Annotated in this window: 70 protein-coding genes, 4 tRNA genes and 1 pseudogene; 49 read left to right on the top strand and 26 right to left on the bottom strand. The window is 46.0% G+C overall.

The annotated features are described in order from the left end of the window. Positions 1 to 194 precede the first annotated feature (194 nt). The 4 genes from QUA53_RS16585 to QUA53_RS16570 all read right to left on the bottom strand — a co-directional run bounded on the left by QUA53_RS16585 (position 195) and on the right by QUA53_RS16570 (position 7,467). Positions 195 to 1,604, bottom strand: coding sequence for a ferredoxin:protochlorophyllide reductase (ATP-dependent) subunit N (locus tag QUA53_RS16585; RefSeq protein ID WP_199301442.1), 1,410 nt, complete (start codon positions 1,602 to 1,604; stop codon positions 195 to 197). 477 nt (positions 1,605 to 2,081) lie between these two features. Beyond that, a complete protein-coding gene (locus QUA53_RS16580) occupies positions 2,082 to 3,467 on the bottom strand; it encodes a DUF5331 domain-containing protein (protein WP_333098543.1) in 1,386 nt (461 codons plus the stop codon). A 34-nt stretch (positions 3,468 to 3,501) separates the two neighbouring features. Then, on the bottom strand, positions 3,502 to 4,368 hold the full coding sequence (gene bchL / locus QUA53_RS16575; protein WP_006634709.1) for a ferredoxin:protochlorophyllide reductase (ATP-dependent) iron-sulfur ATP-binding protein: 867 nt from the start codon (positions 4,366 to 4,368) through the stop codon (positions 3,502 to 3,504). A 936-nt stretch (positions 4,369 to 5,304) separates the two neighbouring features. Beyond that, positions 5,305 to 7,467, bottom strand: coding sequence for a CBS domain-containing protein (locus tag QUA53_RS16570; protein WP_333098541.1), 2,163 nt, complete (start codon positions 7,465 to 7,467; stop codon positions 5,305 to 5,307). 145 nt (positions 7,468 to 7,612) lie between these two features. Here QUA53_RS16570 and QUA53_RS16565 point away from each other — a divergent pair, with 145 nt between their 5' ends. Then, positions 7,613 to 10,171 carry a PhoD-like phosphatase gene (locus tag QUA53_RS16565; protein WP_333098539.1) on the top strand — a complete coding sequence of 853 codons (2,559 nt, stop codon included), beginning with the start codon at positions 7,613 to 7,615 and terminating at the stop codon, positions 10,169 to 10,171. Between the two features lie 364 nt (positions 10,172 to 10,535). Here QUA53_RS16565 and QUA53_RS16560 read toward each other — a convergent pair. From QUA53_RS16560 to QUA53_RS16550, 3 genes are all read right to left on the bottom strand, one after another. Next, positions 10,536 to 10,607, bottom strand: a tRNA-Thr gene (locus QUA53_RS16560). A 73-nt stretch (positions 10,608 to 10,680) separates the two neighbouring features. Then, positions 10,681 to 10,762, bottom strand: a tRNA-Tyr gene (locus QUA53_RS16555). A gap of 197 nt (positions 10,763 to 10,959) precedes the next feature. Beyond that, positions 10,960 to 12,780 (bottom strand): ABC transporter ATP-binding protein, encoded by a 1,821-nt coding sequence (locus QUA53_RS16550; protein WP_333098538.1) that lies wholly within the window; start codon positions 12,778 to 12,780, stop codon positions 10,960 to 10,962. A 23-nt stretch (positions 12,781 to 12,803) separates the two neighbouring features. Here QUA53_RS16550 and QUA53_RS16545 point away from each other — a divergent pair, with 23 nt between their 5' ends. Further along, positions 12,804 to 13,034, top strand: coding sequence for a hypothetical protein (locus tag QUA53_RS16545; protein ID WP_333098536.1), 231 nt, complete (start codon positions 12,804 to 12,806; stop codon positions 13,032 to 13,034). Positions 13,035 to 13,069: 35 nt separating this feature from the next. On the opposite strand, the gene QUA53_RS16540 is transcribed toward QUA53_RS16545, so the two are convergent. Then, positions 13,070 to 13,210, bottom strand: a complete 141-nt coding sequence (locus tag QUA53_RS16540) for a hypothetical protein (RefSeq protein ID WP_172188980.1) — start codon at positions 13,208 to 13,210, stop codon at positions 13,070 to 13,072. A 218-nt stretch (positions 13,211 to 13,428) separates the two neighbouring features. On the opposite strand from QUA53_RS16540, the gene QUA53_RS16535 reads away from it, so the two are divergent. The 4 genes from QUA53_RS16535 to QUA53_RS16520 all read left to right on the top strand — a co-directional run bounded on the left by QUA53_RS16535 (position 13,429) and on the right by QUA53_RS16520 (position 16,908). After that, positions 13,429 to 13,500 (top strand) — tRNA-Gly (locus tag QUA53_RS16535). 263 nt (positions 13,501 to 13,763) lie between these two features. Next, complete coding sequence (locus tag QUA53_RS16530) at positions 13,764 to 14,168, top strand: hypothetical protein (protein ID WP_190663244.1); 405 nt, start codon at positions 13,764 to 13,766, stop codon at positions 14,166 to 14,168. Positions 14,169 to 14,172: 4 nt separating this feature from the next. Continuing rightward, complete coding sequence (locus QUA53_RS16525; RefSeq protein WP_333098534.1) at positions 14,173 to 15,438, top strand: glutamate-5-semialdehyde dehydrogenase; 1,266 nt, start codon at positions 14,173 to 14,175, stop codon at positions 15,436 to 15,438. Between the two features lie 330 nt (positions 15,439 to 15,768). Beyond that, positions 15,769 to 16,908, top strand: coding sequence for a fatty acid desaturase (locus QUA53_RS16520; protein ID WP_333098532.1), 1,140 nt, complete (start codon positions 15,769 to 15,771; stop codon positions 16,906 to 16,908). A gap of 125 nt (positions 16,909 to 17,033) precedes the next feature. Here the strand turns inward: QUA53_RS16520 and QUA53_RS16515 are convergent, their stop codons facing one another. Together QUA53_RS16515 and QUA53_RS16510 are read right to left on the bottom strand one after the other, a co-directional pair. Beyond that, positions 17,034 to 18,749, bottom strand: coding sequence for a lipoxygenase family protein (locus QUA53_RS16515; RefSeq protein ID WP_333148956.1), 1,716 nt, complete (start codon positions 18,747 to 18,749; stop codon positions 17,034 to 17,036). Positions 18,750 to 19,056: 307 nt separating this feature from the next. Beyond that, the gene (locus QUA53_RS16510; protein WP_333098530.1) at positions 19,057 to 20,190 is read right to left on the bottom strand and encodes a class I SAM-dependent methyltransferase; all 1,134 of its coding nucleotides are present in this window, start codon (positions 20,188 to 20,190) and stop codon (positions 19,057 to 19,059) included. A gap of 564 nt (positions 20,191 to 20,754) precedes the next feature. Here QUA53_RS16510 and QUA53_RS16505 point away from each other — a divergent pair. Genes QUA53_RS16505 through QUA53_RS16495 form a run of 3 tightly spaced genes read left to right on the top strand, consistent with a single transcriptional unit; the run spans position 20,755 to position 22,793 of the window. Further along, on the top strand, positions 20,755 to 21,810 hold the full coding sequence (locus QUA53_RS16505; RefSeq protein WP_333098528.1) for an adenylate/guanylate cyclase domain-containing protein: 1,056 nt from the start codon (positions 20,755 to 20,757) through the stop codon (positions 21,808 to 21,810). A gap of 36 nt (positions 21,811 to 21,846) precedes the next feature. Then, entirely contained in the window at positions 21,847 to 22,320 is a 474-nt protein-coding gene (locus QUA53_RS16500; protein ID WP_333098526.1) for an NUDIX domain-containing protein, read from the top strand. A gap of 17 nt (positions 22,321 to 22,337) precedes the next feature. Beyond that, positions 22,338 to 22,793, top strand: a complete 456-nt coding sequence (locus tag QUA53_RS16495) for a GTP pyrophosphokinase (protein ID WP_333098524.1) — start codon at positions 22,338 to 22,340, stop codon at positions 22,791 to 22,793. Positions 22,794 to 22,856: 63 nt separating this feature from the next. Here the strand turns inward: QUA53_RS16495 and fabG are convergent, their stop codons facing one another. Beyond that, positions 22,857 to 23,621, bottom strand: coding sequence for a 3-oxoacyl-[acyl-carrier-protein] reductase (fabG, locus tag QUA53_RS16490; protein ID WP_333098522.1), 765 nt, complete (start codon positions 23,619 to 23,621; stop codon positions 22,857 to 22,859). Positions 23,622 to 23,694: 73 nt separating this feature from the next. Here fabG and trxA point away from each other — a divergent pair, with 73 nt between their 5' ends. Further along, positions 23,695 to 24,012: a thioredoxin gene (gene trxA, locus QUA53_RS16485; RefSeq protein WP_015178505.1), complete on the top strand. Its 318-nt coding sequence runs from the start codon at positions 23,695 to 23,697 to the stop codon at positions 24,010 to 24,012. 85 nt (positions 24,013 to 24,097) lie between these two features. Next, positions 24,098 to 24,691 carry a hypothetical protein gene (locus QUA53_RS16480; protein WP_333098520.1) on the top strand — a complete coding sequence of 198 codons (594 nt, stop codon included), beginning with the start codon at positions 24,098 to 24,100 and terminating at the stop codon, positions 24,689 to 24,691. Positions 24,692 to 24,745: 54 nt separating this feature from the next. Here QUA53_RS16480 and prmA read toward each other — a convergent pair whose 3' ends face one another. Further along, positions 24,746 to 25,636, bottom strand: a complete 891-nt coding sequence (gene prmA, locus QUA53_RS16475) for a 50S ribosomal protein L11 methyltransferase (RefSeq protein ID WP_333098518.1) — start codon at positions 25,634 to 25,636, stop codon at positions 24,746 to 24,748. Between the two features lie 184 nt (positions 25,637 to 25,820). After that, complete coding sequence (gene serA / locus QUA53_RS16470; RefSeq protein WP_333098516.1) at positions 25,821 to 27,404, bottom strand: phosphoglycerate dehydrogenase; 1,584 nt, start codon at positions 27,402 to 27,404, stop codon at positions 25,821 to 25,823. A gap of 289 nt (positions 27,405 to 27,693) precedes the next feature. On the opposite strand from serA, the gene QUA53_RS16465 reads away from it, so the two are divergent. The 5 genes from QUA53_RS16465 (at position 27,694) to QUA53_RS16445 (ending at position 34,288) form a co-directional block, all read left to right on the top strand. After that, entirely contained in the window at positions 27,694 to 28,200 is a 507-nt protein-coding gene (locus QUA53_RS16465; protein WP_333098514.1) for a hypothetical protein, read from the top strand. 81 nt (positions 28,201 to 28,281) lie between these two features. Next, a complete protein-coding gene (locus QUA53_RS16460; RefSeq protein ID WP_333098513.1) occupies positions 28,282 to 28,872 on the top strand; it encodes a Uma2 family endonuclease in 591 nt (196 codons plus the stop codon). A 267-nt stretch (positions 28,873 to 29,139) separates the two neighbouring features. Continuing rightward, positions 29,140 to 32,430, top strand: coding sequence for a DEAD/DEAH box helicase (locus QUA53_RS16455; RefSeq protein WP_333098512.1), 3,291 nt, complete (start codon positions 29,140 to 29,142; stop codon positions 32,428 to 32,430). 15 nt (positions 32,431 to 32,445) lie between these two features. Beyond that, the gene (locus QUA53_RS16450) at positions 32,446 to 33,270 is read left to right on the top strand and encodes an SWIM zinc finger family protein (protein WP_333098511.1); all 825 of its coding nucleotides are present in this window, start codon (positions 32,446 to 32,448) and stop codon (positions 33,268 to 33,270) included. 238 nt (positions 33,271 to 33,508) lie between these two features. Continuing rightward, positions 33,509 to 34,288 carry a photosystem II S4 domain protein gene (locus QUA53_RS16445; protein WP_333073083.1) on the top strand — a complete coding sequence of 260 codons (780 nt, stop codon included), beginning with the start codon at positions 33,509 to 33,511 and terminating at the stop codon, positions 34,286 to 34,288. A gap of 328 nt (positions 34,289 to 34,616) precedes the next feature. Here QUA53_RS16445 and QUA53_RS16440 read toward each other — a convergent pair whose 3' ends face one another. Continuing rightward, the gene (locus tag QUA53_RS16440) at positions 34,617 to 35,402 is read right to left on the bottom strand and encodes an SDR family oxidoreductase (RefSeq protein ID WP_333098510.1); all 786 of its coding nucleotides are present in this window, start codon (positions 35,400 to 35,402) and stop codon (positions 34,617 to 34,619) included. 95 nt (positions 35,403 to 35,497) lie between these two features. Here QUA53_RS16440 and QUA53_RS16435 point away from each other — a divergent pair, with 95 nt between their 5' ends. Next, positions 35,498 to 36,832, top strand: a complete 1,335-nt coding sequence (locus QUA53_RS16435; RefSeq protein WP_333098508.1) for a hypothetical protein — start codon at positions 35,498 to 35,500, stop codon at positions 36,830 to 36,832. Positions 36,833 to 36,883: 51 nt separating this feature from the next. Here the strand turns inward: QUA53_RS16435 and QUA53_RS16430 are convergent, their stop codons facing one another. The 3 genes from QUA53_RS16430 to QUA53_RS16420 all read right to left on the bottom strand — a co-directional run bounded on the left by QUA53_RS16430 (position 36,884) and on the right by QUA53_RS16420 (position 40,626). Further along, positions 36,884 to 37,120 carry a 2Fe-2S iron-sulfur cluster binding domain-containing protein gene (locus QUA53_RS16430; RefSeq protein WP_333098507.1) on the bottom strand — a complete coding sequence of 79 codons (237 nt, stop codon included), beginning with the start codon at positions 37,118 to 37,120 and terminating at the stop codon, positions 36,884 to 36,886. A gap of 68 nt (positions 37,121 to 37,188) precedes the next feature. After that, positions 37,189 to 38,655: a cobyric acid synthase CobQ gene (gene cobQ, locus QUA53_RS16425; protein WP_333098506.1), complete on the bottom strand. Its 1,467-nt coding sequence runs from the start codon at positions 38,653 to 38,655 to the stop codon at positions 37,189 to 37,191. Positions 38,656 to 38,994: 339 nt separating this feature from the next. Further along, positions 38,995 to 40,626 carry a Ycf66 family protein gene (locus QUA53_RS16420; protein WP_333098505.1) on the bottom strand — a complete coding sequence of 544 codons (1,632 nt, stop codon included), beginning with the start codon at positions 40,624 to 40,626 and terminating at the stop codon, positions 38,995 to 38,997. A 372-nt stretch (positions 40,627 to 40,998) separates the two neighbouring features. On the opposite strand from QUA53_RS16420, the gene QUA53_RS16415 reads away from it, so the two are divergent. Together QUA53_RS16415 and QUA53_RS16410 are read left to right on the top strand one after the other, a co-directional pair. After that, complete coding sequence (locus QUA53_RS16415) at positions 40,999 to 41,181, top strand: hypothetical protein (protein ID WP_333098504.1); 183 nt, start codon at positions 40,999 to 41,001, stop codon at positions 41,179 to 41,181. Positions 41,182 to 41,551: 370 nt separating this feature from the next. Continuing rightward, positions 41,552 to 41,989 (top strand): DUF6918 family protein, encoded by a 438-nt coding sequence (locus QUA53_RS16410; protein WP_333040283.1) that lies wholly within the window; start codon positions 41,552 to 41,554, stop codon positions 41,987 to 41,989. Between the two features lie 120 nt (positions 41,990 to 42,109). Here QUA53_RS16410 and QUA53_RS16405 read toward each other — a convergent pair whose 3' ends face one another. The 3 genes from QUA53_RS16405 to QUA53_RS16395 all read right to left on the bottom strand — a co-directional run bounded on the left by QUA53_RS16405 (position 42,110) and on the right by QUA53_RS16395 (position 46,593). Then, positions 42,110 to 43,615 (bottom strand): HoxN/HupN/NixA family nickel/cobalt transporter, encoded by a 1,506-nt coding sequence (locus QUA53_RS16405; protein ID WP_333098502.1) that lies wholly within the window; start codon positions 43,613 to 43,615, stop codon positions 42,110 to 42,112. 261 nt (positions 43,616 to 43,876) lie between these two features. Further along, positions 43,877 to 45,283, bottom strand: a complete 1,407-nt coding sequence (locus QUA53_RS16400; protein WP_333098501.1) for a hypothetical protein — start codon at positions 45,281 to 45,283, stop codon at positions 43,877 to 43,879. Between the two features lie 95 nt (positions 45,284 to 45,378). Next, complete coding sequence (locus QUA53_RS16395) at positions 45,379 to 46,593, bottom strand: DUF4331 domain-containing protein (RefSeq protein ID WP_333098500.1); 1,215 nt, start codon at positions 46,591 to 46,593, stop codon at positions 45,379 to 45,381. A 623-nt stretch (positions 46,594 to 47,216) separates the two neighbouring features. On the opposite strand from QUA53_RS16395, the gene QUA53_RS16390 reads away from it, so the two are divergent. From QUA53_RS16390 to QUA53_RS16375, 4 genes are all read left to right on the top strand, one after another. After that, positions 47,217 to 47,786, top strand: a complete 570-nt coding sequence (locus QUA53_RS16390; protein ID WP_333098499.1) for a sigma-70 family RNA polymerase sigma factor — start codon at positions 47,217 to 47,219, stop codon at positions 47,784 to 47,786. A gap of 147 nt (positions 47,787 to 47,933) precedes the next feature. Continuing rightward, the gene (locus QUA53_RS16385; RefSeq protein WP_333248964.1) at positions 47,934 to 48,548 is read left to right on the top strand and encodes a cupin domain-containing protein; all 615 of its coding nucleotides are present in this window, start codon (positions 47,934 to 47,936) and stop codon (positions 48,546 to 48,548) included. Positions 48,549 to 48,757: 209 nt separating this feature from the next. Next, positions 48,758 to 49,231: a DUF732 domain-containing protein gene (locus tag QUA53_RS16380; protein WP_333098497.1), complete on the top strand. Its 474-nt coding sequence runs from the start codon at positions 48,758 to 48,760 to the stop codon at positions 49,229 to 49,231. Between the two features lie 428 nt (positions 49,232 to 49,659). After that, positions 49,660 to 50,478: a hypothetical protein gene (locus tag QUA53_RS16375; protein ID WP_333098495.1), complete on the top strand. Its 819-nt coding sequence runs from the start codon at positions 49,660 to 49,662 to the stop codon at positions 50,476 to 50,478. Between the two features lie 92 nt (positions 50,479 to 50,570). Here QUA53_RS16375 and QUA53_RS16370 read toward each other — a convergent pair whose 3' ends face one another. Further along, positions 50,571 to 51,158: an acireductone dioxygenase gene (locus QUA53_RS16370; protein ID WP_333098494.1), complete on the bottom strand. Its 588-nt coding sequence runs from the start codon at positions 51,156 to 51,158 to the stop codon at positions 50,571 to 50,573. Between the two features lie 356 nt (positions 51,159 to 51,514). On the opposite strand from QUA53_RS16370, the gene der reads away from it, so the two are divergent. The 8 genes and pseudogenes from der (at position 51,515) to proC (ending at position 57,986) form a co-directional block, all read left to right on the top strand. After that, the gene (gene der, locus QUA53_RS16365; RefSeq protein WP_333065638.1) at positions 51,515 to 52,876 is read left to right on the top strand and encodes a ribosome biogenesis GTPase Der; all 1,362 of its coding nucleotides are present in this window, start codon (positions 51,515 to 51,517) and stop codon (positions 52,874 to 52,876) included. Between the two features lie 231 nt (positions 52,877 to 53,107). Further along, a pseudogene (locus QUA53_RS16360) lies at positions 53,108 to 53,347 on the top strand (four helix bundle protein); the annotation flags it as partial. Between the two features lie 178 nt (positions 53,348 to 53,525). Further along, positions 53,526 to 54,521, top strand: a complete 996-nt coding sequence (locus QUA53_RS16355; RefSeq protein WP_333098491.1) for a CbiQ family ECF transporter T component — start codon at positions 53,526 to 53,528, stop codon at positions 54,519 to 54,521. Between the two features lie 169 nt (positions 54,522 to 54,690). Then, a complete protein-coding gene (gene acpS / locus QUA53_RS16350) occupies positions 54,691 to 55,131 on the top strand; it encodes a holo-ACP synthase (RefSeq protein ID WP_333098488.1) in 441 nt (146 codons plus the stop codon). Between the two features lie 60 nt (positions 55,132 to 55,191). Then, positions 55,192 to 55,461, top strand: a complete 270-nt coding sequence (gene pipX / locus QUA53_RS16345) for a transcriptional coactivator PipX (RefSeq protein ID WP_006634205.1) — start codon at positions 55,192 to 55,194, stop codon at positions 55,459 to 55,461. Between the two features lie 72 nt (positions 55,462 to 55,533). Beyond that, complete coding sequence (locus QUA53_RS16340; protein ID WP_333098485.1) at positions 55,534 to 56,199, top strand: YggS family pyridoxal phosphate-dependent enzyme; 666 nt, start codon at positions 55,534 to 55,536, stop codon at positions 56,197 to 56,199. Positions 56,200 to 56,316: 117 nt separating this feature from the next. Further along, a complete protein-coding gene (locus QUA53_RS16335; RefSeq protein ID WP_333098482.1) occupies positions 56,317 to 56,934 on the top strand; it encodes a cell division protein SepF in 618 nt (205 codons plus the stop codon). Positions 56,935 to 57,140: 206 nt separating this feature from the next. Beyond that, positions 57,141 to 57,986: a pyrroline-5-carboxylate reductase gene (gene proC / locus QUA53_RS16330; RefSeq protein ID WP_333073056.1), complete on the top strand. Its 846-nt coding sequence runs from the start codon at positions 57,141 to 57,143 to the stop codon at positions 57,984 to 57,986. A 36-nt stretch (positions 57,987 to 58,022) separates the two neighbouring features. On the opposite strand, the gene QUA53_RS16325 is transcribed toward proC, so the two are convergent. Beyond that, positions 58,023 to 60,419: a bifunctional serine/threonine-protein kinase/ABC transporter substrate-binding protein gene (locus tag QUA53_RS16325; protein WP_333098481.1), complete on the bottom strand. Its 2,397-nt coding sequence runs from the start codon at positions 60,417 to 60,419 to the stop codon at positions 58,023 to 58,025. 177 nt (positions 60,420 to 60,596) lie between these two features. On the opposite strand from QUA53_RS16325, the gene QUA53_RS16320 reads away from it, so the two are divergent. Next, positions 60,597 to 61,382, top strand: a complete 786-nt coding sequence (locus QUA53_RS16320) for a calcium-binding protein (protein WP_333098479.1) — start codon at positions 60,597 to 60,599, stop codon at positions 61,380 to 61,382. A gap of 97 nt (positions 61,383 to 61,479) precedes the next feature. On the opposite strand, the gene plsY is transcribed toward QUA53_RS16320, so the two are convergent. The 4 genes from plsY to QUA53_RS16300 all read right to left on the bottom strand — a co-directional run bounded on the left by plsY (position 61,480) and on the right by QUA53_RS16300 (position 64,911). Further along, positions 61,480 to 62,160, bottom strand: a complete 681-nt coding sequence (plsY, locus tag QUA53_RS16315; RefSeq protein ID WP_333098478.1) for a glycerol-3-phosphate 1-O-acyltransferase PlsY — start codon at positions 62,158 to 62,160, stop codon at positions 61,480 to 61,482. A gap of 110 nt (positions 62,161 to 62,270) precedes the next feature. After that, on the bottom strand, positions 62,271 to 63,602 hold the full coding sequence (locus tag QUA53_RS16310) for a DUF3086 domain-containing protein (RefSeq protein ID WP_333098476.1): 1,332 nt from the start codon (positions 63,600 to 63,602) through the stop codon (positions 62,271 to 62,273). A gap of 58 nt (positions 63,603 to 63,660) precedes the next feature. After that, positions 63,661 to 64,053, bottom strand: a complete 393-nt coding sequence (locus QUA53_RS16305) for a DUF3119 family protein (protein WP_333098475.1) — start codon at positions 64,051 to 64,053, stop codon at positions 63,661 to 63,663. A gap of 63 nt (positions 64,054 to 64,116) precedes the next feature. After that, positions 64,117 to 64,911: an MlaE family lipid ABC transporter permease subunit gene (locus tag QUA53_RS16300; RefSeq protein WP_333098473.1), complete on the bottom strand. Its 795-nt coding sequence runs from the start codon at positions 64,909 to 64,911 to the stop codon at positions 64,117 to 64,119. Between the two features lie 185 nt (positions 64,912 to 65,096). On the opposite strand from QUA53_RS16300, the gene QUA53_RS16295 reads away from it, so the two are divergent. The 17 genes from QUA53_RS16295 to QUA53_RS16215 all read left to right on the top strand — a co-directional run bounded on the left by QUA53_RS16295 (position 65,097) and on the right by QUA53_RS16215 (position 83,378). Next, a complete protein-coding gene (locus QUA53_RS16295) occupies positions 65,097 to 65,384 on the top strand; it encodes a hypothetical protein (RefSeq protein ID WP_333098472.1) in 288 nt (95 codons plus the stop codon). Positions 65,385 to 65,410: 26 nt separating this feature from the next. Continuing rightward, entirely contained in the window at positions 65,411 to 65,623 is a 213-nt protein-coding gene (locus QUA53_RS16290; RefSeq protein WP_333098471.1) for a hypothetical protein, read from the top strand. A gap of 14 nt (positions 65,624 to 65,637) precedes the next feature. Continuing rightward, a complete protein-coding gene (locus QUA53_RS16285) occupies positions 65,638 to 66,081 on the top strand; it encodes an Hsp20/alpha crystallin family protein (RefSeq protein ID WP_333098469.1) in 444 nt (147 codons plus the stop codon). A gap of 225 nt (positions 66,082 to 66,306) precedes the next feature. Beyond that, positions 66,307 to 66,660 carry a hypothetical protein gene (locus QUA53_RS16280; protein ID WP_333098466.1) on the top strand — a complete coding sequence of 118 codons (354 nt, stop codon included), beginning with the start codon at positions 66,307 to 66,309 and terminating at the stop codon, positions 66,658 to 66,660. A 129-nt stretch (positions 66,661 to 66,789) separates the two neighbouring features. Next, positions 66,790 to 67,101, top strand: coding sequence for a hypothetical protein (locus tag QUA53_RS16275; protein ID WP_333098464.1), 312 nt, complete (start codon positions 66,790 to 66,792; stop codon positions 67,099 to 67,101). A 307-nt stretch (positions 67,102 to 67,408) separates the two neighbouring features. Then, positions 67,409 to 67,810 carry a fasciclin domain-containing protein gene (locus tag QUA53_RS16270; protein ID WP_015178455.1) on the top strand — a complete coding sequence of 134 codons (402 nt, stop codon included), beginning with the start codon at positions 67,409 to 67,411 and terminating at the stop codon, positions 67,808 to 67,810. A gap of 203 nt (positions 67,811 to 68,013) precedes the next feature. Further along, the gene (locus tag QUA53_RS16265) at positions 68,014 to 73,119 is read left to right on the top strand and encodes a PAS domain S-box protein (protein WP_333098462.1); all 5,106 of its coding nucleotides are present in this window, start codon (positions 68,014 to 68,016) and stop codon (positions 73,117 to 73,119) included. A gap of 312 nt (positions 73,120 to 73,431) precedes the next feature. After that, positions 73,432 to 73,659 (top strand): hypothetical protein, encoded by a 228-nt coding sequence (locus QUA53_RS16260; protein WP_190656515.1) that lies wholly within the window; start codon positions 73,432 to 73,434, stop codon positions 73,657 to 73,659. A 321-nt stretch (positions 73,660 to 73,980) separates the two neighbouring features. After that, positions 73,981 to 75,066 carry an amino acid ABC transporter substrate-binding protein gene (locus QUA53_RS16255; protein WP_333098459.1) on the top strand — a complete coding sequence of 362 codons (1,086 nt, stop codon included), beginning with the start codon at positions 73,981 to 73,983 and terminating at the stop codon, positions 75,064 to 75,066. A gap of 180 nt (positions 75,067 to 75,246) precedes the next feature. Next, on the top strand, positions 75,247 to 76,461 hold the full coding sequence (locus QUA53_RS16250; protein WP_333098458.1) for an ABC transporter permease subunit: 1,215 nt from the start codon (positions 75,247 to 75,249) through the stop codon (positions 76,459 to 76,461). Between the two features lie 50 nt (positions 76,462 to 76,511). Next, on the top strand, positions 76,512 to 77,111 hold the full coding sequence (locus QUA53_RS16245) for a hypothetical protein (protein WP_333098455.1): 600 nt from the start codon (positions 76,512 to 76,514) through the stop codon (positions 77,109 to 77,111). A 16-nt stretch (positions 77,112 to 77,127) separates the two neighbouring features. Next, positions 77,128 to 78,327, top strand: a complete 1,200-nt coding sequence (locus QUA53_RS16240; RefSeq protein ID WP_333098453.1) for an amino acid ABC transporter permease — start codon at positions 77,128 to 77,130, stop codon at positions 78,325 to 78,327. A 55-nt stretch (positions 78,328 to 78,382) separates the two neighbouring features. After that, positions 78,383 to 79,135: an amino acid ABC transporter ATP-binding protein gene (locus QUA53_RS16235; RefSeq protein ID WP_333036722.1), complete on the top strand. Its 753-nt coding sequence runs from the start codon at positions 78,383 to 78,385 to the stop codon at positions 79,133 to 79,135. 115 nt (positions 79,136 to 79,250) lie between these two features. Next, entirely contained in the window at positions 79,251 to 81,323 is a 2,073-nt protein-coding gene (uvrC, locus tag QUA53_RS16230) for an excinuclease ABC subunit UvrC (protein ID WP_333098452.1), read from the top strand. A 151-nt stretch (positions 81,324 to 81,474) separates the two neighbouring features. Next, positions 81,475 to 81,545, top strand: a tRNA-Gly gene (locus QUA53_RS16225). 415 nt (positions 81,546 to 81,960) lie between these two features. Further along, the gene (locus QUA53_RS16220; protein WP_333065673.1) at positions 81,961 to 82,638 is read left to right on the top strand and encodes an actin-binding WH2 domain-containing protein; all 678 of its coding nucleotides are present in this window, start codon (positions 81,961 to 81,963) and stop codon (positions 82,636 to 82,638) included. A gap of 29 nt (positions 82,639 to 82,667) precedes the next feature. Continuing rightward, positions 82,668 to 83,378 carry a hypothetical protein gene (locus QUA53_RS16215; RefSeq protein ID WP_333098451.1) on the top strand — a complete coding sequence of 237 codons (711 nt, stop codon included), beginning with the start codon at positions 82,668 to 82,670 and terminating at the stop codon, positions 83,376 to 83,378. Positions 83,379 to 83,629: the final 251 nt, after the last annotated feature.

Here is an 83,629-nt window from a genome sequence, read left to right as displayed (position 1 = left end):
AGCAATCGTTTGGGGGTTTTGTGTTGCCGAATCTATCTTCCTTTCTCTCTGCTTAAATATCTGCGGAATGTGGGTTCTAACTAAAAGTGCGATCGCACACCTCATCCGCGTTCATCTGCGTCAATCTGCCTACATCAGCGGTTCCCAAAAAAATAAGGTGAGCAAAGCCCACCCTACTCTCTTACTAAAAACGATTAAACCTTCGCTTCATTCTTCACCAAATTACCCCAACCCAAATCCTTCAGCGAATTATTCCGGCGCAGCGGACGAGTCACCAACTCCAAAATATCCCGCGCATTACCAAAGCCGTGAATCTGAGCAAAAGTAAACTCAACAGACCACTTAGTATTAATCCCCCGTGCTTCCAAAGGATTAGCGTGAGCCATACCAGTAATTACCAAATCAATATTCTGCTCGTAAATCCGCTGAAGCTGATTGTAATTGTCCGGTTTTTCCACAATCCGAGGAGTAGGAACTCCCATCTCGTGACAAGTTTTTTCTAACAACGCCAACTCGGCTGCTTGATAGCGCTTGTCCATATAAGGAATGCCAATTTCCGGGCAAGTCATGCCGCAGCGAATCAAGAAACGTGCTAAAGAAATCTCTAGCAAATTGTCTCCCATAAAAAAGACAGATTTACCGCGAATTATTTGCAGGTAATCTTCCAACCCAGCCCAGATTTGCGCTTCCCGTTCGTCCAAACCTTTTGGTTCAATTCCCAACACTGAACAAATCTTTTCAATCCAAGCGCGAGTTCCGTCAGGGCCGATGGGGAACGGAGCACCAATTAGCTTACACTTGCGGCGGCGCATCAACGTAGAAGCAGTGCGCGACAAGAACGGATTCATACCCGATACATAATAGCCTTCTTCCAAGACTGGCAATTCTGTGTAGCGCTTGGAAGGAAGCCAACCGGAAACTTTGATTCCTTGCTTCTTCAATTCTAGAGTTAGCTGAGTAACAACCGGATCGGGCAAAGAACCGAAAAGTACCAGCGGTGTGTGCTTGACATATTCCGATTCATCTGCTGCAACTTCCTCTTTTTTCTTACCGAAATTCAGCAGTTGAGAGATAGCATTTCTTTCTTGCTTCTGAGCTTCTACAACAGGAGCTTTGTCAGGGCATTTAGCAGCCATCGCTGCTAAAACGGTATCTTCCCCTTGAGTAAAAGCGTAATCCAAGCCGTTAGCGCGCGCTGTGACGATGGGAATGCCAATTTCTGCTTCGAGTTTCGGCGCTAAGCCTTCCAAATCCATTTTGATGATTTCGGTGGTGCAAGTGCCGATCCAGACAATTACACTGGGGTTACGATCGCGCTTAATTTGCAAGCACAGCCGCTTCAACTCATCATAATCGTTTAACTGAGCGGAAATATCGCCTTCTTCCAACTCAGCCATCGCATAGCGAGGCTCAGCAAAAATCATCACGCCCATTGCGTTTTGCAAGAAATAGCCGCAAGTCTTAGTACCGATTACCAAGAAAAAGCTATCTTCAATTTTTTGATAAAGCCAAGCTACGCAGCTAATCGGACAAAAGGTGTGATAATTGCCTGTTTCGCATTCAAAGTTTAAAGCTTCCGGTTCATTAGTAGTAATAGCAGTCATATCTCAAATCTTCTCCCTTTAAATTGTTTTTAGTCTGAAACAGGACAGGCTCGCTAAGCGAGGAAATATCTGTTTTTTGCGATCGCCTCGTTTCTCTGGCGGACGATAGAAATAGGTTTTTTTTCCTCTCGAACGCAAACAGGCGCAGCGGCGAGAAAACACCTGTTTTGTGCGATCGCACTTTCGCAGCGAACAATAAATAGAAATACCTGATTTTGGGCTAATTCCTCTAAAAAATAGATGCAGCCAATTCAATATTTCCGCAGCCGCAGCATCCAAAATTTGGGCTAAAAAATTCTGCGCGAGGGCTTATAATCCCTCACAGCAGGGATTTAATTTTCTTCAACTCGCTCCGGCAAAAAGCCTCTTGGGAGTTGTGAGTTGGAGCTAATTAAAAATCAAAAACTCGCAACTCACAACTCACCAATAGACCGGCAAAATTCAAGACTAGAAGAGATGCGGGCGATCGCCACAACCTCACTTAAAATCCGACAAAAAGCCCGAAATTTCTTCATCCTCATCGTCGGAATCCAAATCGCCGAGACCTAGAGCATCTAAATCATCTTCATCGGGATCTCCGGTAGTTGCTTCCCCCAGATCGTCGAGTCCGAGATCGTCGAGGTCATCGTCATCAGATACAGAGAAATCGTCAATACCGTCATCGTCCAAGTCACCCAGATCCATGTCTAGGTCATCTGAGGTCGCTGCCCCAAACGGATCAGGTATTTCTTCGGCGACAAACTCTGCATCTTCTTCCCCAAACGGATCGGATATTCCCGATTCGAGATCTCCAGAGGTCAAAGTCCCAAATTGAGAGGCTTCTTCTTCCTCGTCATCGCCGAGGTCGAGACCGCCCAAAGCCGAGGCTTCTTCTTCCTCGTCATCATCGCCGAGGCCGAGACCGCCCAAAGCTAAGGCTTCTTCTTCCTCGTCATCATCGCCCATATCAAAGTCAGATACGGCGTCTTCCTCGTCGTCGCCCATATCAAAGTCAGATACGGCGTCTTCCTCGTCGTCGCCCATATCAAAGTCAGATATGGCGTCTTCCTCATCGTCTTCGAGACCGAGAGCGTCCAAAGCCGAGGCTTCTTCCTCGTCATCGTCCATGTCGAAGTCGGAGACCGCTTCTTCCTCCTCGTCATCGTCCATGTCAAAGTCCGAGACCGCTTCTTCCTCCTCGTCGTCCATGTCGAAGTCGGAGACCGCTTCTTCCTCGTCATCGCCCAAGTCGAAGCCAGAGACTGCTTCTTCCTCAAACTCATCGAAGGATTCGTCTGAGCTCAGTGCTGACGCACCAGCAGCCAGACCGGCTGCTCCGGCGACTCCGGCGACTACTCCGGCTGCTGCTAAGGCCGCACCGCCCAATTTATTAGATTTGGCATCAGCGGGTGCAGCAGTTGCAGTTTGAGCTGCTGCGGGTGCAGCAGTTGCAGTTTGAGCGACTGCGGGTGCAGTAGTTGCAGTTTGAGCTGCTGCGGGTGCAGCAGTTGCAGTTTGAGCGACTGCGGGTGCAGCAGTTGCAGTTTGAGCGACTGCGGGTGTTGGAGATTTACCGGCCGTCTGCGGCGCGATATTTGAGGGCATACCCAGCGCGATGTCCGGGTCAAAATTTAGTCCCAACACTTCGATCAGGCTGTCTGCATCCGGCTTGAGTTTTGAGAAGGGCAGCATTAATTGCTGGAGTTCCGGCTCCAGGGCAGCCGCAATTCCCAGGATGAGGTAAGAAACAGGCCTTTTCCCGCCGTCGGGTGTGGCGACCGTGTTCTCAGCCGTCATGTGCAGGAGCAGCCAAGCCCGATTTACCTGGTAGTAGTCCAACCACTTCTGTTTGAGAGCAACTGAAAAAGTATCAAAAAAAGCCATAACCTCTTTATCCTCATCCTGATCGCTAGACCTATTAAACCATCATCAGGTCTAGCTCATCTTCCTCCTTCTTGACCACCGGTTGCACTGGATTTAGATAAAAATCTGAAAGTAAGGCGAATAATTCGCGATCGGGCGTGTCGTTGGGCACTACTCCTTCGGGCATTGCCAAAATCTGGTCGGCTATGTTGAGGTAGTAATCGCAGACGTAGTTAAGCGAAGGATCGCTTTCGGCCATCTCAAACAATGTTTTGCCTTTGACGCGAGAAACTCGGATGTCTTCAATTAGGGGCAGCACTTCCAGCACCGGCATCGGTACAGAGTCAATGTACTTGTCTATCAAGTCGCGCTTTGAGGTGCGGTTCCCAATTAAACCGGCGAGCCGCAACGGGTGAGTGCGCGCTTTTTCGCGGACTGAGGCGGCGATGCGGTTGGCTGCAAATAAAGCATCGAACCCGTTGTCGGTAACAATCATGCAGTAATCCGCGTAGTTCAAGGGGGCTGCAAAACCGCCGCACACTACGTCACCGAGCACGTCGAAGAGGATGATGTCGTATTCGTCGAAGGCATTGAGTTCTTTGAGGAGTTTGACGGTTTCACCCACTACATAGCCCCCGCAGCCAGCTCCTGCGGGAGGGCCGCCTGCTTCTACGCAGTCAACGCCTCCGTAGCCTTTGTAGATGACATCTTCGGGCCAAACGTCTTCGTAGTGATAGTCCTTTTGCTGAAGGGTGTCAATAATTGTGGGGATCAAGAAGCCAGTGAGGGTAAATGTGCTGTCGTGCTTTGGATCGCAACCGATTTGCAAAACTTTCTTGCCGCGCTTGGCTAGGGCAACGGAGATGTTGCAGCTTGTTGTCGATTTGCCAATTCCACCTTTTCCGTAAACTGCGAGTTTCACTCTTTGTTCTCCTATAGGTTTCTATCAAAACGATGAGGGCTGGGTTTTCATCCTTTTTTTCGATCGCCCAACTCCAATAGCCCAATTGCAATAGCCCAATTGCAATTCCCTTACTGTCAGTCGATTTGAGATTTCAGAATTGAGATGAAAGAATCGACTCCACATATGAATCTGGGGCTTCTCTCTAACTAAAATTTTCGATCTCGACGACTTTTGTTTGGGGCTTGTATCCGTCTTTGGGTTAGGCCAATTTTGGACTCGGCCCTTAGTCACCTCGTTGAAAGCATTATTAGCTAACTTGCGATGAAAAGAAAGGGGGCGTCTAAATGAAAATGCTAGTAAATTTGTTTATTTTGCATCTTTGGGAATCTTAACTGGTTTTTTGATATAAAAATCTATTTTTATATTTTTTTTAGCTTTTAAATAGATTTTAGAATACTTTCTTAATATAAAGAGGTACAAAAATAAAACAAAAATTAACTTCTCAAACAATCTGGGCTTTTGGCTTTGGGGCTAGGATGCAGGCAGTTGATGGCTTGTGCGGGTAACTGGAACGGTCATCAAGGCGCTAGTGGATGAGCCAAACTCGAAGTGAGTTCGGATCAGTTGAGTCAGGGGAGGGCAAAGTTATGGGATTTTAGATTTTAGATTTTAGATTTTAGATTGGGAAAGATTGACTTTGCTTGGGTTTCTGGTGTTATGTAAAAAATTGTGAATTTTTAGGAAATGGTGGAGAGTCGGAGAGTGAGGGAGTGAGTCGGGGAGAGCGGGAGTGAGTCGGGGAGAGTGGGGGATTGGCAGAATATGATTCTTCCCAATGACTACTGATACCCGTTGAAAAAAATAATGCAACTGTAGGCCCGCGATCCAAACCCCGGGCTTCATGAGTCATTTCCCATCCTTAAATTGTTCCATCGAAAATCGTATGACTGGTGGCTAATGACAACTGACGATCGGAATCTCGATCGCAAACTCAGTGCCCCGTCCAGCTTCCGAAACGCAGTCGAGCCGCCCCCCGTGCTGTTCGACAACTAAATGGTAAGAAATCGAAAGTCCCAACCCAGTGCCCTTGCCTACTGGTTTGGTAGTAAAAAACGGGTCAAATAATTGGCGGCGAATCTCCTCCGGTATGCCCCGCCCGTTGTCGGAAATGCGGATCGCCACAAAATCGCCACCAACAACTTCAGTACGAATTGTAATTGTCGGCACACTCAATGGAGAACTAGGATTTGACGGGGGTGAATTTTTTCCATCTCTCGTCGCCCATTCCCCTTTCTGGATTTCTTCATCCAAAGCATCAATAGCATTGCCGATAATATTCATAAACACCTGATTTATCTGACCGCCACAGCACTGGATCAAGGGCAAATTACCGTATTCTTTAATAATGTTAATAGCTGGATGTGCGCCGTGAGCTTTGAGCCGATGCTGCAAAATCAACAAAGTGGTTTCGAGTCCCTCATGAATGTCAACGAGCTTGATGTTAGATTGATCCGATCGCGAAAAATTACGCATCGACACAACTATTTGGCGGATGCGCTCGGTTCCTACTTGCATAGAAGACAGGATCTTAGATAAGTCTTCTACCAAAAAATCGACTTCCATCTTTGCTGCTGCTTCCCTAATTTCCGAGACTGGTTCGGGATAGTGCTGCTGGTAAAGTTCCAAGAGTTGAAACAATTCTTTGATGTAGTGGCTGGCGTGGGAAAGGTTGCCGTAGATAAAATTAACAGGATTGTTAATTTCGTGAGCTATACCGGCAATCATTTGTCCCAAAGAAGACATTTTTTCGGTTTGCACTAATTGAGTTTGAGTTTGCTGCAACTTTCGCACAGTTTGCTCTAATTGCTGCGCTTGATTTTTCAAGCAAGCTTGCTTTCGCCGCAGCGCTTCTTCGACTCGCTGGCGCTTGAGAATATCCCGTCTCAACAATTCATTGGATTCTAAAAGTTGAGCGGTGCGTTCTTCAACTTGTTTTTTTAAGTCGTCGTGAGCTTGGCGCAGGGCTTCTTGGGCGCGTTGCCTCTCTAAAATTTCTTCCTGCAAAAGTTGGTTGGCTTTCTGCAATTGGGTGGCTCGATCGTCCACTGCTTGCTGCAAAAGCTCGATCGTCCCGTACATTTCAGATTGGTTAAAAACTTGCGGCAAACTTGTCTGAGAGACAACCCCCAAAAGTTCTCCCTGGCTGCCAACTACGACCAAACGGCGGACGCAGTGCCGCTGCATGGACTGGTGAGCACTCCAGAGGGAATCGGCGGGAGATATGCAAAATAAAGGCGCACTCATGGCCTCTATAGCCGATATTTGGGAGAGGTTTAATTCGAGGGCGTGAAACTGCACGATGTCGCGCTCGGTGACAATGCCGATCGGAATTTGATAATTTTGTGTTGGTGCGATAGCCCGATCGGGATGCTGAGTTTGCTCTTGGACAATGACTACGGAACTAACTCGATGCTTGACCATGAGCTGGGCTAAATCGAGGGCTGAGGCAGTTGTTGGGGCAGAAATGACTTCTTTGGTCATGACATCTGCTGCACAGCGCAAATTGGTTAGCAAGTTAATCGGTTGCAGGGCTTCGTGAATGGCTTCGCGGGTGATGATGCCCAGAAGTCGCGAGTCCTCGTCCACTACGGGCAAATGCCGAATCTGATGCTGGCGCAACGTGAACATAGCTGTGAAAATATCTTGAGACTTGGATTGTTTGAGGGTAATGGGCGATCGAGTCATTACGTCAGCTATTGTCAGTCCGACCGTACAAGCTGCGACGGTAGTTAGCTTGACGATATCCCGTTCTGTAAAAATGCCGATCGGGCGATTATCTTCGACGACTAAGACGCAGCTCCGCTTGGCTGCGCTAGCAACAGCGTTTTGTTTTTCCCCACAAAGCTGACAGGAGACGCGCATCGGGTTCATGAGAGCCAACACCTGCGCGATGGGGGTTTCTGGAGGCACGGTGAGGGGGTGGCGGTCGATCGCCCGATCTAAAGGTGACGAGTAGAGCGGCCGGCTGTTAGGCCGTCCGGCTGGTTCTGATGATTTAATTACGGGCAACTGCAGGGCTGAATCTCGGAAATGTTGTAATTTTTCTTCTTGTAGCATGATTATTAATTTTACTTAATGAGTTGTTACAATTTTGGAGACTTGGGTTGGCAGACTTAGCATTAATTAAGCGGGTGAGAGATGCTCGATCGCCTAAAATCTGATTGCTAGAACACTCTTATTTAATTTTTATTTTTTAAATCCTATGTCGTGGACTCCCTTAAGTCATCGAATTCATCATTTGCCGCTGATCCTTGCGGGCCCGATTTTGCGCCGGACTGAAAGTCGCGCCGTGACAGTTTGGCTCGCTCTGAAAGCACCCCGCCAAGTTGAACTCAAGGTTTATTCGACAGAGGGCGGAACCGGCGAAATTGTCGGTCAGCCCTTACTGCAAGGTGCGAGCTCTACCGTAAAGCTCGGCAAATACCTGCACGTAGTCGCGGTGACTGCTACACCAATTAATAGCAATGTCTTGACATCTGGGCAAATTTATGCTTATGACATCAAGTTTGCTGGGAGTAGCGAGTCGCCGTCGGCGGGCGCAGTCCCAGAAAATGAGAAAGAAAATCTCATTTCTTGCCTGTGGCCTGCCGCCCCTGATTTATCGGCTTTGGGGCCGGAGACGATTAGTTATTTCGCTCACCAGTTGCCCACTTTTGCCCTGCCGCCGCAGGATTTAAACTATTTGCGTATCGTTCACGGTTCTTGTCGCAAACCCCACGGAGACGGCAGAGATGCACTGCCAATCTTGGATAATGCGCTCGAACAGTTTGCAGGAACGGCAAATAGCAGGCCCCACCAACTGTTTTTAACGGGCGACCAAATTTACGGCGACGACGTTGCCGATGCGATGCTGTGGGCTTTGACTGATGCTGGCGATACCCTGTTGGGCTGGGAAGAAAGTCTACCCCTGATGGATGATGCCCAAATTAAAAAGAATTTGTGTATCAGTATACCTAAAAATTCGGAAAACGAAAATGCAGTTGGCCAAGAGAGAGAATTTTTTAGAGAGTCGCCTATTCAGAAACCGTCTGATGTTGAGTATGAGTCCAAAAAACCAATTGAGTTACAGCCGGGGAGTCGCAGCGATATTGCCAGAGATTGTGGTGGCTTTACGGCGATGTTGGTGAATAAACCCGCCAATGCTAAAAGTCACTTATTTAGCTTGGGCGAATATTACGCGATGTATTTGTTAGTTTGGTCGCCGATACTCTGGTGTACGAGTTTTCCGAAGGGTAAGGATATTTGTCCAAATTCTAAGCAGGCAAAAGTTTGGGATAGAGAAGTTGTTGAACTTAACGGTTTTGCTCGCAATTTGTGGAGGGTGAGGAGGGCGCTAGCGAATATTCCTAGTTATATGATTTGCGACGATCATGATGTTAGCGACGATTTGTATTTGAATCGAGAGTGGTGTTACCGGGTGCTGGGAAAGCCGCTGGGCCGACGGGTGGTGCAGAATGCTTTGCTGGCTTACGCTGTGTTTCAGGCTTGGGGCAATACGCCTGCACAGTTCGATCGCGAAAAACCCGGAGATAAATTATTAACAACTGCGGAAAAATGGTCGGATTCTGCTGGGACGGATGTTTCTGCGTGGGAGGAGGCGGCTTCGTATTTGGGAATTCCTGCACTCGATCCGAAAACTCATTTGCCTAAGTTGAAATTAGATGAAGATGTTTTTATTTTGGATCGAGATGAGGAGGGTGTCAATGAGGTTTTGAATTGGCATTTTACTGTGAGAAGTTTTAAGCACGAGGTAATTGTGCTGGATACGCGGAGTTGGCGCGGGTATCCGGTGAAAAGCGCGATCGATCCACCGATGCTTTTGACTTACAAAGGTTTTGAGGAACAAATTCAGAAACCTTTGAGGGAGACAGATTTGCTGAATAAAACAGGGGAGTTTGAGATTGAGGCGACGCTGGTGGTTGTGCCGACCAATTTGGTGGGTTTGTGGATTATTGATGCGGTGCAAAAGTGGGATGTGGAACAGGGGAAGGTTTTTAATAGTGACGCGGGGGATGCTTGGAATTTTCATGAGTTGGCTTTTGTGAAGCTGTTGTCGGAGTTTTTTAAGCAGCGCGATCGGGTGATTGTGTTGACGGGCGATATTCACTATGCTGCTGCTGTGCGACTGAGTTATTGGTCTGATTGTCATTTTGGCGATTCTCGGCCGAATATTGAGCCTTTGACGAGGGAGAATTATCAGTCAAATTGTCAATATTCTGTGCTGGCGCAGTTGACTGCTAGTGCTTTTATCAATGAGGAGTGGAAAACGCATTTAGTTCATACTAAGATTAAGTCGCTGTTTCCTGAACGCTCGCATGAATGTTTGGGATGGAATCAGCCGCTGGAATTAATGAAAATTCCCAGGAGTAGCAGAAAGAAAGCTCTGGAGGCTGCTGTTAGAAATAGACAATCTCTGCCTGACTGGGGCTATCGGATTGACTGGATTAAACGGCAAAGAGCTCGGGTATTTTTGCTGCTAGAAAAGGGAACTGCGTCAGATAGATCTCATAAAAATAAACAATTGTCATTCCTGCGTAGGTTGTGGAATTTTATAGCGCTGTTGTGGCGCAATCGCTGGCTGCAAGAGGGTGATGAGATTGTGGGATATAGCAATATTGCGATCGTCAGTTTTCAGTGGCCTGCTGAGGGTGATGGGGAAAAAGCCGTGATGCAAAATGTTTATTGGCGACCTCTTTGGGAGCCGGATAGTGTGGTTTACAGTCAATATTTCGTCCCACTGGGATTGGATGAGGATAATTAGATTCTCGATTTCTTGAACAAGTCCGGGAATTCTATATGGGGACAATATTGTGATGAGTTTGTAGCAGTGTCCGCCGGGAGCATCTCAATGAAAGCAGCCAAGCTAGAAACTGGAGCCAGGAGCCAAGAGGACAGAGGAAGATGGAAGGAGCTAGAAGAAGTGTTTTTACCCATATGAGATGCTCCCCCGACCGACTTACTCAACCAGTTCAAAGTCAGAGGGAAAAAGTCCGGCGCCAACTTGGCAGATATGGAAGTCGTTTTGGACATATTAGAAAAGCATTGGCGCAAAAGTTGAGCAAAAAACTAACCTTCTTGCTGTGCGATGAACCTGAAATCCTTGAGGTATATAGCAGAGAATAGTAAGCCCGTGACGAGATTTGAACTCGTGACTTCCTCCTTACCAAGGAGGTACTCTACCACTGAGTTACACGGGCATAAAAAATTAAGAACCGCCAATTAAAAAATTAATTTTTAATTCTTAAATTTTAACTTTTTATTAAATTGAGGTGGGCCGAGCTAGATTTGAACTAGCGTAGGCGTAGCCAGCGGATTTACAGTCCGCCCCCATTAACCACTCGGGCATCGACCCATTTCTATCACAGTTATAAATCCTAGCACCAGAATCTTTATTTACAACATTATATTTAAAACTCTAATGATTCAGTTGATAACACATAAGTGAGTTAGGGGCAGACTAAAAAATTGAACACTATTTAAGATGTGCATTGCTAAGTCTAGGCTGGGTACCCGCCCGGAGCACCCTAAGTCTAGACTGAGAGGAAATCCCTAATTCACTAATTCCCCGGTTTCTTGCAGGGAGTGCAGGCGACGGTAAATACCTTGTTGACTCAAAAGTTCTTCGTGGCTGCCAACTTCGACGATTCTACCGCCGTCGAGTACGACGATCGCATCGGCTTCGCGAATTGTACTCAGTCTGTGGGCAATAACTATGGTGGTGCGCGTACCGAGGATATTCTGCATGGCTAGCTGGATCGATCGCTCGCTTTCATAGTCCAAACTAGAAGTAGCCTCATCAAAAATTAACACATCCGGCTCCACCAACAGCGCCCTCGCAATCCCCAACCGCTGCCGCTGACCGCCGGACAACCGCATTCCTCTCTCCCCGACCACGGTATAGTAACCTTGGGGCAACAGCCGCACAAAATCGTCTACTTTGGCTATGCGACAAGCGTCCTCAACTTCCTCGAAAGTTGCGTTTCTGTTTCCGTAAGTCAAATTTTCCAGCAAAGTACCGTTAAAAACGTCTACTTCTTGGTGGACAATCGCTAAACGCTGTCGGTAGCAAGTCACGTCTAAGCTGCGAATGTCTTCGCCGTCGATCAGAATGCGGCCGGAGTTGGGTTCAAAGTAGCGAAACAGAAGTTTAACTAAAGTCGATTTCCCGGAACCCGATCGCCCGACTAATGCTACAGTCTGACGGGGATGAATTAATAAATTCACATCTTGCAAAACTGGTTTTTGACTGTCGTACCCGAATGTCAAACCGCTGAACTCAACTTTGCCGGTAAATTTATAAGGTGGCTGTGCCGATCGAGCATTTTCTGCTAAATTAACCGCATCAACACCGTCTGGCGTTTGCATAAACTCGTGGAACCGGATCATTGAAGAATAACGCCGCGCCAATAATTCGGCGATAATGCTAATCGGACGCAGTTGGGAATATGCCATGCTTGCCAACGTGTAGACGGTAACAAAATATCCGAGGGAAATTTTGCCTGCAACCGTGGCTGCTAGGCTAAAACCGAGAACTGAAAACAAACACAACTGGACGATCGTCTGCTGGTATGTCCCCAGGGTGACGTATCCTTTGTGAATGCGGTGGATCACGACTTTTAATTCGCGATCGAGTCTGGTTGTTTGCCTTTTGAGTTCATCGCTTTCTGTCGCAAAAGCTTTGACTGTTTTGATGTTGGTGATAATTTCCGAGTTGCGGCTTTCGGTATCTTCGATGTATTCATCCAGAATTTCTTCCCGCGCAGTCACCCCTTGCAGGCCTTTGAGGGTGAAACTGAGGATAAATAGGAAGGAAACCAAAATTAATAAGCCAATCCGCCACTCAATTAAGCAGATAACGGCAAAAATGCCGATTAAGCGGACGACTTCGGGGATGAATTCGCCGGCAATTTCTGGATAAGTCCAAGTGTGATTGGCGATGCCTTTGGCGATGCGGCTGGCAATCCGTCCGGCGTTGTTTTCGTCGTAAAATTCTAGGGGCAAGGTGAGGATTTTGCCGATCGCACTTCTCATTTGATCGCGCCTTGCCCTCAATGGTATCGCCCAGTGGAACCAATTTCCCACCCAAGGCTGTACCGGTGCTTTGGCGACTGTTACCAGAAAAATTATGCCCAGCAAGACGGATAGCGATAATATTTTGTTGGGTGAGTGCTGGGTAACAGAGGCGATCGCTGTTATCAGTTTTTGGGTTACTGTATCTGTAGGTTGACCCGACAATACGTTTAATATTTGACCGATCGCGTAAGGAACAAGCAAATCGGCTAGTGCCAAAACGCTGGATGCGCCTATGCTGTAAACTGATATTTTCCAGTAGCGACTGTAGTATTGGAAAATGTCATGAAAGCTTGCCATAAATTTGTGTTGAGATACAACCCTTGCAAACACTTGCATCTAAAATTGCGCTCTCGGCGCGCTTTGTTTACAAGTGTACTACAAAAGTAGTCGGCCGGGAAGTCATCTCGGCTCATGCTAGCGACTCGCCCGATCGGGTGATTTATGGCAATCATTGGATCGTCAGCAATCAATCCGCATTCCTGGGCAATAAATTCAAGACTAAGGGCAAAAAAATGCAAAAGACAGAATTTTTCTTAAATTCTGCCTTCTGAGCAAGGTCTTATAAGTTTTACGTTTGAGTAGTCTGTTAGCTAAAGGTGTAGGCTGATTGCAGCGCCCACCAGATCAAGAAGCCGATTCCGCCGGCAATGACAATCGCCGAAATGGCGATCGCTATAGGACTGTCAGCTCCCTTGAACTTCATGATTCCGCGATTTAAATCTGACATGACAGTGTTCTCCCACAATTCCAGCTTGATTGTAGCTTTGCCGTCGCCGGATGGCGGTCAATTTTCACGGCAATTACTGATTTGGTTGAGAATCTGGCTGCTGAAATTTGACAAAGGGAGTGGGTTTGGGGGGGTTTACTGGGTTTGTGAAAAAAACTTACTAAAAAGACTTGACAAATTTCGGGAAGTGAGACAATATTGTTAATACCGCAGGAAATGCGGGTGTAGCTCAGTGGTAGAGCGTCACCTTGCCAAGGTGAATGTCGCGCGTTCGAATCGCGTCACCCGCTTTAGAAGATAAAAAAATCCAGGAAACCGGAATCCAAGACACCGGAAAGTACATCCAGAAAGTTTTGGATATACTCCTAATGATGGTTGAAAGTACCTAAGTTAGTGGTAAGATTGAATGCAGAACTTGCAAGTCAAAATTGCCAAGTGGGCGAGATTTCGTAACAGGCAGTTGAAAGCCTTGCTATGGCGGAATTGACAAGTTTGATTAAGTGGATATGTTAAGGATTATTTTTGCAAAAACGCTTTTTTTATCCGATCGCTCGTGCCATCTCAAAAAGTTCCAAAGATTGACTTAAACGATGAGTACCCCTGTCCTTGCCGACGCCGGGGTCGTCTAGTGCCTATAACGTTGACAGAAGCCTTTGGATGCAACCGCTGTCAACAAATATTTGTATTGGACGAAAGTGGATACGTGATCGAGCAACTATCAACGAACTATCCTTACAAGCAGGCTTGGCGGTGGACAGGGAATCAGTGGAACAGAGCGCATCCGGGTTTGAAGGCCCATTATTTGCCACTGGCTTTGGGTATGATATTGGTGCCGTTAGTGATTTGGTTGCCCTTGGCGTTACACTCGCCGGGCCCGAATATTATTCTGTGGGCAATGGTCGCCGTGCTGCTAGCAATGCTGCCGGCGCTGATGGTATGGCTCGCTTACAGGCGTTAGCTAGATGATAATAGAGGATTTTACCCATTCATCAGATGCCGCAAATGTCGCGCGTCGCGCTTATCAAGCTTCTTTGGAGTTGGCTGCGACAAAGAGTGCCGATCGCGCTGCAGCTTTGCAGGCGATGGCGGGTTCGCTGAAACGCCGGCAAAATGACATTTTAGAAGCAAATACTCTGGATCTAGAAGCAAGTCGGGACATGGCGATTCCGGAGTTGATCGTGGAGTGGCTGAAGCTGACGCCGGAACGGATCAAGACAACTGTGCAAATTCTGGAACGGTTGGGGGAAATGCCAGATCCGATCGGCAGGGTGATCAATGCTTCTTATCAGGTCGATCGCTGTCAGGTGTACTGTCAGTCGCTACCGCTGGGGGCGATCGCTCTAATTTACGAGGCGTTTCCCGAGTTGGGGGCGATCGCCGCGGGTTTGTCTCTCAAAAGCGCTAACAGTTTGATTCTTAAAGGCGGCAGCGAAAGCTGGCAAACTAATACAGTAATTGGAGAAGCTTTGATTTCGGCGATCGATGAGGTCGGTTTGCCATCGGGATGTTTGCAGGTACTGCCGCCGGATCGGGGCGCTTCGATCAGAGAATTGGTCACTCAAGACCAATATCTCAATTTAATTATTCCCTACGGCAGGCCAAGTTTGGTGCAGCAGGTGGTAAGGTTGTGTACAGCACCAGTTTTGAGGTCGGCAATGGGAAATTGTTACCTTTATTGGTCACCGACTGGCAGTTTGGAGATGGCAAGGTGGATGATTTTGGACAGCCATCAAAGCGTTCCCGATCCTGTTAACGCGATCGAGAAAGTGCTTATCGATCGCAACCAAAAGCCTTCTTCCTTAGTCAGGCTGTGGAACAGTTTAAAAGAAAAAGGCTTTCAAATTAGCGCAGATGCGGATCTGGTCGCAGATTTCCCCGACTTGAAGCTGGCGGAACCATACGAGTGGACTCAACCGTATTTAAACAAAACCATCGCGTTTAAAGTTGTCGATAGTTTAGAGATTGCGATCGGCTGGATCAACCGCTACAGCAGTGGCCACGCTGACTGCATTGCCACTGAATCTTACTTAGAAAGCCGCCAATTTGCTCTGGATGTTAACAGCGCCTCAACTTTTATCAATGCCTCACCTCGGTTTTGGCGCTATCAAAATCGGGGAGATGCCATATTTTTGGGAATGTCCAACCAAAAAGGTTATCGTCGGGGATTGATCGGGTTAGATACGCTGACGACAATCAAAGAAATAGTTCAGGGAAACGGACTTTTTTAATCTGATAGATTATTTAGGATTGGTTATTGGGATTAAACCAAACTGAAAAGTGGGAAAGTATTATCGATGCGTAAGCCTTTATAAGGCTTCAATAGTTGTTTACAATTTTTTTTGAGGAAATACAATAATATCTTTGTACAACAATTAGGCAGCTTTGATCGCAAGCAATTTAGTCACAAGCTCCCGGAACGACACGGCGGACACAGATAACATTTCCGCGTCCTGACAATAAGCCCCCGATTCATTCGTGGGTCAATCTAAAATCGGTACTGGCTCTAATTAACTTTAAAAAGTTATTAACTCACCCATGAAAATACTCTTAGCGATAACATGAAATCCAAAAAATTACTCAATACTCTAGACAAGGTGGCAACGCCGACTTTAGGCGAAGAAACGCTAATTCATCACTCGGTATATGTAAAAAGATTGCGCCCGCTGCTGCCGTCAGATGCCTTTGAACCCGATCCGAGCAAGTTACCAATACTATTCATCAACGCTGCTATTTTATTGCTGGGATGGGGAATTGCTGCTAATCTCGATCGCTGGCCCGTCTATCTTTTAGGGCTTTACTTACCTTTAGCCGTCATCATGGGCAATAGTATTATAGTTTTGCTATTTAGCTCCCATGATTTGATGCACGGTAGCGTTCAGAAAAAGTCGCGCCTCACTTATCCGATCGCTTTTTTGGGACTAAGTATGCTGTTTATGCCGCCTACTCAGTGGAAAAATCTGCACAATCTCGTACATCACAATAACACGAACTCTGTGGCAGACCCCGATCGCAACTATCTGTACCAGCAACCAGATACTTGGGGAAAATGGATTCAAAATCTGTTTGTCCCGTCGGTAGAAGTCAATCCGGTGTGGTTAATGGTAGGGATGGCCGGTTCGTGGTTAGTGCATAATTTCCGCAATCTCACCTCGGTACTGTTATTTAACGATAAATCTGTCGATTACGTACCGGCTGCCTTTACAGTTAGTCCTAAAGATAGATTGACAATCGCCTTTGAATGTTTGGGAATTTTAGGAATTCATGCGAGCATTTTGTTCTACCTAAATTTTCATCCGCTCAAAATCGCCCTCGCCTACTTTTTGCCGATCGCAATTGGTCATGCAGGAGCAATGTTTTACATCTATACCAACCACATGGGTTGCCGGATGACCGACATTAATGACCCGCTGATTAACAGTATGTCAGTGCGGGTTCCTCAAATATTTGACCTGCTGCACTTGAATTTCTCTCACCACACAGAACATCATATTTTCCCCAGCATGAACTCAGACTATTATCCGATAGTGCAAGAGTTGTTGCAAACTCACTATCCCGGACGCATGAATTTAATAGATGCTGGAGAAGCTTGGCGATTGCTGATGCAAACACCCCGGCATTATCAAGATGAAATCACCTTCACTGATTCTGCGGGTACAATGGCCGTGAATTGCTCGATTGTTGAAGACTATAAAAGCTGAGAATTCGCATGGGAGTCGCATCTTGCACCATGCTTAAGAACAGGCTTTCCGGCCTATTGCACAAAAAATGAATTTTATTTTGGGGCGTAGGGGTTGGGCGTCTCGCCAACCCCAAAAATACATTCCTACATACTGATGCTATTTAGTACCAACGAAGGCTTGAGAGCAATGTAAGGAATTACTCGTTTTTGATTGTTAGCATCAATTTTTTGTTCTGCCATATTCAAATTTTGCTGGAACTGTCTGGCTAAAAGTTGGATCGGCGTTCCGGCAAAAACTTCCTCGAAACTCATCCGGTAGAGTTCTCGGAAAGATTTATCGTAATAACCCAAACGGTCATATCGATAAGCTGACAAAATAAATAGAATTTGCAGTTGGTCAGCCGCTCGTTTGTACGGAGGAAGCAACCGTAAAATATCCTTTTCCGTAATCAATTCTAGATTACCCGAAGCAGTAATTCTAGGAATGTCCCGGTACGCTGCCAAGGGCATATTGGCGGCAAAACTCATGTAGTCATACTGGGGAAAATTGATGGCTGAATGCTGGGGGCCGCAGGTAAAAATTACAGTTGTGACAATTTGAATTAATTGTTCAACTGTGTTGATGCGCTCTGGCATTCCTTTGACTTTACCGCCACTATCTGAGGCTAATTCTTGGGCCCAGGTTTGCAGTTCCAGATCTTGTACGATCGCCATCTCCGTCGGGTAAAAGAATTTTAGATAGCCCGATACAAAGGTTTCAATCGCATTCCACAGCAGCAATCCATCATCTCGGTAAGGATAGTGAGGCAGTTGATTGGGGTCATCCATTCCCCGATTTTTCAGTTCAGCGGGTAAGGCAAATTCATCAAGACTCCACGTACTGCACGCCTCTCTAGTCAGTTCCATTGTCTCAGCCAAGGTGCCGCCTAGCAATTCATCGACGGGTCCGCCGGGAGCTATCAAGTGAGAACGCGCCAGATCGTTGTTGGTCAACATAAAGCGAAAGTGCGGTTTCAGCAGCAGGCTCAGCGGGTGATTTTTAGCCAACTGTCGGGCGGTGACGATCGCAATTGGTTCCATCACCAGATGAGTTCGACCTAAATGCGAGTTCATTTCATGGTGATTGGCATCTGCCACTTGTACGCAGAGTTTCGCAAACAGCCAATCGACAGGAGGATCGAATGGGGTGTAGACATGGCTATCTGGGCTGGGATCTAGTTGAATGGCAATAGGTGTCATTTCACCGCGATCGCGGACTCCCGTCCACCGCCAAGCGAAAAAAGCCCGTGGTTTCGGCAAGTATTTTCTGCCTTTTTCATAGGTTCCGCCTCCAACGAGAGCCGGCGCGCGATAGTGTTCGTCAGTACCTGTGTAATCGGCAATGTAAATATTTTTCTCCTGCAACTCTTGGTGCAGATCGAATAATGGGTGCAAACTGGAAAGACCCCTCAGTGTTTCTGCCCGAGGATCGCTCGCATCTAAGAGGCGAAGCACCATCGGATTTGCTCCAGACAGGCGCTGTTCTGCAAAAGAGCGATCGGTTTGGTAAATTTTGGCAACTCCAGGTAGGGGCAGCCAAGTAAAAAAGTCTTCATAGTCTTGGAGTTCGTCGAGAGGATCGAGAAAAGTTCTCGAATCGGCTGCCAGCATATTTGCTGGAAGTTCCGAGGTTGCTAATATCCGTTCGGCAAGATACTTGCTCGAAAAGTTCTCGACTGCAGGCACCTCTTTCAATAATGCCAAAGGTGATAAACTCTCATAGTCAAACTGATAAGCTTGTTGCTGACGATTCAAGGAATCTTTGCGCTGTTCTGGGTTCGGGTCGTCTTGAGGAAGAGAAGGTTTCATATTGTCTACCATTGTATAAATCTACTCTCTTTTTCTAGTAAAATATCGCACATCATCACTACTGCTTGAGTAGGGAATTTAAAAAGTATTGTGCAGGCTCACGCTTGATATAGGTCTTATTCACCGAGAAATAATCTTATTCCGGACTTTTTTAAACTCAGAAAAATTCCTCAAAAGAAGGCAACACTTCTCTATTGCCCTAAGTCTAGGTTGCAAGGTTTCATTCTCCCGATAAGTAGCTCGCACTCAAGAACCCCGACATCTCAAAGAAGTCGGGGTTCGGGGTGTTCGGTTTTTTGATCTGGGTCTTGATTAGCGATTAGGCATGAGTCATTAAATATTGACCGTTGCCGTTATATTCGCCGTCGCAACTCGCGAAATTAGACACAAACCAAATCAAGTAAAACCGCCAGATTCGACGAAATTTGGCATAGTCGATACCGTAATCTAAATCTTTGACTATTGCCTGAGAATCGTCAAAGTTTTTCAGCCAGTTAGCAAAGGTTGTGGAGTAATTGTATCCGTTGAGATACCATCTTTGAATGGTTTTGAGGTCTTTATTGTGGCTGGGAACGGCATCGTATTTCCAGTAACGTCCGTGGGGAAAAATGTATTTGTGGGTGAAAACGCTGGATATATTGTTGGGAGTGCGAACTGTGATGATGTGAATGAAAACTTTGCCGTTATCCTTCAGGAAAGATGCCAGCTTTTGAAAAGCCTTCGTTAAATTTCCCACATGACAAAAAACTCCGATGGAGAGAATTTTGTCGAATTTGGTCTCGAAGTTGGCGTCGTTCAAATCCCCTTCATATAAGGTAAATCGACCGGAACTAAGGTAGCTTTCGGGGTCTTGCATCTTCTGACGCATATACTCGCATTGGTGGTGGCTCAAGTTAATCCCGGTAAAGGTGACATTGGGGAATTTGGAAAGAATGTAATTCGGAACACAACCCCAACCGCAGCCAAAGTCTAAAATATTGTCGCCATCCTGAATCTCTAGCTTTTCAATCACATCATCAATCATCTGCATTTGCGATTGTTCTAGGTTGGCGGCTCCTTTTTCCCACAATCCCATGCTGTATTTAGGATAAATGAGTTTTCCATCGCCTAACATCGGATTCAGCATTGCTTGAGGTAAGTCGTACTGAATCTTCATTAAATCCCGCGGCCCTTCGGCTGTATGGTCTGTTTCTGTTAGTACCCATTCGTAGGGTGCAAGCAGGGACGGGAAATGCTTAAAAAAGACCGGCATACAGGTATCAAAAAGCGCTCGCAATACTGAATCTGGGACTTCTAATCCGTTGATGTAAGACTCTGCTACTGCCATTTGTACCGTGTTAACTGCACTGACTGCGAGGCGGGTTGCTCCGTAGGCGATCGGACTTTTGGTATGTACATCTCCGACGATGGGAATGTGCTTTTCGATGTTTTGTAGGGCTGTTGATGAAGTCATGGTTATACGGGTTTTAAAGATGCTGCTATTCTATCTCACGAAAATTGGGTGGTTGTTAGAGAGCAAAAAAGCTAAAACTATTGCCAAGTCAGGTTTCCACAGCAAAATCCCGATAAATCCTAAAAATATATCGCCGTTGAAGGGGATTTGATAACGGATTTATCGGGCTTTGAGCGATCTTAATTTTATTAAGAATTATGTCAGTCCTTTTTAGATTTTCGATTTTCGATTTTCGATTAACTCCACAGCTTGAATGGGGGTATTATCACGGTGCCATGGCGCTTTTAGTAATCAGTTATACCATTTGAGATTTTAGATAGATTAAAGAATTGGGAATGACTGATGAGCTAAGATTTGGAATCTTGCCTAGAGTTGTATTATTTTTTTAAACTGTTGTCAGTTGGGCGCTTGAGCTGACGTAACGAGAAGCAAATGCCGATCGCGACTTATAGTTAAGGAATCAGGGGATACAGAAAAAATGCCGAGAAACCGGGTTTGCATACAGGTTCGCTGCAATAACAGATGTCCGCGAGATTCCTCGCTAATTAACTAGACGCGCTACATATGCCACAGATTCACTATCTGCCGGACGATCGCACGATCGAGATAGACGACGACGATATAATTCTCGAAGCTTCCCTGCGTGCGGGCATTCCGCACACCCACATTTGCGGCGGTAGCGGCCGGTGTTCGACTTGCCGGGTATTGATTGTCGAAGGTTTGGAATTTTGCTCTCCGCGCACTTCGCCGGAAGAGGAACTTGCCAAAAAATTGCGTTTAGAACCGGAAATTAGGCTGGCTTGTCAGACGCAGGTTGCGGGCGGCAAGGTGATTTTGCGCCGATTGGCGATCGATTCTGAAGACTTGGAATCATTTACCGACCAAATGGCGGGGAAGTCTATTTCTCCTCCTGTGGGTCAAGAGAAAAAAATTGCGATTTTGTTTGCGGATATTCGAGGATTTACGCCTTTTGCAGAATCGCTGCTGCCTTACGATGTAATTTATGTTTTAAATCGCTATTTCCAAAAGATGGGTTTTGCGATCAATCGGAATGGCGGGATGATTAATAATTATATGGGTGACGGTTTAATGGCGCTGTTTGGGTTGGAAAATCCCGACAAAGCTGCGGAACAAGCGGTGAGGGCTGGGGTGGAGATGCTGGAGGAACTAGAGAAACTCAATCCCTATTTTGAGACTTTATACCGTCACCGGTTGCGGATTGGGATTGGCATTCACTGCGGGTGGGTGGTTGTGGGGAATTTGGGGGCATCGAAGAGTCAGACAGTTACGGCGATCGGAGATGCGGTGAATTTTGCCAGCCGGATCGAAGCTGCTAACAAGCAAGTGGGAACAAGTTTACTGATTTCCGAGGAGACTTATCAGGAAGTGAAAGAATTGGCGATCGTCGATCGGTGCATATTAGTTGCAATTCCGGGAAAAAGCGGCGAATATCCGCTCTATGAAGTAGTCGGGATGCCGCCGCTGCCCCTGGAAATCGAGGAGATTTCAGAGGTAAAAGAAAAATCTATTTGGAAAAGTTCTGTCAAATTTTTGCGTGATTTGTATGCTGGGGTGTACAATTGGATTAGAAAAATTTGGAGTCAAATCAGACAAATATAGAGCAATTTTTGTTAGTTTGGTTATTTACTCAATAATATGAATATTCCCAAGTCAATAGTTCGCATTTTTGTAATGCTCCCCAACGGTCAAATAGGAGCACAACTGCGAGATAATATTCCAGGTATTGCCAGTCAAGGAATGCTTTCTACTTTTGGTGGTGGCGTGGACATTGGAGAAATTCCACAGCAGGCAGCAGTGCGAGAAATGGAGGAAGAAACTTGCCTCACGATCGATGATTACACAATGGAATTTATCGCAACTTTTACTCACCAAAAGACCCAAAATGATATAAAAATCTTACAAAAAAACCACCTTTTTTTGGCGATAGTTAGCGATGATGATAAAATAGAAATTAAAGAAGGTGTCGGTTTGGTAATTTTGAGAAAAGATGTAGACTTTGAAAAAGTCAACGCAGGTGAGGGTACTCAAATGGCTTGGAAATTGTTGCAGGAATATTTAAAATCACAAACCACACACGAGCTTTTCGCCGCTAGGGGACTGAAACTTTAATAGAGAACTTCTGTACTATGTTGTCAAATACGAATTCAGAGTACGAATTATTACTACAACGGGCGATCGCGATCGCAGCCAAAGCTCATGAGGGGCAGGTTGATAAAGCAGGCAATCCCTATCTCGATCATCCGCTCTTTGTGATGGAAAATGTAAACTCTATAGAGGAGAAAATCGTAGCGGTTCTACACGATGCGGTCGAAGATTCTGAACTTACACTTGAGCAACTTAGAAGCGAAGGTTTTCCTGAAGTTCTGGTGTCGGCGATCGCGGCGATTACCAAAATAGAAGGAGAAGCTTATGCAGCTTATTTAGAACGTGTTATTGCCAACCCGATCGCACTCCGAGTCAAAATCGCTGATGTTACTCATAACCTCGATATTCGCCGCATCGCCAATCCGACAGAAGCCGATTTTCAACGCATTGCAAAATACAAAAAAGTCCTCACTCAATTATGTGCAGCCTTAAAGTAATTATTAACCGCAAATATCCGCGTTAATCTGCGTGCATCTGCGGTTAAAAAAAATCCCGAAATCCTAAGCCATCACCATCCCCCCATCCACATTAAAAACCTGCCCGGTTATATAAGCAGCCGCCGCATCTGCCGCCAAAAACTTCACCATCCCCGCAACTTCCTCAACTTCCCCGTATCTCCCCAGCGGAATATACTTCAAAATTTCATCAGACTTGACATCCTTAGTCATATCTGTAGTGATAAAACCCGGTGCAACTGCATTCACAGTAATCCCGCGAGTCGCCAACTCTTTCGCCACAGTTTTAGTAAACCCAATTACCCCAGCCTTCGCCGCACTGTAATTAGCTTGTCCGGGATTGCCCATTTGCCCAGCAACCGAAGCAATATTAATAATTCGGCCGCTTCGCTGCTTCAGCATGATTTTACTCGCAGCTTTCGCACACAAAAACACGCCAGTTAAATTCAAATCAATTACCGCTTGCCAATCTTCCAACTTCATCCGCAGCAGCAAAGTATCGCGAGTAATGCCGGCATTGTTCACCAAAATGTCAATTCGTCCCCATTTTTCCATGACATTACTGGTGAGTGAATCTACTTGGTCAGTTTTCGAGACATCTGCTGCAAGTGCGACAGCTTCTCCTCCAGCAGCGACTATTTCTGCTACCACCTCATCAGCAGCAGCACTCGAACTCGCATAGTTGACGGCGACTTTAGCGCCTTCTGCCGCTAGGGCTAAAGCAACGGCGCGGCCGATTCCCCGCGACGCACCGGTCACGACAGCAACTTGACCCCGCAATCTCTGAAAAGTCTCTGGTAATAGTTCCATAATTGTATCCTCGCAATCTACCAGAGAATTTTGCACTAAAATCGAGCCAGAACCCAAAAAATTATTTTGTCTTATGGCAGTTCAAAAACAGTTCAGCAGTTTTGAAGAGTTACTATCGGGCTCTGACTTGCCGGTGTTGGTAGATTTTTACGCTACTTGGTGCGGGCCTTGTCAGATGATGGCACCGATTTTGGAGCAAGTCAGCGGTCAGATGAAAGACAAGCTGATGGTTGTCAAAATTGACACAGATAAGTACGAACAGTTGGCGTCGCAGCATCACATTTATGCTTTGCCGACTTTGGTGCTGTTCAAAAATGGCGCTGAGGTCGATCGAATTGAGGGAGTGATGCAAGCGGCGCAGTTGATCGATCGAGTGCAACCTTACTTGTAGCACCAGCCAATTATCACACGTAGGGTGCGTCAGTTAATATCTGATTAATTATGAATAAGATAATCCTAGTTGACGCACCCTACGTATGAAGACTCCCAGCCACGCTATTATCAATCTGGCAATTCTTGGCAAACCGCAACTGCCGCAAGCTAATCTAATTATTGCGATCGGCGGAATTTTGCCGGATATTCCAATATTTTTATTTTACTTTTGGGCGAAATACATTGCTCGCTTGCCCGCAGCTACAATTTGGTCAAAAGCATATTATGAGCCTTTTGTACAAAATATTGTGGCTCTGTTTCATTCAATTCCCCTTGGGGTTATTGGTTTGCTAATTGCTTATTTCTTTGGCTGGCAAAGCGTGCAAATTCTGTTTATTAGCATGATACTGCACTCTCTGGGAGATTTGCCTGTCCACAATGACGACGCTCACCGACACTTTTTTCCGTTCAGCAATTACCGTTTTATCAGTCCGTTTTCTTATTGGGATCGGAAGCACTACGGGTCAATTGTTTCTGCGGTTGAAATGTTGTTAGTGCTGCTGTCAACTTACCGCGTTTTTGGTTTTGTTAATTCTTATGCTGGAAAAACGTTGTTAATTTTGGTGAATGGTTTTTACTGGGCTGGCGCGGTTTATTTTCAGGTGCGATATTTATTTAAATTCACTTTCCAAAGATGAAACATGAATTCAAAATTACCAATTAGCAATTAGGAATTAGCAATTACCATATTGTTAACTGCGCCGAATATTAAAACAACACCAATCTTGGCGCTTCCACAGAGTAGCAACAATCCAGCCGTGCTGTTCGAGAGTGTCGGCAATTGGCTTAGCTTGTTCGAGCAAAATGCCGCTGAGAACTGCCCAAGTAGTGGGTTTGCTAATTGCAGTGAACTGCGGGATTAAATCAATGATTACTTCTGCTAAAATGTTACAGATCAAACCGTCGATCGGCTCATCGACCATTTCTTTCAAGCGATCGATACTTCCGAGCTCTGCAACCAACTGCTGAGAATTAACGCGGTTGAGTAGTCTGTTGCTAATGGTCGATCGCACTGCCAAAGGATCGGTATCCAAAGCATAAACTTTTGTAGCGCCCAACAACACTGCGCCGATCGACAAAATACCCGATCCGCAGCCGATATCAGCAACAATGCACTCTTTGTCATCAAAACCGAGCCGCATTTCTAGCGACTCCAGACAAAGTTGAGTAGTAGCGTGAGCACCCGTACCGAAAGCCACACCGGGATCTAAACGCAAAATGATGCGATCGGTATCAGTCGGTAGGGGCAGCCAGGCCGGATTAATTAAAAAGCGATCGCCCACTTCTTGAGGCTGCCAGTGCTCCTTCCAAGTGCTGCCCCAGTCTTCGTCTTCAATCAAATCCCACTGCATCGCAGGTAGGGGCAAACCTGCACACAGAGCATCTTGGCGCAGCCACAGAGACAGAGCGGCCAAATCCAGCAATCCTGCCTGTTCTTCGGGCAAATAAGCCGACATCAGGCAGGAATTGCTTTTGATCTCCGTAGCAGTTCCCCGACAGTTAAACCGTTCCAGACGCCAAAAGATGATATCTTCCAGCGCCGGATCGCAAAGAATTCTAATTTCCCACCAGCTATGTGCCATAACGATTTTAGATTTTAGATTTTAGATTTTAGATTTGCCCAGGGGAACTGGAGACTGGGAAGTGGGGAGTGAGGAAGGAGGATTGGCTAATAGAAAAATTCCCGCTTTCTTGCCAATGACCAATTACCAATTACCCATTACCAATTATCAGCCCTGGCATCCAAAATCTAAACTCCAAAATCCGTCAAAGATTTACCGTGTAAGCATCCCGAATTCCCGGAACTTTTAGGATCTCGGCCAGTATCCCTTCTGGTAGAGGGTCATCGAGGCTCAAAACCATCACCGCATCGCCTCGCACGATTTTACGCCCTACCTGCATACTGGCAATATTGACATTAAAACTGCCCAATTGGGAACCAATTTTGCCAATAATCCCCGGCATATCGCGGTGCAGGGTAAACAGCATATGGTGGGTGGGGGAAACGTTGACCGGGAAATCGTCAACACTGGTAATCCGAATTTCGCTTTCGCCGAGCACTGCACCTGTCACGGTGTGTTCGCCGAGGGTTCCCTTGGCCGAGAGGTGCAGAGAGCCTGTGTAGTCGCGAATTGAGGCGTCTCTGGTTTCGACGACGCGAATTCCGCGTTCTTTTGCTTCGATGCTGGCGTTGACGTAGTTAACGCGTTCTCGCAGGGCTTGGGAGAGCAGGCCTTTGAGGGCGGCGACGACTACGGGCTGGCTTTGGTTGCTGGCCAATTCGCCTTGCAGTTGGACGTTGAGGTAATCGACTCGGCCTCCGGCTAGCTGGCTGACGAGGTTGCCGAGGGTTTCGGCGAGTTGCAAGTAGGGTTTGAGTTTTTCGATCGAGTCTGGGAAAATGCCGGGTATGTTCACAGCCGATCGCGCGGGCAGCCCCAACAGTACATCGCGGATTTGTTCGGCAACGTCGATAGCCACATTCACCTGAGCTTCCGCTGTGGAAGCTCCCAAGTGGGGCGTCAGCACGATGTTCTGGCCGACATTCCGCAGTGGGGAATCGGCTTCCAGGGGTTCGTGTTCGTAAACGTCCAAAGCTGCGCCGGCGATCTTGCCTTCTTTGATGGCTTCTGCGAGGGCTGCTTCGTCGATGATGCCGCCTCTGGCGCAGTTTATGATGCGGGCCGTAGGCTTCATTTTCGAGAGCACTTCAGCGTTAATTAAGTGCAGGGTTTCCGGTGTTTTGGGGATGTGCAGGGTGATGTAGTCGGATTCGCGCATCAGCAGTTCGAGTTCTACCAAGCGGCAGCCCAACTGGTCGGCTCTTTCGGTGGAAATGAAGGGGTCGTAAGCCAGCAGTTTCATGCCCATGGCTTTGGCTGCGGCTGCGAGGTGAGAGCCGATTTTGCCCAAACCGACGATGCCGAGGGTTTTTTTGTAAACTTCTACGCCGATAAAGCGGTTGCGTTCCCATTTACCCGCTTTGACGGATGCGTTGGCTTCCGGGATGTGGCGGGACATCGAGAGCATCATGGCGATCGCGTGTTCGGCTGCGGCGATCGTGTTGCCTTCGGGGGAATTGACGACTACAATTCCTTTGCGGGTAGCGGCGGGTACATCGACATTATCTACGCCGACGCCGGCTCTGCCGATAATTTTAAGTGAATTCCCTGCTTCAATGATTTCTTTGGTAACTTGGGTGCCAGAACGGATCATCAAAGCGTCGTAATCTGGAATAATTTTTACCAGTTGTTCGGCTGAGAGTCCTGTGTTTACGTCAACTTGCGCGACTTGGGAGAGGATGTCAATTCCGGCTTGGTCGATCGGATCGGATACTAGAACTTTAGGCATAGCAAGCAATTGAGTGCAATAGTAAAAATAGACCGAGCGTTGGCGAGCTCAAAGTGAGACTTATGACTTAGAGCGGTATCTAACAGCTCAGCTCAAGCTTGCCTTTGTGCAGTTTGAATTGTATCTGTATTCGGTCAAGGTCGGCCGTTTTTTGCGTGAAATATTTTAGCTTTGCGGGCGATCGGACTCTCTGACCGTCTGAAAATCCCGCAAGTGCTTAGCTAGTATGTCTTTTCGGGCTATAATAGACTTTGGCTATTCAAGCCTAACTATCAGGAATTGTTTTCTAATGAATTATCTTATCGCCGTACTGCCCGATCGAATTCAAGCCGAAGCTGCCTACTGTGCTCTGGAAAAAGAAGGCTTGCCTATGAAGCAAGTGAGCATTTTGGGCCGCGGCTACAAAACTGCTGATGAATTTGGCTTGATCGACCCCAACCAGCAAGCTAAGAAACAAGCTAAACTCATGGCTATTTGGCTGATTCCCTTTGGCTTTATTGCTGGCGTTACTTTCAGTCTGATGACTGAGTTGAAGACTTTCGCCTGGGCGGGCGAAATTGGCGATCACGCGATCGGTGGCTTACTCGGTGCGATCGCCGCTGCAATGGGCAGTGTGTTTGTTGGAGGCGCGGGCGGTATGGCTTTTGGTAGCGGCGATGCTTTGCCCTACCGCAACCGTTTGAACGCAGGTAAATTTTTGATTGCGGTTAAGGGTACTGATGATTTGACTGGGAAAGCTGCGAAGATTTTGCAGCAGTTTGAACCGGAAAATATCCAAGGTTATACAGAGACTTAGTTATTTGTTTGTTAACAGTTGACTGTTGACTGTTGACTGTTGACTGTTGACTGTTGACTCGTGTAATATTTGAAGGCAGTTATGGAATTACAAACTATCCCCCTACATTCTCCACTAGAATTAACGCTCGAATTAACTGACGAGCAGTTTTTTCAGTTGTGTATAGACAACCGGGATTTAAGATTTGAGCGGACTGCTAGTGGAGGATTAATTATTATGCCACCTACGGGTAGCGAGACTGGTAATTTCAACATTGACTTATCGTATCAACTTCAATCTTGGAGCAGACAAAATAAGCATTTGGGAATTGCTTTTGATTCTTCAACTGGATTTAAACTGCCCGACGGTACAGATATTTCTCCCGATGCTGCTTGGATTCGGCGCGATAGGTGGGATGCTTTAACTGCTGAAGAAAAAAAGAAATTTGCGCCGATTTGTCCCGATTTTGTGGTGGAATTGCGATCGACCACTGACTCCCTAGAAAAATTGCGGGCTAAAATGAAAGTGTATGTAAAAAATGGATCAAGGTTGGGATGGTTGCTCGATCGCAAAAATAGAAAAGTAGAAATCTCCCGTCAAGGTTCAGATGTGGAAATTTTAGACTCGCCTGTAACTCTGTCCGGTGAAGATGTACTACCCGGTTTTGTGTTGGATTTAACAGATATTTTCTAAATTTGTAAGAAGACTCGGCGGTTGAAACCGCATCTACACAAGCAAAACCTGCCCACGCCGGTTAAAGAAAACTCGGCGGTTGAAACCGCGTCTACACAAGCAAAACCCGCCGACGCGGGTTAAAGATAGCGCGGGAAAATTACGTTATTCTATTTAGTCGGCATCCAGCAGACATCGTTTGTATAGCAGCGGTTTCAAGCGCCTTCTTATCTTTTCCCGCTAATTGATGATATGATAGGCTGCCAAAGGTTGCGTTTGGTATGACCTATGAAAATCCTCCACGGGACTTGGATTCCTCAAACAGAAGAAAGTTTTGTTCAAGGTGGAACTTTTTGTCTTTGGGTTGAAACCACTGAAAAGAAAAAACGGCCTGCTCAGGTTCATCCCCGACAATTGGAGACGGCACAGTTAAGAGAATTTCTAACGAAAGAAGCCGGGATTCAACTGTCAGCAGTCAGCAATACAAGTGCGATGGGGCGAGAATACGCGATCGTCCCTCGGTATTTTTTACTGCCCACTGCCGACAACCAGCCGTTACCATCTTTAGAACTAGCGCGATATTTAGAGACAGAGTTACCCGAAACATTTGAGTTGGAGTATTGGCAAGTTGATTGTGTGTGCATCGCCACCCACACTTTGACTAAAGTATTGAACGATCTGCATTTTTTTGCCCTCTACGATTTAGCAGAAGTTCAGTTTGGTTCAGACTTGCTATTTTGGTATCACTACACCCAAAATTTTAAGCAAATTGTTCTGAAAGATCATTATATTCCGGCGTTGCGCTATCGAGAAACTGCTCCGATCGCGATCGCACCCATCGAAAGAACCGAACCCGCTGAGAAAGCCACGCGCGGGCGTAAGAAAGCGGGCGAGACAAAAACCAAAACAACTGCAAAAACTCCAAAAACACCTGCCAAAATTGAACCCAGCTTTGAGATTTATCCGGGATGGGAAATTGTTTCAACACAGTACGAAAATGATTTACAACGCTATGTTGAATGGATGCCTTTAGTTTGTGTGTCCGGTTTTCGGAAGATCCAGCTACAAGATACACCAAAATTCTACGATCGCGAACGGTTGCTGCGGCATTTTTCCGAGTGTGCGATCGCGGAAATTGTCACTCAAACCCCCATCCCAGCATCGTTTGAAAATAAGATTGCGGATTCTTTACTGCAAATCTGCCTCAACCAAACACGAAAAATCGCGCGAGTAAGCCTTGAACAATATCGGCAATGGCAAACCTGGCGCGATCGCATTACGCGCAATCAATCTGCTGACTCATTCTCCCTCTGTTTTCAACTACAATCCCCCGAAAACCCCGAACAGCCTTGGGTTTTAGAGTTTCAGGCGGCTGCGAAAAAAGACCCATCTCTGCGGATGCCGTTGCAGGATTATTGGCGATCGCGATCGACTCAACAAAAACAGTTGCAAACACAATTCGGAGACAACTTTGAGCAACATTTGCTGACAAATCTCGGCTACGCTGCCCGCATTTATCCCCAACTTTGGCAAGGGCTAGAAACCGACAAACCCGTTAACATTACCCTCAGCTTAGATGATGCTTTCACCTTTCTCAGCGAGTCCGCTTGGGTATTAGAAGATGCCGGATACAAAGTGATTGTCCCCGCTTGGTGGACGCCGAAGGGACGACAACGGGCGAAGATTCGCCTGCAGGTCAAAGGGAAGGGTAGCAACAGCGCTGCAATCAAGGGCAAAGGATTGTTTTCGGCGGATTCCTTGGTGGAATATCAATATGAATTGGCGATCGGGGGGGAACGGGTTAGCGAACAAGAATGGCAGGCATTAGTAAATAGCAAAACACCGCTGGTGCAGTTCCGAGGACAATGGATGGAACTGGACAAAGACAAGATGCAGGAGATGTTGGAGTTTTGGAAAAAACATCGCCAAGAAAACCCCGATTTAAGCTTGATTGACTTTATGAAGTTGACGGCAGAAGGAGAAGCGAGCGAACAGTTGGAGGTTGAGCGCGATCGGGCTTTATCGGATATGTTGGAGAAGCTGAACGATAAGAGTCGGTTAGAGTTAATTGCAGATCCAGCAAAGTTTCAGGGCAAGTTACGAGATTACCAAAAGCGCGGCGTTTCTTGGTTGAGTTATTTGGAAAGTTTGGGATTAAATGGCTGTCTTGCAGATGATATGGGTTTGGGTAAATCGGCGCAGGTAATTGCTAGATTATTGCAAGAGCGGGAAGTTTTATCTACTACAAAAGAGACAGAAAAAAAGACAGAAAAAGCGATCGCACCTTCGGTTCTACCCACGCTGCTAATTGCGCCCACATCCGTAGTTGGCAACTGGCAAAAGGAAATGGAAAAGTTTGCTCCAGAATTGCGATCGCTCATACACCACGGCCCTGGGCGCTTGCAAGATGCCAAGGAATTTAAAGCCGCCGTCCAAGGTTGCGATATGTTGATTACTTCCTTTACCTTGGTGCGAAAAGATGAGAAGCTGTTGAGCAGCGTAGCGTGGCATCGCGTGGTAATTGATGAAGCCCAGAATATTAAAAATCCGAAAGCGGCGCAAACCAAGGCGATTTTAAAGTTACCCGCTACCCATCGACTGGCATTGACTGGAACACCCGTAGAAAATCGATTGCTGGATTTATGGTCAATTTTTAATTTCCTCAATCCGGGCTATCTGGGCAAAGAGGCACAGTTTCGGAAGTTGTTTGAGATCCCGATTCAAAAAAATGGGAGTCGCACGCAATCGGCAGCGCTCAAAAAATTAGTGGAACCCTTTATTCTCCGGCGCCTGAAAACCGATAAGTCGATTATTCAGGATCTCCCCGACAAAGTTGAGCAAAAACTCTACTGCAATCTCACCCGCGAGCAAGCTTCGCTTTATGAAGCGATTGTGAAAGAGGTAGAACAAGAAATTGACGCGGCGGAAGGGATGAAGCGCAAGGGGATGATTTTGGCGACACTGCTGAAGCTGAAGCAAATTTGTAACCATCCGCGCCAGTTTTTGCAAGATGAAAGTGAGTTTACACCAGAGCGATCGCACAAACTGGAACGGCTGATCGAGATGATTGAGGAAGTCAAAGCAGAAGGCGAAAGTTTATTGGTATTTACGCAGTTTACAGAACTGGGAAGCGCGTTGGAAAAATATATTAAACAAACGCTACATTACAACACTTACTACATCCACGGGGGAACCAGTCGCGAAAAACGGGAACGGATGATTTCAGAGTTTCAAGATCCAGAGTCTGAACCTTCTGTATTTATTCTGTCACTGAAGGCGGGCGGCGTGGGAATTACGCTGACAAAAGCCAATCACGTGTTCCATTTCGATCGCTGGTGGAATCCGGCAGTGGAAGATCAGGCGACGGATCGGGCGTTTCGGATCGGACAGCAAAAAAATGTGTTTGTGCATAAGTTTGTAGCGATCGGCACTTTGGAAGAAAAGATTGACCAAATGATTGAAGACAAAAAGAAATTGGCAGGGTCAATTATTGGTGCGGATGAGTCGTGGTTGACTGAGTTGGATAATGAGGCATTTAAGAAATTAATTAGGCTCAATAAAAATGCGGTTATAGATTAGGATAAACCCAAAAATATGTCACAATTTACTCGGACTTGGTGGGGCAATAAATTTATCGATGCGTTAGAAAGATTTACTGATTCTGGGCGACTCGGACGGGGACGTTCCTATGCACGGAATGACAAGGTAAAAAGCTTTAAGATTAATGATGGCTTAGTGATGGCAGAAGTAAGGGGGTCGGTAAATCCTTATTTTGGGGTTTATAAGGAGCCTCTGTACAAAACTAAAATTGAGTTTCAGGCGATTAGTCAGGCACAGTGGAAAGTGGCGATCGCCCAAATGGCATCAAAAGCCAGCTTCATCTCTCGGCTGCTGCTCAACGAAATGCCCGACAACATTGAAAATGCTTTCTCACCCCTCGGATTGCACCTTTTACCCAGCAGCCGCGAGGACTTTAAGACTACTTGCTCTTGCCCAGACTATAGCAATCCCTGCAAACATATTGCCGGAGTTTATTATTTGGTGGCGGCAGAATTGGACAAAGATCCATTTTTACTGTTTGAATTACGGGGGCTTTCTAAGGAAGTGCTGCACCGCGAATTAGCAAAAACGCCTTTGGGCTTGGCGCTGGCGGCGGAGTTGACGGCTGATGCAGCGGCCCCTGTGGCGGTGGATTCCTATTACACGCAGGCGATCGCCAGTGAGGCGCAAACGGTCAGCCTGAAAGAGTTTTGGCATGGTGCGAAGCGATTACCGCAGACGATTGAGGTGGCAGCGCCAAGTGGGGTAAGTGCGATCGTGGTGAAGAAACAGGGAGATTTTCCACTGTTTTGGCACAAGGATGGTTCGTTTATTGAGGCGATGGAAGAGTTGTATTTGCGGGTTAAGAAGAATAAGTAGTTGGGTGGACAATTTTGCTGCCATACTCGATCGAACTCTTGCAAAAACTTTAACTCGAAGACTTGATAGATTTGGTACAATAATCGTGCTCATCATATCAGCTTTACCAGCAACTAAAATCATAAGAGCGTTATTTGATGATTTTAGACTATAATTAAATTAGTGCGACTGTTAAAAAAGTTGACTTTTTAGTTACAGCAAACTTTGGCAATTTCAAATTAAAATCTAAAATTGACTGATGTTACCAAGAGAAGAACTGTTAAAAGGCATTGAAAACCGCGAATGTGTGGCGCGGGCGATCGACCAAGCGGAACAAGCAATTAAAACTTGGGAAGTTACTCTGACTGATTTTCTGTCGCCTCCGGAATTGGCGGACACTCTGACGGTATTTAAGCGCTTAACAGACGTGGAATTAGTGGCTTGGGGCGGCTACCCGCAAGCTGAAAGACAAAGAATTGCGATCGCGCGATCGGATATCCCGATCGACTCTGCTAGCGTTAACGTTGCTGCGGTAGAAATCGCTGGCAATTTCTTGTTCGATACAGCTTCTCACCGCGACTTTTTGGGGGCGATGTTGGGTACGGGAATTGTCCGCGAGAAAACTGGCGATGTGATTGTTTTGGGAGAACGCGGCGCGCAAGCCATTGTCATGCCGGAGATGGTAGAGTATTTGGAGATGAGTTTGCAGCAAGTGCGATCGGTTCCTGTGCAAACGCGGCGCATTGAGTTGAGCGAACTCAAAATTAGAGAACCCAAAAAGAAAGAAATGACAACCGTTGAAGCATCCATGAGATTGGATGCTGTCGCCTCGGCTGGGTTCGCAATGTCTCGCAGCAAAATGGCCGATTTAATTGATAGTGGCGACGTGCGAGTTAACTGGAAAGACGTTACTCAAGCTAGTTATAATGTCAAGTCGGGAGATTTAATTGCTGTTACGGGCAAGGGAAGATTGGAAATTGGGGAAGTTGCTGTTACTAAAAAGGAACGCTATCGAGTCCAGTTAACTCGATATTTGTAATTCTCGGAATTAGTAATGGGGAAGTGAGAATTAGGAATTAGAAATTATCTTCCTTGTTCCTTTTTGCCGATAGTGGTTAAATGGGTTAAATCTCGTACACAATCTGTTGCCGAACTTCCCGATAAACCACATCGTTAAATCCGTTAAATCCCGTAGACTGCTTCCTTGCCGAACTTCCTTGGTAATACCGTTTCTGGTTGCACCGGAATTATATAGAGGATACCGCAAGCACCTCAGTCCCTACCCGGATTAATTTTAGGGACAGAGGTGCTTGCGGTGTCAAAAGCTGTGGATAATATTAATTCCGATGCAACCAGATTTGATATAATTAGCCTTTATCTCGAAACACCTTTTCTACCGACTTCACCAAAAGTTCTCGCGGCATCAATCGAGGCGTATTGGCGATGATTTGATTGGGAATTCCCCCTGTGACAACATTAGACTCATTTTTGTCTAAAGCTTTGAGAGCATCTCGCACTACTTCCGCTGCGGGAACGAGTTTTTGCCCGCTACTGGATGCCATTGATTTAGGAAATTCAGCTACTGCGAAAAAGTCCGATTCGGTCGGCCCTGGACAAAGGCACAAAACGCGAATTCCTAAATCTTTGTTTTCCGCCCAAAGTGCCTCGCTGAAACTTAAAACAAAAGCTTTAGTCGCTGCATACATCGACAAGTACGGCATCGGTTGAAAAGCTGCTATGGAGGCAACATTGATGATACTTCCTGCTTTTCGCTGCCGCATTCCCTGCAAAAATAAGTGCGATAGTTCCACTAATGCTACAATATTTAGTTGCACCATTGTTAGTTGTTTTGCAAGCCGGCGATCGGCAAAAGCACCGTAATCGCCAAAACCCGCATTATTTACCAACAAATCAACCGTCCAACCTTTTTTAACAACCGCGTCAAATACAGCAGTTCCAGCGGCCGGTGCGGTCAAATCTTGAACGATAATTTCGACTAAAATATTGAATTCCTGTTGCAGTGTAGCAGCTAGCTGTTGCAATTTGTCTTCGGATCGAGCTACCAAGATTAGATTGTGCTGGCGTTTCGCTAATTCGGCGGCAAAGGCTGCACCAATTCCGCCAGAAGCACCGGTGATTAAAGCAGTCGGCATGAAATTAATTCGGATATTTGATGTGGGCTTTATATATTTTAACAATTATTTACACGGGAACCTGTAAAATAATTAAAAGGGAATAGGTGAGTTTTATGGCGCGTCTTACCGATCGAGCTTTTGAAATTTTGCGGGCCGAAGTTGACAAGTGCGCGGCGGCGGATAGTCTAGCCGGTGATGTCTACCGACGGATGGTAATCAAGCGGTTAGAGAAATTACGCTTGCAAAACGGCACTTTCGCCTCAAAAGAAGAAATCCGCGATACCTTGAAAGACGAATTTCCCAACTTCAGCGAACAAGCTCTCAAAGCTGCCGTCAAAGCCAACCGCCCGCCCGGATTGTTCGGTAAAATCATCTTTGCTGGCAGTTTGCTGGGAAGTGCTGCGGGGATAATTTGGCTGCTAAATCTGCCATTTCCGATGATTCGCTGGCCAGTGGCGAAAACAATGCCGATATTGTTGCTGCCGAGTTTTATGAGTATGGATCACAATTACCGGCAGGCGATCGCCCTTGTGGAACAATCCGATCAACTGGTGAATAAAGCCACTGCTGTCGCAGATTTTGACTTGGGCGAAATTAAAGCAAAAGAGGCGCAAAAACACCTCGACGCCTTACCAGTCTGGTTCCTCGGCTATTACCCAAAGAGGTACTGCTCTTTTTTCCGCTGCAGTTGGCAGTTTACACTCGATGAATTTGAAGCCGCCCGCAAAAATGTGGGGCGGATGGAGGCTCAGATTTTCCAGCAAAAAAATGCTTTTACTCAGTTAAATCAAGTCGAACAAACTCTCAAGGCGGCGAAACAGGAGTATCAGCAAGCCAAAACCGCTGCGGATAGACAAAAAGCGACGGTAAATTGGCAAAGTGCGATCGATCAACTCAATCAAATTCCCGCCGAAACCCTCGCAGGAGAAACGGCTAAAAAAACACTCAAAGCAGCAGAAAGAGACTTTCAAGCAATGGGCGGCGTCGCCACCGGTTCTTTGCAGGCTGACAACTTAATTGAAGCTGCTAAAGAATTTGCTCTCTCCGCCGCCCTCGCCTCCCAAAAACCTCCCCATCCCGCCGCACAGTGGGAGCAAATAGCAGAATTGTGGCAAGAAGGAATTAACCGACTAAAATTGATTTCTGTCGATAACCCTGGTTATCTCGACGCTCAAACTAAACTTGCTGAATATCAAAAAAATTTAGGAATTACCCAGATTAGACTGGAAGCAGAAAAAGATTCTGCAAAAGCCTTGCAAGAAGCTAAAAGCTTGTTGGCCAACTTGCAAAAAGATGTGAATTCTCAAAATCCCGGTTACTCCCTCAGCCAGTTGCAACAAATTATCAATCAATTAGAATCTGTCAAACCCGGAACCACTGTTTATCCCGAATCCCAAAAATGGCTGCAATCTGCTCGCAAGAAACAGCAAGAATGGCAAAAAAATTAGTCAGTTTTCAGTTGTCAGTCAACGGTCAACGGTCAACCGTCAACTAACAAATTACCAAGTCGGGTCAACATACAGATTAATTGTCACTTGCTTTTTCCCGTAAGGGATGCCGGAAATACAAGCACAAATCGTATCTCCGCCATCAATTTCTACTTCGCAAGCGTGACAAGAACCCATGAGACAGCCAGTAGGAATAGAAACCCCTGCACGTTTGGCTACATCTAATAAAAGCTCTCCCGGTTCAGCTTCAACTGTCACGTTATCAGGTAAAAAACAAACTTTTGTCATTGAATTTGAACCTCAAATCTAACAAACAATAATCAACAGTCAACAGTCCACAGTCCACAGTCAACTAATTAACCTAAAATATGCCTTATATCTAAGTGCTTTTCCACGGTATCTGCTAGAGAGTCTAACAGAGCTTCTCGGTGTTCTCGGTAATTAGGAATACCTGTAGGCAATGCGCGGAGTCCCCGCTGCTGCCGCAAGTGATTTAACCAAGCTCGCCGCCAAGCTCCGTTGTCAAAGATGCCGTGCAAGTATGTACCCCAAATTGATTGAGAAGTATTGACAATGCCTAAACTAGCATCGTCAAATAGCGGTTGAGTCAAATCTGACTCTAGGATTTGCGTTTTTCCTTGATGAATTTCGTAACCGAAAACTGGCAAACCCGGTTGAGGATAGTTAGATGTTACGATTCGTTGGCGCGCAATTTTGTTCGGTGCCATCGCAGTTTTCAAAGGCAGCAATCCCAATCCTGGGAATTCTCCCTTTTCTCCCTCAATGCCTTCTTTATCGGTGATACTTTGTCCCAGCATCTGAAAGCCACCGCAAACTCCCATGACTGTACCGCCAGCTATTAAATAATTTTGAATAGCTTTTGCCATACCTGTTTGGCGCAGCACCTGCAAATCGGCAATTGTAGTTTTAGAGCCTGGTAAAATCACGGCGTCTGGATGGCCTAACTGGTCTTTTGGGCTGACATATTTGACTGTGACGCTAGTTTCCGACTCTAGGGGGTCAAAGTCGGTAAAATTGGAAATTCGGGGCAGGCGGATGACCGAAATATTGATGTCGGTTTGAGAATTGGGGGAACGCCGATCGAGCAAATCGAGAGAATCTTCTGAGGGAAACACTTCGTCTATCCAAGGAATGACCCCAACTACCGGGATTCCCGTCCTTTCTTCTAGCCAAGTCAGGCCCGGATCTAAGATCGATTTTTGTCCTCGGAACTTATTAATAATAAATCCTTTAATTAAAGCTCGTTCGTCGGGATCGAGCAATTCCAAAGTACCGATGATGTGAGCAAAAGCACCGCCCCGATCGATATCAACTACTAGCAAAGTTCGAGCTTTTAAATATTTAGCTACCCGCATATTTGTTAAATCGCGGTGTTTGAGATTAATCTCAGCAGGGCTACCGGCTCCCTCACACACAATCATGTCAAATTCTTGGCAGAGAAATTCTAAAGATTCCCGAATAGCTTGCCAGCCGAGATCGAAATACTGCTCGTAATATTGAGATGCTCGTACATTAGCGATCGCCCGGCCCTTGACAATCAATTGAGAAGTCATGTCTCCTTGTGGCTTGAGCAAAATCGGATTCATTTCTACCCAAGGTGCGACGCCCGCAGCCCAAGCTTGCACTGCTTGAGCGTAACCAATTTCTCCACCGGCGGCTGTGACATAGGAATTCAGCGCCATATTCTGACCTTTAAACGGAGTTACCCGCCAGCCTCGCCGAGCAAAGATTCGACACAAAGCTGCCACGAGTAAAGATTTCCCTGCGTGAGATGTTGTTCCCACGACCATAATTGCTTTCATAATATTAAGAGAGAAGGAAGTTCGGCAACGAAGCAGTGTAAGGGATTTAATATTTATTCCGGTTACACCGTCCGTGATTGTTGATTGTTGAGTGTTAACTGTTGACGGGCGAGTCTAAAAACTAAATGGTTGAGTGTTAAATGTTGACTCGATTTTATTATTCCGATGCAACCGGAACCGATATAACGGATTTAACGCATTTAACCGATGGATTTTGAAGACTGAAGTCAAGCGTGAAGGAAGGGGGCAGAAGAAAGAAGTAAGAAGTAAAAAGTAAAAAGTAAGAAGGCAGAAGGCAGAATAAAAAAAAATTCTGGTTTCTACCTTTTACTTTCTGCCTCAAGATGACGGCTTATCTTCGCCGGACACCTTCTCCGACTTGGATTCAGCGGCAGGTTTAGCAGTTTCGACTAGATTCGGATCGGGGGGATTCGGGGGACTCAATTCAGTTTGTTCTGCCTCAGAAGAGAGTTCTTCACCTGTTGATTCGATCGAGATCGTTGATACTGAAACCCTTTCCACCTGCACGCTCAACCCAGGTTCTCCCGGTACTTCTATCTCTACAGGCGCTGCAATTTCCACCACAGTCATTTCTATCGATGCTGCAGGGGCTTCTGCTTCCGGTACGCCTGCTGCTGCTTCCGGTTCACCAACCGCAGCCAGCGGTGTCTGGGTTTCCTGAGATACAGCAGGGGCTTCTGCTTCTAGTACGCCTGCTGCTGCTTCCGCTTCACCAACCGCAGCCAGCGGTGTCTCGATTTCAGCGGACGATCGATCTTCGATCGGAGTTTCCCCTATTTTGTCAAAACTCGCGGTGTCTGCCCCCATCAACTCGGCCATTGCTTCAACATCAGTGGGAAACGGCACTCCCAGGCTTGTTTCAACAGCAGTGTTGCTACTTTCGGCTGCCACTTCTGCAGCCGCCTGGGCTAATTCAGATTCGAGAATTTGGTCGATACCCGGTGCAGGAGTTGCCGTTATTTTAGATTCAGGTGCGATCGATTCTGGAGTAGCTGAAGGTTTTGGCGTCTGGGGAGTTGCATCAGACTTGTTTTTACCCGCACCGAGTCCTAACATACCGCCGAGACTATTTTTGAAATTGCCGAACAGACTTCCGAAACCGCCGGATTTTTTAGCTGGTTTAGGAGGAGTAGGAGGAGTTGGGGCCGCCGCCGCTGCCGCTGCCGCCTGCGACTCTTTAACGGCTGTCCTCCATTCTGTTTCCTCGTCAAAATCATCTGCTTCTGGCTGCTGTGGAGGTTCTGGCTGAGCCTCTGCTGGCTCCACACTTGGTGCAACGGCTATTTCTGAAATTTCTAGAGGTAGAGGTGGAGGAGTGAAACTGCTGGCTGCTGATTCTGTTAGGGGTTGTGAAGTCTCAGCAGCAAGAGTTTCGACTGAAAACACTGGTATTTCGGCAATTGCAGGTGGTTTCGAGTCGGGGATTTTCAATTCAGGGGCGATCGCACTTTCAGCCGTCGCAGCGATCGAACTTTCAGCAATACTTTCAGCTATGGGGGGACTCGCCGGCTGTTCCTCTAGCTTTACCTCGCCCTTATCCAGAGTGGGTGCTGGAACCACATCAGTTTTCGGTTTGGGCGATCGAACAAACTTAGGTTTTTTCGCTACGGGTTCTTTTTTCTTGGCAAACAAGCCAGCAAACGGCACGCCTGCAGCAGCCAAATTTGCCGACTGAGGAATCGGCGTTTGCTCAGCAACGGGCGTCACCTGCCGGCGCAAAGTCAAAGTTTCCCAGGCAAACCAGCCCAACATCGCCACGCCCGCCATTTGACCAAGCAGGAGAGCACCAGTAATTCGTCCCGCACAAGCCCATAAAATTAACGCATAAAAAAGCCCTACCCCGCTCCAGGTAAAATCACTTTTGCGGTGCACTTCTGGAAAAAAGAAGGCCGCCATGTAAATACTGAAGCTGCCTAGACCGACCGCCAACGCCAGAATGTATGCAAGCATATTGTCGGTACCTCCGCTGTGTCAAATAACTTCTACGCGCTAATTCTACCTTTGAGAGAGACTCAACGGCTTCTTTCTCTAGGACAATTCTTGATTTGTAGGGAAGTTTGCCAACGAACCAGTGTAAGGAATTTAACACTTTCAAGGGATGTTGACGCCAGAAGTGCGAGGAAAGATTTCCCACTCTCCCCCAGCTCCCTACTGCCCATCACCCCCCATCCCCACACCCCCCATCCCCATCACCCCCTCCTCAGTGGTGATAGATGTCACTTAAACTATGCCAGTGCGATCGCACCAAGCCACTGAGGATGTTTATATGTTGTAGGTGTAAGAGGAATTATGCCCTAGGGCATATGTATTGGAGGCAATGCCATGTTAGAAAAACTATTATTAGCGGCCGGCTTAACCTTATCGCTTCACATATTTCCCGGACTAAGCACTTCCGCGCCGTTACCGAAAAATTTGGTATTGGGATCGAGCGATCGCCCGGCTCAAACCCAGAAACTTCCCATCGTTGCAGTACCTGCTGCACTCAAGCCGAACGTCCAATCGTAATGATAGGTGCAAGATACCTGCAAGTGCGATCGGACTTAGGCAGAGCCTTTCTAATATTTTTTTCGACCTGTTCTCTTTTTTATGTGACTGTTCACAACTCATCAGTTTGTAGTCAGGGCTTTAGTCCTCATTAATATCACCTAATAAAGACTAAAGCCCTGACTACAAACCCTAGGCAAATAATTAGTAGCAGATAGAACATTAATTCCCATAACATACTAAACAAATCTCAACATTAGGTTGTGTCATAGACACATTTAAACCTTAAAAAACTTGGGAAACCTTGAGTAAAGACTCAAAATAGATATATGATGTCAGATTGAGCTTAAAGCTAATAAGCACATTGACTATTAAATCAAGGAAAGTGAAAATGGGACTTAGCGATATTCTCTTGAATGAAAACCACAGAGAAACTTTTGTTGATGACTGTGTAAAGTTGATAGACCAACAAGTTGCTGCAGCGTCAGGATTGGGTGGTATGGCTCTTAAAGCTGCCTACTCTACTGTCAAGGGGATACGGGCTGACTATTGCGCCCAAGTCGTCGATCAACTTCTGCCAGAAATCTCGATCGCACTCGATCCGATGTGGACTGAAGCCGTAAACAATGGCAACCCAGTCGAATATTTTGCTCAAAGAAAAGGTGAAGTAGCAGACGAATTGCTCCAGATAAGTGACAAAAGGGTCGAGAAAAGCACAAGAGGGATGGTTAAAGGCGCCTATGCCAAACTCCGCCCCTCAGCTAAGACTTACGTAGAAAAGGGAGTACCGGATTTAGCCCAAATTATTAATAAACATAGTGCGGCCTGATAAGTGAGCAACGGCTAAAAAACAGGATACCCAGATACCCGGCTTCTTCCAGAAATCGGGTATCTACAATCAGACTTATTCGTAAGTTTGTAGCTAAGAGGGAGAGTCCTAATTTTATGCTTATCCATTGCCAATTACCCACTGATTTGCAGCCAATATTTTCAACATCGCCTGTCCGGTAATTCCCAACCCCAAAAACATTACAAACATCGCACTAATCGCCGGCAGAAATTTGACTGCTGTTATCTGTTTTGGCAGTTTATTAAAACTACGTTTGGCATAAACTAAAATCAATCCGATCGCACTCAGCACCAAAGCCAATCCCAAACTAAAGGCTACCACCAGCGTCATTCCCAAACCAACATTGCCCAAAGCCGACGCGCTCAACAGCATCACCAAAGCGGAAGGACAAGGCAACAAACCGCCGGAAATTCCCAATGCTAATAAGCTTTTCCAAGTAATAGCAGAACCCTCAGCACCGGGAGGCAAATGCGAATGAATCCGGCCGTCTCCGTGATGGTGGTAGTGGTGAGATATATCGGGTTTTACAGGCTTAAATTCTCGCTCCCAACTTCCTCTACTCAAAAGATTTACTGGTTCTTCACATTCGGCAGTAAAGACTTTAGTCCTTAGCAACCAGTTTTTATTATTAAAAATTTTACTTTTGATTTTTTTGACAATTTCAGTCCTCACTACCAACCTTGTTTTGATTTTTGATAATAGTAAGTTAAGCCCGATGAAGGCTACTAATAAACCTGAGATTAAACTCAGCCAAGGATCTAATTTTTCTGGATCAATTAAGTTAGAAGCAAACAAAGTAATTCCGCCCACCGCAAACACGCCGGCCGTGTGAGTAATTGTAGTCGTCGCTGCTAGAAATAAAGCGTGTATCGGAGTAGCCCGCGAACCCACTAAATAAGCGCCGACTATAGTTTTTCCGTGTCCGGGCGACATCGCGTGCACGCATCCCCAAGCAAATGCTCCCGCTACTGCGAGCAGCAAACTCCAACCCGAATCCCAGATAGATTCCTTTCCTGCTAACAAAAACTCCCGGTTTTGTGGCGTAAATACAAAGCTTTTTACAGCACCGGCTTGTACAATCGTAGCTTGGCAGCTAGCTGTCGGAACTTCGGGCAAAAACAGATTGTAATTAATACGCAATTTCTCTGGTTTGGAGATGGAAACTGAGTCAGGTAAACGGGGGGTTTTATCTTGAGAAGGTGCGGGCCAGATGTAGTTTAAGATTAAGGTGCTGTGGGTATTCGGCTGCTGGATTAAGCTGGCGGTTTTAGCTGCTATTTCTAGCGGTTTTACTGCTACGGTGCCTTGAATGTTGCTACTGTTGGTGAGGCGGATTTGTTGGCTGAAAAACTTTTCTAGCTGTGTTTTGTGGCTGCGAACTTCAGCAGGTTGTAGCTGGCTGTCTCGATTGTCGTCGGCGAAGTTTGTTAAGCCGGTTGGGAATGTTAATGTTATTTCGGTTTGCAAATCGTTGACTACTATTTCTGCTACGGATAAGTCTGACCAGTGCGAGTAAACTGGTCTGGTTGAGGTTGTTAGTGAGAATGAAAGTGTTAGAAAAAATAGGATGAATAATTTTGATATTCGGTTAAGTTTGTACGGCATAAAGACCTGTTTAGTTAGTATTTTTTGGATGAATTATTTGTTTTTGTTGTGCATTTTCCGGCGCGCTTACCCGCAAGCCCGCCGGGGATTGAAATCCCCGTCTCATAGCGAAAGTCGGTTGAAACCGACTAAAAGATTTTCTACTTTTTATTGAAATCTTTTAGTTCTATGCAAGAGGACTTAAGCTTTTAGCCAGGGGTTTCAACCCCTGGCGGATTGACGGAATAGCGAACTTGGCAGGATGGCTGCTATTAGTTAATCTCAAAATTCATAACTTCCCAAGCCCAATGCTTGGCGGGATCGCTCGTCAAAACTCGGGTCAATTTCCTTGGACTTTTGAAAATAAGCGCGAGATTCGGTATCCTTTCCTAAAGTCCGGGCGATCGCACCAGCCCGGTAAAACATCCCCGCATCCCGAATCCCCGATCGTATTATTTCGGCCATCACTCGATCGGCCTTTTGCCATTCCCCAGCACTCGAAAGCGCCCAAGCCAAAGTATCCAGCGTCACCGCATCCCGCCGAATTTTCACCTCCTCCTGCATTAACGCCAACGCTTCCGCAACATCCTGCGCTCGACCTTTTTCCAGCAGCAAAGTTGCCAAATCCCTGCGGTGGCCAAAACCGGTAGATCCAGAAACCTGTTCCTGTCGCAGCCCAGCTTCTGCTTTGTCCCGAAGTCGCCGGGATTCGATCGCATCTCCCTCGAACTCTTTAACTCTCGCCATACCGCGATCGACAATGCGATCGAACACAGTCGCAACCCCACCAGAATACGCAGAAACCTTGCTGTAATAGCCTTCCGCCTCGCGATAATTGCCCTGCCGCGTCTCCAAATCCGCCAAATAAATCAGCGCCAGCGGGTATCGCGGCGCCAACCGCAGCGCCTCCAAAAACAGCGCTTTCGCCTGCACAAACTGCCCGCGACGCGCGTAAAATCGACCCAAGAGCGATCGGGCCCGCGCCGAACCAGCAACCTCTCCCGGTTCCTCCGCCGCCATTGCTTGGCGGTAATCCTGCAAAACCTCAGCATCTCGGCCCTCAGACTCTCTCACTAAAGCTCTTAAAGTGAGAGAACCCAAGTTAGGAATCCGGTTAACTAAGGCTTCTGCGGCTGCATTTGCCTCGCTCACTTTACCCGTGGCTAAGTGAGATGTAACTGAAAGGGCGATCGCATCTTCATTGTCAGAACCCACCTGTTTAGCAAAGCGCAAAGCAGTAGCAAAATCATGTCTGGCCTCGGCAATTCGAGCTAAAACTAACAGCGCACCTTTGTTGTCAAAAGGCAAATCGGCGATCGACCTTTGAGCCGCTTGTTCTGCCAATAAAAACCAACCTCCCTCCCCAGTAGCGCGAGCCATTTTCAAATAAGATCCCGCCAGCGCCGCCCGGTTCAAACCGCTGCGGGAATCAACAGCCAATCGCTGCTGGTAAAAAGCAATCTCTTGCTCAATTGCTTCCTTTTGATTGGGATTATTTCTCAAACTTTCCGAGAAATGATAGCGGTAATTAGTATCTAGATTTTTTGGGTTGTTGTTAGAAACATTATCGGAAATAAAACGCAAATTAGGAGATAAATTTACTACTACTATCCCAACTAAAGGAACCACTATCAGCAGCCACCACCCGAAAACATCCGATTTTATTCCTTGTCCTATTTTTGTTTTCATACATCCGCGTTAATCAGCGTTCATCTGCGGTTAAAAAAAGCATCTCCGATCAGTCATTAGCCACTAAGCAATGACTAATGACTAAGGATTAATGACTAATTAGGCAAAGCCAAATAAGGAAAATTCGGTTCTAAAGGTTTGTGTCCCTGAGCCGGATTTCCCGGAGTTCCGTTATATGAAACGTTATCGCCAACCGGAGAACCCACCAAAGCTCCCAGAGTGATATCAATAACGTCGTCCATCAGCATACGACCTCCGATCAAACTTCCTTGAGCATTTGTAGCGCTAGCGTAGCCGCTGGTTTTTGTGGTATCGATCCGCATGATATCGGGTAAGAAAGCTCCAGCGATCGCATTTGGATCGACGTTATCCTTGCCGTCCAAAAGATCCACAGCATTCAGGGTAGCAACAGCTTCCTGCCGCACCGGAGCAGCAGCAGCGCTCAAATCCGATCTCGGAGGAATATTATTGAATGCTTCCAGATAAGCGGGAGTAACTATCAAACCCTCATTAATTGCAGGTCTCGCCAAACGCTCGAATTGTTTGAAACCGCCAGCTCCATCGCGAATCGAAACTGTTGACCAAACATCAAAAGTATTCGCCCCAGTTCCTGCTTGCAAAAACGCTTTCGGAACGCGCACGGCAATTGTATTGACGTTGTAACCTTTAGTAAAGTCGATAGCTTGGTTGGGTTGCTTGAAACCTACTTTCGGTCCCGTTCCTAAAGCCCCAGCGCGGACTCGGAAAAATTGTTCCACATCAAAGAAAAACGGGTCTTCCCGCAAACCGGCAAATACAGTCAAGTTAGAACCGCCCACAGGTACTGTATTCAAAACAGCATTAGAATTCAGCGGAGTTGTGGCAATTAACCCGCCGTTAACTGTAGTCTTAGTAGTTGTCTCCGAGCCACCGCGAACAACCGTTACAGCTACCGCTTGCATACCTTGATTGTTAGGCGGACTGAAGGCAAACCTCAAGATAATATCAGAGCGTCCAGTAGGTGTAGAATTCACGTCACCTACCTGGGTGATGTGAAATTGGTAGAGGGCTGTAGTGCTGAAATAATATTGATAACGGGCAACAGACCTGGGATTTGAATTCATGGTAAATACTAAATCCCCGTCCGCAGCACCGGAGTTTTGGTCTTTTTCGCGATATACGTACAGGTCAGTTAAATTTACAGCGCGACCTTTGATATCTACTTCGCCGTCGTCGTGGTCGGAAGCGACAATTATCCCTGGAGTTAATAGAGCAATTAGAGCTACTTCAATAGCTAGTATGGTTCGGCGAATTTTTTTTGTGAGCTTCACAATTAGCACCTTTATTTCAATGAATTTTTTGCACAAATCAATGGCAAATACCCCGCAGTCGCGGGTTTTACTTTTGTAGCAACAGGTTGAAATCTGTCAACCTGTGGCGTTTTTGCGCTGTTGCTGAGCCTTCTCCTATTGGTGGTATACGAAGGTTTGGCAATTTTGGATCTGTGCTGCCAGACTAATTTATGTAAAAAAGTGTGTTATTGAGGATTTACTCGTTCCCGGACTCTGCTTGGGAATGCCCGATCCGAGACAGAGCCTCATTCGATCTAGTGGAACCAGAGCATCGCTTATATGGGTTCCCAGGCTCTGCTTGGCAGCGAGCATTCCCAAGCTTAGGAACGATTAAATGGCCGTGGTTTGACTGTTCAGGCTGAGCGCATTTCTTCTTTCTGCATCAAGCGGATTGTTAAGTCTCAAAAAAATTACTAATCAGGTGGTAAAATTCAAGATAACTTGGGATTTTAAAAATTCAAAGCACGACAAAATTATCCTGAAAAGGCATACTCCAGGTTGTACCTCAGACTTCAAACTTACAATTATGTTCTGTAGTGATATACGCCGAAATTTTAATTTTGGATCTGTGCCGTCAAAACAAAAATTTTGGGTACACTGAAATGACAGGCCAGAAGTCAGGCGATGAATCGCTGCTTTTAGTGCAGATTGCCCAGAAAGACCAAACGGCATTAGCTAAACTTTACGATCGCTACGGTCGCCCAAGTTACGCTCTCGCTTACAAAATTCTGGGTTCGGTAGAAGAAGCTGAAGAAGTTGTACTCGATGTTTTTTCCCAAATTTGGCAAAAAGCAGCAACTTACGATCCTTCTCGCAGTCGAGCAGATACCTGGTTGTTCATGCTTACGCGCAGTCGTTCCCTCGATCGCCTGCGAGCGATGCAGCGAACAGTCCGGGCTGCTGAAGCTTGTCTGGAAGATGCGAAGATACCCATCTCTAGCGTTGCAGAACCGATGGAAGATGCAATGTTTAAAGAACGCAGCGAACAAGTCAAAGCAGCCTTAGAAAAACTGCCAAAGGAACAGCAAGAGGCGATCGAACTCGCCTACTACCAAGGGCTGACTTGCACGGCGATCGCAGCTAAAACTGGTATCCCGACAGGTACAATCAAAACCAGAATTCGATTGGGTATTTCCAAATTGCGTCAAGCTTTGAGCGAACAATTTTTTTAGACTGTCAAAAAACTTAAATTTTGTTTTTTAACAATCTAAAATTCTACCATTTCCCATCATCTATCTTGAGTGCGAGGGCAGCCGACCAATCTCAAATTTAAAATCAACTTAGGCTGAATTACAATTAATGGCGGAAAACAGATGGAAATGATGCCAGACGAGGAGTATAAAATCCTTGCAGCCCTTCAAGCTCTCGATACCCTCGACGAGTCAGAACGCGGCGCATTTGCAGAGAAATTGAAAGAGTCCGCAGAACTGACAAGTGAATTAGCAGCTTTTGAAGCGGCAATTGCCGCGATCGCCTACACAGCCCCCCCAGTTCCCGTCGCACCCGACCTCAAAAACCGCCTGTTCCAGCGCATAGCCGAACAGCAGCCAACTCCGACAGAATCAGTCAATTTAAAGCCCATTGTGACCTCCCCAACGGAGAACAATACTCCATCTTTAATCGTGCGATCGCACGAGGTCAAATGGAAATCTTATAAAGTTCCGGGAGTTTCGTTCGGCAAGCTTTACATTGACAAAAAAAAGCGCGAACTTACCTGCTTGATGCGACTAGAACCTGGAGTAACATTTCCCCTGCACCGACACGCTGCCTCGGAGGAAGTGCTTGTATTAGAAGGAGACTTAATTGTAGAAGGGGAAATTTGCCATCAAGGCGACTACATTCGATCGGTTCCCGGTTCCACACATTCGCCCCTCACACGAGGGGGATGTTTGCTGTTAATGAAAACTTCCCTAGACAACGAAATGTTCGTCTGATATTATGTCGGTTGATTTCCCTGCAATGATTTCTTTTCGCTTAGTCGGGGCTGGTTTATGTATGCCGATTTTTAGTAGAAATTATAGAGGGTTGCTGAAACTAGCCTTTCCAAGTATTTCGGTTAATTTACCGGACACGCTCTAACTCAATAACGCCATATTGCTCCGCATTATGCGGTTAAAAATTCCCAATATATCACGTAATTCCCATGCTAAAACACTCCTGTTTAACTGCTGTTCTGTCCGCCGTTATTATACAATTTGTACCCAGCAACCAAAGCGCGATCGCCCAAGAACGCGAAGGATGTTTTCTTGTTAATTCAGCGGGCGAAGTAATTAACTTAAATTTGTTGTGTTCGCCTCAAGAATCCGACATTAAGCTGACAGGAAACGATGGGAAATTTCTCGAAGACTACAAACGCTTAGCAAAAAGCTACTCTCCCGAAGCAACGGACAATTTACTGCAAGCAATCCAAAGGGCGCCCGGTCAAAAAATTGCGGCCGCTAAAAGAATGTGTGCGGAAGTAAAATCTGGAGTTTCTCTGCCGGAAGTTAAATTAAGAGCGATCGGGCAAGCTGCCAGTATCGACAATCCAAGTCTCAAAGAAAGTTTTCTCGCCGATGCCGATATTATTACCACCCTTGCCGCCAATCATTATTGCCCGGAATTAGCCAGTAAGTAATATCATGAAATCTGTAGGGACATGGTAAGGCATATTAGTGTCAACTTAAGCTTTTAGTCCGCCATTCCTCCCGTTCACCCGGCATTCCGCCAGGGAATGAATTCCCTGTCTCATAGCTAAAGTCCTCTGAAGAGGACTAATAAGAATAAGTTTAAAAGTATTTTTCTCAGTCCTATGCAAGAGGACTTTCGCTTTGAGGTAGGGGTTTCAAGCGCTGCGAGACTGAGGGTTTAACGTGTTTGTTGACACGCCTTGGGTAAGGCTGCATCTCAGTTTGGATTTTACAGGAGTGCAAGGACGATCGCACTCCTAAAAAACCCTTTTTACAAAACTGAGATTCTCCCACGGTAATACGGCGTCTTCACTTGCAGCTACAATATGAATTGTCCTCTTGTCGCGCAACGATTCATGAAATTACCGGACATGAGATGAAACATTTAAAATCAAGTTCCGCCGACTTGCGGGATTTATTCAAAGATAGCATTACAGTTAAATACCTCGCGGAACCGCTGAAATCTGTCCCAGCTTGCGATGATGCAGCCAAATTGCGATCGTGGATGGAAGCCCGCGATTTTGACGTGATCGGGATCGAAGAAAACGGCACGGTTTGCGGCTATGTAGAACGATCGCACTTAGGTAAAGGCAAGTGCAGCGACTACCAGCAAATTTTTCACCCCTCACAATTAATCGCCGCCGCCACTCCTTTGATGGAATTGCTGCCGCTGCTGCGAGAAAAACCGAGATTATTTGTATTGGAAAGCAACAGGATCGACGGGATTGTTACCTGTGGCGATTTGCAAAAAGCACCGGTTCGGATGCTGCTGTTTGGATTAGTGACGCTTTTGGAAATGAATTTATTGCGGATCGTGCGGATTTATTTTCCCCAAGATTCTTGGCAGAAATTGCTGAAAGGCGATCGCATCTTAGCAGCAAAACACCTTTGGGAATTGGGGCGATCGCGAAATGAAGCAATTGACTTAATCGATTACCTGCAATTCTGCGACAAGCGAGATTTAATCCTGACTTCTGCTGAAATAGTCGATCGGCTGGGGCTCAAATCCAAACGCTATGGGGAGCGTTTTTTAAAGTCAGCAGAAGCATTGAGAAACAAATTAGCTCACGCTCAAGATTTAATTAACGGATCTTCTTGGCCGGAAGTAATTTTTTTGGCTCAGGAAATAGAAGCGCTTTTGCAGCGTTGCGAAGAAATTGAAATGGCCACACCTCATGAAGCAGAGAGCATTTAATCTTAGTCTTTTAGAGAGAGATTTTGTTTGTTGAGTCGCCATTTTAATTGCCTATTTTGATAGAGGAAGGTGCGCCGAAGCGCACCCTACATTTAGTTTTTAATTTTTAGTTTCCTGTTAGTATACTGAGGAACCCAACCTTGAGCCGTGGTGTAATACTGCAAGGCTTTCAAGTACAGAGACGGAGTGAGATAAAACCAATGTTCGGTATTGGCAGGAACTTTAATGTATTCTTCAGCTTGCAGCATTAATTGTACCTGAGAGCCGTTAGAATACACAAACCCAAAAACGCATTCCCCAGCTAAAATGTGAAGAACTTCTGCATCTGTGTGGGTATGAGTGCGATCGCTTTGAGTCATCAGCGCGTAAATCTGCTGCGAACCTGGATGCAGCACTTTTAAGTCGCACCACCGATATCCGCTGGCGCGCTTGAACTGTTCAAACTCGCTATTAAAGGCTGCGAGAATCTGCTGTTTTTCTGTAACATTGAGAATGTCTTGAACGAGCAGTTCTTGAAACGCCGGATTTTCGTTTGTGGGCAGGGAATCGATCTCAATATTTAAAACTGCCAGTTGACTCGCGATCGCCCGGATCTCCGTATATGTTCTACCGTCTTCTAGTTGCAGAACAGCCATATTACCACCTAATGTGTTGAGCTTTGAGGGAAATTTAGTTTCCATTTTTAAGCTGCTGTTTTAAGCTTTCGTCAAAAACTAAACTCCTGCTTATTTCCAATAATAGCCGATCGCTAAAATCCTATATCTACCTTCACAATCATCAAAGAATTACCAAACATGAGATGATTTGTTGAGTTATTTAAGTTTTATTTCTAATTCTCAGAGTCTGGCTGGGAATGCAGATCCATAGGATGTGGCTATTTTTTAGGGTTCGATGTTTAAACGGGCGATCGGTAAAACAGCGCCTACAGCATGAAAAGACAGAAACACAGGCTCAATCTATAAAATTCCGGTCAGATTAGCTTACAATACAAGACTAAACCTCAAAATTACGGCGCAGCCTAATTGCTGCTACTTTTATGTCTCTACCTATAGTTGCTATTATTGGACGCCCCAATGTAGGCAAATCGACGATCGTCAACCGTTTAGCCAACACCCAAGACGCGATCGTCCACGACGAACCAGGAATCACGCGCGATCGCACTTACAGACCAGCATACTGGGGCGATCGAGAATATCAAGTCGTAGACACCGGCGGGCTAGTATTCGACGACGAAACAGAATTTCTGCCTTTAATTCGCGAACAAGCAATGGCGGCCCTCGCAGAAGCCAGCGCAGCCATTTTCGTAGTAGACGGAAAAACCGGACTCACCGGTGGCGACGAAGCGATCGCATCTTGGCTGCGACTGCAAAAAGTCCCCGTCATTCTCGCCGTCAACAAGTGCGAATCGGAAAATACAGGACTCACCCAAGCAGCAGACTTTTGGCAATTGGGACTAGGAGAACCTTACCCAATTTCAGGCATTCACGGCAACGGCACCGGCGAATTGCTTGACAAATTAATTACTTACCTTCCCACAGAAGTATTACCAGAAGTTGAGGAAATTAAAGTAGCCATTATCGGTCGTCCCAACGTCGGCAAATCGAGTTTGTTAAACGCATTTCTCGGAGAAAATCGCGCCATAGTCAGCCCGATTTCCGGCACAACCCGCGACGCGATCGACACCTTAGTAGAACGCAACGGTCAAACCTACCGGCTCATTGACACGGCAGGCATTCGCAAAAAGAAAAACGTTGAATACGGTGCAGAATTTTTCGGCATCAACCGCGCTTTCAAAGCCATCCGCCGCGCCAACGTTATACTGCTAGTAATTGACGCAATTGACGGGGTTACGGATCAAGACCAAAAATTAGCCGATCGCATCAGCCAAGAAGGTCGCGCTTGCATCATAGTCGTCAACAAATGGGATGCCGTAGAAAAAGACTCCGACACCATCTACGAGTACGAAAGAGAAGTAAGAACCAGACTTTATTTCCTCGACTGGGCAGAAATGATTTTTGTTAGCGCCATGACTGGACAGCGAGTTGAAAAAATCATTGAATTAGTAGACAAAGCCTCCGACGAACACAAGCGCCGCGTCACTACCGCCGTGATTAACGAAGTCATAGAAGAAGCCACAAGCTGGCACTCAGCCCCAGTTACCCGCCAAGGAAAACAAGGCAAAATCTATTACGGTACTCAAGTGCGATCGCAGCCACCGACAATCGCCCTATTTGTCAACGATCCCAAACGCTTCACCGAAAATTACCGCCGCTACATGGAAAGCCAATTCCGCAAACACCTAGGCTTTACCGGTACACCAATGCGACTACTTTGGAGAGGCAAAAAAGTTCGTGCCACAGAAATGAGTACAACAAACAGAGCACTGCGCGTCAAGTAATTTTAGATTTTAGATTTTAGATTGAAGAAAAAAGGCGGTTATATGATATAATCGCTTGCCAATTACAGCAAATTTTTTAATCTAAAATCTAAATATCCGATGAACGAACAAGAGTTTAAACAAAGAACGAAGCAGCTAGCATTAAGAGTGATTAAGTTAGTAAGTTCACTGCCCAAAAATACCGTTTCTGAGGTAATTGGCAAGCAGTTAATTCGTTGAGGAACTTCTGTCGGGGCTAACTATCGAGCAGCTTGTCGCGCTAGGTCAACAGCAGACTTAATTGCCAAACTCAGAATAGTGGAAGAAGAAGCAGATGAATGTCTTTACTGGATGGAGCTGATAGTTGAAGCTAAATTAGTAGAGGTCGCTGATTTGAGGAGTATCATGTCAGAAACGAATGAAATTTTAGCGATGACAGTTGCCTCCATCAAAACTTTAATTGCTAAAAACCCAACAGCAAATCGCAAATAAAAAAATCTCAAATTTCAACAAAAATTGCCAAGTTAAAATCAAAGAATCCCAACCCTCAATCAAAGAATCATAAATTAAACAATCAAACAATCCCCAATCAAACAATCAAACAATCCCCAATCAAACAATCAAACAATCCCCAATCTAAAATCTAAAATCTAAAATCTAAAATATCAAGATGGATTTACTTCGATCGCTCCCTATTGGACTTTATCTAGAACAACCCGTAACCTGGCTTCACCGGCTAGACTCCCGCGTAAAACTAGCCTGGTTGATGACATTTCTGATTGCGCCAATACTCGCCAATCCCATCTGGCGCTTGATGCTAGTAGGAATGTTAATCGTACTGACACTAACTGCAGCAATTCCCTTGCGGGTGTGGAAACAGCAAATGGGAATGCTGCTGCTATTCTGCATTTTAGTATTTTGCCTCAGCGCGATCGCCCCCGACGGACTCCCCTCAGAGCACCAGCCCCGCATCCCCGCCGACGAATTAACCTTTTCCCAACAGCCCGCAACTCTTCCACCCCCGCCCCAACCAAAACCCTGGTACAAACCTTTTAATTTAGGCTCAAACTCTCCAATCCCCACTTCCAAAGCCCAAAGCCCAAATCAACTCCCCCAACCCACAAACTACCGTTACGTTTTATTCAAACAAGGTCCGATTAAAATCACCCGCAAATCCCTAGATTTAGCTATCAACGTCAGCACCCTATTTTTTACAGTAATTTACAGCACCAACCTCTACCTTCTCACCACAGCCAGCGAAGAAATCACCGCCGCGATTGAAAACTTAATGCAGCCTCTGCGCCGCTTGAACTGGCCTGTTACCGAAATAGCCTTAACATTAACTTTATCTTTGCGATTCATTCCCCTAGTATTGGAAGAAATACAAAATTTAGTGCGATCGGTCAGCACTAGAGCCATAAACTGGAAAAAACTAGGATTTCGCCGCGCCGCTCAAGTTTGGTTGATGATAGCCGAGCGGCTGTTAGAAAACTTGCTCCTGCGAGCTGAACAAATAGCCAGCGCCATGAAAGTTCGTGGCTTCACCAGTCCCGATCGACACCGTGTAGAATGGCACCAGTTGCAATTGAAAATCCGAGACTGGATCGCCCTCGGCTGCTTGCTCCTCCTCTGGAGCGCGCGCTTGGTTTGGGGTTGGGACAGTTAAGATTTTAGATTTTAGATTGATTGATTGATTGATTAGATTTGAGATTGAAGAATTGGGAAGGACTGATTCGAGCGGGGTTTGGAGTACGGGCCTAAATTTGAGTAAGTTTTGTCTGGTGCGCGACAGTCCTGCTAAAGTAATGGAGAAAAATATTTAGAGAACCAAGACCTTGAACATCTATCTTGGGACAGATATCGTATATGTTCCGCGCATACAAGCCGCATTAGACCGGTTTGGCGATCGCTTCCTCGAAAAAGTTTACACGCCCGCCGAACAAAGGGATTGTAGGTCACTAAATTCTCAACACAGCAGCATTAAAGGTAAAATGAATCGAGTTTCCTGCAACCAACTAGCAGGGCGCTGGGCAGCAAAAGAAGCCGTTGTCAAAGCTCTAGGGACGGGATGGCGGGGAATACGGTATGCAGATGTGGAAATTCGGCGCTCCGAAAACGGTGCTCCCAACGTGCAACTCCACGGAACCGCAGCAGCACAAGCCTCTGTTTGGGGAAATTGCCAGTGGCAATTGAGCCTCAGCCATGACGGAGACTATTGCACGGCTACGGCTATCGCTCTTTGTATCCCGCCGTCAAACAACGCCGTCGGGCGATAGAGCGAAACTAAAATCTAAAATCTAAATCTTTAATCTAAAATTGATCGATTGTGAGCGTGAATGACTACCGAAACTTACCTGAATCATCCAAACTTTGGCCTCCTCTTCAGGGTATCCCAGGTTGAAGACAGCCAAGAATTATTTACCACCCTATACGCCCAGCGCCTGTTTTTTTTGGTGACAAACGGCCCAGGCGGGCTGAGATTTGAACCAATCAGCCGCTCCGACGCTCGCCTCATGGTCGAAATTCGCCTGCGAACCCTGCGTCGCAGCGGTCAATATCAGGAGTACGACCAATTGCAAACCATTCACCAGCGAACATTTCAATAAAGAAAATCAGTAACTTGGTAATAGGTAACTGTCTTAATTTTCCTTCCCTCCAGTTCCCAGCATTGAGTACCCATGACCATTGCCTCTCGAATTCACAGCATTCGCCAACACTTGCCCGAATCAGTGCGGTTAATTGCCGTTACCAAACAGGTACCGACTGATGCTATCCGCGAAGCATACGACGCCGGTATCCGGGATTTTGGCGAGAGTAAGGTTCAAGAGGCTGCCGAAAAACAAAGCCAACTGCAAGATTTACCGGATATCAACTGGCACTTGATCGGCCACTTGCAAGCCAACAAAGCCACCAAAGCCCTAGATCACTTCCAGTGGATTCATTCTCTAGACAATTTAAAAATTGCTCAGCGACTTTCGCGCTTGGCGGGCCAACAGTCGAGCTCTCCCCAAGTCTGCCTGCAAGTCAAAATGTTGCCCGACCCGGACAAATACGGCTGGAGCGTTCCAGAACTGCTTGCCGACCTTCCAGAACTCAACAAATGTCAGCATATCAAAATTCAAGGTTTGATGACAATTCCTCCGCTGGGATTAGATGACTCGCAAATCCTAGAATTATTTAACAGCACCCGCGAACTTGCACAGAAAATCCAGCAGCAAAACTTGCCCTGCATTCAAATGCAGCAGCTCTCGATGGGGATGTCGGGAGATTATCATTTGGCAATTCAAGCAGGTGCTACTATGGTACGGCTAGGACAAACCTTATTTGGCTCTAGGAGGGGATAAGTAATTGAAATCTTCTGATAAAGACAATTTGGGTTAAATATAGAATAGTCAGCCACCCGCGACTAACGCGCAACGCGAGTATAGTCGGGGCAGCAAAGTCGTGAAGGAGCGTGAATCATGAATATTTTTTCTAAACTGCGAGATTTTGTAGGCATCAACAATGAGCCTGAGTACGATGACGTGTACGACGAAACGGAAGGGGAGCGCTATCAGAACTTCTACCAAGCGCCTGAACCCAACGCCGCTGCCGTAGCAGCAGCCGAAGAAGAACGTCGTCAAAATCGTAGAATGCGAGAGCGGTCAGTAGTAGGATCGACAGGTATGGATGTCGTTGCACCAACCGGCGGAGTAGGGTCAGTAATGAATAACGTGATAGGAATGCCTGGAGCTATGAACGGGATTTCGGAAGTAGTAGTAATGGAGCCGCGCACTTTTGAAGAGATGCCGGCAGCAATTCGAGCTCTTAAGGAACGGAAGTCTGTGGTTTTGAACCTGACGGTGATGGACCCAGACCAAGCGCAAAGAGCTGTGGACTTTGTGGCGGGCGGTACTTATGCCCTTGACGGTCATCAAGAGCGAATTGGCGAAAGTATTTTCTTGTTTACGCCTAGCTGCGTGCAGGTGAGAACTCAGTCTGGTGTGGTTCACGAAGTGCCTCCTGCTCAAGGACGCCCTCGTCCTGCTGCTCCTGCACCGACAGTCTGGCCGGCAGAACAAGCTCCCATCGCTCAGTAGTTAGTAGTTAGTAGTCAGTTGACAGTGGTGAGCAGTCAGTAGTCAGTAGTCAGTAGTTAGTAATCAGTAGTCAATAGTTAACAACTAATAACTGTGGAATAAACACTGCGGATTAATAACATTAGCTAACAACTAAGTAACCAATGACAACTGACAACTGACAACTGACAACTGATAACTCAAAAGTGACAAGTGACTAATGACTAATGACTAACATAAAATTTGGTACGATCGGCGGCGGGGTAATGGGAGAAGCTCTTTTATCCCGCTTAATTGCACAAAAAGTTTATTTGCCTTCAGAAATATTGGTGAGCGAGCCAGGGGTAAAGCGCCGCGAGTTTTTGACTAACAAATACGGGATTGGAACAACAGCCAGCAATCTAGAAGTTGCTGCAGCTACAGAAGTGCTGTTTTTGGCGATTAAACCGCAAGTTTTTGATACGGTAGCTTTGGAATTGGCCGTGGCAGGCGATCGCAAACAGGGAAATAATGGAGAAACGGCTAATTCCCAGCCAGAAGCACTGGTAGTGTCGATTTTGGCAGGAGTGCCACTGAGCAAGCTAGAACCAGCTTTTCCCGGGCGGGGAGTGCTGCGGGTGATGCCGAATACTCCGGCGACGGTGGGGGCGGGAATGAGCGCGATCGCTCCGGGAAAACTCGTGCAACCGGCTGATTTAGAATTAGTAAAGCGCATCTTTCAGGCCGTAGGAGAAGTGGTAGAAGTACCTGAGAGTATGCTCGATGCGGTGACTGGGCTTTCGGGTTCCGGGCCTGGTTATGTAGCAATTTTGATAGAGGCCTTGACAGATGGGGGGGTTTGTGCTGGTTTGCCACGGGCGATCGCCTCTCAATTAGCTTTGCAAACAGTATTCGGTACAGCGAAACTGTTGCAAGAAACAGGAATGCACCCTGCAGAATTGAAAGATCGAGTTACGAGTCCCGGTGGCACAACTATTGCCGGAATTGCTAAATTAGAGAGTAACGGCTTTCGTTCGGCACTGATCGAAGCAGTGAAAGCAGCTTCTTTGCGTTCTCAAGAATTAGGGAAATAAGTCAGGAATGACGCACAGAAACAATCAAAAATGAGTTCAATCGCATTTTAAACCTGCCGCTTTTGCTGTCGGATACTTGACGGGAACAAAAGCTACACCGAATTGTTCTTTTCGACACTTGACAATATGCACCAATTCGCTGGGGGGATTTTTGCGATCGCCATTCTTTCCAAACTGAATAGTTCCTGTTCCTCCTTCCACAATAAAATTCGCAAGAGAAAGCGTTTTTTGCATTCCTTCGCGGCTGGGCTGCTGCTGCATTTCCATTGCCTTAATCAGTGCAATAGTTGCATCGTAAGCTAAGGCGGTATCGGTATTTACCGTTCCTCCCCACAACTTTTTAGCCTGTTGAGGAAATTTTTTATTAACACTGCTTAAGGGATGCCAGGGGACAGACACGATTAGTTTTTCAAAAGATTTTAACTGGGATACGGCTTCCAAAGTTCTCCACTTGTAGAGTACCCAAATTCCGGCTATCCAATTGCGATCGCGGTTGGCTTTAACCATTGCGATAGCGTTATTTAATGAATTAGTAATTTGACCGTCTGGAGATAACACGATCGCAGTTTCCCCTGTGCGCTGGATTTGATTTAAAGCTGTTTGGGCGTTGAATTCATTTTTGGATAAATCAAAGTCGCGAATTCTGACTATTTTTGCTTTTTTGTCATCTTGAAACTGCCGTTTGAAAGCTTGTGTAAAATAAGAACCAGACGAACTGCCGGGATTGTATAAAACTGTCGCTTGATTTTTGCCTACCGATCGCAGATACTTTGCTAAACTTTGAGCAGCAAACCGACTCGAATAGGATGTGCGAAAGAAAATTTTTCGATGCTTTTCTGTCAGTTCTTCCGTTGTGCTTCCCGGAGAAATCAAAACCAGGTTATTTTGGTCATAAATATCTACTGCTGATAGGGTAATTTCGCTGGCATAGTGACCTACCACTCCTAAAATATCCGGCTGTTTAACCAGTGCATTTGCTGTTTTAATGGCCTCTGTTTTGAGATTCGCATCGTCAGCAATGATGACTCTCAGGCCTTTTTCGTTAATAGCTTTGGCGTCGAGAAAGCTTTGACCGGGAAAGCTGTTATTCCTCTCATTAGCAGCGCTTAATCCTAAATTAACTTGTGTTTGGGCTTGGGCCACGCCGCGCAAAATTTCTTTTGCCGAATCTGCATTAATTATAGAACCATCCTGAGTTCTCAGGATGGGAACCGCAACAGCAATTGTGTAATAATCAGCATTTTTAGCCTTCAGCAAAGCATTGTTCATGTAAATTAAAGTTTCGGGATCGATGCTGTCTTCTTCGTTCCAGGATTTTTTGAATAAATCAAAAGCAGATTGATAATTAGATTGGGCAAATTCCTCAACTCCCTTTTGCTTTAACCGAGGTGAAGAAGTTTTTACTAGGATTTCTTCGCCGCAACTCACAGCATCTCCTTGGATTAAAGGACAAGTTTTAGGTGTAATTGTGCGTAAAAAAATAGGGGCTGCCAGTCCCGCTGTCATTCCCGCAACTGCCAATGGCAACAAGCCAAAGATCGATCGAGAAAACAGCCTGCGTTTCGGTGGTGGTGAATGCAATCCTGTTAGCGCTCGCAAATCCTGTAACACTTCAGCAGCGGATTGATAGCGGTCGTTAAAGTGGTAGCGCACCATCTTATTTAAAACTTTTTTTAGCTTGTCGCTAATTTGTACCATCGGGCGATCGTCAGTGGAGTAATGCCAGACGAGTTCGCCAGTTTTTTGATGGTTGAAAAAATCTGCAATATCTAAACCTGCGATCGCTTGAATCCCGATGATTCCCACAGCATAGATATCGCTGTTAAATCTTGGCTGATTTTTCCACTGTTCCGCCGGCATATAACCCTCAGTACCGATGACGCGAGTTTGAGTTATTTGACCGCCCTGAATCGCCAAATTGCTAATACCTTTGACTGCCCCAAAGTCAATCACGGCAATTTTGCCGGAGCGGTTGCACCGGATTAAGTTTGACGGTTTAATATCGCGGTGAATAATATGTTTTTTGTGGACGCAATCTAAAACTTCTAAAATATCCTGCAATAAATCAATAACTTCTGATTCCCTAAACTGCCTGCCTGAACCGATCTCGTTGTTCAGCGGATTTCCTGCAATATATTCTTGAATTAAGTAAAATCTTCCCTGTTCTTGAAAGTGCTCGATTAACCTGGGAATGCGCGAGCACTGTTCCAGAGATATCAGGGATTCAGCTTCTGTTTCAAATTGCACCTGTGCCCTGTGCAAAACATCGGGATCTTTCGATGGAGGAGGCCCAATTTCCTTGACGACGCACAGGGGATTTTCGGGGTGGCCTAAAGCGTCGTTAGCCGTATAGGTTCTGGCAAATCCTCCCTCACCTAATTGACCGATAATTTGGTAGCGATCGCGCAGAATATCCCCTGGATTCAGACACATAAATTGTTTTATTTTCTCGACTCGCTGCACCCCTTGGTGTTGATTTTACCACAAATATGACTTTTATGAACTCAAAGTTATGACTTTTATGAACTCAAAGCTATGAATTTATGAATTGACTTTGAGAACTGCTTATTTAATCATCTTGACATCTGAGATTTTACGCGGAAATTTTTTATGGCTTTAAAACCCGATCCGTCAGAACAGCAGCGATTAATTGGCGACAATACATCCGAAGTCGTTACTTTGTCGATGGCAGATGCAACTAATTTTCCTTTGGGAGGTTGGATGCTAGGAGGTGACGATCTAGTCACCGGCTCAACAGCTAATGATTTGATATCGGGCAATGAAGGGGAAGATATTATCAGCGGGGAGTTGGGCAACGATTCTTTATTTGGGGGAAAAGGAATAGATCTACTTGAAGGAAATGAGGGAAATGACTCTCTCAGCGGCGGTCAAGATGCAGATTTGCTTACGGGTGATGCGGGAAACGATATTCTCTTGGGCGGTAGAGGCAATGATTTCTTAGCCAGCGGTAACGGAAATGACACTCTGGTGGGAGGTTTGGGTCGCGACTTTTTAGCCGCCTTGAATGAAAATAATTCAATCAAAATCGGGGGCAGCAACTTGTACGTCCTCCAAGCAGAACCCGGAGTTACAGATGTCAATAATGCCGATGCTATTGCCGGTTTCAGAGTAGGTGGCGATCGAATTGGATTGGCAGGCGGTTTGACTGCTAGCGATGTAGACTTGCAATACGTGACAAACGTGACACTCTTATTGGGGTTTGATGCACCAGAAAGTTTCAATCAAGTTTTCGCGCCAGGTGCATTCGATCCTCAACCGATACAGAGTCAAGGCACTCTAATTAAAGTTAGGAATTCCGGCGACATAGTAGGCTTTGTGGCAAATGTAAGTGTGGCTGAGATTCAAGGGAGTATTATCTCTGCTCGGGGATTCTAAGCTGTAGAATGCGCTGCAAAGCCTCCTGCAAAAGCTTAAATCGAAGATTGGACAGAGAAATGGTAATCTGCAACCAGCGGTACAACAATACTACCGATCAATCGCTAGCTGCTGTTTCCAATTTCTCTCCAATCCTCGGTTCCGTACCATTCAACAGACGCTGAATATTGCTCCGGTGCCGCACAATTACAAATACGCCGCCAGCCAGTCCAAACAATACATAAGCCAGCGGCTGATGTAAAACAAACATCAATCCAGCCACGCTAATTGCCCCGATAATCGAACTTAAAGAAACAATTCGCGATACCGCAAATACTATCCCGAAAATTCCGAAAGTTCCCAAACCAACAGGCCAGTACAAACCCAGCAAAACTCCCAAACTCGTAGCAACAGATTTACCGCCTGTAAACCCCAGCCAGATTGATTTGCTGTGGCCCAAAACAGCAGAGAAACCCGCCAAAGTTGCCATCCAAGGGAGGACAGTTGCAGTATTTTCTAAACCGGCTGCGGTTGCTAGCTGGCTGGTAAAAGTGAGAGAGTAAATATAGCGGATTAGGACGATCGCACTTACCCCCTTCAACACATCAACCAGCAACACCCCCAACCCCGGCCACTTCCCCAAAGTCCTCAGTACGTTAGTCGCACCCGTCGAACCCGAACCAACCTGTCGAATATCAATTCCCAGCATCCATTTCCCCAAGGCGTACCCCGTCGGAATCGAACCCAGCAGATAAGCTGCTATTAGCAGTGCGCCATTTAAAATTATCCAGCTAGTCATTTTTTACTTTGAGATTTTGTGTACTTTTAAAATTTGCCACCTTTCCCCTAGCATAATTGCTAATTGCTAATTACTAATTAGCAAGCAATTAGCAATTAGCAATTAGCCAATCAAAAATCCTTAGCAGCCATTAAAGTTTGCGGATCGGCAGCAAATGCCAGCCATAACGGAAATTGCAGGATTGACAAACTAATTAAATCCTCAGTTTCATCAATGACAATTAGTGGCAATTTGCCATCTTTCACCAGTCGATCGGCTTTTTGAGCCAAAGCCTCCGCAGACTCAAACATAATAATCCCCCGTTCTGGGCCAAAATCGCTGCGAGTAATGCCCAAACAGTCCTGCAAACCCCGCCGCCACTCTCCCAAACGTTCGGGACTGTTGGCGAGTACCAAAGTCCGCACCCGTCCGCCGTATACACTTCTGAGTACAGAAATAATAGTCGAAGTAATCAAGATATTTTGCAAGCGCGAACCCATAGTCCGCAAAGCACCCCTTCCTCCTTGGGTGAAAAACCAGTTAGAAACTCGTTCCGCGTGGATGGGTTCAAAAGTGCGGCGAAGTTGCCAAGGCGGGCCGTAGTAGTCCGGGAGAGTGCGGTATTGATCGAGGGTGCGGCGAATTTGTTTGGCTTGTTCTTGAAATCCCTGTTCGGCAAATTTGGGATTTACTGGTGCTGAGGATTGAGACTCCTCAGCAGGAATTTGCTTGGGTGTCTCTTGCACTGGTGGCGTCAAATCTAAGAGTTCGGCGGTGGCGGCCAAATCCTGCAAACTGCCTACTAGATAATCTTTAAAACCCTGGACTCGAATGGCCAAATCTTGGGAAACGCCGGCAAAAGTTGTGCGCATTTCCTTTTGAATTCGATCGCGCCGGCGTTCGAGTTTTTCTACTTCGATTTGTAGCGCTTGTTTGCGCTGATCTAATTGAATCAAGCCGTCTTGTACCAAACGCCCGATCGATGCTTGAGCCTGGCCCAACGCTTCTATAGCATTGGCTTTGTCGGCTTCCAAGGCTGCAATTTTTTCAGTCAAATTTTGTTCTTGCTGCTGCAATTCTTTCACTCTCTCTGCCAACTGTTCGGTAACATTTTCTGATAAGCGCGTTACCGTGTCTGCGGTTGCTGCTGGCGGGGAGTCGCTGGGAGGATCGATTTGAGCGATCGGATTTTCTGATTCGCGATCGTCGGTGTTGGGTGGAATTTGGGCGAGTGCGCCTGCTTCGTCCACGAATTGGGCGATTTCGGCATCTTCCTCGCCCAGCGGCAGGTCTGTTTCGCCCGGGAGTTGGGCGGCGGACTCCTGAAGCTCGATCGACAAATCCAGTGAATGAGATGGAAGTTGGTACTCCGTCTCATTCACGGGTAAATCGACTTCGCCGTCACCGCTTGGGGCGGCTGGTTGTGATTGCGGTTCTTGGGTTGGAGATTCGTCTGAATTCATGGGAAATTTTGTTCGGCGTGGGCATGGAAAAGTTAAAAATTTAAAATTAACAACTTTTTTAGTCTTGACGGGGACAGCGCTGTTCTAAGCAGGTCTGTAGCATTTTACGATCGAACAGAACCGGCAGAAAGTGAATGCTGTTAATTTCTTTGAAATAAAACAAAATCGGCACAGCGGGCCAAAATATCCGCCAATTTTGCCATTCTCGGTAAGGAAAGCGGCGGATTAAGTTGGACTTTCGATAAATGTCCAAATCTGTTGGGGTAAATTGCAGCCGGAGGGTGGCGGCTTGGTACATCAGAAACAATCCGAACACAGAAAGCGGCAAACTCACCCACTTCTGAACAAACAGCAGCGGTACGGCCGCCAGTACCAAGACTAGGGGAATCGCATAACTCGGAGCGAGTTCGATCGTACTTGTCGGCGCAGTCGAAGAGGCAGTGGTATTCACGGGTTTAAATCAAGGGTAGTAAACGAATGTTGCCGATTATTCATATTTTATATGTTTCCTAGCTTACAAGCCTTTGAGTACGCTAGAGCCCGTCCCCTGAAACATCAGCCAAGTCAGGAAAAAGTTCACAATAAAAATAGCCAGTAAAGCCGTCACTACCGCCGTAGTAGTCGATTGACCGACGCCTTTTGCCCCGCCGGTGGTGGTCAAACCCCAGCTAGTGCCGATTACAGCAATCAAGCCACCGAATACAAAAGCCTTAATTGCCGCGCTGCAAATATCCCACAGACTCAGGAAATTGCGGACTGATTCTAAAAACACGCTTTGAGAGATGCCGTACATTGTCGTAGCAATCAGCAGTCCGCCGACGATGCCGGTGACGAGACACATGATGGTTAAAATAGGCAGCATCAAGCAGCAAGCAAGGACGCGGGGAATTACTAAATAGTCGATCGGGTCTGTTCTGAGCATCAGCAGGGCATCTATCTGTTCTGTTACCTGCATCGTGCCGATTTCCGCTGCAAAAGCCGAACCTACTCGTCCCGTCACGATGACGGCTGTTAAGACGGGGCCGAGTTCGCGAGTCAAAGACAAAGCCAAAACGCCACCGACGACATTGCCGGCACCGAGGTTAATAAACTCCCTCGCTACCTGAATAGTAAATACCATGCCGACAAAACCCGCAGTCAGCAAAGCAATCAGCAGAGATTCCGGGCCGACTGCTGCCATTTGGTCGAGGGTGTTACGGCGGTGAATTTTGCCCTTCAGCAAGTGCAGCATGACTTGGCCGCCCAATAAAATTGCTGCCAGCAACCGCTGACTCCACAAACTGAGGCTCGATGGTGTAGTTGTGCTCAAGGGATTTCGAGTGTAGAACAACTGCCAAAAATGAAATCTATCTACAAATCTTAAACAACTTTCTTCTCTAAGATTTAAGATTTTTGACATAATTGGCCGCTGAGGGCGATCGCTGCCTATCGTAGAAAAGGACAAGTTTTGTTTGCTTGTACCTTTCGGCAGTTTAGCTGAATTTACTGACTCTTATGAGCATTTTTCCCAATTTTCTTCGCTCTCTACTGCTGACCAGCCTGTTGAGCTTTGTCGCCCCCTTATTGTTAATCGGTGCGGGATTGACTAGCTTTTCGCTGATCGGCTTCGTCCCTGCTCTCCAAGGAGTTGGTCGTTCTGGAGAAGACCTGATTTTGCAGTTCTTAGCTACTTTCGGCAGCGGCTGTCCCCTCCAGGGTTTTTTAGTGATCGGCCTAACTTTTGGTTTGGTGGGTGCTTTGTTTGATACCTACGCTTCTTATCAGCATTCGCGGTGGAGTTAATCGAATCTTCGATTTTAGATTCTTAGATGGGAATTCCTGCCTCGAATCTAAAATCTAAAATTGCTGGGTTCGGGTTGGCTCGGATACCCGCACCGGGGATGATTTTACAATACCGATCGCGAATGTTCGGAAATGCGATCGCCCTTTTTGCGGAAAACCGACTCCCCCTATTTCAGGAGCTGGAATATATTAAATACAGGTTGAGTCAAGTGTTTCTCAACCATCAAAACTTCAGATAGTCGAGGTATTAGTTATGGCACTTATTCGTTGGGAACCTTTGCGGGAAATGGACTCCTTGCAACGAGAAATGAATCGGTTGTTTGATAGCTTGTCACCGGCAACAGATCGCGCATCTAACGGTGTTGCTTTTCTACCCGCCGCCGAACTCGATGAAACTCCCGAAGCCATCCACCTTAAGTTAGAAGTTCCGGGCATGGAAGCTAAGGATTTGGACGTACAAGTAACCGCAGAAGCTGTTGCTATTAGCGGCGAACGCCGTCAAGAAACTAAGAGTGAAGATAAAGGAATGACTCGCTCTGAGTTCCGTTACGGTTCGTTCCGCCGCGTGATTCCCCTACCCGCACGGGTTCAAAATGACAGCGTAGAAGCTGAGTACAAAAATGGAGTTTTGCACCTGAATTTGCCTAAAGCGGAAGCAGAAAAGAACCGCGTCGTGAAAGTTCAAATTGGCGGCTAATAATTGTTTCCTACTTTAGTTAGTTTTAGTTAATTAGTAGGGGGTCCAAGGCCCCCCTATTTGTTTTGGAAATTGATTATTGGTCATTGGGAATTGATAATTGGGCCTTGCGAGTTTGAGGAATGATTCTTCCTTCTTCCTTCCATCCGTTACATCCTCAGAAAGCGAATCCGTTGGCGAACTTCCTTGTTCCGATTCTTCAACCGTGCTAAACTCCAATAAGCAATGGTTGGTGAGGAGACTTGCGTGCCGAGTCAGGGAGTGGGAGAAAATGGAATTGCATCTGAGTTTGGAGACTTAACCGGGATGACTCGCCAAGAAGTCGATGATTTTTTGCGCGGATTGGGTGCAGAAATCAGAACTACTAGAGAGGGTTATGTTGCATATAAATTTTTTGATGAGTCAACAGTAATGATCCGTCCTAACGGTGAAGTTATTAGAACGCCTGCACCGAAATATGGATCAGATGGAAGAAATATCAACAAAGGTTTGCGTCTCCATAGAAATGGTCATTTATTGCAGACGCGAGACAAATTGGGTAATTTAATTCCAGGTACTCACAATACGGGAAAAAATTAAATGAGTGATTGGAAGGATGACTATAAATTGCTTGGATTGGGTGGTTTTACATCTTTAATCACAAATGTCAAAGTATCTTTATGTGGAAACGAAGTATTAATTGAATGCGTCTACAATCCAGAATAAAGATTGCCTTATATCCTGGCATTCAAAGGCTGTCGCGATATCAGTTGGACTCTACACGATGAAGAGGCTGTTGGCGAACTGGAAGCTGAATTCTTCGGAATTTCATTGGGCGAGCCGGAACACCGCAAGCCGGCGGTGATTACTACAGACATTTTTGAAATTTCAATTTTGTACGGCAGTTTTAGCATTCAAAAGGGAGAAAACCTAAATGCTGAAGTGGCAGATTCAGAAACAGAGGATTGGGGTATCACAATTGCCAGCAGCAGTATTGTAGAAATTGTCAACCCCCACGCGGTTAAATTGCCAAGCCGTTAGTAATATTATGTCGTGTAAAATAACTATTACAGTCATGGACGCACTCCGACTCCTCGAAACTGGGTTTTTTACCTAATCTGCGGGTTTTAACGAAGTATTTTCGTAAAATACCCGGTTTCTGGCCCCCCATGGGTAAGTCCTATATTATTAGGTTTGTAGTGAGGAGTGAAGTCCTTATCAAAAATGTGAGGATTGAAGTCCTGATTACAAAATAATTACCAATTTTTCAAAAAAGACAGTAGGTATTGTTGTCCGCCTCAGTTTACGATACTTAATAGAACTTTTTTCCCAGATGAGGTAAAACACAATGCCTGATATTGTTGATATTGCCGTAGGTGCGGGTTCGTTCCAAACCCTGGTAACGGCGGTGCAAGTAGCTAATTTAGTAGACGCGCTCAAAAGTCCGGGCCCTTTTACTGTCTTTGCACCCAATGACGATGCTTTTGCGAAATTGCCACCGGGAACTATCACAACCCTAGTGCAGAACGTTCCCCAACTGACTAGGATTTTGATGTTTCATGTCGTCTCCGGTAAGTTTATGAAAGCTGATTTGGCAAAACTCGGCTTTGTTACTTCCTTGGAAGGTTCGCCGATTAAAATTGATTGTTCTGACGGTTTTGAGGTGAAAAATGCTACAGTTGTCGCTGCGGATATCGAAGCTGATAACGGTGTGATCCATGTGATCGATAACGTAATTTTAATGGGATAATTTCGCCGTTTAATCTCGCTGCGGGAGCCAAGCAGGTGCTTTGCGGTGCCGCTTTGCTCCCGATCGCGCCCTTGTTTTTTATCGGTTGAAGGTAATTTCAATATAAAAAAGTTGTCTTTTCGGCGGATGTATTTTAAGATGATTGTTTGAAAAAGTTTAAAAATCAATAATTATAATATAAGCAAACCAGTTTGGTGAGCACTATGCAAATCCTAGCCGCCAGCCTCAAAGCACAAGTCCGCCAGCGTACCTTGGAACTGCAAGTTCTCAACGAACTTACTGCAAAAGTTCAAGCCGCTCTCAGTGTTGAGGAAATTTGGTCTGCGTGTCTAGCACATCTCGATCGCCTGATTCCCACAGAGGCGATCGCCATTTTGACGCTACCGGACGATCGAATATACCTGGAACACTTACAGCCGTTAAGTGCTAGCGCCAAAGCCGAAATAGAAGGGCGCTTGCAAGCTGCTCGCAGTGAATGGCTTGCTGGCAATCGGGACTGGGCGCACAACATCGCTCCGCCACCAATTACTCAGTTTCAGTCTGTCTTGATGGCATCAGCTAACTCGGATGAAACTGAAGAATTGTTGGGAGTATTTTTCATCGGTGCAGAGCGGGAAAACGCTTTTAATTTGGAACATCTTTGTTTGCTCCACACGGTCGCTCAAATTTGTGCAAAACAGTTAATAACTTTAGCACGTAAAACGAGCAGTGTCAAGGATAAAATTCAAAATAATTTTGCTCTGGATTCGGAAAGTCAAGAACTATTGTTGCAGGCTGTAATGGACGATGCCCCGGACGGAGTTTTTGCGAAAAATAGAAACTTTAGATACATTTTTGTAAATAAAAGTTTTGCTGAATATGTGGGGAAAAATGTTGAGGAAATTATCGGCAAAGATGATATTCAATTAGGGTTTTCAGCGGAATTAGTATTTGGCGATCGCAACCGCCAAATTAAGGGCATCCGCGAGGAAGATCGAGCTGTGCTGGCTGGGGAGAGGATTCGCAATCCCTACCAGGCGATCGTCTTTGAAAGTGGCAAACAGCACGTCTTTGATACGCAAAAAGTGCCGCTGTGCGATGCAGAGGGTAATATATTTGGGGTTTTGGGTTTTTCTAGAGAGATTGGTCAATTGCAGGTCACAGATGAAGCGAGAAATCAAAGCCAAGCCAAACTGCAAAAAATTACTGCTAGCGTACCCGGTACGGTATATCAAATTGACTTGCATCCAGACGGCTCGATGGCATTCTCGTTTGTTAGTGCAGGCTGCCGGGAATTGTATGAAATAGAACCAGAGGTGGCTCAGCAGGATTTTAATGTAATTGTTGACATGATTCATCCCGAAGATCGAGATGATTTTCTCAACTCGGTGACGCTTTCTGCTGAAAATTTGCAGCCTTGGCGGTGGGAAGGAAGAATTGTCACTCCGTCAGGAAAACTTAAATGGGTGCAAGGAGCTTCCCAGCCAGAATTGCAAGCATCGGGGAAGATAGTTTACTACGGCTTGTTCACGGATATTAGCGCCCGGAAACAAGCTGAACGGAAGCTGCAACTTTATCAACAAATATTTTTGAAATCCAACGATGCGATCGCGATCTTAGACCCCCAAGGCTATTACTTAGAAACAAATCAAGCTCACACGGCTTTGCTGGGTTACAGTTCGTCCAAATTGTGGGGAAAAACCCCTGCAAATCAGATGGGAGAACAGGTATTTGCGTCGGTAATGCAAAGCTTGGCAGAAACAGGGAGTTACCGCGGCGAAATGACCTGTATTAAGGCTGTGCAAGCAGGAATAGTTGAGGTGGAGCTTTCCGCTTTTGCGGTTCTAAATGATGCTGGGGATGTAGTTTGTTACGTAAGCGTCAAAAGAGACATCACCGAACGCAAGCGAGCTGAAGAAAAACTAAAACTTTACCGAGAAATATTTTTAAACTCCAACGATGCGATCGTCATTATCGATGCTGACGGGTTTTTCCTCGAACAAAATCTTGCTCACCAAACGCTTCTAGAATACACAGACGCGGAATTAGAAGCAGAAGCTTCGCCACTGGTTGCGGGGGAGTGTTTTTCGGCAATTGCCCAAAGTTTAGCGAAAACAGGAAGTTTTCGGGGCGAAATTACTAACTGCACTAAAAAAGGCCAGACGCTGGCGATCGACGTTGCGGCATACTCTGTGATTAACAACGCCAATGATGTAATTTGTCACGTCTGCGTCAAGCGCGACATTACCGAACGCAAAAAAGGAGAAGAAGAACGGCAAAAATTTGTGTCGCTGATTGAAAACAGCAGCGATTTTATCGGTATGGCTACCCTGAAAGGCAAAACACTGTTTGTCAACGAAGCCGGACGAAAACTGGTGGGTGTAGAGAATCTTTCGGCAGTGCTTTATACGGAGATATGGCATTATATTGGGCCCTATTTTCAACATAAATTCGGTCAAGAAATTTTACCAACAATTATCAGTCACGGCCAGTGGCAAGGCGAAGGTCAAATGCAGCACTTGGGCAACGGACAACCAATTGATGTTGTGATGAATGCTTTTCTGGTCAAGCACCCTCAAACCACCGAACCCCTGTGCTTTGCTGCGGTAATTCGCGATGTCACCGAACGCAAGAAAGCTGAGAGAATGCTACGGGAACAAGCAGAACAAGAACGCTTGGTTTCGGCGATCGCCCAGCGAGTCCGGCAGTCTCTCAACCTCACTCAAACTCTGAGTACAGCAGTACAAGAAGTGCGGCATTTGCTGGCAACTGACCGCACGATAATTTATCATTTTGATTCCGAGGAAACAGCGGTTGTTCTTGTGGAATCAGTAGGGGATGATTGGATGCCCCTGCGGGGCAGAAAAGTTCAAAGAACATCCTTTGGGGAAAGCTATGTATGGCTGTACAGTGCAGGAACAATTCAAGCAATGGCAGATATTGATACGGCCAATTTGAGCGAGGAACACCGAGATTTACTTGCTAGTTTGCAGGTAAGGGCTAATTTAGTTGTACCAATTTTTATAGGCGATGAAAGTCAGGAGTTGGCAACAGAATATTCGCCCGAAACTCGAATTGAACCGCCGGGAAGGAGTTTGGAAACGAGTAAAAATCGGTTGTGGGGGTTGCTGATTGCCCATCAGTGCAGTGCTCCGCGTGTTTGGACTGATTCTGAGATGGATTTGCTGGGAAGGTTGAGCGTGCAGTTGGCGATCGCCATTCAGCAATCTACTCTTTTTGAACAAGCGCAGCAGGCCCGAGAAGCAGCCCTAGAAGCGTCTCGAATGAAGTCGTTATTTTTAGCAAATATGAGTCACGAAATCCGTACTCCGATGAATGGAGTGATGGGGATGACGGATTTGCTGCTGAAAACGAATCTTACTCCCGAACAGCTTGACTTTGTACAGACGCTGAAACTCAGCGGTCAAAATTTACTCTCGATCATTAACGATATTCTCGATCTCTCCAAACTGGAAGCTGGAGAAATGCGCTTAGAAATACTAGAATTTAACCTGAGTATCTGTATGAATGAAGTGCTGGATTTGTTGGCAACTCCCGCACAAGAAAAAGGTATAGAAGTGGTGGCACTCATTGACAGCGACGTGCCGCTGCAAATTAAAGGCGATGCAGCACGGTTGCGGCAAATACTCACTAATTTGATCAACAATGCTATTAAGTTTACAGAAGCAGGAGAAGTGGTAATTGAGGTTGCTAATGCTAGAAATCCTGGGTTATTGGCAGCCAGCGATACTCAGCAAATTTTAGAGAATATAGAACCGTTACAAATAGAAAATAATGACTCGATGCTCCTGCTGTTTAAAGTGACAGATACAGGAATTGGGATTGCTCCAGAAAACAAAAAAAAGCTGTTTCAATCTTTTACTCAAGTTGATGCCTCTACAACAAGAAAATATGGTGGCACAGGTTTGGGGCTGGCTATTTCTAAGGAGTTGGTGGAGTTAATGGGTGGGCAAATCGGTGTAGAAAGTACGCCGGGCAAAGGCTCGACTTTTTGGTTTACTGTGCCGACAGTTAAGGAAAATTTAACTGCTGTAGGGACAGCGTGCGAAGTGAATTTGGAAACGGTGCTGGCGGGGCGAAAAATGTTAATTGCTAGCGACAAGGCGACAGTGCGAAAAGTGTTAGTGAGAATGGCTGTTGTGTGGGGAATGGAGGTTGAGGAGGTTGAGAACGGTTGGATGACGATCGCATCTCTGTACAAAGCTGTCAGCGTTAATTCCCCTTACGATATTGTTTTGGTTGATATTCAGTTGCCGGAAATGGTGGCGGGAAGTCTCGAACGCTTGAGGATTTCTGAGCCTGCAATGCAGCAGACAAAGTGGGTGGTGCTGACTTCAATGACTCAGGTTGCAGAGGCGAAACGCTTGGTTGATAGCGGTTTTAGCGGGTATTTAACTAAACCTGTGAAAGCTCACCGACTATTTGATTGCTTGGCGAACGCGATCGCCCCGATGACGCTGATTGATGAGCCGCGAGCAAATCCAACGTCCAATCGAGCTTCAGCTATTGACAACCGGGACTTAGCAAGTTTAAAGATTTTGTTAGTTGAAGATACTCCAATCAATCAAAAAGTTGGTCTCAATCAACTCAGAGTTTTGGGATGCGCGGCGGATGTGGCCAATAATGGTGCAGAGGCACTATCTATGGTTGCTCTGAAAAAGTATGACATTGTGTTGATGGACTGTCAGATGCCGATTTTGGACGGTTACGAAGCAACGCTGCAATTGCGCCGCCTAGAAGCGGCAGATGTTGCTGCTGGAAAAATGCAGCCGCATCAAAAGACGGTGGTGATTGCAATGACTGCGAATGCTTTGAAGGGCGATCGCGAAAAGTGTCTGGCCGCGGGCATGGACGATTATATTAGCAAACCTATTGCGATTGACAAGTTAAAATCGGTACTAGAAAATTGGTCCGCCAAGCTAAAAATTGAAACTCCCAAGTTTAAGGGCGAGGAACTTCAAAATTCTGAGCCAGATATCGAATCGGTAGTCGATATGGCACGTCTGCACGAAATTTCTGGCGCTGATTTAGAGTTTGAGCGGGAAATATTGCAAACTTTTGTCGTGGATACTGCTAGTTATTTAGAAGCTGCTAAGGAGGCGATTGCTTCGGGAGATATGGAGACACTGGCCCGCCACGCTCATCAAATTAAAGGTGTCAGCGCTACGGCGGCGGTGCGGTTAATGCCCGATATGGCAGATCGGCTTCAAAGTCGGGCCGAATCAAATGATTTGGAGGGGGCTACAAAAATCATCGCTGAATTAAAAATAATTCTGGCGGGGGTTGAAAAGTTGGTGGCTCGTGAGTAATCAATTTTGTTTTGAACCGGGCTCTCCAGTCGGATCCCCGACAGCTCTTGGCAGCCCCCGCGAGCGAGCGCGTGTAAAGATTTTTAATTTTTTATCAAGATATTTATCTCAATGTGAAGGAATTGGGAACTCTTATAACATCTTGTGTGTTGTAACTTATGACACTACTGTATTAAGTTATTGTGGTCAAATATAAAATAATCATTAAGCCGATAGCTTTGAGGCTACTTTTCGTCTATCGGCTTGAGACACCAAGACTAGCTTTTCGCTAGGCCCGCCCATTAAGTGCGTATTTACGCTCAACGAGGTTTTATGACTCCAGTCATGTTACGCCAACTCTGGTCATTAATTGAGACCACCCAAGCTACTTTGTTAGTCAATTTGGATGATGCGACCTTGGTACAGTGGCTGCTAAAGCAGTTAAAGACGAACTCTGCGCTTAATGGCAAAGAAGCAGATGTGTTGGACGAATACATCCAGTCTCGGCTTTCCCTAATCCGCGATTTAGCTGAGCAGCGGCTAGCACCAGAGCTACTGTGAGCCAATTCAATCAAAATCGTATAAATGTTCCAGGGAAGGGCGATGAGCCCTCGCGCTGGGCAGAAATAGCAGAAAAGAAACCGGGTTTCAAGGATAAATCTTAGGTTTGACGACCAGACCTCCAGCCGGAAACCGGGTTTCCAACTCTGGGCTGCCAGTTTGCTCAAAAAAACAGGCGGGTAGTCGGTGCAGTGGCCGCAGTGCAGCAGCGGATGCAGAATGGCTAATTTGAAGCCGGAGGCAGTTGTAGTTCGCAGATCATCGCCACAGTTCTCGACAGCTACAAGGTAGGATTGTCAGGAAAGCGTTCTACTAAAATCTATGCGTAAATGGGGATTTCTGCTACTAGCAAGCGTGTTATTTGTGGCACCGTTGGCATCTTGTAGGGATCGATCGGCACAAATCGGACAAACAACAGCAACAACTACTGCAGGTGGCAACTCGCAACAAGGTTCCAGCCGGATAGATACAATTGTCAGCCGCGGCAAACTGATTTGTGGCGTCAGTGGCGAACTGCCGGGTTTTAGCTTTGTAGACGAAAAGGGCAAATATTCGGGACTGGATGTCGATGTGTGCAGGGCGGTAGCGGCGGCAATATTTGACGATCCCGAAAAAGTCGAGTACCGAAAACTCAACGCTAAAGATAGATTTACAGTTTTGCAGGCGGGAGAAATCGACATTCTCAGTCGCAATACCACCTACACTGCGAGTCGGGACAGCACTACCGGACTGGAATTTGCCCCGGTGATCTTTTATGACTCTCAAAGCATCATGGTCAAAAAAGACAGCGGCATCAAAAGTTTAAAAGATTTTGCGGGCAAATCTATCTGCGTGCAGACAGGTACGAGCACCGAACAAAATTTGTCCGACCAAATGCGAAAATTAGGAGTTAAATACACTCCTGTGGTGTTTGAAGATGTGAATGCTGTCTTTGCTACTTATCAAGAAGGTCGCTGTCAAGGTGTTACTGCCGATCGATCGCAGCTAGTCTCGAAGCGGACAACTCTGCCGAATTCCGAAAATAATGTTGTTTTGCCGATCGTGATGTCAAAAGAACCGTTAGCCCCAGCGGTGAAAAGCGGCGATCCTAAATGGGCTGACGCGGTGAGATGGATCGTTTTTGCTGCGATTGAAGCTGAAGATTTGGGAATTAATTCGGGAAATGTAGACCAACTTGTTGCAAGCACTACTGACCCGAACGTCAAACGTTTGCTAGGAACAGAAGGAGATTTAGGTAAAGGTTTGGGACTCCCGAACGACTACGCAGTCCGCGTTGTGAAGAAAGTCGGGAATTACGGGGAAATGTACGATCGCAACCTCGGCCCCAAAAGTACACTCAAGTTAGAACGGGGTCAAAACAGACTCTGGAAAGATGGCGGTTTGCTTTACTCGCCGCCGTTCCGTTAATTTTAGTTAACTGTTGACGGTTAACTGTTGACTGTTAACTGTTAACAGTTAACCAACAAAATATTTTAGACAGCAAGGTAATCCGCGCTTACACGACTTTTAAGGTGCTTTCTAGGTGTACCCTACAAGATATTTTAGGCAGGCTAAAGTTAGGTATAGTGCGCTCTACATTAAACATTTATGAACCCCAAACCTCAACCGGACAAATCGCAGAAATTGCCCAAATTTAAAGATATATCAAAACTGCTGCGGGACGATCGCTTCTGGAAAATTGCCGGACAGGCGATCGCCCTAATTTTAGTAATAGTTGTTATTGCCATTCTCTGGGACAATCTCAGTGCTAATTACTCGCAACTGGGGATTGCGTTTGGATTTGATTTTCTCAATTCCCAAGCATCTTTTGATATCGGTGAAAGTGTAATCCCCTACAGTCCCGCCAACAGTTACAGGCAAGCTTATTTTGTCGGTTTAATCAACTCGCTGCGGGTGATGGGTATCGGCATTATTTCCGCAACAGTTGCGGGTTTGACGGTAGGAATTGCGCGCCTGTCCGACAATTGGCTGGTGCGGAATTTGGCTGGTTTGTACGTAGAAATTTTGCGGAATACGCCGTTATTGCTGCAATTATTTTTCTGGTATTTTGCAGTTTTCATTTCTCTGCCAAAAGTCGAAGACAATCAGCAGATGAGGGGGCCGATTTACTTGACAAATCGCGGCATTGCTGTACCAACGCCGGTGGCTTTGCCGGGTTTTGAGATTTGGTTGATTTTGGTAACAGTCGGAGTTTTGGCGGCGGCGGGGCTGTGGATGTGGCGGGCGCGGGTGATGTTGGAAGAAGCTAAGCCGGGAAGACAGTTGTTTTGGGCTCTAGGTGCGATCGGGCTGAGTGCAATCTTAGCTTTTATTATCACTAAAAATCTGCCTTTTCGGCTAGATTTCCCCCGCCTGACACCAGAATTGCAACTCGAAGGAGGATTAAAATTAACTCCAGAATTTGCCGCCTTGGTGACAGGACTCAGCCTGTATACTGGCAGTTACATTGCAGAAATTGTCCGGGCCGGAATTCAGTCAGTATCGAAAGGCCAGTGGGAAGCGGGAAAGTCTTTAGGGCTGAAGTCTGGAACAATGATGCGGATGGTAATTTTGCCGCAAGCTTTGCGGGTGATTGTGCCGCCTTTAACCAGTCAGTATCTGAATTTAGCTAAGAATTCGAGTTTAGCGGTTGCGGTTGCTTATCCCGACGTTTATTTTGTTGTGGGGTCTCCGACGTTGAATCAGACCGGTAGGGCGATCGAAGCAATGTTAATTATCATGGTAACATATCTAACAATTAGTTTGATAGTTTCTCTGTTCATGAATTGGTACAATAAAACTGTACAAATCAAGGAAAGGTAAATAGTTGAGATTTAATCTATTTTAATGGGAATAAAAGTAGAGCGCGTTAAATGGCATACAGTGACTTTAGCTTAGACCGAGTAACTAAAACTTTTGATTTAACGATTTCCGATAAGATTGATATGTTCGCTAATGTATCAGAATTAGAGTCGAGTACCTTACTTGCAGAAATTCTCAAAGATAATGTACCGTTAGCCTTGAGCAGCAACACTGAAAAAGCTCGCTCTGAAATGATTATCGCACCGATTTTGATCGATTTTAGAAAACAGTTAAACTTGGAAATTAGTTTATTTTCGGGAATAGACTTTACAGTAGATGTTGAAAAAGGATTAAATGGAAGTTGCGATTTTCTGATAAGCCATTCCCCAGAATTACTAATTGTTAGAGCGCCAATAATTATCATTGTAGAAGCCAAAAAGGAAAATATCAATGGCGGATTGGGACAGTGCGTAGCAGAAATGTTGGCTGCTAGAATATTTAATGAACGTGAAGGCAACGAAATTCCTGCGATTTATGGGACTGTTACTACAGGTACTGTTTGGAAATTCCTGAAGTTGCAAGAACAAATTATTGAAATTGATTTAGGTGAATATTATTTGAGAGATGTGAATAAAATTTTAGGAATCTTAGCGAACAGTATTAGAAATTAATAACAACTCACAATCTATGGAAACCATACCGATATTACCGCCCCCAGCCACCGAATCGCCCACTCCTTGGAATTGGGCGCGCAAAAACCTATTTAGTACCTGGTACAACAGCATTCTGACAGTAGTTTGCCTAATTATCGCCTTCCAAACTATTAGAGGAATTATCGTTTGGGCAACAACAAAAGCTCAGTGGCACGTGTTAGAAGCCAACTTGCCGCTATTTTTCGCCGGCAGATTTCCCCGCGAATCCTACTGGCGGCTGTGGATAGTAACGGCCATAATAGCCTTGTTGGGAGGATTAACTTGGGGAAATATTCAGCGGCAAGAACGTCTTTGGAATCCGCCTTTACTAATTATACTAGGTGCTGCGGTTGTGGGTGCGGTCATTTCGCCGATCGACCTAACCTCTCGCCTCTACCTCTTAGGAATTATTATCGCAGCCGCCGCCAGCTATGCCATCGGCAGGCAAATTCACCCAAAAATCATGGGCTGGATGCCTGCAATTTGGGTTCTTTCCTTCCCAATAGTTTTGTGGTTAATTAAAGGCGGGTTAGGTTTGACAGAAGTGTCAACAAATGATTGGGGCGGTTTAGTACTGACGCTGTTTTTAGCAGTTATTAGTATTGTGCTTTCCTTTCCTTTAGGGGTATTGCTAGCACTCGGCAGACAAAGTTCTTTGCCAGTTGTAAGACTGTTATCAACCTTATACATTGAAATTATTCGCGGTTTACCATTAATTGGCATTTTGTTTTTAGGTCAAGTGATGCTGCAATTATTTCTGCCGCCCGAATATCCGAAATTGGATAGAGTGATTAGAGCCATTGCTGGATTAACGTTATTTAGTGCGGCATACTTGGCAGAAAACGTGCGCGGTGGCTTGCAGGCCGTGCCCAGGGGACAAATAGAAGCAGCTAGGTCTATCGGACTCAATACACCCCTGCTTACAATTCTCATTGTACTGCCTCAAGCACTGCGAATAGTCATTCCGGCGATCGGCGGTCAATTCATCGGATTATTCATGGATACATCCCTGCTGTCTCTATTCGGAATGTTAGAATTAATCGGAATATCCCGCGCAGTTTTAGCAAATCCATCCTATATTGGCAGGTACGCCGAAGTTTACATATTCGTAGGCATCATTTATTGGATATTTTGCTACTCAATGTCCCTAGCCAGCCGCAAAATAGAGCGAACATTAGGAGTAGGCCAGCGCTAAAAACTCATCAACTTTCATCTGCGTTCATCTGCGGTTAAAAAATAAAAAAAATATTATGGAAACTCAACTAACAGCCCCTGAACAAGTAATCGTAGCAGAAAACGTCCACAAATGGTACGGACAATTTCACGTACTGCGAGGTGTCAGCATGACCGTAAACCGAGGTGAAGTCGTTGTCGTGATGGGGCCTTCGGGTTCGGGAAAATCGACGTTTATTCGCACATTCAACGCCTTAGAAGAATACCAGCAAGGTAAAATTACGATCGACGGAATCGAACTTTCCCACGACTTACGCAACATTGAGACAATTCGCCGCGAAGTAGGAATGGTGTTTCAGCAATTTAACCTGTTTCCCCACTTATCAGTTTTGCAAAACGTCATGCTAGCCCCGGTGTGGGTGCGCCGCTGGCCGAAGAAAAAAGCTGAAGAAGTGGCGATGCAACTGTTAGAAAGAGTGGGAATTTTGGAACAAGCAAAAAAATATCCCGGACAGTTGTCTGGGGGACAGCAGCAGCGCGTCGCTATTGCACGTTCTCTAGCCATGCAGCCTAAAATCATGCTGTTTGATGAACCGACATCAGCATTAGACCCGGAAATGGTGCGGGAAGTTTTAGATGTAATGCGAAATTTGGCTCAAACAGGAATTACAATGGTAGTGGTGACTCACGAAGTCGGGTTTGCGCGCGAAGTTGCCGATCGCATTGTATTGATGGATGGCGGTGTTTTGGTGGAAGAAGCCCAACCAGAAGAGTTTTTTCAGAACCCGAAGGAAGAACGCACTCGCAAGTTTTTATCTCAGATATTGTAACTGATTTTAAAGTTTAATCGGTGGGTTTTGCGACGGTAGCACCAGTAAAAATCGCACAATTAAGGTAAAATAAAAGAGTGTACAATCAGTCTCTATTTTGCTGAGATAGCTTGCAATGCCATCCACAAAAACTCTGCCGTTAGTTAAAGACTCGGAACGCCTAGAAAGTCGCCTCAAAGAAATTCCGGCGGTTCCTGGTGTATATTTAATGCGCGATGAGAGCGATCGCATCCTTTACATCGGTAAATCCAAAAAACTCCGAAACCGCGTCCGTTCCTACTTCCGCGAAAGCCAAAATCTCACTCCCCGCATCGCGATGATGGTGCAGCAAGTGCGCGAAATTGAATTCATCGCCACCGACACAGAAGCAGAAGCTTTAGCATTAGAAGCAAACCTCGTAAAACAGCACCAACCTTACTTTAATGTCCTCCTCAAAGATGATAAAAAATATCCTTATTTGTGCATAACTTGGTCGGAGGAATACCCGCGCATTTTTATCACCCGCAAGCGCCGCGCAGGTAGTGCCAAAGACCGCTATTACGGCCCCTACGTCGATACAGGGGCGCTGCGGAGTACGCTGCATTTAATTAAGCGGATTTTCCCGCTGCGGCAGCGCCCTCAACCGCTGTTTAAAGACCGTCCCTGTCTGAACTACGACATCGGGCGCTGCGTTGGCGTTTGTCAAGGGTTAACTTCGCCGGAGGAATACCGAAAAATTATCCAAAAAGTAGCGATGATTTTCCAGGGAAGAACTCAGGAATTACTCGATATTTTAGAACCCCAAATGGAAGAAGCAGCCGAAGATTTAAACTTTGAAACGGCGGCGCGCATTCGCGATCAAATTAAAGGTTTGCAGTCTTTGAGTGCGGGTCAAAAAGTGTCTTTGCCCGACGATACGGTTTCCAGAGATGCGATCGCACTTGCGGCAGACACCCAGCACGCTTGCGTCCAATTGTTCCAAATTCGGGCCGGTCAATTGGTCGGAAGATTGGGATTTATGGCGGAAATACCCTCCCAACCCAGGGCGGGCACGGGGGCACCGCCCCTACAATCGGGGGGGGAAGAGTTATCTCAATCTCTTGTAAAAGATGGGCAAGAGTTATCTCAACTTTCTCTTTCCTCCCCTCCTTGGCAAGGGGGGGAACGAGGGGGGGTAGAGGCCGGAGCGATTTTACAGCGGGTGTTGGAAGAACACTATCAAAATGTCGAATCCGTAGAAATTCCCAGCGAAATTTCAGTGCAGTACGAATTGCCAGAAGCGGAAATATTGGCAGATTGGTTGAGCAACCGTAAGGGGCGAAAAGTTACGATTTTGACCCCGCAACGGCAAACTAAGGCAGAATTGATTGAGATGGTGGAACGGAATGCTGAGTATGAATTGGCGAGAATGCAAAGATTGAGCGATCGCAATTCTCAAGCAATGGAAGATTTAGCAGAAATTCTCGATTTGCCAGAAGTTCCTCGCCGCATTGAAGGTTACGATATTTCTCACATTCAAGGTTCTGACGCAGTAGCTTCCCGCGTCGTATTTATTGACGGTTTGCCCGCCAACCAGCACTACCGCCATTACAAAATTAAAAACCCTGAAATTAAATCGGGTCATTCTGATGATTTTGCTAGTTTAGCAGAAGTTATCGGTCGCCGATTCCGAGGATTGAAGGAAGAAGAAGCAGGCAAGATGGAAGATGGATTTAGCGATTTAGAAGAATCGGCAGAAATTAGCAATTTATCCTCGGTTTCTCATACTATTTCCGACAAACCAGACTTAATTATGATAGATGGCGGCAAAGGTCAACTATCAGCCGTTGTGGCTGTTTTGCGGGAAATGAATTTGCTAGAAGAGTTGCGCGTTGTCAGTTTGGCCAAGCAGCGAGAGGAGATATTTTTGCCGGGGGAATCTTTGCCGCTGCCAACTAATTCTGAGCAACCGGGCGTACAATTATTGCGCCGGGTGCGGGATGAGGCGCACAGATTTGCTGTGAGTTTTCACCGCGATCGAAGAAGCGAGAGAATGAAGCGATCGCGCCTTGATGAAATTCCCGGATTGGGACACCACCGACAAAAACAATTGTTGGCACATTTTCGGTCGATCGACTATCTCCGTTTAGCGACTCCCGAACAGTTGGCAGAAGTTTCTGGGATTGGCCCGCGTCTGGCGCAGCAAATTTACGATTATTTCCACCCGTAAAGTCTTACGCAGCATAGGAGACGGGGAGTTTTGGGGCGAGGGGGCGATCGGCGCGCAAGTCCCGATTCAGCCAGTGTGAGGAAGCTCTTCAAAATTTTTGAACAGATCTCTTGCAATTCCCAGAGGCTTGTGGTATGTTTAGTTTCTGTGCGCGGGCATAGTTTAGTGGTAAAACTTTAGCCTTCCAAGCTAACTATGCGGGTTCGATTCCCGCTGCCCGCTTGCGCCTACAAAAACCTCAAACCAACCAGAAATCAAGGGTTTGAGGTTTTTTATTGCTGCTTTTTTCGCTTGTCGAGGGGTCGGATTGACTAGAAATTGGATACAAAATGACTACGATTTGACTACGGAACGACCAAACTGAGTATCAAGTGAATATCCAATGACTACCCGATTGCCATTTTTGGAGACAATTTGGAGACAAATGAATACAAATTGAATACAAAGCATAACTGTATTCAGTTTGAGCCGTTTAGCTTGGCAAGTATTTCTCAAAACGCCTCCACCTCTCAGCTTGCGGTGAGCTGGGTACAAGAATAATTAGTTAACATAGAGTGCCCTGGTTTGGCAAGATTGCCGATCGAACTCAGCTTGAGTTATGACTGATTCGGAGTCGCATCAGTCACAAGGAGAGCCCGTGAAATATTTTTCAGTAGTAATGTATTTGCTGCGGGAACGGCAACAATTTCTTGAAGAAATTCGCCAAGGTGTAAAGCTCAAATCTAAAATTTTCGGTTTGTTGATTTCTAGTACCGTATTTTTTGGCATTTACGGAGCGATATTAGGTGCATCTAGTACGTGGATGCAATGTCTGGTTTCAGCAATTAAGTTGCCAGCACTTTACTTGCTGACGCTGATTATCTGCTTTCCCACACTTTACTTTTTTAATGTGATGTTTGGTTCAAAACGAACTTTTGAGCAGTATTTGACATTGTTGATGACAGCGATGGCAATGATTAGCGTTTTGCTGTTTGGATTTGCACCTGTTAGTTTGTTTTTCCTCATAAGCAGTACCAATTACAATTTTTATCTGTTGCTGAATGTTGCTATCATGGCAATCACAGGATTTTTGGGAGTAAGTTTCATTTATCAAGGAATGCACTTTCTGTCAGAACAAGATGCGGAAGGCAAAGACATCAGGCTAAATATTTTGCGCTTTTGGTTGGGACTTTATGCGTTTGTTGGGACTCAGTTGGGATGGACGCTGAGACCGTTTTTGGGGTCGCCGGGAATGGCTTTTCAACTGTTCCGAGACCGAGAAAGCAATTTTTATATGAGTCTGTGGCAATCAATTATGTCTCTGGGAGGATCGTAATTAATCCCAATTAAAGGAGATTTTGAAGAGTGATAGAAGCGGATTTGGAACAGTTAAAAATTTCTGAGAAGGAGTTGGAGGATTTGAGTGGAATAGCTTTGAGCGACGGTTTTGCAGCGGATTTTTACCGACCTGCTGCGCTCCGGGACGGCAAAAAGCTGTTTTCTCTTTTGGTGAATGAGTTGCTGATATTTTGCGTGACATTAGTTGTTTCGCTGCCTGTTGCTTTACTGGCTAATAAACATAATGTTGGTTTATTTAGCGATTCAGAGATATTTGTCCGGGTTTTACAAATAACTTTGGGTTTGTCGCTGGCGATTACTGTTGCTTGGAATGTCTATAAATGGGTTAAGGCAAAGCCTCTTGCAACGCTGGCGGGTCTGCTGGATGAAGTTGAGAAGTATCATGAGGTAATTCAGGCTTTAGATATTATCGATCGCCTAACGGATGCTGGTAATTTACAAGCCAATTTAATTAACCGAGGAGATGCAATTGAAGCATTAAAAATTACTAGAGAAAGTTTAGTCTGTGCTTTGAAAACAGAAAGAATTCTCAGGGAGAATCAGCAATTTATAGGTCGCCGTTACGAGCTATTTGCTAATATTGAAAGTAATTTAGCTGCTTTGATGGCGCTGGATGTGAGCGATCGGGCGACTGAATACGGGCGGTTGCTAAATGAGGCTTTGGAAATTGGGATGAGCGTACACAAAGAGGTAAGAAAGTTGCAAAATGGACGTTAGATTTGTTGCAGCGTTCCTGGTTTGTTGTAAAAGTAGTAACTGAGATCTTGCACCATGCTCGAGAACAGGCAGGATGCCTGTGCCACAAAAATTAAATTTTCTTGTGGGGTGGGTATCCTGCCCGCCCCTGAAAAGCTGATTGAAAATGGTGCAATATAGAAGTTACTACAACTTTGGTAGTGCTTTTATGTAAAGGATAGAGGATAATAGCACTACCCCAATCTTTTGAGGAGTCTCATGATGAAACCCTA

The sequence above is a fragment of the Microcoleus sp. Pol12B3 genome, from assembly GCF_036701355.1.
GTDB lineage: Bacteria > Cyanobacteriota > Cyanobacteriia > Cyanobacteriales > Microcoleaceae > Microcoleus.
Note: the sequence above shows the minus strand (reverse complement) of the source record. Positions and strands in the feature narration are given on the sequence as shown.

Coding starts and splice junctions, on each gene's coding strand:
- QUA53_RS16430 (WP_333098507.1), bottom strand. CDS start 37,120: ATGACAAAAGTTTGTTTTTTACCTGATAACGTGACAGTTGAAGCTGAA.
- proC (WP_333073056.1), top strand. CDS start 57,141: ATGACTAACATAAAATTTGGTACGATCGGCGGCGGGGTAATGGGAGAA.
- QUA53_RS16435 (WP_333098508.1), top strand. CDS start 35,498: ATGGCGCGTCTTACCGATCGAGCTTTTGAAATTTTGCGGGCCGAAGTT.
- QUA53_RS16240 (WP_333098453.1), top strand. CDS start 77,128: ATGGAAACCATACCGATATTACCGCCCCCAGCCACCGAATCGCCCACT.
- QUA53_RS16260 (WP_190656515.1), top strand. CDS start 73,432: ATGACTCCAGTCATGTTACGCCAACTCTGGTCATTAATTGAGACCACC.
- QUA53_RS16445 (WP_333073083.1), top strand. CDS start 33,509: ATGTTACCAAGAGAAGAACTGTTAAAAGGCATTGAAAACCGCGAATGT.
- QUA53_RS16390 (WP_333098499.1), top strand. CDS start 47,217: ATGACAGGCCAGAAGTCAGGCGATGAATCGCTGCTTTTAGTGCAGATT.
- der (WP_333065638.1), top strand. CDS start 51,515: ATGTCTCTACCTATAGTTGCTATTATTGGACGCCCCAATGTAGGCAAA.
- QUA53_RS16550 (WP_333098538.1), bottom strand. CDS start 12,780: ATGGCAAGCTTTCATGACATTTTCCAATACTACAGTCGCTACTGGAAA.
- QUA53_RS16285 (WP_333098469.1), top strand. CDS start 65,638: ATGGCACTTATTCGTTGGGAACCTTTGCGGGAAATGGACTCCTTGCAA.
- QUA53_RS16280 (WP_333098466.1), top strand. CDS start 66,307: ATGGTTGGTGAGGAGACTTGCGTGCCGAGTCAGGGAGTGGGAGAAAAT.
- QUA53_RS16250 (WP_333098458.1), top strand. CDS start 75,247: ATGAACCCCAAACCTCAACCGGACAAATCGCAGAAATTGCCCAAATTT.
- QUA53_RS16340 (WP_333098485.1), top strand. CDS start 55,534: ATGACCATTGCCTCTCGAATTCACAGCATTCGCCAACACTTGCCCGAA.
- pipX (WP_006634205.1), top strand. CDS start 55,192: ATGACTACCGAAACTTACCTGAATCATCCAAACTTTGGCCTCCTCTTC.
- QUA53_RS16385 (WP_333248964.1), top strand. CDS start 47,934: ATGATGCCAGACGAGGAGTATAAAATCCTTGCAGCCCTTCAAGCTCTC.
- QUA53_RS16270 (WP_015178455.1), top strand. CDS start 67,409: ATGCCTGATATTGTTGATATTGCCGTAGGTGCGGGTTCGTTCCAAACC.
- uvrC (WP_333098452.1), top strand. CDS start 79,251: ATGCCATCCACAAAAACTCTGCCGTTAGTTAAAGACTCGGAACGCCTA.
- QUA53_RS16460 (WP_333098513.1), top strand. CDS start 28,282: ATGGAATTACAAACTATCCCCCTACATTCTCCACTAGAATTAACGCTC.
- QUA53_RS16520 (WP_333098532.1), top strand. CDS start 15,769: ATGAAATCCAAAAAATTACTCAATACTCTAGACAAGGTGGCAACGCCG.
- QUA53_RS16455 (WP_333098512.1), top strand. CDS start 29,140: ATGAAAATCCTCCACGGGACTTGGATTCCTCAAACAGAAGAAAGTTTT.
- QUA53_RS16540 (WP_172188980.1), bottom strand. CDS start 13,210: ATGTCAGATTTAAATCGCGGAATCATGAAGTTCAAGGGAGCTGACAGT.
- QUA53_RS16335 (WP_333098482.1), top strand. CDS start 56,317: ATGAATATTTTTTCTAAACTGCGAGATTTTGTAGGCATCAACAATGAG.
- QUA53_RS16480 (WP_333098520.1), top strand. CDS start 24,098: ATGAAGACTCCCAGCCACGCTATTATCAATCTGGCAATTCTTGGCAAA.
- QUA53_RS16310 (WP_333098476.1), bottom strand. CDS start 63,602: ATGAATTCAGACGAATCTCCAACCCAAGAACCGCAATCACAACCAGCC.
- QUA53_RS16570 (WP_333098541.1), bottom strand. CDS start 7,467: ATGCTACAAGAAGAAAAATTACAACATTTCCGAGATTCAGCCCTGCAG.
- QUA53_RS16295 (WP_333098472.1), top strand. CDS start 65,097: ATGAGCATTTTTCCCAATTTTCTTCGCTCTCTACTGCTGACCAGCCTG.
- trxA (WP_015178505.1), top strand. CDS start 23,695: ATGGCAGTTCAAAAACAGTTCAGCAGTTTTGAAGAGTTACTATCGGGC.
- QUA53_RS16565 (WP_333098539.1), top strand. CDS start 7,613: ATGTCGTGGACTCCCTTAAGTCATCGAATTCATCATTTGCCGCTGATC.
- fabG (WP_333098522.1), bottom strand. CDS start 23,621: ATGGAACTATTACCAGAGACTTTTCAGAGATTGCGGGGTCAAGTTGCT.
- QUA53_RS16370 (WP_333098494.1), bottom strand. CDS start 51,158: ATGGAAACTAAATTTCCCTCAAAGCTCAACACATTAGGTGGTAATATG.
- QUA53_RS16375 (WP_333098495.1), top strand. CDS start 49,660: ATGAAACATTTAAAATCAAGTTCCGCCGACTTGCGGGATTTATTCAAA.
- QUA53_RS16505 (WP_333098528.1), top strand. CDS start 20,755: ATGCCACAGATTCACTATCTGCCGGACGATCGCACGATCGAGATAGAC.
- QUA53_RS16380 (WP_333098497.1), top strand. CDS start 48,758: ATGCTAAAACACTCCTGTTTAACTGCTGTTCTGTCCGCCGTTATTATA.
- QUA53_RS16585 (WP_199301442.1), bottom strand. CDS start 1,604: ATGACTGCTATTACTACTAATGAACCGGAAGCTTTAAACTTTGAATGC.
- QUA53_RS16265 (WP_333098462.1), top strand. CDS start 68,014: ATGCAAATCCTAGCCGCCAGCCTCAAAGCACAAGTCCGCCAGCGTACC.
- QUA53_RS16420 (WP_333098505.1), bottom strand. CDS start 40,626: ATGCTTGCATACATTCTGGCGTTGGCGGTCGGTCTAGGCAGCTTCAGT.
- QUA53_RS16500 (WP_333098526.1), top strand. CDS start 21,847: ATGAATATTCCCAAGTCAATAGTTCGCATTTTTGTAATGCTCCCCAAC.
- QUA53_RS16510 (WP_333098530.1), bottom strand. CDS start 20,190: ATGACTTCATCAACAGCCCTACAAAACATCGAAAAGCACATTCCCATC.
- QUA53_RS16405 (WP_333098502.1), bottom strand. CDS start 43,615: ATGCCGTACAAACTTAACCGAATATCAAAATTATTCATCCTATTTTTT.
- QUA53_RS16355 (WP_333098491.1), top strand. CDS start 53,526: ATGGATTTACTTCGATCGCTCCCTATTGGACTTTATCTAGAACAACCC.
- QUA53_RS16400 (WP_333098501.1), bottom strand. CDS start 45,283: ATGAAAACAAAAATAGGACAAGGAATAAAATCGGATGTTTTCGGGTGG.
- QUA53_RS16290 (WP_333098471.1), top strand. CDS start 65,411: ATGGGAATTCCTGCCTCGAATCTAAAATCTAAAATTGCTGGGTTCGGG.
- QUA53_RS16525 (WP_333098534.1), top strand. CDS start 14,173: ATGATAATAGAGGATTTTACCCATTCATCAGATGCCGCAAATGTCGCG.
- QUA53_RS16465 (WP_333098514.1), top strand. CDS start 27,694: ATGAATTATCTTATCGCCGTACTGCCCGATCGAATTCAAGCCGAAGCT.
- QUA53_RS16415 (WP_333098504.1), top strand. CDS start 40,999: ATGTTAGAAAAACTATTATTAGCGGCCGGCTTAACCTTATCGCTTCAC.
- QUA53_RS16580 (WP_333098543.1), bottom strand. CDS start 3,467: ATGGCTTTTTTTGATACTTTTTCAGTTGCTCTCAAACAGAAGTGGTTG.
- QUA53_RS16450 (WP_333098511.1), top strand. CDS start 32,446: ATGTCACAATTTACTCGGACTTGGTGGGGCAATAAATTTATCGATGCG.
- QUA53_RS16320 (WP_333098479.1), top strand. CDS start 60,597: ATGGCTTTAAAACCCGATCCGTCAGAACAGCAGCGATTAATTGGCGAC.
- QUA53_RS16495 (WP_333098524.1), top strand. CDS start 22,338: ATGTTGTCAAATACGAATTCAGAGTACGAATTATTACTACAACGGGCG.
- QUA53_RS16255 (WP_333098459.1), top strand. CDS start 73,981: ATGCGTAAATGGGGATTTCTGCTACTAGCAAGCGTGTTATTTGTGGCA.
- QUA53_RS16440 (WP_333098510.1), bottom strand. CDS start 35,402: ATGCCGACTGCTTTAATCACCGGTGCTTCTGGCGGAATTGGTGCAGCC.
- QUA53_RS16410 (WP_333040283.1), top strand. CDS start 41,552: ATGGGACTTAGCGATATTCTCTTGAATGAAAACCACAGAGAAACTTTT.
- QUA53_RS16235 (WP_333036722.1), top strand. CDS start 78,383: ATGGAAACTCAACTAACAGCCCCTGAACAAGTAATCGTAGCAGAAAAC.
- QUA53_RS16325 (WP_333098481.1), bottom strand. CDS start 60,419: ATGTGTCTGAATCCAGGGGATATTCTGCGCGATCGCTACCAAATTATC.
- plsY (WP_333098478.1), bottom strand. CDS start 62,160: ATGACTAGCTGGATAATTTTAAATGGCGCACTGCTAATAGCAGCTTAT.
- prmA (WP_333098518.1), bottom strand. CDS start 25,636: ATGGCACATAGCTGGTGGGAAATTAGAATTCTTTGCGATCCGGCGCTG.
- cobQ (WP_333098506.1), bottom strand. CDS start 38,655: ATGAAAGCAATTATGGTCGTGGGAACAACATCTCACGCAGGGAAATCT.
- serA (WP_333098516.1), bottom strand. CDS start 27,404: ATGCCTAAAGTTCTAGTATCCGATCCGATCGACCAAGCCGGAATTGAC.
- QUA53_RS16515 (WP_333148956.1), bottom strand. CDS start 18,749: ATGGTAGACAATATGAAACCTTCTCTTCCTCAAGACGACCCGAACCCA.
- QUA53_RS16245 (WP_333098455.1), top strand. CDS start 76,512: ATGGCATACAGTGACTTTAGCTTAGACCGAGTAACTAAAACTTTTGAT.